Consider the following 111640-nt stretch of genomic DNA (forward strand, 5'->3'; position numbering starts at 1 on the left):
GCCCGGCCGACCGCGACGGGGGCGACGGGCAGTGGGAGCCGCACGGCTTCGACCCCACCTACCCCAACGGCCCCGCCGCGCTCGACTTCGACCTGGAGGCCACCGGCCTGGCCGTGGAACGCTGCTACGCCGCCTACCCCGACAGCCGGGCGCCGCGCGCGATCCTGGCGCGCGAGGCGCTGGCGCGCGAGCTGCCGGAGGCGCTCACGTTCCCGCTGAGCGCGCGCGCCGACGACCGCATGCTGGTCGCCGACCCGCTGCGGCTGACCCGGCTGGCCTTCCGCCACGGCCTCGGCGAGCACCTGGCGCCGATCTGGCTCGCGGTCGCCTCCCGCGACAGGCCCGAACCCGTCGGGCTGCCGCTCGGGCTGGTCGAGGACGGCCTGGCCGTCGACGAGCTGCGCGAGGAGGGCGGCGAGGTCACGCTGCGGCGGCTGCCCGACGGCGAGTCGCGCGAGGTCCCGCCGGGCCGCGTGGTCGAGGAGATCCTCGTCGAGGCGTGCGCCCGCGAGGACGTGCGCGCCGTGCGCGAGCTGCTGGCCGCGCTCGCCCGATGGGTGGAGACCAGCGGCGACGCCACGGCGGCCACCGACAGCCTGGTGTGGGACGGGGAGCGCTTCTCCGCCATCAGCCCCGGCCCGTCGCCGGAGCCCGAGCCCGCCCCTGTGATCGTCCTGTGCCGGATGCTGTGGCGCTTCGCGGTGCGGCTGCTGGCCGCCGGGCACCACCATCCGTGGCCGTGGCCGCTGGAGGCCGACCAGCTCACGCTGACGCTCTGCGGCATGGCCGGCCGGCCATGCGACCAGCAGGAGCTGGACCTGGCCCGCAAGCTCGACGCCGAGCTGGGCCAGCCCGCCGAACGCGCCGGCTCCGCCCCCGCCTACCGCGACCTGCTGCGCTCGCGCGACCGGCTGGCCGGCCAGCTCACGGCGGCGATGGCCAGGATCGCCAGGCTGGAGACCAAGCTCAGCTACCGCGAGCGCGAGCTGGTCAGGGCCCGTTCCAAACTGCGCAGGACGCAGCGCAAGGCGACGGCCTACCGCAGGACGCTCGGCTACCGGCTGTCGCGCCGCCTGTCCCGCCCCCGCCGGATGGCCCGCCGGGTCATGCGGCTGCTGTCCGGCTGAGGAAGGGAGCATCCGTGCCGGTCCTATCCGTGATCGTGCCGTTCTACGACGTCGAGAAATACCTCACGCCGTGCCTCGACTCGCTGGAGGCGCAGACCCTGCGGGACATCGAGGTGATCTGCGTGGACGACGGCAGCCGCGACGGCGGCCCGGACCTCGTGGCCGCCCGCGCCGAGCGGGACGGCCGCTTCCGCCTGATCCGGCAGGACAACCTGGGCGTCGGCCGGGCCCGCAACATCGGGGTGAGCCAGGCGAGCGGCCGCTACCTGGCGTTCGTCGACGGCGACGACACCGTGCCGCGCGCGGCCTTCCAGCGCCTGGTCTCGTCGCTGGAGTCCACCGGCTCCGACCTGGCGTGCGGCAACGTCATGCGGCTGCACCGCAACCTGCTCGTGCCGTCGTGGGCGCACAAGGAGCCGTTCGCCGAACCGGCCGAACGCACCCACATCACCCGTCGCCCGCTGCTGGTGCGCGACCGCATGCTGTGGAACAAGGTCTACCGCCGCGCCGCCTGGGACCGCCTGGACCTGAGCTTCCCCGAGCGGATGTACGAGGACCAGCCGGTCGCCATGGCCGCCCACGTGGGCGCGCGCTCGGTCGACGTGCTGCACAAGGTCGTCTACCACTGGCGGCAGCGCGACGAGCCCGGCTCCTCCATCACCCAGCGCCGCCTGGAGCCGGACAACCTGCGCGACCGCCTGCTCTCGGTGCTGCAGACCGCCGCGCTGCTCGACGCGGAGGCGCCCCGGCTGCGGCCCGAGTTCGACCGCGACACGCTGGCCATCGACATGACCGTCGCGGTCGAGGCCATCGCCCGGCTGGGCCCCGCCGCCGACCCGGCCCTCGTGGACCTGGCCGTACGGTATCTCGACGGGGTGTCGCGGGCCGCGCTGCGCGAGCTGCCGTTCGCGCACCGCCTCCAGGTGCACCTGCTGCACCGGCGCCGCCTGGACGAGCTGGCGGGCGTGGCCGCGCAGGCGCGCGACGGCCGCCTGCAGCCGCGCGTCAGCTCCGCCGGGCTGCTGCGCAAGCGCTGGTACGGCCGGCACCCGGCGCTGCCCGGGCACCTGTCGGAGGTCTCCGGCGAGCTGGAGGCGACCGCCAGGCTGGTGGAGCTGGAGTGGCGCGACGGCGTGCTGCACGGCTCCGGCCGGGCCGGCATCGGCAGGTTCGACGCGGGCGAGCTGGGCCGGATGCGCGTGACGGTGTGGCTGGAGGAGCGCCGCACCGGCGACCGGGTGCCGCTGGCCGAGCAGAGCGCCGCGCCCGTCTGGGAGAGCGCGCCCCAGCCGGACGGCGGGTCGGTGCCGGAGCACGTCTTCCCGTTCCGGTTCGCCTTCGATCCGGCGGCGCTCAGCGCCGCGCAACTGCGCAGGCACGGGCACTGGGACCTGTACGTGCGGCTCAAGGGCGCGGGGTTGCGCCTGGAGGGCAAGGTGCGCGGCGACCGCAGGCTCGCCCCGTCGGCCCCGCCGCCCCGGCGCAGGTCAGGCGTGTGGCTGGTGCCGGTGCTCAGCTTCCGCGGCGCGTGGGGGCTGCGGCTGCGCGAGGCCGAGGCGGTGATCGGGGAGTGCCGCGTCGACGGCGGCGACCTGGTGTTCGCCGGGGAGCTGGCCGACGTCGGCGACGGCGAGCCGGTGATCAGGCTGGTGCGCAGGAGCGACGGCGAGGAGATGTACTTCCCGGTGACGCTGGCCGGGCGTGACTTCCGCGCCCGGGTGCCGCTCGCGGGCATCGACGAGGTCGTCGGTGACGTGACGTGGTGGGAGGTCGTCGTCGACCAGGGCCGGGCGATCCGCACGCTGGTGCGGACCCGGAGCCGCCCGCCGGCGGACGTGCCCGGCAGGCGCTTCCTGGTGGACCGGGGCGACGACGGCTGCCTGCTCCTGCTGGAGCACTAGGACAGGATGCCCGCCAGGCACTCCGCGACCCGGTCCTGGTCGGCGTCGCCCAGGCCCGGGAAGAGCGGCAGCGACAGCTCCTCGGCGTAGTAGGTCTCGGCGTTCGGGCACAGCCCGCGCCGGTAGCCGAGGTCGGCGAACACCGGGTGCCAGTAGGCCGGCAGGTAGTTGACCTGCACGCCGATCCCGGCCGCGCGCATCCGCTCGTACACCTCGCGCCTGCGCCCGTCGCCGACGCGCACCGGGTAGAGGTGCCAGCTCGGCGACACGTACGGGCGCTCGGCGGGCAGGGTGAGCCCCGGCACGCCGGCCAGCAGCCGGTTGTAGCGGGCGACCAGCTCGGCCCGCCGGGCGCGGAAGGTGCCCAGCCGGCCGAGCTGGCTGGTGCCGAGCGCGCACAGCACGTCGGGCAGCCGGTAGTTGAGCCCGAACGCGTGCACCTCCTGGTGCCAGCCGCCCTCGCCCGGGTCGCGCTGCTCGGCGGGGTCGCGGACGAGGCCGTGGTTGCGGAAGCGGGCGGCGGCGGCGAACAGCTCGGGGTCGGCCGCCGCGACGGCCCCGCCCTCGGCCGTCGTCACGGTCTTCGTCGGGAAGAACGAGAACGTCGTCAGGTCGGCGAGCGAGCCCACCGGCCGGTCCTTGTAGGTGGAGCCGATGGAGTGGGCCGCGTCGCCGATGAGCACCGCCCCGGCCGCCGACGCCACCCCGCGCAGCTCGTCGTAGTCGGCCGGATGGCCCGCGTAGTCGACCGCGGTGATCGCCCGGGTGCGGCCCGTCACCAGGCTCGCGGCGGCGTCGGGGTCGAGGTTGCCGGTGTCGGGCTGCACGTCGGCGAAGCGCACCCGGGCGCCGCGCAGCGCGGCGGTGGCGGCCGTGGCCACGAACGTCAGCGGTGAGGTGACGACCTCGTCGCCCGGCCCGACGCCGGCGGCCGCGTAGGCCACGTGCAGGGCGGCGGTGCCCGACGTGACCGCCAGGCACGGCACCCCGCCCGTCCACCGGGCCAGCGCCGACTCGAAGCGCGCCACGGCCGGGCCGGTGGTCAGCCAGTCGCCGCGCAGCACCTCGGTCACCGCCAGGATGTCGGACTCGTCGACCGACTGCCGTCCGTAGGGGAGCATCAGGCCGACACCATCGCCCGCAGGTCGTCGACCGACAGCCAGCGGTCGTTGGCGTCGGAGCGGTAGGCGAACCCCTCCGGCAGCACCTCGCCGCCGACCGGCGGGACGTAGCCCCAGGTCGCGATCGTCGGCTGCACCACGTAGCGGTCGGCCAGGCGCAGCGCGCGGCGGCCGTCGTCGGGGCCGATCATCTCCTCGTGCAGCTTCTCGCCGGGCCTGATGCCGATCTCGTAGATCGGGCTGCCGGGCGCGAGCGCGTCGGCCAGGTCGACGATCCGCATGCTGGGGATGCGCGGCACGTAGAGCTCGCCGCCCTGCATCAGGTCGAAGGAGTCGACGACGAACTCCACGGCCTGGTCGAGCGTGATCCAGAACCGGGTCATCCGCTTGTCGGTGATCGGCAGGCTGGCGCCCTGGCGGGCCAGCTTCAGGAAGAACGGCACCACGGACCCGCGGCTGCCGACGACGTTGCCGTAGCGGACCACGGCGAAGCGGGTCTCGTGCCCGGCGGCGTAGTGGTTGGCCGACACGAACAGCTTGTCGGCGACCAGCTTCGTGGCGCCGTAGAGGTTGATGGGGCTGGACGCCTTGTCGGTGGACAGCGCCACGACCTTGCGCACGCCGCAGTCGATGGCCGCCTCCACGACGTTCTGCGAGCCGGCGACGTTGGTGCGGACGTATTCGAACGGGTTGTACTCGGCGGTGTCGACCTGTTTGAGCGCGGCCGCGTGGACCACGTACTCCACCCCGTGCATGGCGCGGGCCAGGCGCTCGCGGTCGCGCACGTCGCCGATGAAGTAGCGCAGCCGCTCGTCCTCGCCGAGCGCCTGGCGGAGCTCGTACTGCTTGAGCTCGTCGCGCGAGAACACCACCAGCCTGCGCACGCCGACGTGGCCGAGCGCGTGGCGGATGAAGGCCTTCCCGAACGAGCCCGTGCCTCCGGTGATCAACATTGACGATCCACTGAGAATGCTCAAGCGGTCCCCCTTACGTCGGCCGGTAGCATAGCGCGACCAGCAAGTCACCGACGGTAACAGGGGGAATCGTTGAGGATTGTCGGAATCATTCAGGCGCGGATGGGGTCGACCCGGTTGCCGGGGAAAGTGCTGCGGGATCTCGGCGGGCGCACGGTGCTGGGCTGGGTGGTCCGGGCGGCGCGCGAGTCGGGCGCGGTCGACGACCTCGTGGTGGCGACCACGACGCTGGCCGAGGACGACGCCGTGGCCGCCGAGTGCGCGGCCCTCGGCGTGGCGTGCCACCGGGGGCCGGTGGACGACGTGCTCACCCGGTTCGCGCAGGCGCTGGAGGGGCGGCAGGGGGAAGCGGTCATGCGGTTCACCGCCGACTGCCCGCTGCTCGACCCGGCGGTGATCAGGGAGGCGGCGCTGGTCTACCGGGCGCTCGGCGGCGCGCTCGACTATCTCAGCACCGGGCTGTCCGGCACGCTGCCGCGCGGCCTCGACGTGGAGATCGCCGGGCTGGCGGCGCTGCGCCGCGCCGACCGGGAGGCGACCGCCTACCACCGCACGCACGTGACGTCCTACATCTACGCGGAGCCGGGCGACTTCCGGCTGCTCGGCCTGGCCTATCCGCCGGGGGCGGGCGACCTGCGGGTCACGCTCGACACCGAGGACGACTGGCGGCTCATCGCGCGTGTCGTGGCCGCGCTGGGCGACCGGTGCGTGCCGTTCCGCGAGCTGGTCGGCTGGCTGCGCGAGCGGCCCGAGGTGTGCCGGCTCAACGCGCACGTGGAGCAGAAGGAGCTGCAGGACGCATGACGGCCGTCGGCGTTCGCTGTGATGCCGGCGCCGCGATCGGCGTCGGCCACCTGGTGCGGTGCGTGGCGCTGGCCGAGGAGCTGCGCTCGCGCGGCGTGCCGGTGACGTTCCTGGGCGAGGTGACCGGGTCGGAGTGGGCCGCGGCGCAACTGCGCGAGCGCGGGCTGCCGTCGGTGCCCGCGCTCCGCGAGCCGCACCGGCTGGCGGCCCAGGCGCGGGAGCTGGGGATCGACGTGATGGTCCTCGACTCGTACACGCTGCCGCCCGGCACCGGGGCGGCGCTGCGCGAGGCGGGGATGGCGGTGCTGGCGATCGTCGACGGCGACCCGCGCGGGCAGGAGGCGGACCTCTACCTGGACCAGAACCTGGGGGCCGAGCGCCACCCGTTCGACGGGGAGCGGCTGGCCGGGAGCGCGTACGTGCTGCTGCGCGACAGCGTGCGCCGCTGCCGCCGGACGCCCCGCGAGGGCGGGCCGCCCCGGGTGCTGTGCTTCTTCGGCGGGACCGACAGCGCGGGCGTCGCGCCGAGGTGGACGAAGGCGCTGCTGTCGACCGGGGCGCCGTTCGAGGCGACCGTGATCAGCCCGGAGCCGTTCGAGGCCGGCGAGTCGGTGGCCGTCGTGCCGCCCACCGACCGGCTGCCCGAGCTGATGGCGCGGGCCGACCTCGTGGTGACCGCCGCCGGTTCGGCCGCCTGGGAGCTGCTGCACCTGGGCGTGCCCACGGCGCTGACCTGGGTGGCGGCCAACCAGCTCACCGGCTACGAGGAGCTGATGGCGGGCGGGCTGGCCGCCGGGCTGGGGCCCGAGCCCGGCGCCGCCGCCGTCGACACGCTGGCCCGCCTGCTCACCGACCGCGAGCTGCGCGAGGAGTACGGGAGCCGGGGGCGCGACCTGGTCGACGGGCGGGGCCGCGAGAGGGTCGCCGACGCGCTGCTGCGGCTCAGACCAGATCCCACGTGAGCGGCGTGCCGAGCGGCGCGTCGCGGGTGAAGCGGCGGCCCATCACCTGCGGCGCGAGCTCCGGGGGCAGCCCGCCGGCGGGCCGGATCGAGCGCACGTTCTGCTCGGTCACCGGCTCGCCCGCCCGCACGTCCCGCACCACGTACAGCGACCTGCGGAAGCGCAGCCCCTCGCGCTCGGAGGGGCGCGGGCCGATGACGGCGGCGCCGAGCGACTGCCAGGCCCGCTCGCTCTCCACCACCAGGGCCGCCAGCTCGTGCGGCTCCAGCGAGAACGCGGCGTCGACGCCGCCGCCCACCCGGCTCAGCGTGACGTGCTTCTCGATCAGGCACGCGCCGAGCGCGACCCCGGCCAGCGCGGCGCCCAGCCCCGGCGTGTGGTCGGAGACGCCGACGACCGCCCCGGTGATCGCGGCCAGCAGCGGCAGCGCCCGCAGGTTGCTGTCGGCGGGCGAGGCCGGGTAGGAGGCCGTGCACGACAGCACCGCGAGCTGGTCGCACCCGGCGTCGCGGGCCGCCTCGACGGCGTCGTGGATCTCGCCGATCGACGCCATCCCGGTCGAGATGATCAGTGGCTTGCCCGTCGAGGCGGCCAGCCTGATCAGCGGCAGGTCCACGATCTCCGACGAGGCGATCTTGTACGCGGGCGCGTCGAGCTTCTCCAGCAGCTCGATCGCCGTACGGTCGAACGGCGAGGAGAACGGGATCAGCCCCCGCTCGCGCGCCCTGGTGAAGATCGGCTCGTGCCACTCCCACGGTGTGTGGGCGCGCTCGTAGAGCCGGTAGAGCCGCTCGCCGCCCCACAGCTCGTGTCCGGAGCCGATGCGGAAGGCCGGGCCGTCGGCGTCGACGGTGATCGTGTCGGGCCGGTAGGTCTGCAGCTTGAGCGCGTGGGCGCCGGCCCGCGCCACCGCGTCGACGATCGACAGCGCGCGCTCCAGGCTGCCGTCGTGGTTGCCGGACATCTCGGCGATGACGAACGGCGGCCGGCCCGGCCCGACGGCCCGCTCGGCGATCTTGATCATGCGTGGTCCTCCCTGGTCAGCTCGATGGCGATGACGTCGCGGCGCAGCCCCTCGACCTCCAGCCCGAAGACGCCCACCTCGGCGAAGCCGAACCGCCGGTGCAGCCGCCTGACCGGCTCGTTTGAGGCCAGCACCTCGCCGCGCAGCCGGGTCAGGCCGAGCGGCCCGAAGGCGTGCGCGATGGCGGCCCGCTCCAGCCCGATCCAGGCGGCCAGCAGCGTGCCCGACCGCTCCAGCCCGTCGAGGTCGAGGTAGAAGGCCCAGCTCGCGGTGCGCGACCCGTCGCCGAGCCCCGAATAGGTCACCACTCCGGCGGGCTCGCCGTCGTGGTCGTAGACGAGCACCCGCCGCGCCGGGTCGTCCTTGACCCGGGCCCACCAGCGGGCGTGCTCGGCCGGGCTGATCTCGTGGGTGGTGAAGCTGGACGCCCGGACCTTCGGATGGTTGCGCCAGCGGCGCAGCACGGGCAGCTCGTGCTCGTGGACGCTCCTCAGCATCCTTCCCCCTACACAACGTGCCGGATCACTTGCACAACGTAGCGTAAAGACCCGATCAGGGCAGCGACAGCCCGGGCATGCTGCCCTCAGCCACCGAAAGGAGTGCTCGACAATGATCCCCCTGCTCAGCGTCGTCGTCCCGATCCACAACGTGGAGCCGTACCTGGCGGAGTGCCTGGAGTCGCTGGCCGCCCAGACGCTGACGGACTTCGAGGTCCTCTGCGTCGACGACGGCTCGCTCGACGGCAGCCGCCGGGTGGCCGAGGAGTTCGCCGCCCGTGATCCCCGGTTCGTGCTGCTGCGCCAGCCCAACCAGGGGCCGGGACCGGCCCGCAACCTCGGCGTGCGGCACGCCCGCGGCCCCTACCTGGCCTTCGCCGACGGTGACGACGTCGTGCCGCCGCGCGCGTACGAGCTGCTGGTCTCCTCGCTGCGGGAGACCGGCTCCGACCTGGCGTGCGGGGCGGTGCTGCGGCTGGCCGACGGCGAGCTGGCGCCGTCGACGATGCACGAGAAGGTGTTCAGGCGGCGGGTGCTGTGCACGCACGTCATGGACCGCCGCTCGCTGGCCCGCGACCGCACGGTCTGGAACAAGGTCTACCGGACGGCGTTCTGGCGCGAGCGCGGGCTGGAGTTCCCCGCCGGGATCTACGAGGACGTGCCCGTGGCCATCCGCGCGCACGTGCTGGCCACCAGCGTCGACGTGCTCGACGACGTCGTCTACCACTGGCGCAGGCGTGACGGCGGCGAGGACTCGATCACCCAGCGGCGCACCGAGCTGCCCAACCTGACCGAGCGGCTGGGCGCCATCCGCTCGGTACGGGCCTTCCTGGACGAGACGGCGCCGGAGCTGAAGGCCACCTTCGACGACCTGGTGCTGGAGAAGGACATCGTCTTCCTCTTCCAGGCGCTGGAGGACGCCGCCGACGGCGACAGCGGGCCGGCGCTGGAGGTGGCCAGGCAGTGGCTGGCCGAGCTGGGTCCCGACGTGATCGCGGCGGCGCCATCGCTGCGGCGGCTCGAACTCCACCTGGTCGAGCGCGGGCTGGTCAAGGAGTTGCGACAGGTGCGCGAGTTCAGGCGGGCCTCGGCCGAGGGCACCCGGGTGGTGCCGCGCGGCTGGCGCAACACCGGCTGGTACGGCGACTACCCGTACTTCCGCGACCGCAGGCTGGCGATCCCCGACGAGGTGTACGACGCGCGGCAGGAGCTCAAGCTGATGGCGCGGGTCGACGAGTGCGGCTGGACCGGCCGGGAGTATCTGCTGCGCGGCCAGGTGGCCATCCACCGCGTCGAGCGCAAGCCGGGCCGCGTCAGCCTGGTGCTGAGCGACGGCCGCCGCAAGGTGCCGCTGACCGCCAAGCGCGTCGGCGGGCAGGGCCTGGTGGCCACGATCGACCCGCGCGCGCTGGAGGGCGGCGGGCCCACCTGGCGGCTCCAGGCGCGCACCGAGACGCGCGGGCTGGTGCTGAAGGGGTGGTTCCGCGAGGGGGAGAGCGGCCCCACCTGGCGCCTTTCGGTGGCGGAAGGGTCAAGAAGAGGCATGGACATTCCCCAGTAGTTCCAGAGAGTAATTGCTCAAACACGGCTCGTCGTCATGCTGTAGTCCATGAGGACCTATTCGCTCGATGACGTCCACGCGACACGCAAGCGGAGAGACTCCTGGTGGACCGTGTACTTCGTGGACCCGGTCGCCTGCCGGGTCGCGCTCGCGGTCGCCAACCGCACGCGGATCACGCCCAACGAACTCACCGTGACGTCGCTGGTCCTCGGCATGATCTCTGCCGCGTGCCTGGCGACGGACCGGCTGGTCGCCGGGGCGGTTCTGTTCTATCTGAGTTTCATGATCGACTGCGTCGACGGGAAGATCGCCAGGCTCAAGGGCACGGGGACGCCCTTCGGGCTCTGGCTCGACTACGTCGGCGACCGCGTCAGGGTGGTCTGCTGCGCCGCCGGACTCGCCTACGGGCAGTTCGCGCTCACGGGGGATGTGAGCTGGGTGGTGCTGGGCGCGGTGGTGGCCGTGCTCGACCTCTTCCGGTACGTCAACGCGCCGCAGATGAAGCGGGTCCGCGAGGTCATCAGGGAGGGGCGGGCCGATCTCCAGGCTGATCTCCAGGCTGAAGTGCAGCCTGGGCTGGTGCCGGCGCCCAGGGGAGGGCGGACCGGCGGCAGGATGCCGTACTCGCTGCGGCGGCTCAACAGGTTCCTGGCCCGGCGCCGGGTGCGGTCGCACCTCATCAGCGGCATCGAGTTTCATGCCGCGGTGTTCGTGATCGCGCCTCTCGCCGGGGCCGGGGCGCTGATCCCGGTGGCGGTGGTCGCCAGCGTCCTGCTTCTCGCCAACGAGATCTTCCTTGTCTACCGGATGTGGCTCTTCGCGCGCAGGCACCCCGTGCCCCAGGAGAGCCGAGAGCACGTTCTCGTCTAAATTTCGGGGGTTAGTACGAAATGTCAGACCGGCCAGTATTCGTGATCGGCTGCCCGCGCTCCGGCACCACGATGCTCCAGCTCATGCTCCACTCGCACCCGCGCCTCGCGGTGCCGCCGGAGACGCGCTTCGTCATGCCCGTCTACTACAAGCGGCGCGCGTTCGGCGACCTCCGGGACGCCGAGCGGCGGCGCGCGCTGGCCGAGTGGATCGCGAGCGACCGCAGCACCAAGTTCCGCGAGCTCAAGATCGACCGCGACGCCTTCGTCCGCCAGGTCGTGGACGGCCCCGGCTCGCTCGGCTCCGTGCTCGGCACCGCCTTCCGCATGTACGCCGAGCGGTTCGGCAAGGCCCGCTGGGGCGACAAGCGGCCCAGCTACGTCAAGCACACCGACCTGCTGCTCAGGCTCTTCCCCGACGCCCAGTTCATCCACCTGATCAGGGACGGCCGCGACTGCGTGGCCTCGCTGAAGGAGATGCCCTGGTACACGCTGGACTCCTTCCACGCGGTCTCCACCTGGGCCGAGGCCATCGACCACGGTGACAAGCTGCGCCGGACGCTGCCCGACGACAGCTACTTCGAGCTGCGTTACGAGGACCTCACCGACGACCCGGTGACCGAGCTGAAGAAGCTCTGCGCGTTCCTGGAGGAGGACTTCTCGCCCGCCATGGTGTCGCCGCGCGAGGCGGCCAGCGTGGCGGTGCCGGTGCACAAGGTGTGGCACAGCAACACGCACGGCGAGGTCACCAGGAGCCGGGTCGGGAGCTGGGCCAAGCGCCTGGACGGCTGGGAGATCTCGCTCTGCGAGCAGGTGCTCGGCGAGCGGCTGGAGGCCCAGGGCTACGAGCTGACCGGCGCCGCCCCGGCCGCCAAGGAGCACGTGTCGGCCTGCAACAAGACGATGCAGCGCCGCCGCAACAGCCGGATGCGCAAGTCCATGCGCGACCGCTTCAACCGGCTGCGCGAGCCCAGCCCGGTGGCCGCCCTGCTGACCACCGGCCAGCGCGCCCTGGCCGGCGTCCCGCAGCAGCGCAGCGAGTCGCCGGAGCTGGCCGAGCGCACCGGCTGACCGCCCGTGCCGCTGCTCACCGGCTGGATCTTCACCGGTCGATGGGGGTGAAGGCCGGCTGGATCTTCACCGGTCGATGTGGGCGAAGAGCGCTTCCCAGCGGTCGAGCACCGGGTCGAGGCGGAAGTCCTCGGCCCGCTGCCGGGCGGCGGCGCCCAGCCGCCGCCGCTCCGGCGCCGAGCCGATGAGCCGGCCCAGCTCGGCCGCGAAGGCGTCCACGTCCGCCGGCGGGACCAGCGCCGACGCGACCGAGCGCACCCCGCCCGACACGTCGAACGCCACCGCCGGCACCCCGTGCGCGGCCGACTCCAGCAGCACGATCGGCAGCCCCTCGTGCTCGCTCGTGAGGGCGACCAGCGAGGCGTCCCGGTACTCGGCCGGCATCCGCGCGGCGGGCACCCGCCCGCGGAACACCACCCGGTCCGCCACCCCTTCCCGCGCCGCGTGCGCCCGCAGCCGCTCCAACTCGCCCCCGTCGCCGATCAGGTGCAGCTCCCACGACGGCGGCGCCCCCGACCTGGCGAACGCGGTGATCAGCCGGTCGAACCGCTTGACCCCCTCCAGCCGCCCCACCCCCAGCACGCGGGGCGACGACAGCGGCGACACGGCGTCCGGCCAGGCGGCCAGCGGGTTCGGCAGCGTCCAGGTGTTGGGCAGCAGCGCGTTCTCCGCGAACAGCCACGCGTCGTCGTCGCTCAGGAACACCGCCTGGTCCAGCCGCGGGTAGTGCTTCCTGATCGAGCCCAGGTGCCAGCAACCGCGGGCGTGCTCGTACGAGCCGTGATACTGGCCGATCGGACGCAGCGAGCCGGGCAGCAGCCGTGACAGCCGGGTCACCACGCCGGGCGAGGTGAGCACGGCGAAGCCGGGCCGCATCGGGCCGAGCAGCTCGCGCAGCCGGCGGTCGGCGCGCAGCCGGGCCAGGCGTCCCTGCGGCCCGACCGGGGTGCGGCTGATCAGGTGCTGCCGGTAGCGGGGGCGCTCGACGTAGCGGAACGGCGCGTCGGCCCGGTGCAGCCCGACGACGTGCACCTCGTGCCCGCGCCCGGCCAGGCCGTGGGCCAGCGTGTGCGTCACCTGCTGGATGCCGCCCAGCGTGTCGGCGTCCAGGCAGGCGAAGACGACGTTCACCGGGCACCCGCCGTGAAGAAGTCCGCGACGATCCGGGCGGAGGCGTCGCCGCGCTCGTCGGCGCACCACAGCTCGCGGAAGGCGGCGTAGCGGCCGGCGTGGGCGGCGTGCACGGCGGGCAGGTCGCGCAGCGCCGCGACGAGGTCCGCGGTCGTCGTCACGCACGGGCCGGGGGCGATCGACGGCAGGTCGTGGTAGACGCCGCGCTCCGACAGCCGGTAGTCGTCCCAGTCGTCGATGAAGAACAGCATCGGCTTGCCGGTCAGCGCGTAGTCGCACATCACCGACGAGTAGTCCGTCAGCAGCGCGTCGGAGGCCAGCATCAGGTCGTTGATCTCCGGGTACGAGCCGGCCGGGCGGACGAAGTGCCGCAGCCGCTCCGGCGGTTTGTAACGTTCCACCGGATGCGTCCGCAGGATCAGCACCCACTCGTCCGCGAGCTCCCTGGCCATCAGCTCCAGGTCCACCCGGACCGACCGGCCGCTGCCCTTGGCCTGGTCGCGGTAGGTGGGCGCGTACAGCAGCACCTTCTTGCCGGGCGGGATCTCCAGCCGCTCGCGCACCCCGTCGGCGCACGCCCCGCGCACCAGCGCGTCGCAGCGCGGCGTGCCGCAGCGGTAGACGCGGCCGGTGTAGCCGTTGGACGGCAGGAAGCAGCGCGAGAACTCGGCGCTCGGCGACACCAGCGCGTCCCACCGGGCGACCGCCCGCCGCCACTGGGCGCGCGGCCCGTCGAAGTCGCCGCGCAGGTCGGGCGCGTCGAAGCCGATCGACTTGATGCCCTGCCCGTGCCACGTCTGCAGGTAGCGGGTGCGGCGCGGCTTGGGGTAGTCGAGCGGGAAGCCGTGGCTGTCGACCCAGTAGCCGGCCCGGGCCATCGTCCAGACGTAGGCCCAGCTTCCGCGCCTGACCAGCCGCACGTCGGGCGGGAAGTTGCCGCGCCCCCTGGCCACCGACCACACCGCCTCGATCGGCAGGCCGCTGCGGCGCAGCTCCTCGTAGATGGCGCGCGGGCTGCCCGTGTAGCCCTTGCCGACGTCGGCCTCGAACAGCGCCAGGTCCCTGCGCGGCGGCACCACCTTGATCAGGGCCTTGTAGACGCGCAGCTTCAGCTTCGGCGTGCTCAGCCGCTTCAGCAGCCTGCGTCTGATCCGGCGCAGCAGCGACCGGGCGGAGACGGCCCGCACGCACAGGTACGCCGCGTAGCCCTCGGCCTTGACCGTGCCGCCGGGCAGCTCGATCGGCTTCATCGCCGGGTCGACCAGCAGCCGGTCGGTGGTGGTGTGGCCGTCTGCGACCCGGGTGAACCCGATGCGCGGCTCGCACCGGCCCCTGGGCGTGAAGACGATCTCGCTCACGTAAGCGCACTCGCCCGACGGCTGCGGGCTGATCGGCACCTTCTCGCCGCCCACCCGCAGGAACGCCTTCCACTCCACCGGCAGCACGCCGAACGGGTCGTAGGTGTGCACGGTCATCCGGACCCGGTCGCCGTCCTGGCCGATCTCGGTCACCTCGTGCCGCAGCCGGGTGGCCGAGTACGGCAGCTCGGCCAGCCGCAGGTCCGTGATGTCCATGCCCGGCGTGGCCGTCGTGCCCCAGTACGTCCGCCCGCCGACCTGCACGGCGGCCCGCGGCGGCGCCCCCGCCCCGGTGAGCGACCCGGCGGCGATGCGCAGGTCGTCCACCCGGTCGTCGAGGATGAGCCGGCAGCAGACCCGGTCCATCGGCCCGACCCGGTCGAACACCTCGGGCGCGATCTCCTCCAGGTACGGCCGGACGACCGCGGCGAACTCCTTGACCCACACCCGGTCCATCGTGGGCAGCGGGTTCAGGTAGACGCGCAGGTCCTGGCGCAGGAACCGGTACTGGCGGGCGGGCACCAGGTCGGCGGCCCCGTGCTCGCGCAGGATGTCGTCGCTCAGCCGGGCGGCGACGACCCGGTGGCGCACGTTGTCCATGTCCTTGATGCTCAGCGAGATCGACGTGCCGCCGCGCGCCCGGTGCCAGTGGTAGACCACCCACGGCACGACGGCGAAGCGCCGCGCCAGCGCGTACAGCTCGGTGGCGAACACGTGGTCCTCGTAGTGGATGTCCTCCGGGAAGCGCAGCAGGTTGTCACGCAGGAAGCGCACGTCGTAGAGCTTGTTGGTGCTGAAGGAGTCCAGGAACAGCTCGGGCTCCTCGCGGATGCCCTCGACGACTCGCCGCCGGGCGAACAGCGTCGGATAGTACGGCTTGAGCCGGCCGCTGGACTCGTACAGCCGGGAGATCTGGCCGGACACGAAGTCGGCCCCGGTCCGCTCGATCTCGGTCAGCAGGCTCTTGCAGGCGTGCCGGGGCAGCTCGTCGTCGCTGTCGAGGAACATCACGTACGGCGCGGCGGCGGCGTCGAGGCCGTCGTTCCTGGGGGCGCCGCAGCCGCCGCTGTTGACCTCGCGGCGCAGGTAGCGGACGCGGGGATCGGCTCTCATCAGCTCGGCGGCCACCCGGGGCGTGCCGTCGGTGCTGGCGTCGTCGGAGATGATCACTTCCAGGTCGCGCAGCGACTGCCGCAGCACGGAACGCACCGCCCTGGGCAGGCGGGCCGCGTCGTTGTAGGTGATCACGACAACGGTGCAAGCCGGCATGCCATCCCCCCGAGTGTCACGACGTGGGGGTAGGCATGCCCGCAGGATTCTGGATGTGTCCGGACTTGATGGGGTTTTTGCCTAAAATCACCGCATAAGGCGACGAATCGCCCAGACGATCAGCGCCAGCACGGCCAGCGCGCCCAGGACCGGCGCCACCCGCTTGATCAGCGGCGCCCCGGCGACCTCCAGCAGGTCGAGCGCCTCCTCGTCCGCGCTCAGCGCCGTCCGCGCCGTCCCCGCGGGCCTGGCCGGGCTCTCCACCGCTTCCTCCGGGACGGCGGCCAGATGCCGCTCACCCGGCCCGGGAGCCTGAGGCTCCGGGGACTCGGCGATCTCCGGGGCCGCCGGTTCGGTGAGCAGGTCGGCCAGGTTGGCGGCGAACCGGTCGATGAGCTTGCCGCCGACCTCCGCCATCACGCCGCGCCCGAACTGCGCCGGCCGGCCCGTGACGTTGAACGACGTCTCCACCGCGACCGACGTCGAGCCGTCGCCCGGCGTCAGCCGCGCCTTGACCGTCGCCGACGCCGTGCCCGAGCCGCGCGCCTCCTTGCCCGACGCCCGCAGGGTCAGCGTGTGCGCGTCCTTGTCCACGTCCTCGAACCGGGCGGTGCCCCGGTAGGTGACGGTGATCGGCCCGACCTTGACCTTCATCCTGCCGGTGAACTCTTCGCCCTCGAAGATGTCCAGCGTCGCCCCCGGCAGGCACGGCGCGACCCGCTCGACGTCGAGCAGCACCGCCCACGCCTGCTCGACGGGGACCGGGACCGTGAACTCGTGCTCGAACCGCATCGCCATCGATCCGCTCCTTCCCGACTGGTTGCGAGCGTACGTCCCGTGGGGGCGACCCGGAAGGGCGGCGCCCCCACGGGACGCGGGCTCAGGGAGCCCCGGCGGCCGTGCGCACCGCGCGATGCGTCAGCACCCTGGCCAGGTGCCGCCGGTAGTCCGGCTGGGCGTGCAGGTCGGCCGGCGGCGCCGTGCCCTCCGCCGCCTCCCCGCACGCCTGCCGTACCTGGTCGCCCAGCTCGGCGCCCTGGAGCGCCGACTCGGCGGCGCGGGCCCGCAGCGGCGTCGGCGCCATGTTGGCCAGCCCGATCCTGGCCTCCTGGATCGCGCCGTTCGTGCGCCGGACCGCGACGGCCACGCCGACGATCGGCCACGCCTGCGCCGTGCGGTGGAACTTCTCGTAGTGGAAGCCCCAGCCGTCACCCAGCTTGGGGATCTTCACGCCGGTCAGGATCTCGCCCGGCAGCAGCGCCGACTCCAGGTAGTCGACGAAGAACCGGGCCGCCGGGATCTCCCGCTCGCCGCCGGCCGAGCGCGCGACGAACACGCCGTCCAGCGCCAGCACCACGGCCGGCAGGTCGCCCGCCGGGTCCGCGTGCGCCAGTGAGCCGCCGAACGTGCCGCGGTGCCGCACCGCCGGATCGGCCACCGTGGCCGTCGCGAGCGCCACCAGCGGGCAGCCCTCGCGCACCACCGGCGAGCGCATGACCTCGTCGTGCGTGGTCATCGCGCCGACGAACACGTGGTCGCCCCGGTCGTGCGCGCCCGCCAGCTCCGGCAGCCGCGCCACGTCGACCAGCTTGGACGGGTACGCCAGCCGCAGCCGCAGCAACGGCAGCAGCGACTGCCCGCCGGCCAGGACCTTCGTGTCCTCATCCGAGGCCAGCTCCCGGAACGCCTGGTCCAGCGAGTCCGGGCGGACGTAGTCGAACTGGGCCGGGATCATGACCGCGCTCCTTCCAGCGCCCGCCAGACGCGCTCGGGCGTGCACGGCATCGCCACGTCATGGACGCCGTACGGGCGCAGCGCGTCCACGACGGCGTTGACCACGGCCGGGGTCGAGGCGATGCAGCCCGCCTCGCCCACGCCCTTGGCGCCCAGCGGGTTGCCGGTCGCCGGGGTCTCGGTCCGGTCGGTGACGAAGTCCGGCAGGTCGGCCGCCGACGGCAGCAGGTAGTCGGCCAGCGTGCTGGTCAGCAGGTTGCCGTCCGCGTCGTACACCGCCTCCTCGAACAGCGCCTGCCCGATCCCCTGGGCGATGCCGCCGTGCACCTGGCCCTCGACGATGAGCGGGTTCACCACCTTGCCGACGTCGTCCACGGCCACGTACGAGCGGATTCTCGTCAGGCCCGTCTCGGTGTCGACCTCGACCGCGCACAGGTGGGTGCCGTGCGGGAAGGAGTAGTTGTCCGGGTCGTAGGTCGCCTCGGAGTCCAGCCGCGCCTCCACCCCGTCGGGCAGGTCGTGCGCGGTGAACGCGGCGAAGGCCAGCTCCTGGATCGTCGCGCGCGCGTCGGTGCCGCGCACCGTGAACGCGCCCCCGGCGAACTCCAGGTCGTCCGGCGCGCACTCCAGCACGTGCGCGGCCAGCTTGCGGGCCTTCTCCCTGACCTTCTCGCACGCCTGGAGCACCGCCACGCCGCCGATCACCAGCGACCGCGAGCCGTAGGTGTCCATGCCCTTGTGCGCGATGGCCGTGTCGCCGTGGATGACCGTGATGTCGTCGAACGGCACGCCCAGCGCGTCGGCCGCGATCTGGCTCCACGCCGTCACGTGCCCCTGGCCGTGCGGCGACGTGCCCGTGATCACCTCCACCTTGCCGGTCGGCAGCATGCGCACCGCGCCGTGCTCCCAGCCGCCCGCCGCGTACCGCGCCTCCTTCAGCAGCCGCGACGGGGCCAGCCCGCACATCTCCGTGTACGTGCTGACGCCGATGCCGAGCTGCACCGGGTCCCCCCGGTCCCGCCGGTCGGCCTGTTCGGCGCGCAGCTTGTCGTAGCCGAACAGCGCCATCGCCTTGTCCGTGGCCGCCTCGTAGTTGCCGGAGTCGTAGGTCAGGCCGGAGATCGTCGTGTACGGGAACTCCTCGTGCCTGATCCAGTTGCGCCGCCGCACCTCCAGCGGGTCGGCCTTGAGCTCGGCGGCCAGCTCGTCCATGATCCGCTCGATGCCGAACGTCGCCTCGGGCCGGCCCGCGCCTCGGTAGGCGTCCGTGGGCATCTTCGTGGTGAACACGCCCGTGCAGCCGAACTCGTAGGCGTCCATCTTGTAGATCGCGTTGAACATCGACGCGCCCAGCAGCGGGACGCCGGGCGTGAGCAGCATCAGGTACGCGCCCATGTCGGCCAGCAGCTCCACGCGCAGGCCGCGGATCCGGCCGTCGGCGTCGGCCGCGAGCTTGACGCGCTGCACCTGGCCGCGGCCGTGATGCACGGTCAGGTTGCCCTCGGAGCGGGACTCGTTCCACTTGACCGGCCTGCCGAGCCGGCGGGTGAGCAGCAGGCAGAGCACCTCCTCGGCGGTGACCTGCAGCTTCGAGCCGAACCCGCCGCCCACGTCCGGGGCGATCACGCGGATCTTGTGCTCCGGGATGCCGGTGGTCAGCGCCAGCATCACCCGCAGCACGTGCGGGATCTGCGTCGCCGTCCAGACCGTGTACGAGTCGCCGTCCGTGCTGGCCAGCACCGCCCGCGGCTCCATCGCCGCCGGGATGAGCCGCTGCTGGTGGTAGGTGCGCTCGATGACGATCGGGGCGTCACGGAAGGCCGCGTCGACGTCGCCCGAGGTGACCTTCATCGTGTACGCCTGGTTGCCCGACTCGTGCACCTTCGGGCTGTCCGGCGCGAGCGCCTCCTCCAGGCCGACCACGGCCGGCAGCGGCTCGTAGTCGACCTCGATCGCCTCCAGCGCGTCGGCCGCCAGGTAGCGGTCGGTGGCGACCACGCACGCCACCGCCTCGCCCACGTAGCGGACCTCCGACACGGCCATCGGCGGATGGTCCGGGATAACGATGTCCTCGGTCACCGGCCACGCGCACGGCAGGCTGCCCTGCTCGGCCGCCAGGTCCTGGCCGCAGAACGCCGCCACCACCCCGGTCATCCCGCGCGCCCCCGACACGTCGACCCGGGTGATCCGCGCGTGCGCCATCGGGCTGCGCAGGAACGCCACGTGCAGCGTCCCCGGCGGGCGCAGGTTGTCGGTCCACTGGGTGCGGCCCGTCAGCAGCCGCGCGTCCTCCTTGCGCCTCCTGGCCCTGCCGACCTCGGTCATGACGTCCTCACCGCCCGCCCCATCTCCTGGGCGCCCCGCCTGACCGCGCGGACGATGTTGCAGTAGCCGGTGCACCGGCACAGGTTGCCCTCCAGGCCCTCCCGGATGGCCTCCTCCGACGGCTCGGGCGTCTCCCTGAGCAGGTCGATCGCCGCCATGACCATGCCGGGCGTGCAGTAGCCGCACTGCAGCGCGTGTTCCTCGTGGAAGGCCCGCTGCATCGGGTGCATCGACCCGTTCGCGCCCAGACCCTCGATCGTGACGACCTCACAGCCGTCGGCCTGCACGGCGAGCACCGAGCAGCTCTTGGCGCTCTTGCCGTCGAGCATCACGGTGCAGGCGCCGCAGTTGCTGGTGTCGCAGCCGACCGGCGTGCCGGTCCTGCCCAGCCGTTCTCGGAGCAGATGGACGAGGAGGAGCCGCGGCTCGACCTCCTCCTCGTACGTGATCCCGTCGACGGTGACGGTGATACGGGGCATACGTCCTCCCTCGGAGCAGGGGGAAAGGCGGACAACGCCAACGTACGCCCGGGTATGTCCCGGTCAAGGGTTACTTACCGCGAACCGCCCTCGCCACGATCGCCACCAGGCCCGCGAACGCCAGCCCCACCACCATCACCGGCAGCAGGACCAGCGAATCCGTGATCGAACCCGTCAGCACCAGGATGCCGAGCACCACGAACAGCGACCCGCTCAGCAGCGCCATCCAGTCGGTCCGGTGCAGCCTGCGCGGCCTGTCGAGATCACGCGCCACGGCGCACCTCCAGGTCTCCCACGCCGCCCTTCAGGTTCAGCACGATCGTCGGCGCCTTGCCCTCCGGCTCCACCTCGGGCTCCAGCACCTTGTCGAACTGGACGTCCACGCCGCCACGCAGCGACTGGTCCACCTTGATGTCACCGATCCGGTTGAACGCGTGCACCTCGACCCGCGCCGTCGGCGGCACGACCACCGCCAGCTCGCCCACCGCGATCGACGCGTCGAACGTCACCTTCGCCCCCGGCTCCAGCCGCAGCTCCGACAGGTCCAGCTTGCCGTCGCCCACTCCCGCGTCGTACACCCGGTTCGACTCCGCCGGGTTCGTCACATGCCATACGGACTCGCCGACCTTGGCCGGCAGGCCGCCGAACATCATGCCCACCCCGATCAGCAGCGTCACCAGGGTGCCCGCCGCCACCAGGCCCGCGCCCCGGCCCCACCAGGCCGCGATCAGCAGGCCGGCGCCGATGGTCACCAGCACCGCGCCCGCGACCAGCGTGGGCTGCACTCCCGAGGGTGATGCGGCCTGCACCGCCACGAGGATCCCTCCAATGATCGTTGCCAGCGCCATGGTGATGGCGCCGATGTACGACTTCGGCCGACGCTCCCGCGGCACCGGCCGGCGGTACAGCGCCGGGTCGTAGGGCGAGTAGCCGCCGCCGCGCCGCGCCGGGTCGAGCGGCTGGTAGGAGCCGTAGCGCGACTCGTACGGGCCGTGCGGGGCGAACGGCTCCCCGTACGCGGGGTGCGCCGCCGTCCGCCGCCCCGGGTCGGTCGTGGGGTGCTCGGCTCGGGGTCGCGCCGCCGTCGGCACCGCGTACGCCGCCGTCTTGGCGAACGGCGCCTCGTCCTCCAGCAGCCGCCGCGCCTCCGGGTCTCGCCGGGCCCGCCGCTCCTCGGTGTTCGCCGCGCGCTCCTCCCGAGCCTCCTCGGCGGGCGCGCTCTCCGGAGCGGCGGCGACCGGCGCGGCCGTCTCCTCGGGGAGGTCGGCCCGTACCGTCTCGGCGGCGGGCGACTCCTGCTCGGACGGGACGTCCTCCTCGGCCCGAGCCGCCTCGGCGGCGGGCGCGCTCTTCACGGAGGGAGCGTCCGCCGGGGGAGCGGCGGCGGCCGGGCGGGGGAAGTCGTCGGACGTGGCGAGGCCGTCCGGGCGGGGACGGCGGTTGAGGCGCTCGGGCATGGAGCGGGCCAGCGCCAGAAGGTCGACGCCGCTCGTGTGCGCGGCCAGCAGGGCGATGGCCAGGAACAGCCCGACGACGAGCGTCCCGGCGCCGAGCCAGACGGTGGAGAGGTTGAGCACGAGCCCGAGCGCGAGCACGGCCGTCAGCAGCGCCAGCACCGTGTCGGCGTCGAAGTCGCGGCGGGTCCACTGCTCGATGATCGCCGGCTTCCCGTTGGGCTCCTTCATCAGCATGAACGCCGCGATGTACAGGATGAACCCGATCCCGGATCCGAACATCAGCACCGCGAAGCCGACCCGGAACACGACCGGGTCGACGCCGGTGTGCCGGCCCAGGCCGGCGCACACTCCCATGAGGAATCGTCCCTCGTTGCTGCGGCGCAGCGTGGCAGGGGGAGCGGCCGGTTCCCTGGACGGTGCTTCTGTCATGCCACCATCGTCGCTCACCTGCGAAGGCGGTCGCATCGGGGAGACCCCTGACCCGACCCGGGGGTTGTTCCCTGATGCCCGCGATGCCCGCGACGTGTGACTATGGCGATGTTATGGCTGACCAGAAGACTCTCGCCGAGCCGGGCCCGGGCGCCGACGCGCCGTATCGCAGGATGACACGTCCCTTGGAGGGCCGTCTCGTCAGCGGTGTCGCCCACGGGCTCGCCACGCAGCTCAAGCTCGATCCCGTGGTGATCAGGCTGATGTTCGTGCTGCTCAGCGTCGTGGAGGGGGTCGGGGTGGTCGCGTACGCGGTGCTCTGGATGCTCACGCCGCAGCAGCCGAACGAGGGCCGCCCGGTGCCGGCCCGTGACTGGAGCCAGCTTGCCGCGTTCGCCGCGATCGGGGTGGCGTTGCTGGCGTTCGGCTGGCTGACGGGCGCGTCGCAGGGCGGGATCGGCATGCTGCCGTTCGCGGTGGGCGGCATCGGCACGATCATCCTGTGGCAGCAGGCCGATCCGGAGCGCCGCAAGCACTGGGTGAGCGGGGCGACCCAGAGCATCAGGAAGAACCGGGTGCGTACGCTGCTGGGCGTGCTGCTGGTGATCGTCGGCGCGATCGGGTTCCTGCTGGTGGAGGGGCAGTTCCAGCAGGCGCGGCCGGGGCTGATGTTCACGGCGGTGGTGGTCGGCGGGCTCGCGGTGATCGCGGCCCCGTGGCTGGCCGGGCTGTGGAAGGAGCTGCAGCTCGAACGGCGCGAGCGCATCCGGCAGGAGGAGCGCGCCGAGGTGGCGGCGATGGTGCACGATTCGGTGCTGCACACGCTGACGCTCATCCAGCGGGTCGCGCACGATCCGCGCGAGGTGGCCAGGCTGGCCCGTTCGCAGGAGCGCGAGCTGCGCAACTGGCTGTACCAGCCGGCCCAGGACGCGGACGCGACGCTGGCGGCGGCGGTGCGCCGGATCGCGGCCGAGGAGGAGGACGCGCACGGCGTGCCGATCGAGGTGGTGTGCGTGGGTGACATCGACCTCGACACGCAGGGCAGGCTGGGCGCGATGCTCAAGGCGGCCAGGCAGGCGATGGTCAACGCGGCCAAATACTCTGAGAGTCCGTCCATTTCCGTCTATGCGGAGGTGGAGGGTGAAGAGACGACGATTTTCGTGAAGGATCGCGGTAAGGGGTTCGAGCTCGATGCGGTGCCGCTGGACCGGATGGGCATCAGGGAGTCCATCATCGGCAGAATGGAACGCCACGGCGGCACGGCGCGCGTTCGGACCGAGCCGGGTGAGGGCACGGAAGTGATGTTGACCATGAAGGTGGAAAAGCCATGACGCGCGTGCTGATCGTCGACGACCATCGGCTGTTCCGCTCGGGGGTGCGGGCCGAGCTGGGCGACTCGATCGAGGTCGTGGGCGAGGCCGAGGACGTCGACACGGCGGTCAAGGCGATCGCCGACCTGCAGCCGGACGTGGTGCTCCTGGACGTGCACATGCCCGGCGGGGGCGGCCAGGAGGTGCTGCGCCGGGTGCTGGGCGCGGGCTCCCAGGTGCGTTTCCTCGCCCTCTCGGTCTCCGACGCGGCCGAGGACGTGATCGGCGTGATCCGGGGCGGCGCCCGGGGCTACGTCACCAAGAACATCAGCGGCAAGGAGCTCACCGACGCGATCCGGCGGGTGGCCGACGGCGACGCGGTGTTCTCGCCGAGGCTGGCGGGCTTCGTGCTGGACGCCTTCGCCTCGTCGGAGGCGCCGTCCATCGACCCGGAGCTCGACTCGCTCACCCAGCGGGAGCGGGAGGTGCTGCGGCTCATCGCGCGCGGCTACGCGTACAAGGAGATCGCCAAGGAGCTGTTCATCTCCGTGAAGACGGTCGAGACGCACGTGTCGTCGGTGCTGCGCAAGCTGCAGCTGTCCAACCGTCACGAGCTCTCCCGCTGGGCTACGGCACGCCGCCTGGTGTGACGGCCCGCCGCGACGCTGGTGTCGCGGCCCGCCGCGTGCGACATTGCCAAGTATGGGCAGGGACGTGCCGGTGGTGGTGTTCAGCCGGGAGGACCGGCGGGCGTACCGGGAGAAGGTGCGCCGATGCCTCGACGTGTTCGCGCAGCTGCTGCGCGAGTCGCGCTTCGAGGACGACCGGCCGCTGGCCGGGCTGGAGATCGAGCTCAACATCGTGGACGCCGACGGCGAGGCGGCCATGCGCAACGCCGAGGTGCTGGCGGCGATCGCGCGGCCCGACTGGGCCACGGAGCTGGGCCAGTTCAACGTCGAGATCAACGTCGAGCCGCAGGACCTGGGCGGCGACGGGGCGCGGCGGCTGGAGGACGACGTGCGCGCCCGGCTCAACCACGCCGAGGAGCGCGCCAGGTCGCGGGGCGGGCACCTGGTGCTGATCGGCATCCTGCCGACGCTGCGCGAGCAGGACATCGGCGAGGGCACGCTGTCGGCCAACCCGCGCTACCGGCTGCTGAACGAGCAGATCTTCGCCGCCCGGGGTGAGGATCTGCACCTGTGCATCGAGGGCGTCGAGCGGCTCGACACCCACGCCGACAGCCTGGCGCCCGAGGCGGCCTGCACGAGCGTGCAACTGCACCTCCAGGTGAGCCCGGCGGAGTTCGCGGCGCACTGGAACGCGGCCCAGGCGATCGCGGGCCCCCAGGTGGCGGTGGCGGCGAACGCGCCCTACCTGTTCGGCAGAGAGCTGCACCGCGAGACCAGGATCGCGCTGTTCGAGCAGGCCACCGACACCCGGCCGGACGAGCTGAAGACGCAGGGCGTGCGGCCGCGCGTGTGGTTCGGCGAGCGGTGGATCACGAGCGTGTTCGACCTGTTCGAGGAGAACGTCCGCTACTACCCGGCGCTGCTGCCGCTGTGCGAGGAGGAGGACCCGCGCGCGGAGCTGGCGGCGGGCCGCGTCCCGGCGCTGCACGAGCTGACCCTGCACAACGGCACCGTCTACCGGTGGAACCGGCCGGTGTACGCGGTGGTGGACGGCACGCCGCACCTGCGGGTGGAGAACCGGGTGCTGCCCGCCGGGCCGACGGTGCTCGACATCGCGGCCAACGCCGCCTTCTACTACGGCCTGATGCGCGTTCTGCCGCACGCCGAGCGGCCGGTCTGGAGCCGGATGTCGTTCGCCGCCGCCGAGGACAACCTGACCGCCGCCGCCCGCCACGGCCTGGACGCCCGCCTCTACTGGCCCGGCGTGGGGGAGGTCCCGGCGGCCGAGCTGATCCTGCGCAGGCTGCTGCCGATGGCCCGCGAGGGGCTGGCCCGGCGCGGCGTGGACGAGGCGGTGGCCGGCCGGCTGCTGGACGTCATCGAGGGCCGCTGCCTCACCGGCCGCACGGGCGCGACCTGGCAGGTGGACAAGGTGCGGGCGCTCGGCGGCGACCGGCACGAGGCGCTGCGCAGGATGACGCTGGAGTACATCGAGCGCATGCACACGAATGATCCGGTGCACACCTGGGCAGTCTGAGCGTCGTGACCTCCTCCCGCCGGCTGCTGCCCCTGGCGCTGATCGCCGTCCTGCTCACCGCCTGCGGCGTCCTCGACGTGCCCTCCCGTGACACGCGCGGCGCCGACTCCTTCGCCGACGACGTGCTCGGGGCCAGGACGCTGACCGAGGAGTTCTGGAAGCAGCAGTTCGCCGCCGCCGGGCGCACCTACAGGCCGGTGACCGGCTTCGTCCCCTATTCGGCGGGCGGCGGCCCGAGCTGCGGCGGCGAGCCCGCCGTGCCCGCCAACGCCTTCTACTGCCCGATCGGCCACTTCATCGCCTTCGACCAGGACTGGATGGCGGGCCTGTGGAGCGAGATGGGCGACGGCTCGGTCTACCTGATCATCCCGCACGAGTTCGGCCACGCCGTGCAGGCGCAGCTCCGCACCGAGTTCCAGCTCAACATCCAGGCCGAGCTGCAGGCCGACTGCTACGCGGGCGGCACGCTGAAGGCGCTGATCGACTCCGGCGCGCTGACGGCCGAGCCGGGCGACGAGGACGAACTGCTGCTCAACCTGGCCGCCGCCGGCGACCCCACCGACGACTGGCTCGACCCGGCCGCCCACGGCACCGCAGAACAGCGCCAGCGCTCCTTCGCCACGGGTTACACGCGCGGCGTGGGGGCCTGCTGAGGTTGTACGCGCGTGTCAACCCAGAGGATGATGCGACCGATCATGCGCGCGGCATAGCGTTGGCCCATGCCATTGGAGGAGATCGGCTGGCTGCGCAGGGGCGCCTGCAAGTCCAGCGACCCCGAGCTGTTCTTCCCGCTCGCGCCCTCACCCGTCCAGGAGGCGCGGGCCAAGGCCGTCTGCGCGTCCTGCAAGGTCCTGGCCGAGTGCCGCTCCTATGCGCTGAAGGCCGGCGAGGCCGACGGCATCTGGGGCGGCATGACCCCGGAGGAGCGCCGCCGCACCCGCTTCCCGGCGGGCTGGCGCAACTCCGCGGCCTCCTGACGCCACGTAGCCTCTAAGGGTGCTGCTTCGCTCGATCGCCGTGCTTGCTGCGGCCAACGTCCTCAACAACAAGGTCGCGCCACGGCTGGGGCCGCTCACCTCGGCCGCCGCGACGGCCGCGTTAGTCGCGATGGCCCGCAGCTCCGGCGTGTCGTGGCGGGAGCTCGGCTTCGAGCGCGGCCGTCGCGGCGCGCTCGTCGGCGGCGCGCTCGCGGCCTCCGTCGTGGCGGTCTACTCGGCCGGCATCAGCATGCGCCGCACCCGCCCGTTCTTCCACGACGAGCGGGCGCTCTCGCTCTCCCGCGCCCGCGTCCTGGAGGAGGCGCTGGTCCAGGTGCCGTTCGGCACGGTCCTGCTGGAGGAGGTCGGCTTCCGCGGCGCCCTCTACGGGATGCTGCGCCGCTCCCACGGCACGGCCACGGCCACCGCGGTGTCGTCGGCGCTGTTCGGGCTCTGGCACATCCTGCCCGCGATCGACATGGCCCGCGCCAACCCGGCGCTCGGCGCGCTGGCCGCGGGGGAGTCGCCCGCCCACCTCGACACGGCCCGGGTGGTGGCGGGCAGCGTGCTGTCGACGGCCGTGGCCGGGGTGCTGTTCAGCGAGCTGCGGCGGCACAACGGCCTGCTCGCCCCCGCCATGCTGCACCTGGCGACCAACTCGCTGGGCTACCTGTTCGCCCGCCTCGCGGCCCACCGCACAGGCCACGGTGATCAGGGATCGCTACCCTTCGCTCATGGTGACGCATGAGCGGGAGATCACGGCTCCCATCGACCTGTGCCTGCCGGACGGTCGGCTCGACCCGGCGGCGGTCGGCTGGACCCGGCGGCCGCTCCACCGGGCCAACCTGCGCGGCTGGGGCCGCACCAAACGCTGGGAATACTGGGGGATCGTCACTCCCACTCACGTGATCGGCGTGGTCGCCTCCTCGCTCGACTACGCGGGCGTGCACGGCCTGTACGTGCTCGACCGGGCCACCGGCCAGGAGACGGCCAAGGACGTGGTGGTGCCACTGGCCCGCAACACCGCCATGCCGGAGCGCAGCGGCGAGGGCGTCGCGTCGGCGCGGGCGGCGGCGCTGCGCATCGACATCCGCCAGCGGCCCGACGGCACCTCGCTGCGCGGCGTGGCCCCGGGCATCGAGGTCGACCTGGAGATCCCGCTGCCCGACGGGCACGAGGCGCTCGGCGTGGTGGTGCCGTGGAGCCCCACGCGGTTCCAGTACACGCTCAAGGACGTGGGCAGGCCGGTGCGGGGGCGGCTGCGGCTGGTCTCCGGCGAGTACGAGGTGCGCGAGCAGGACTCGTTCGCGGTGCTCGACCACGGCCGGGGGCGCTGGCCGTACTCGATGGTGTGGAACTGGGCGGCGGGCAGCGCGCCCGGGCGGGCGATCCAGCTCGGCGGCAAGTGGACCGACGGCACCGGCATGACGGAGAACGCGCTGTTCGTCGACGGCAGGCTGCACAAGATCGGCGAGGAGCTGGCCTGGCACTACGACCGCGACGACTGGATGCGGCCGTGGCGGATCACCGGGGCGCGGGTGGAGGCGGAGTTCACGCCGTTCCACGAGAAGGTCGCGCGCACCGAGCTGGGCGTCGTCGGGTCGGAGACGCACCAGTGCTTCGGCCACTTCAGCGGCCGGGCGCAGGCCGACGACGGCGCGTGGATCGAGCTCGACGGCCTGACCGGGTGGGCCGAGGAGGCCCGGCAGCGGTGGTGAGGCGCAGCGCGGCAGGCGCAGCGCCGCGTCGACCGACTCGCAGTAAGCCCCGATTTCCGGGCTGACCTGCGGCTACGGCGTCACGCCGTCGGCACCACCTGGAAGCCCTCCGCGTAGTGCCCCTCGGGGAACCCCGCCTCCTTCCCCCAGGCGGCGAAGCGGCTCTTTACGAAGTCGGCGAACCCCTCGACGTGCGCCACCTGGCTCACGTGCGACTGCAGCGCCGCCAGCTTGCGCTCGACGGTGGCCGTGATGTCCACGTAGTGGTTGGGCGTGGAGCCGCCCGTCAGCCACACCTCGCGCACCGTCCACGCCTCCAGGCCCTCCTCGGTGAACAGCTCGGGGAAGGCGTACGGGTTGCGGGCGTCGGGGTAGACGGCGTCCAGCGTGGCGCCGCCGACCGCGCGATGGTCGGGGTGGCTCGGCGCGACGAACTGGTAGTTGCGGTCGGGGTGATGCGTGATGACCAGGTCGGGCCGCACCTGCCTGATGACGCGGGCGATGTCGCGGCGCAGCTCCAGCGACGGCACCACGGTGCCGTCGGCATAACCGAGAAAGCGCAGGTCCGTGACGCCGACGCACTTGGCCGCCGCCGTCTGCTCCGTGCGGCGGAGCTCGGCCATGCCCGAGTTGTCCAGCGTGCGCTCGTTGCCGCCCGCGTCACCGTCGGTGACCAGCAGGTACGTGACCTCCACCCCGGCGTCGGCGAACAGCGCCACGGTCCCGGCGGCCCCGAAGTCGGCGTCGTCCGGATGCGCGGACACGACGAGGATCCGGTCGATCTCGTTCTCGGCCAGCATGCGGTCCCCTTTCTGATCGTCGTACGGGACAACCGAAGCCCGGCTACCCGCATTCCGTGCGCCGATTGTCGGTGGCGCGTCTTAACCTAGGTGGGTGCCGACCCACGTCTCTGTTGACCACCCCTTGCTCGATGGCCTCAACCCGCAGCAGCGCGAGGCCGTGATCCACCATGGCAGCCCCCTGCTGATCGTGGCGGGGGCGGGATCGGGAAAGACGCGGGTGCTCACCCACCGCATCGCCTACCTGCTGGCCGAGCGCGACGTCCATCCAGGCGAGATCCTGGCGATCACCTTCACCAACAAGGCCGCCAAGGAGATGAAGGAGCGCATCGACAAGCTCGTCGGGCCGCGCTCGCGGGCGATGTGGGTGATGACCTTCCACAGCGCGTGCATGCGCATCCTGCGGCGCGAGGCCAAGCGGCTCGGCTTCCCCTCCAGCTTCTCCATCTACGACCAGGCCGACTCCCAGCGCCTCATGGCCATGGTCTGCCGCGAGATGGAGCTCGACCCCAAGCGCTATCCGCCCCGCTCGTTCTCCGCCCAGGTCAGCAACTTCAAGAACGAGCTGATCGACTACGAGACCGCGATCGAGCGCGCCGGCTCCCACCTGGAGAAGACGCTCGCCCAGGCCTACAAGAGCTACCAGCTCAAGCTCACCGAGGCCGGCGCGATGGACTTCGACGACATCATCATGAACACGGTGACGCTCTTCCAGCTCTTCCCCGAAGTGGCCGAGCACTACCGGATGCGCTTCCGCCACGTGCTCGTCGACGAGTACCAGGACACCAACCACGCCCAGTACATCCTGATCAGGGAGCTGGTCGGCCACCCCGAGGTGCGCACGGCCGACGGCGACGTGGTGCGGGCCGGGGCCGACATGTCCGAGCTGTGCGTGGTCGGCGACGCCGACCAGTCGATCTACGCCTTCCGCGGCGCGACGATCCGCAACATCCTGGAGTTCGAGCGCGACTATCCGAACGCGCGCACCATCCTGCTGGAGCAGAACTACCGCTCCACCCAGAACATCCTGGCCGCCGCCAACGCGGTCATCTCGCGCAACGAGTCGCGCAAGCCCAAGAACCTCTGGTCCGACCAGGGCGACGGCCCCAAGATCGTCGGTTACGTGGCCGACAACGAGCACGACGAGGCCGTCTTCGTCGCCCAGGAGGTCGACCGGCTCAGCGACGAGGAGGGCGTCAAGGCCGGTGACGTCGCGGTCTTCTACCGCACCAACGCCGCCTCCCGCGTGTTCGAGGAGATCTTCATCCGCACCGGCCTGCCCTACAAGGTCGTCGGCGGTGTGCGCTTCTACGAGCGCAAGGAGGTCAAGGACCTGCTGGCCTACCTGCGGCTGCTGGCCAACCCGCTCGACGTGGTGTCGCTGCGGCGCATCCTCAACGTGCCCAAGCGCGGCATCGGCGATCGGGCCGAGGCCATGGTCGAGGCGTTCGCGGCCCGCGAGCGGATCCCGTTCTGGGACGCGCTGCGGCGGGCCGACGAGGCGCCGGGCATGGCGACCCGCTCACTCAACGCGATCAGGGAGTTCGTCGCGCTCGTCGAGGAGCTGATCGTCAAGGGCGAGGGCATGCCGCCGTCGGCGCTGGCCGAGGAGGTGCTGGTGGCCACCGGCTACCGCGCCGAGCTGGAGGCGTCCGAAGACCCGCAGGACGAGTCGCGGCTGGAGAACCTCAACGAGCTCATCTCCGTGGCCTCCGAGTTCGAGGAGGCCAACCCGGAGGGCACGCTGGTGGAGTTCCTGGAGCAGGTGTCGCTGGTGGCCGACGCCGACCAGATCCCCGACGCCGACGGCGGGCAGGGCGTCGTGACGCTCATGACCCTGCACACGGCCAAGGGCCTGGAGTTCCCCGTGGTGTTCCTGACGGCGATGGAGGACGGCGTCTTCCCGCACATCCGCTCACTCGGCGAGCCGAAGGAGCTGGAGGAGGAGCGCCGCCTGGCCTACGTCGGCATCACCCGGGCCCAGCAGCGCCTTTACATCACCCGCGCCGCCGTGCGCAGCTCGTGGGGGGCGCCGTCGTTCAACCCGGCCTCCCGCTTCGTCAGCGAGGTGCCGGGCACGCTCATCGAGTGGCGTACGGATCCGAGCAAGTCGGCGTGGAGCGCGGCCACGCGCCGTGAGCCCACGCCCGCCGCCGCGCCGAAGAAGAGCGGCGGGCGCGCGGTCCCGACGCTCAACCCCGGCGACCGGGTCACGCACGACGCCTTCGGGCTCGGCACGGTGGTGACGGTCGACGGGGTGGGCGACAAGACCAAGGTCAAGATCGACTTCGGCTCCGGCGGCGAGAAGACGCTGCTGCTGGCCTACGCGCCGCTGGAGAAGCTCTAGCCGAGACGGTCAGAGGGCGCTGCCCTGCTTCCACTGGGTCCAGTTGAGCTGCCAGTAGCTCCAGCCGTTGCGCCAGTCGAGCTTGCGCTTGGTGCCGGTGATCTTCACGACGTCACCGCGCTGGGCGATGTCGTAGAACCACTTGGCCCCGGCCGGGGTGGCGCGCACGCAGCCGTGGCTCTGGTTGGAGCGGCCTAGGAACTGGTAGTCGCCGTAGCTCTGGTGGACGTACTCGCCGCTGTCGGAGATGCGGACCGCCCACGGGATCTGCTCCTTGTAGTAGCGCGGGTCCTTGGGGTCGGTCACGCCCATCCACGACGAGGTCATGGTCTCCACGGCCTTCTTGCCCATGGTCAGGTGGACGCCGCTGGTGGTCAGGTAGACGTCGACGCCGTTCCTGATCAGCCCGCCCCGGCCGGCGCTGATCGGGATCTTCTTGGCCAGCCTGCCGTTGCGGTAGACCTTCATCACGTGCTTGCGGGTGTCGACGACGGAGATGTTCTGCGCGCCGACGGCGAAGCGGCGGCTGACGTTCCTGGCCGCCTGGTTGCCCGGGATCTCGCTGAGCAGGGCCTTGAAGAGCACGTTCTGGTTGGGCTTCCAGTAGGTCTTGGTGCGGTAGACGACCTTGTTGTCGGCGATCCACCGCCAGGCGCCCTCGACGGGCTTGTCGGCCTCGACCCGCAGCACCGACTCGGCCGCCGCGCGGTCGCGCACCTTGCGGTCGAAGGTCACGATGATGGGGAAGCCGACGCCCACCTTCTCCGACTTCTCGCCGAGCGGGGTGATGTCGGCGATGCCGAGCTTGACCTTCTTCGGCGCGGCGGCCTGGGCGGGCACCGTCGGCGCCACGCAGAGGGCCGCGGCGACCAGGGCGGTCACGGCCGGCATCCGGGGGAAGAGCTTCACAGGTCGTACTCCTGGACTATGTGCTTGACGCGTTCCGTAGGTGTGACAGCTGAGGCTCGTGTTTCGCCGTCCAGGAAGGCGTCACGATGTCATAACGGTTCAATTTTGTACATTCCGGTGGCCGGCCGTGGCGGCGCCACGGCCGGCCTCAGGACCTACTTGGTGGCGATGCCGTTGAGCTTGCCGAACTCCTCGACGGTCTCCTCGCCGCCCTCCTCCAGGTCGGTGGTGACCTGGTCGGCCGTCGGCGCCTTGATCGTCAGCTTGCCGCCCCAGCCGGTGAAGCGGGTGTCGACGCTCAGGCTCCCGCTGTCCATGGCCAGCGCGACCGCCGAGAACGTCGTCACCAGGCGCGTGGGCAGGCCCTTGGCGTCCACGGTGAGCCGCCAGTTGATCGGCGTCTTCAGCGTCTTGGCCGTGTCCTTCGCCCCCATCCTGGAAGCGCGGAACCACGCCGACGCCTTGCGCAGCTCACCGACGGTGATCTTGCCGGTGTAGCCGCCCGAGGTCGCCTTGGCGTTCTTGAACAGCGCCTTGAGCGTGGCCGGCTCCGCGATGTTCACGGGCTGGCCCAGCACGCCCAGAATGCCCGCGGGCGGGCCGTTCGGGGCCTTGTACCAGGTCTCGCCCTCCGGCAGCACGGTCGACCAGATGCCGCCCGACAGGTAGGACGTGGTGCCGATCCTGATCGTGCGCTCCGACTTGGTCATCGCCGCGATCAGCGAGTCCTCCTCGGCGTCCAGGTCACTGGCGTTGATGGCCAGCTTGCCGGTGATGTCGGACGCGGCGATGCCCGACCGGCCGAACGCGAAGCTGCCGTGACGCCTGAGGAAGACGGCGCGCTGGCCGTCCTCGATCACGGTGGTGCGCTCGGTGAACTTCACGCCCTTGCCCGGGGCGACGTGCTTCTTGACCGCCGTCACCGGGTTCTTGGGCGCAGCGGCCTGGGCGGGCGTCGCCGTCACGAGGGCGGCGGCCGACGCCAATGCCAGGCCGGTGATGATGCGCTTCATGCGGATTCCTCTCGATTCCTGTAGTCGTTCGTGCAGGGGCCCGGCGGGTCTCAGTCCTTGGACTTGGGAGCGACCTTGCCGGCGGTCGGCGCCTTGATCGTCACCTTCGCGCCCCAGCCCCTGTAGGTGGTGTCGTTCTTGACCGTGACCCCCTGCCAGCCGATGAGCCCCTCGGCGTCGTAGGAGGAGACCAGCCGCTGCGGAACGCCGCTACGGCTGACCGTGAGCCGCCAGTCGACCTCGGTCTTGGGCTCCATGTAGAGCGGGACGCTCATGCGGAACCACGGCGACACCTTCTTCAGCTGGTCGAACGTGATCGTGCCCTGGTAGCCGTTCGACGTGCGCTCGGCCTTGGCCAGCAGCTTCTTCAGCGTGGCGGGCTCGACCGGGTTGATCGGCTGGGAGAACCAGCTGCTCGACCCGGTGTGGTCGGACTTGCGCCAGGTCTTGCCCTTCGGCAGGTTCTCGCGGTAGATCCCGCCCGACACGTACGCCGTCTTGCCGACGATGATCGTGCGGTCGTTCTTGAAGACGGACTCGCCTTCCTTGACCTGGTACGTCGCCGCCAGGTCGGCTGCCGCGATCTTGCCCTTGCCGAACATGATCCGGCCCGTGCGCTTCATGAACGGCTCCGGGCCGGTGGACTCGCGCACGAGCGTGGTGGTGTCGGTGAAGCTGACGCCCTTGCCCGCGACGAGCTGCTTCTTGACCGCCGCGAGGGGGTCCTTGGGCGCCGCCTGCGCGGGGGCGGCCACGGCGAGCGCGGCGGCCGAGGCCAGCGCGACGCCGGTGATGAGGGTTCTCATGAGGGTGCCATTTCTGGTGAGGGGTACGGGCGGGCCCTCTCGGGAAGGGCCCGCCGGACGTCACTCCGCCGCGACCGTGCCGGCGGGCGGAGCCTTGATCGACACCTTGGCGCCCCAGCCTCGGTACGTGGTGTCCATCCTGAGCGTGCCGAGCATGCCCCTGACCATCCCGCCGGCCGGGTAGGAGGTGACCAGCCGCTTCGGCAGGCCGTCAGGGCCGACGGTGAGCTTCCAGGTCACCTCGGTCGCGCCTGCCCGCCACAGCGGGACGCTCTGGTTGAACCAGGGCGAGACCTTGCCCAGCTCGTCGAACGTGATCGTGCCCTGGTAGCCGCCCGCCGTGCGCTTGGCCTTGGCCAGCAGCTTCTTCAGCGTGGCGGGCTCGGCCGGGTTGATCGGCTGGGCCCAGTTGTTGCTCAGCGCCGCGCTGTCGGTCTTGAGCCACTTCTTCCCCTCCGGCAGCTGCTTGTCGTAGTAGCGGCCGGACAGGTAGGCGGACTTGCCGATCAGGATCGTCCGATCGTTCTGGAAGGAGTCCAGCCCTCGCTGGAGGGTCTCCTTCGGATACGTGGACGCCATGTCGGTCGCGGCCACCTTGCCCTTGCCGAACATGAAGCGGCCCGTGCGCTTCAGGTACGGCTCGGGGCCGTCGTCGCGCACGTACGTGGTGGCGTCGGTGAAGCTGACGCCCTTGCCCGCGACGAGTTGCTTCTTGACCGCCGCGAGGGGGTCCTTGGGCGCCGCCTGCGCGGGGGCGGCCACGGCGAGCGCGGCGGCCGAGGCCAGCGCGACGCCGGTGATGAGGCCCTTCACGCGGTTTACCGCTGGTCCAGCGAGTGGAGGCCCTTGCCGGGCAGCTCCGACGGCAGCTCGGTGTCCTTGCCCAGGTCGAGGAGGTCGACCCACTGCGACTCCGGCGGCGCGACGACCTTGACCTTGCCGCCCCAGCCCGTGTAGCGGCTCTCGGTGACGGCCCTGGTCTTGCCGAGCAGGCCGAAGTCCAGCGTGTAGTCGCTGACCACGCGCTTGATCAGGCCCTTGGCGTCGACGTCCAGCAGGTAGGAGATCTTGATCTTGCCGACGTTGCCGGTGATCTTGGCGCCGGTGAGCTTGCCCAGCTCCTTGGCCGTCAGCGAGCCGGCGTAGTCGCCCTTGACGACCTTGGCCTTGGCGACCAGGGCCTTGAGCAGCTTGGCGTCGAAGACGTCGATGACCTGCTCGGTGCCCATGGCCTGGACGCCCTCGTAGCGCACCCACTTCTTGCCCTCGGGCAGCTCCTCGCTGAAGAGCCCGCCCTGCATGTAGGTGTCGCCGCCGACGCTGATGGCGCGCGAGTTGGAGATGCCGCGCAGCATCTCGGCCATCTCCGCCGAGGCGCCCTTCGGGATCTTGACGCGGGTCGTGAGGTCGGAGGCGACCACTCCGGACTTGCCGAATTCGAGCACGCCGGTGGTCTTGCCGCTTCTGGTCTCTTTACCGTCGGTGAACGTCCGGTTCGTTTCTGAAACCCGAACGCCGTGGCCCGGCTTGAGCTGCTTCTGCAGCGCCTTGACCGGGTTGACGGGCGCGGCCTGCGCTGGTGCCGCCGTGACCAGCGTCGACATGGCGGCCACGGCCAGCCCGGCAATGATTCGCTTCATTGCGATCCTTTGACGTCGAGTTATTGAGGGGTATGGATCATGTCAATTGAAGATCACAGGTATATCTCGGCGAAACTGGTTATTAACGTCGAATCGGTGCACTTTCCGTGCAGCGTGCGCATCGGGGAAGTGAGATCACCGTCACATCGCGGGATATCTGCTACCCGATGACCTGGTCAGGTCAAGGTTGGGGCTAGGCTTCACTGGCGGAAAACGCCCGGCACGCACGGGGTGGACCGGGCCGTCGAACATCAGTCGGAAATGAGCAAGGACGGACCCTCGTGGACCTGTTCGAACATCAGGCGAAGGAGCTCTTCGCGGACTACGGCATCCCGGTGCCTCGCGGCATCGTCGCCCACACCGTGGAGGAAGTGCGGGCGGCAGCGGAGCAGCTGACCGGCCGTGTCGTCGTCAAGGCCCAGGTAAAGACCGGCGGGCGCGGGAAGGCCGGCGGCGTGAAGGTGGCCGACGACGCCGCCGACGCCGTCGAGAAGGCCGGCGCGATCCTCGGCATGGACATCAAGGGCCACACGGTCCACAAGGTGCTCGTGGAGGAGGCCAGCGCGATCGCGGAGGAGTACTACTTCTCGTTCCTGCTCGACCGCGCCAACCGCACCTTCCTCGCGATCTGCTCGGCCGCGGGCGGCATGGACATCGAGGAGGTCGCCCACAGCACGCCCGAGAAGGTCGCCAAGGTGCCCGTCTCGGCGCTGACCGGCGTCGACCGGGCCAAGGCCCGCGACATCGCGATCGCCGGCGGCCTGCCGGAGAAGGCCCTCGACGGCGCCGCCGAGCTCATCGAGAAGCTCTGGTGCGCGTTCGTCGACGAGGACGCCACGCTGGTCGAGGTCAACCCGATGATCCTCGCGGCCGACGGGCAGGTGAAGGCGCTCGACGGCAAGGTCACGCTCGACGACAACGCCACCTTCCGCCAGGCCGACCACGAGGCCTTCGCCGACAAGGCGGCCGAGGACCCCCTGGAGGCCAAGGCCAAGGAGAAGGACCTCAACTACGTCAAGCTCGACGGCGACGTCGGCATCATCGGCAACGGCGCCGGCCTGGTCATGTCCACGCTCGACGTGGTCGCCTACGCCGGTGAGGCGTTCCCGGGCAAGCCGTCCCCGGCCAACTTCCTCGACATCGGCGGCGGCGCGTCCGCCGAGGTCATGGCGGCCGGCCTGGAGATCATCATGTCCGACCCGTCGGTCAAGTCGATCTTCGTGAACGTCTTCGGCGGCATCACCGCCTGCGACGCCGTCGCCAACGGCATCGTGTCGGCGTTCAAGCTCCTCGAAAGCCGCGGCGAGGCCGTCACGCACCCGCTGGTGGTCCGACTCGACGGCAACAACGCCCAGCTCGGGCGGCAGATCCTGGCCGACGCCGCACTCCCGCGCGTCGAGCTGGTAGACACGATGGACGACGCGGCCAAGCGGGCCGCCGAGCTCGCTGCGGCAGGTGTGTGACACATGGCTATCTGGCTGACCGAGAACAGCAAGATCATCGTTCAGGGCATGACCGGCGGCGAGGGCACCAAGCACACCCGCCGCATGCTCGCCTCCGGCGCCCGCGTCGTGGGCGGCGTCAACGCCCGCAAGGCCGGCACCACGCACGAGGGCCTGCCCGTGTTCGGCACGGTCAAGGAGGCCATCGAGAAGACCCGCGCCGACGTGTCGGTCGTCTTCGTGCCCCCGGCGTTCACCAAGGACGCCGTCAAGGAGGCCATCGACGCCGAGATCCCGCTCTGCGTCGTCATCACCGAGGGCGTGCCGGTCCACGACTCCACCGAGTTCTGGGCGTACGCGGTCGCCAAGGGCAACAAGACCCGCATCATCGGCCCCAACTGCCCCGGCATCGCCTCGCCCGGCGCCTCCAACGCCGGCATCATCCCGGCCGACATCACCACCGCGGGCCGCATCGGCCTGGTGTCCAAGTCCGGCACGCTGACCTACCAGCTCATGTACGAGCTGCGTGACTTCGGCTTCTCCACGGCCGTGGGCATCGGCGGCGACCCGGTCATCGGGACCACCCACATCGACGCCCTCCAGGCGTTCCAGGAGGACCCGGGCACCGACGCGATCGTCATGATCGGCGAGATCGGCGGCGACGCCGAGGAGCGCGCGGCGGCCTACATCGAGGAGCATGTCACCAAGCCGGTCGTCGCCTACGTCGCGGGCTTCACCGCCCCCGAGGGCAAGACCATGGGCCACGCGGGCGCCATCGTGTCCGGCTCCGCGGGCACCGCCCAGGCCAAGAAGGAGGCCCTGGAGAAGGTCGGCGTCCGCGTCGGCAAGACCCCCTCCGAGACCGCTCGGCTGATGCGGGAGATCATGCAGTCCCGCTGAACTGCTTTCACGGCCGAAGCCCCGCGCGGTTGAGCGCGGGGCTTCCGCTTTTCCTGGGCGCCGCCCGGGAGCGCTCACGGCCGGTCGGTGACACGCCGGCCGGTTGGGCCCGCGAGTGCGCCCCGGCCGCCCTGTCCGGGGCTTTGGGGTCTCTTGATCTTGCCCTCGACGACTATTGATCTTGAAACGGCGCACAAACTGGGCGGGGGCGGCGCGTCAACCAAGCGCTGGTCGGGAAAGATTGAGAAAATCGCTTGTTGTGACGGCGATACTCGACCAGCTGCGGACCGCCCCCCGGTCGGTTCTCGGCAAGCTCCCCGGGGTCTCGAGTGACGATGACGAGACGCGCCGGCCACTGCCTGTGTCCGGGATGCTGGCCGCCGCGTGCACGCTGGGCGTCGGGCTGGCCGTGCTCACGACGCTCACGCTGGTCGGCTGGATCGCCGCGCCACGCGGCACGCTGGGCGACGGGCTGCCCGGGGTGTTCCGCACGGCGGCGCAGATCTGGCTGGCGGCCCACCATGCCGGGTTCGCCATCCCGGGAGGCCGGGTGGGGCTGCTGCCGATCGGCCTGATGGTGCTGCCCGCCGTGCTGCTGTACAAGGCGGGCCGGTGGATGGCCCGCGACGCCGACCTGCGGCTGCGGCTGCCGGCGCGGCTGCCGAAGAACAGCCCGCGCGAGAAGGCCGCGGCCCGGCGCCGCGCCCAGCTGCTGCTGGTGGCGCAGGCCGGTGTGTCGCTGGCGGCCCCGTACGCGCTGCTGGCGGGTCTGATCGCGCTCGTCACCAGCAACGAGATCACCCAGCCGTTCATCGGCGAGGCGCTGCTGAGCCACTTCCTGCTGGCGTTCGTGGTGGGCGCGGTGGCGACGGCGCGGACGATCGGGCCGTGGCGGGCGATGCTGCGGCTGCTGCCCGAGCGGGTGCGGGCGCTGACGGTCGGCACGGCGGTGGCCACGGCGCTGCTCGTGCTGTTCGGGCTGGGCCTAGTGCTGGTCGCCGTGGCGCTCAACTTCGACCAGGTGCGCGAGCTGTCGGACGTGCTGTCGCCGGGGGTCGTGGGCGGGCTGCTGCTCCTGCTGGTGCAGGCGCTCTACCTGTTCAACGTGGTCATCTGGGCGTCGTCGTACATCGCCGGGCCGGGCTTCGCGATCGGCGCCGACACGCTGGTGGCGCCCACGGGCGTGCAGCTCGGCACGGTGCCGAGCCTGCCGCTGCTGGGCGCGCTGCCGGAGAGCGGGCCGGTGCCCGCGTGGATGATGGCGGTGATCGCGCTGCCGTTCGCGGCGGGCGCGGTGGCGGGCGTGGTCGTGGCCAGGATGTCGCCTTCTCCCGCGTACGAGGCCGCGCCGCTGTGGGGTTTCCTGACGGGCGTCACGTCAGGGCTGGTGGCGGGGCTGCTGGCGGCGCTGTCCGGGGGCCCGATCGGCGGCGGCCGGCTGACGGCCGTCGGGCCGTCGCCGTGGGAGGTGGCGCTGTCGGTCGCGCTGGAGGTCGGCGTGGCGGCGGGCATCTCCGCCGGGGTGACGAACCTGCTGCTGCTCAACCGCAAGGCCCGCGCGCCGCTGGACAAGGCGGCGGCGCCGATGCGCAAGGCGGGGGCGGCGATCGCCCGGGCGGCGAGCAAGGTGGGGCTGGCCGAGGCCGACGCCCGCCCGCTGCCCGGTCACTGGATGGACGCCACGGAGGCCGACACCCAGCCGATCCCGGTCATCCGTGACGACTGGCAGGACGAGCACGCCTCGGCCGCGGCCGAGACGCTCTCGCAGGCGCGCCCGCGCCCGCCGATGGACCAGGCGGCGCCGGCGCGTCAGGACATCGTGGACGAGTCGGACGACCGGGGCGGCCACGTCATCTACGTCGACCCCTACGCCTGGGACCGGGACTAGGGCGTCGTGCCCAGGATCTCCAGCACGTCGGAGGGCAGCTTCTTCTCCGCCGCCTCCCTGAACTGCACGTAGCACTCTCCCTGGGAGGACACGGTGCCCGCGCCCTTCAGGCATTCCTGGTAGGCGGAGTGCTCGTCCATCAGATAGAGCTGCATGGCCGTGGCTCCGGCCGACAGCAGCAGTGCGACGGTCGAGACGGCGATGCCGCCCGCTGCCGCGCCTGTGGGCTTCCCCGCGTTTCGCAGCAGCGGGAGTGCGCGAATCCCCGCCACGAGCGCGAACACCGCCAGAACCAGGCCCGCCGCGGGCAGCATGATCGTCATCGCCAGCGCGGCGATGGACAACCAGATCGCCCGGCGTCCCGCGGACTCCGCGGGCTGCTGACCGGCTGGTGCTTGCACCGGTGTCGACACCTGACCTCCTCTGCGTCACCGTGACCGGGAACAGATACGCTGGCAGCCCCAACCCGGAATCCTCATGGGAGTGTGCGTGTCCAAGGCTGCGCGGCTCGTCGTCCTCGTCTCCGGCTCTGGAACAAACCTACAGGCCCTCCTGGACGCTTCCGCCGATCCGTCTTACGGAGCCCGGGTCGTGGCCGTCGGTGCGGACCGGGATGGCATCGAAGGACTGGCTAGAGCATCTCGCGCAGGTATACCCACTTTTGTCCGAAAGTTGGGCGATTACCCGTCCCGGGCCGCGTGGGATGCCGCGCTCGCGGCGGAGATCGCCGCCCACAAGCCGGACCTGGTCGTCTCGGCCGGCTTCATGAAGATCGTCGGAGCTCCGACCCTGGAGGAGTTCCCGCTGCTCAACACCCACCCCGCGCTGCTGCCGGCCTTCCCCGGCGCCCACGGGGTGCGTGACGCGCTGGCCCACGGGGTCAAGGTGACGGGGTGCACGGTGATGCTGGCCGACGCCGGCGTCGACACCGGGCCGATCGTCGCGCAGGAGGCCGTGCCCGTGCTGCCCGCCGACGACGAGGCGACCCTGCACGAGCGCATCAAGACCGTCGAGCGCCGCCTGCTCGTCGACGTCGTCGGCCGGATGGCCCGCGAGGGCTGGACGGTCAGCGGACGCAGCGTCCGCATCGGTAACCCATCAGGAGGGGAAAGCACGTGACTCGCATCGCCATCCGGCGCGCTCTCATCGCCGTCTACGACAAGTCGGGGCTGGAGGAGCTGGCCAGAGCCCTGGACGGGGCGGGGGTGGAGATCGTCTCGACGGGCGGCACGGCGGCGGCCATCGCCTCCTACGGGATTCCGGTCACCAAGGTCGAGCAGCTCACCGGCTTCCCCGAGTGCCTCGACGGGCGGGTCAAGACCCTGCACCCGCGCGTGCACGCCGGCATGCTGGCCGACCTCAACAAGCCGCACCACGTGGCGCAGCTCGACGAGCTGGAGATCGACCCGTTCCAGCTCGTGGTGGTCAACCTCTACCCGTTCCAGCAGACGGTCGCCTCGGGCGCGTCCGACGCGGAGTGCGTGGAGCAGATCGACATCGGCGGGCCCGCGATGATCCGCGGCGCGGCCAAGAACCACAGCACCTGCGCGGTCGTGGTCGACCCCGCCGCCTACGGCGACGTGCTGGCCGCGCTCGACCACGGCGGCTTCACGCTCACCGAGCGCCGCCGGCTGGCGGGCGCCGCCTACGCCCACACCGCCGCCTATGACGTGGCCGTGGCGTCCTGGTTCGCCAACGGCTACGCCGAGCAGGAGACGTGGCCGCAGTTCATGGGCGCCACCTGGGAGCGCAAGAGCGCGCTGCGCTACGGCGAGAACCCGCACCAGGCCGCGGCCCTCTACAGCGCGGGCGGCGACGGCCTGGCCAACGCCGAGCAGCTGCACGGCAAGGAGATGTCCTACAACAACTACCTGGACGCCGACGCCGCCTGGCGCGCGGCCTGGGACTTCACCGGCCCGTGCGTCGCCATCATCAAGCACCAGAACCCGTGCGGCATCGCCGTCGGCGCCGACGTGGCCGAGGCCCACCGCAAGGCGCACGCCTGCGACCCCGTCTCCGCCTACGGCGGCGTGATCGCGGTCAACGGCGCGGTCACCGCCGAGCTGGCCAGGCAGATCGCCGAGGTGTTCACCGAGGTCGTGGTGGCGCCCTCCTACGAGCCCGAGGCGCTGGCCGTGCTGACGCAGAAGAAGAACATCCGCCTGCTGGTCTGCCCGAGCGGCCCGGTCAACCCGGCCGAGTTCCGCCGCATCGACGGCGGGCTGCTGGTGCAGCAGGTCGACCGGATCGACGCGGCCGGCGACGACCCGGCGACCTGGCAGCTCAAGGCGGGCGAGCCGGTGTCGCCGGCGGTGATGGCCGACCTGGTGTTCGCCTGGCGGGCGGCGCGTTCGGTCAAGTCCAACGCGATCCTGCTGGCCGGCGACCTGGCCACGGTGGGCGTCGGCATGGGCCAGGTCAACCGGGTCGACTCGTGCCGGCTGGCGGTGTCGCGCGCGGGGGAGCGGGCGGCGGGCTCGGTGGCCGCGTCCGACGCGTTCTTCCCGTTCGCCGACGGGCCGCAGGTGCTCATCGAGGCGGGCGTCAGGGCCATCGTCGAGCCGGGCGGCTCGGTGCGTGACCAGGAGGTCATCGAGGCCGTGGAGAAAGCGGGCGTGGCGCTCTACTTCACCGGCACGCGGCACTTCTTCCACTGATGCCGAAAGGGTGGCCCGCCGGGGCGGGTCACCCAAAAGCGGGTCAAGCATCCGCATGGTGCGGTTAATCTGAGGGCTTCCGCCGCGTGATTGCTCCCCGGAGTCCCTCATGACACTGCTCGACGCATCCCTGCAGGCCCTCATCGCCGTGAACGGGTTCGCGACCAGCCCCTTCGTGCTCATCCTGCTCGCGTTCATCGGCGCCTACCTGGGCGGGCGGGTCGTCGAGCTCATCCCGTTCACCCGCCGGATCATCGAGCGGCGTGAGGCTCAGTTCGCCGAGCGCGAGTAGTCCCAGGCCAGTTTGGCGGCGCCGGCCAGCCCGGCCCGTACTCCCAGGGTGGTCGGCCGGACCCGCACCGCCCTGACGAACGCCAGCCCGCCGACGTCGTCGAGGGCCCGCGCCAGCGGCTCGAACAGCACCGGCCCGGCGCCCGACACCCCGCCGCCGACGACCACGGTGCTCACCTCGGTGGCGGCAGCCGTGGAGGCGATCATCCCGGCCAGCGCCGCGGCCCCCCGCTCGAAGGCGGCCACGGCGACCGGATCGCCGTCCGCCGCGTCGCGGGCCAGCATCCGCGCGTCCGGGCGCGCCGTCTCGGGGTGCTCCGAGCCGGGGCGCCAGCCGTTCTCCAGGGCCCAGCGGGTCATGTTGGGGCCGCTGGCGTAGCGCTCGACGCAGCCGCGCCCGCCGCACTCGCAGCGCTCGCCGTACGGGTCGATCGTCATGTGGCCGACGTGCCCGGCGTTGCCGGTGGGGCCGAGCAGCGGCCGCCCGCCGATGACGAGACCGCCGCCGATTCCGGTGGAGACGACCACGCCCAGCAGCGCCGAGCTGCCGCGCCCGGCGCCGAGCCAGTGCTCGCCGAGCGCCATGCACTGGGCGTCGCCGGCGAGCACGGTGGGCAGCCCGGTCAGCGCCCGCACCTCGTCGCGCAGCGGGAAGCGCCGCCAGCTCGGCATGTTCACCGGGCTGACGGTGCCGCGGTCGAGCGGCCCGGCGCAGCCGATCCCCACGGCGACCGGCGCGGGCCCGTCGCCGGTCACCTCGTCGACGAGCCCGCCGAGCGCGGCCATGACCTGCTCGCGGGGCGTGGGCCGGGTGGCGGAACGCAGCACGGCGCCCTCCTCGTCCACCAGCGCGGCGGCGAGCTTGGTGCCTCCGATGTCGATGGCGAGTACGTACGTCATCGGCGTGCGGGCGGGCGGGGGTGAGCGGACATGACCACCTCTCGAGGGAGCGCGCAATTCCGGCGAAGGTCACCATATGCCGTCCAAAGTCCGATGACAACGATGTCATTCGGGTCGTGGACGCCCGGCAGCCGGAGCGTGGAAGGATTGACCGCATGAGCGCAGTGAGACTCGACGGCAAGGCGACGGCAGCGAAGATCAAGGCGGACCTGGCGGCCCGGGTGACCGCGCTCAAGGAGCGTGGCATCACGCCCGGCCTCGGCACCGTGCTGGTCGGCGACGACCCGGGCAGCCAGATCTACGTGGCGGGCAAGCACCGCGACTGCGCCGAGGTCGGCATCTCCTCCATCCGCGTCGACCTGCCCGCGACCGCCACCCAGGCCGACGTCGAGGCCGCCATCGACGAGCTCAACGCCTCGCCCTCCTGCACCGGCTACATCGTCCAGCTCCCGCTGCCCAAGCACCTCGACACGATGGCGCTGCTGGAGCGGATGGACCCGGCCAAGGACGCCGACGGCCTCCACCCGGTCAACCTGGGCCGCCTGGTCCACATGGTCGACGCGCCGCTCCCGTGCACGCCCCACGGCATCGTCCTGCTCCTGCAGCAGTACGGGGTGCCGATCAAGGGCGCCGAGGTCGCCGTGGTCGGCCGCGGCATCACCGTGGGCCGCTCGCTCGGCCTGCTGCTGACCCGCCGCAGCGAGAACGCGACCGTGACCCTCTGCCACACCGGCACCCAGGACCTGGCCGCGCACGTGCGCCGCGCCGACATCGTGGTGGCCGCGGCCGGGGTGCCCGACCTCATCACCGCCGACATGGTCAAGCCGGGCGCCGCCGTGCTCGACGTCGGCGTCTCCCGCGTCAACGGCAAGATCGCCGGTGACGTGGCGGCCGACGCGGACGACGTCGCCGGCTTCCTCACGCCCAACCCGGGCGGCGTCGGCCCGATGACCCGCGCCCTCCTGCTGTCCAACGTGGTGGAGGCCGCCGAGCGCACATCCGTCATCTGACGGACGCCACGGGCCGCCCACCGGCCCAGGATGGTCCTCAAAGCTCCTACCAGGGCATACGCCGGTAGGGAGGGAGGACCATGGAGCTCGAAGGACTGGTCGCCGCCGTCACCGGCGGCGCCGCCGGTCTCGGCGCCGCCATCGTCGACGGCCTGCGCGCACGCGGCGCCCAGGTCGTCTACGGCGACCTTCGCGACGACCGCCCGCCGTCGGCCGGCGCCCTCTACCACCCCCTGGACGTACGCGACCGCGACTCCTGGGACGCCTTCGCCGAGACCGTCCGCGCCACCCACGGCCGGCTCGACATCCTCGTCAACAACGCCGGCGTCAGCGCCCGCACCGGCCTGCTCGACACCGCCGACGACGACTGGGACCGGATCCTGCGCACCAACCTGTGGGCGCCGTGGACCGGCATCCGCGCCTTCGCCGCCGAGCTGACGGCCAGCCCGCACGCCAGCGTCGTCAACATCGGCTCCGTCTACGGCCAGGTGCCGCCGCCCGGCCCGCCCTCGCCGCCCTCCTCCGTGGCCTACCAGGTCAGCAAGGCCGGGCTGCACATGCTCACTAGGACCGCGGCCGTCGAGCTGGCCTGCCGCGGCATCCGCGTCAACGCCGTGCTGCCCGGCGTGTTCGTCACGCCGCTGCTGCGGCAGCTCTCCGACGACCAGCTCAGGCCCCGGATCGAACGCGCCCCGATGGCCCGCCCGGGCGACCCCGCCGACGTGGCCGAGGCGGTCGCCTACCTGGCCTCGCCCCGCGCGTCGTTCGTCACCGGCGTCCTGCTGCCGGTCGACGGCGGCTACACCGCCTCATGACCCCCCCGAGAAGTGAGAGGTCGCGATGAGCGACAACAGCACCCTGAACCGGACCGGCGGCTCCATGCGCGCCGTCGTCGCCGGCTCCTTCGGCAACATCATGGAGAACTACGACAACCTGGTGTACGGCTACACCGCCGCCACACTGGGCAAGCTGTTCTTCCCCGAATCGGACGGCCTCGTCGGCACCCTCTACACGTTCGCGGTGTTCGCCGTCGGCTTCCTCATGCGCCCGCTCGGCGCGATCACGTTCGGGCACGTCGGCGACAAGTTCGGCCGCCGGATCGCGCTGGTGGTCAGCGTGCTCCTGATGGGCGCGGCCACCACGTTGATCGGCCTGCTGCCCACGTACGAGAGCATCGGCGTGCTCGCGCCGCTGCTGCTGGTGGTCCTGCGGATGGTGCAGGGCTTCTCGGTGGCGGGCGAGTGGGCGGGCTCGGCGGCCTTCCTCGTCGAGTACGCCCCGGCGCGGCGGCGCGGCTTCTTCGGCAGCTTCAACCAGGTCTCCACGGCGGCCGGCTTCCTGCTCGCCTCCGGCGTGGTGGCGCTCAACTCCACGATCTTCACCGAGGAGCAGGTGCTCGCCTGGGCGTGGCGGATCCCGTTCCTGCTGTCGGCGCTGACGGCCGTGGCCGCGCTCTGGCTCCGGTACGGCCTGGACGAGACGCCGGCGTTCGCCGAGGAGCAGGAGAAGGGCGCGACGGCCAAGAGCCCGCTCAAGGAGGGGCTGCGCACCGAGTTCCCGAGCATCCTGCGCGGGTTCGGCTTCACCATGCTGTGGACGGTCGCGTACTTCTTCTTCCTCACCTACCTGCCGACCTGGCTGGCGGACGTGGCCGGGGTGGACCCGGGCGTGGCGCGGGCCTCCAACATCGTCGGGCTGGTCGTGCTGACCGTGTGCATCGCCTCGTTCGGCGCGCTGTCGGACCGGGTCGGGCGCAAGCCGCTGCTCATCGCGGCCGCCGCCGGGTTCCTGGTGCTGAGCTGGCCGGTCATGCTGCTGCTGCAGCACGGCGGCACGTTCGGCGTGTTCGCCGGGCAGATCGTCATCGCGGTCGTCCTGGCCATGTTCTCGGGACCCGGCCCGGCGGCGCTGTCGGAGATGTTCCCGACGAAGCTGCGGTATTCGACGATGTCCATCGGCTACAACTTCGCGGTCATGGCGTTCGGCGGCACGGCGCCGTTCGTGGCCACGGGCGCGATCCAGCTCACCGGGTCCGACATGTCGCCCGTGGTGCTGCCGATCGTCTCCGCGTTCGTCACGCTCCTCGTCGTGATCGGCATGCGGGAGACCGCCCACCGGCGCCTGCACTAGGAGGGAACCGACCATGAACCCACCCGTTGTCGCGGTCCAGGGCACCTACGAGGAGATGGGCGCCGAGCTCGGCCGCCGCACCGCCGGCCTGGTCGAACAGAGCCTCGGCACCTACCTGCGCCGCTTCCGGGACCAGGCCGGGCTCGGCGACGCCGACGTGCGCCGCTGGGGCGCCACCTACCTGGAGGTCGCCAGGGACTACGACCCCCGCATCGCGCGGATGCTCGAAGGGCTCGCCGCCGGCGCGGGCCGGCCGGTCGAGCACATCACCGCGCTCAACGCGCGCACCGAGATGCTGTACGGGACCGGCTACCGGGACGAGGGATGCACCTCGGTCGCGGCCATCGGCAAGCACACCCGCGACGGCCACACGCTGCTCGCGCAGAACTGGGACTGGCACCCGGAGCAGGGCCCGGTCACGTTCCTGCTGGCGACCCGCGACACCGACGGGTTCGCGGTGCTGACGCTGGCCGAGGCCGGGATGCTGGCCAAGTCGGGACTCAACTCGGCGGGGCTCGGCGTGTGCGCGAACCTGCTGGTCTCCGACCGCGACACCGGCGGGGCCGGGGTGCCGTACCACTATCTGCTGCGCGGCGTGCTGCAGTCGCGCACGATGAGCGAGGCGCACCGCAAGGCGCTGGACGTGACGCGGATCTCCTCCGGCAACCTGCTCATCGCCGACGCCGGAGGCGAGGCGATCGACCTGGAGGTGGCGCCGGGCGTGTTCGGCGCGCTGCTGCCGGAGGGCGGGCTGATCACGCACTCCAACCACTTCCAGTGCCCGCTGCCGCTGACCGACAGGAAGGCGGCCACCTCGGCGCTCACGCTGCTGCGGCCGGCGAGGGCGCGCCACCTGCTGGAGGACGCCGCCGCCGCGCGCACGCTGGAGCCGCGCGACCTCGTCGCCGCGCTGCGCGACCACTACTCCCACCCCGACAGCATCTGCCGGCACGCCGACCCGGACGCCCCAGCCGCCGAGGTGGTGACGACCGTCTACTCGGTGCTGATGGACCTGAACCGGCGGGAGCTCAGCATCGCGCCGGAGCCGCCCTGTTCGCACCCGTACGAGCGGTGGCGGCTGGACGACGTGTTCGAGCCCGGCGCCGTACCCGAGGTCTGCTTCCCTGAGGAGGGCCATGCCTGAGAGCACGATCTGCCTGACGTTCGACTTCGACGCCATCTCGCTCTGGCTGGCGCGCGGGATGACGTCGCCGGGGCCGGTCTCGCGCGGCGAGTTCGGCGCGCACGCGATGCCGCGCATCCTCAAGGCGCTCGCCAGGCGCGGGATCACCGCGACGTTCTTCGTCCCCGGCCACACCGTCGACACCTATCCGGCCGAGTGCGCCGCCATCGCCGAGGCCGGGCACGAGATCGCCCTGCACGGCTACGCGCACGAGCCGGTGTCGAAGCTCGACCGGGCCGGCGAGCTCGCGGCGGCCGTGCGGGCCCGCGACTCCATCAGGAGGGTCACCGGCTACGAGCCCACCGGCAACCGGACGCCGAGCTGGGACTTCACCGCCTCGACCGTGGACGTGCTGCTGGAGCTGGGCTGCGAGTACGACTCCAGCCTGATGGGCACCGACTACACGCCCTACTACGCCAGGCGCGGCGACGTGGCCGACGCCGACGGGCCGTACCGGTTCGGGGAGCCGACGCCGCTGGTCGAGCTGCCGGTCTCCTGGTCGCTGGACGACTACCCGCAGTTCGAGTATCTGCGGACGGACACGGCGATCATGCCGGGGCTGCGCGATCCGGGCACGGTGTTCGGCAACTTCCTGGACGACGTGGACTACATGGTCCGGGAGGAGCCGGGCGGCGTGTGCGTGCTGACCTTCCATCCGCAGGTGATCGGCCGGGGGCACCGGATGATCGGGCTGGAGCGCTTCCTCGACGCCTGCCTGGAACGGCCGCTGGCCTTCCGCACCTGCCAGGAGGTCGCCCGCGCCTTCCGCGCCGGGGACGGCTCGTGAGGTTCGCCGGCCGTACGGTGCTCGTGCTGGGCGCGGCGGGCGGGATCGGCGCGGCGGCCTGCGCGGCGCTGTCGCGCGAGGGGGCGCGGGTGGTCGCCGCCGACGCGCCCGGGGCCGGCGCCGAGCTGGCCGCCGACCTGGCCGAGCCGGGCGCCGCCGCGGCCGTCGTGCGGGAGGCGTGGCGGTCCCACGGCCCGCTGGACGCGCTGCTGCACGTGGCGGGGCTGTTCCCGGCGCGGCGGGCGCTGGAGTCGACCGAGGAGCTGTTCGACCGGGTCATGGCCGTCAACACCCGCTCGGCGCTGATGGCCGCCACCACGCTGGCCGGCCTGTGCGCGGGCCGCCCGGCCGCCGTCGTGTTCACCAGCTCGGGCGGGGCGGGCCGTCCGCGCCCCGGCACCACCGTCTACGCCGCATCCAAGGCCGCGCTGGAGGCCGTGACCCGCGGCCTCGCGCTGGAGCTGGGCCCGCTGGGCGTCCGGGTCAACGCCGTCGCCCCGGGCTTCGTCGACGTGGGCTCCGCGCTGAACCCGGTCCCGGCCGCCTACGTCGAGGCCGTCGCCGCCGGCAGCCCGGCCGGCCGCGTCGCCGGGCCCGGCGACATCGTGCCCAGCCTGCTGTGGCTCTGCTCCGGCGAGTCGGCCTGGGTCAACGGGCACGTGCTGGCCGCCGACGGCGGCGCCGGGCTCGGCTCGCCCGCCGCGCCGTCATGGCTGAGCTGAGCCGGAGCCGTCATGGCCGGGCTGATCCGGCGCGGAAGGCGTGCTGCGCCAGCTCCACCGGCGCGATCACCCGGCTGCGGCCGTCCTGCACCTGGTGGACGAGGTGCGCGTGGGCCAGCGAGGCGTCCCACGTGTCGTCCGGGTAGGCCAGCGCCCGCTGGCCGCGCCCGCCGAAGTAGTACGGGCCCGCCGCCCCCCGGTGCACGCCCTCGCGCAGCGAGCGCACCACCGCCCCGAAGTCCCACGGCCTGCCGACCTCCGACCAGGCGCCGGCCAGCATGTGGATCATGTCGTAGTGGATGGCCGCGCTGCCGCTGCCCGGCTCGTCCCCGTAGGCGTGCCGGTAGCGGCGCATGAACCTGGCGCTCACCGGGTCCCCGTACGTGCCGATGACCGTGGACCACAGCAGGCCCTCGGCCAGCCCCTCCATCCGCTCCTCGAACCGGGGGATCGTCGGCGTCCACACCGTGTAGACCAGCGACCGGCTGCCCGACCCGCGCAGCTCCTCCAGGAACCGGCGCAGCTCGTCCTCCACGTACGTGCACACCAGCACGGCCGCCGGCTCGATCGCCTGGATGCCGGCCACCACCTCGGGCCACGGCACCCGCGTGTCGGCGATCGGCACCATCGCGGCCAGGTCCCAGCCGCGCGCCCCGGCCAGCTCGTCCAGCTCGGCGGCCCGGTGCGGGTCGTGGTCGTCCTCGCGCACCAGCGCCACCAGCCGCCGGTTGTCCGGCCGCCACTGCCCGGAGGTGTCGAGCAGATCCAACGTCCGGACGAACCCGGACAAGTACGCCGTCTCGGTGGCACACACCTGGAACGTCTGCCCGAGCATGCCGGGATTGTCGTGCACGTGCTCGGTGATCGACGGCGACACCATCGCGTGCATCAGCGGCGCCCGGTACTCGGCCGCCAGGGTGATCGCGCCCAGGTGGTAGCGCGGGCTCACGTTGCCCAGCGTGATGGCGTCCACGTCGTGCGAGCGCAGGTACTCCACCGCGCGCAGCAGGTCGCCGTCCGTGTCGCCGGACACCTCGATCGCCAGGTGGTCGATCCGCCGCCCGCCCACGCCGCCGCGCGCGTTGACCTCCTCCACCGCGATCGCCGCGCCCCGCCGCATCGCCAGCGCGTCGAACCGCCTCGGCCCGTCGAGCGGGTAGATCGCGCCCAGCCGGATCGGCCGCCTGACGGACCCGCCGCCCGGCCCCGGCCTCGGCGCCGGCTCGGCCCGGGTGCAGCCGCCGGTCACCCGGCCCACCGCCGTGACCGCGAACCCCTCCGGCCCGGAGAACGGCGCAAGCAGCGCCTCCTCGTCCACGGCCAGCGCCGCCGCCGCCGTCCGCGTCGGCGCGCCCAGCTTGACCAGGATCCGCTCGACATGCGTGGCCACGGTACGGGCCCCGCACCCGACGCGCTCGGCCGCCTCCGGGTTCGTCATGCCGACGGCCACGCAGGTCAGCACCTCGTGCTCGCGCTCCGTCAGCCCCCACGGCGCCTCGCACCGCCGCGCCTCCAGCCCGGTCACGGTGCCGCGCCCGGTGACGGACACCTCGACGCTCACCCGGTACAGCCGCCGGTCCGCGCCCCGCCAGTAGTAGCGCAGCAGCCCCGGCCCCTCGCCGGCGGCCCGCATCGCATGCTGGACCAGAGGACGATTACGCGCGAAGAACCCGGCGGCGCCGGTCACGACCCGCTTCCCGGGTTCGACCACGAGCCTGGCCCGGAACTCCGGCTCCGCCTCCAGACGTCTCTCCATTTCGTGACGATACCGGCCATATCCCACAAACCGCCACCGCCTGGGCTCAGGGTTGGAAGTTGAGGTCGACGCTCACCTGGATGTCCAGCAGCAGGGGGTCGGGGCGGGTGCGCAGGGCCGGGATCACCTCGTCCAGCGTCGCCGTCAGCGCGGCGTGGTCGTCGATCCGCCTGGCCTCGCAGCCGAGCGCCCTGGCCAGGCCGCTCACGTTCACCTCGTCGAAGGCCGGCCAGGGGGCCTTGCCGCCCTGCTTGTCGGCCAGCCGGTCCATGATCGCGTACCGGCCGTTGGCGAGCACCACGAACAGCGCGCCCACCCGGTAGTGGGCGGCGCTCCACAGGGCCTGCACGCCGTAGAGGGCCGACCCGTCGCCGGCGACCGCCACGACCGGCCGGTCCGGCAGCGCCATCCGCAGCCCGACGGCGGCGGGCAGCGCGAACCCGAGTCCGCCCATCGCCGCCGACACGAACCCGAGCGGGTTGCGCGCCGGCATCAGCCGGTGCAGGTCGGGCCGCGACGACGGGGTCTCCTCGACGAGCACCACGTCCCGGGGCAGCCGGGCGGCGAGCTCCGCCAGCACGTGGGCGGGCCGCAACGGCCGCCCGCCCGGGGGCGGCCCGAGCGCCTCGGCGCGCGGTCGGGGGACGGCCGTCACGGGCCGGGCGGGCACCAGGCCGAGCAGGGCGGCGCAGGCGGCGGCCGGTGCGGCCAGGCAGGCCAGGTCGGCCGGGCTGCGGTGCGCCTCCTCGGGGTCGTCGGTGACGAGCGCGACCAGAGTGCCCGGCTCCACCAGAGGCCCGGGCGCGTACGGGTACTGCCGGAACACCGGCGCACCCACGGCGAGCACCACGTCGTGCCCGGCGAGCGCGGCCCGCAGGCGCGGCCGGTCGGCCGGCAGCACGCCCGCGTACTGCGGATGGTCCTGCGGGAACCCGGCCCGCGCGCCGAACGACTCCTGCCACACCGGGCACCCGAGCCGCTCCGCCAGCGCGACCAGCGGCTCCCACGCGCGCACCCCCGCCCCTGCCACGATCGCGGGGGAGCGCGCCCCGGCCAGCATCGCGGCCAGCGGCCCCACGTCACCGGCCGCCTCCGCCCGCACCAGCCGCGCGGGCGCGGCGGGGGTCTCGCCCTCGTACGGCGCCGCCCAGTCGTCCATCGGCACCACGACCAGCGCCGGCCCCCGGTACGTGACGGCCCGGTGGCAGGCGGCGGCCACGGCTCCGGGCACGTCCTGCGCCCGGACCGGCTGGTCGACGTGCACCGGGTAGTCGCCGGCCAGCCCCGCCAGCCGCCCGGCCAGGAACGGCTCCAGCGCCAGATGCCGCCGGTCCTGCTGCCCGACGAGAATGACGAGCGGCACCCGGTTCACCCGGGCGGTGGCGATGGCGCCGACGGCGTTGCCCAGCCCGGCCGTGGTGTGCAGCACGGCCAGCGCGGGCGCGTCGTGCCCGATGGCCCAGCCGGTGGCCATCCCGACCACCGACCCCTCGTGCAGCGCGAGCGTGAAGGTGAGGTCGTCGGGCAGCCCGGTCAGCAGCGACACCTCGGTCGAGCCCGGATTGCAGAAGATCGTCGTCAGCCCGGTGCGGCGCAGCACCTCGAACGTGGCGTCCCTGACCGTCGTCATCCCCGGGCCGCCTGGATCCGCGCGTAGACGTGCCCGCGCAGCTCGCCGAACCTGGGCAGCGACCGGGTTTTGAGCTGGTCCCGGTCGGGCGGCAGGTCGATCTTCAGGTCCTCGGTGACGACCGTCGGCGACGACGACAGCACGATCACCCGCTGTCCCAGGTAGACGGCCTCGTCGATGTCGTGCGTGACGAACAGCGTGGTCACCTCCAGGTCCCGCCACAGGCGCAGGATCAGGTCCTCCAGGTCCGCCCGGGTCTGCGCGTCGACGGCCGCGAACGGCTCGTCCATCAGCATCACCTGAGGCTCGTACGCCACCGCGCGGGCGATCGCCACCCGCTGCTGCATGCCGCCGGACAGCTGCCACGGATGCGCCTGGGCGGCGTCGGCCAGCCCCACCGACTCCAGCGACTGCGTGACCAGCTCCCGGCGCCTCGGCGCGGGCACCTTCTTCTCCTTCAACGGCAACTCCACGTTCTGCCACACGGTCATCCACGGGAACAGGCTGCGGCCGTACTCCTGGAAGACCACCGCCATGCGCGGCGGCGGCCCGGTGACGGGCACCCCGTCCAGCCGCACCTCGCCGGTGCTCGCGGGGAGCAGCCCGGCGACCATGCGCAGCAGCGTCGTCTTGCCGCACCCGGACGGCCCCACGACGCACACCAGCTCCCCGGCCGCCACCTCGAACGTCAGCGACCGGATCGCCTCGACGCTGCGTCCCGGGTTCTCGTACGTCTTTCCCAGCCGGTCGATCTCAAGCACGCGCGGCTCCGCTGCCGTAGTACCAGGACAGGACCCACCGCTCCAGGCGGCGGAAGAGCAGCGAGAGGCCCAGCCCGAGCAGCCCGAGCAGCAGGATGCCGCTCCACATCTCGGCGATCTGGAACTGCCGCTGGAACAGCACGATCGTGAACCCGAGCCCGCTGGAGCTGGCGAACATCTCGCTGATGACCATGAGGATGATGCCGATCGACAGGGCCTGCCGCAGCCCGGCCATGATCTGCGGGCCGGCCCCGGGCAGCACGAACCTGCGCAGCCTCGACCCGCCGCGCACCCCGTACATCCGGCAGGTGTCGGCGAGCACCCCGTCCAGCGCGCGCACGCCCTCGACGGTGTTGAGCAGGACGGGCCACACGCAGCCGGAGACGATGACGAGCACCTTCATCGGCGTGTCGATGCCCGCCAGCAGCATGATCAGCGGGACCAGCACCGGCGGCGGGATCGCCCGGAAGAACTCCAGTACCGGCTCCAGCGTGGCCCGCAGCCTCGGCGACAGCCCGATCGGCACGCCCAGCCCGATCCCCAGCAGCGCCGCCAGCGCGTAACCCGCCAGCAGCCGTCCCACGCTGGGCAGCACGTCGCCGGTCAGCCGCTCGGAGAGCCACGTCTCGGCGAACGCCACCGCGACCCGGTCCGGGCTCGGCAGGTAGAACGACCCGCCGCTGACCGCCCACCAGACCAGCACCAGCAGCGCGGGCACCCCGAGCAGCCTGACGACCCTCACCCGGCCACCTCCCCGCGCACGGCCGGATGCCAGGCCAGCACCCGGCGTTCCAGCAGCCGTACGGCGGTGTTGACGCCGATGCCGATCAGCCCGGCGACGACGACGAGCGCGTACACGGTGGAGACCGCGCCGCTGCTCTGCGCCACCTGGATCTGCGCGCCCAGCCCGGGGCTGCCGATCACCAGCTCCGCGGTGACCGCCAGGATGAACGCCACCGCCGCCGCCAGCCTGAGCCCCGTCATCACGTACGGCAGCGCGGTCGGCCACACCAGGTGCCGCACCCGCGACCAGGCCGACAGCCCGTAGGCGCGAGCGGTGTCGTCGGCGACCGCATCGACCGCCGCGACCCCGTACAGCACCTGGATGAGCACCTGCCAGAACGACGCGTACACCACCAGCAGCAACGTCGACCCGAGCGACGGCCCGAACAGCAGCGTCGCCAGCGGCACCAGCGCCACCGACGGGATCGGCCGCAGGAACTCCACGGTCGAGCTCGTCGCCGCCCGCAGCCCCGGCACCACGCCGATCACCACCCCGGCCGCCACCGCCAGCGCGAACGCCAGCGCCAGCCCCGCCGCCCAGCCGCGCATCGTTTCGCCCAGCGCCACCCACAGCCCGGCCGTGGCCAGCTCGCCGGCGAGCGTGCGCAGAATCTCCGAAGCCGGAGGCAGGAACCGCTCATCGACCAGCCCGAGCCGGGGCGCCGCCTCCAGCACGGCCAGCAGCCCGGCCGGCCCGATCAGCCCGAGCAGCCCGTGGTGCGGCCGGCTCACGGCACCAGCTCCGAGACGTCGATCTCGGCGTTCAGCACGCCGTCGGCCAGCGCCAGGTCCGCGATCGTCTGCACCGACGCGCGGTTCACCTCGGCGGGCCACTTCGGCAGGTAGATCTTCTCGATCACCTCGGGCGCGATCTTCGTGTACGTCGACAGTACCTGGCGCACCTCGTCCGGATGCGTGTCGGCGTACTCCAGCGACTTGCGCATCGCCGCGGTGAACCGCTTGGTCAGGTCAGGGTCGGTCCGGCTCGTGGTGAAGTACATGGCCACGGTCAGCGCGTCGGCGGCGTCGGCGAAGTTCCACGCCACCGGGCGGGCGCCCTGGCTGATCGCCTGGCTCACGAACGGCTCCACCACCCAGATGGCGTCCACCCTGTCGTTCTCCAGCGCGGCCGGGGCGTCGGGGAAGGGCAGCTCGACGAACTCGATGCCGTCCGGGTCGCCGCCGTCCTTGCGCACCGAGGCGCGGATCGTGGTGTCGCCGATGTTCTTCAACTGGTTGACCGAGACCTTCTTGCCCGCCAGGTCCTTGGCCGACCTGATCGGGCTGCCCGGCTTGACCAGCACCGCGCTGAAGTCCTTGCCCGGCTCGCCGGTCGAGGAGACGCCGTTGGCCACCACCCTGATGTCGAGCCCCTGCTGCTTGGCTGTCAGCAGCGAGGTGGTGTTGGCGAAGGCGAACTGGAACTGCCCGCTCACCGCGCCCGTGATGCTCGCCGCCCCGCCCTGGACCGGGGTGATCGTCAGGTCGATGTCCTGCTCGTCGAAGAACCCCTTGGCCTTGCCCAGGTGGATCGGCGCGGTGTCGACGATCGCGATGACACCGGCGTTGACCTTGTCCTTGCCCGTGCCCTCGCCCGGCGGGGCCTGGGGTCCGCCGCACGCGGCGGCCAGTAACAGGACGAGGGGGACCGCGAGAGCGAGACGCACGATGTTCTCCCGATTGTCTGTTCGCTATGCGCACATTTATTCTCTGGTCGAACACCCCCCGCTACGCGGGAACATACGCGCTCACCGCCCCATGTCAAGGGATCTCCGATGGCTGATCACGTCCAGTCGCTGGCCCGTGGGCTCGCCGTCATCCGCGCCTTCAGCGCCGTCTCGCCCGCGCTGACCTTGAGCGACGTGGCGCGGGCCACCGGGCTCACGCGGGCGGCGGCCCGGCGCCTTTTGCTGACATTGACGGATTTGGGATATGTGCGGAACGACGGCCGGCTGTTCTCCCTCACTCCCCGCGTCCTGGAGCTCGGGTACGCGTACCTCTCCAGCCTGTCGCTCCCCGAAGTCGCCGCGCCCCATCTGGAACGCCTCGCCGCCGACGTCCACGAATCGGCGTCCGTGGCCGTGCTCGACGGCGAGGACGTCGTGTACGTGGCCCGCGTCGCCACCGCCCGCATCATGCGCGTCACCATCAGCATCGGGACCCGCTTCCCCGCCTACTGCACCTCCATGGGCCGCGTCCTCCTCGCCGCCCTGCCCGCGGCCGCCCTCGACGCCTACCTCACCCGCGCCCGCCTGCGCCCCCTCACCGCCCGCACCATCACCCAGCCACCGGCCCTCCACGCCGAACTCGACCTCGTACGCGCCCAGGGCTGGGCCATTGTCGACCAGGAACTGGAGGAAGGGCTCCGCTCCCTGGCCGTCCCCATCCGCGACCGATCGGGCACGACGGTGGCGGCGGTGAACGTGTCCACGCACGCCAGCCGGATGACCCTGGCCCAGGCTCGCCGCGACCTCCTGCCCCGCCTCCAGGCCACCGCCACCCACATCGAAGCCGACCTCACCCCGTCCTGACCCCCTGACCGCAAGGTCCTCGCCCGGGAGCGCGCTTCGCGCGGGGCGGCTCGGGCTGTGTCGCCGGGGGGAGCCGAGCTCCCCCGCGCCCCCTTGCCGGTGGCCTCCGGCCCCCGGACCCCCGAGCGTGGCGCGGCGACCGAGCACGAGGGAGGCCAAGCCGGTCGTTCGTCGAACACACCCCCAACTACCTCGCGTGGACGCCACCGTCACCTGGACGTGAGCGCCGAGCACCTGGATCGGCTCCTGCACGGTCGGGCCCCGCTCACCACCGAGATCGCCCAGCGCCTTGAGCCGGTGACCGGCATGCCCGCCCGGCCGTGGATCCGGCCGGAGGCCGACTACCGGCGGATTCTCGGCTGACGGCGGGGGCGTCAGCTCCAGGTGGCCGTGTCGGGGTCGATGCCGCAGGCTCGCGCGTTGGCGTCGATGATGTCGCGCAGCCAGCAGGCCAGGCCCGGCTCGAGGTCGTCGTAGTAGTCCGCGAACCCCGGCTCCTCGGCCTGCTTCCTGCCCAGGCAGACCTGCATCGCGTGCGTGCAGTCGAAGTACGCGCCGATGGACGCCCGGTGCCGTTCGGCCAGGGCGTTGGCCTCGGTGCTTCCCGGCGTGACGCCGGCGCGTTTGGCGGCTGCCAGGTCGTGCTCCAGTGCCGCCTTGGAGTCGGCGACCTGTTGCCAGTCCTCGGGGGTCCTGCCGGCGGCGCGTTCGGCGTACTGGACCCATTGGGGTGTGTCGCCCCAGCGGTCGCGGGCGCCGGCGATCCAGGACGGCTCCCAGCGCCGGCCGAAGATCGCGACCTGCTCCTCAGCGGAGAGCAGGATGCCGGCGCTGGCGGCTTCGATCATGCGGTCGACCGCGCCGACCATCGTCCGGAGGCGGGAGATGCGGTCGAGGAGCTGGGCGCGCTGCTGTTTCAGCGGCACGGTCATGTCGGCCGAGGGGGCGTCGAGGAGTTCGCCGATGTCTTCGAGGGGCAGGCCGAGCTCGCGGTAGATGAGCACGCGGTGGATGCGGGCGATGTCGGCCGCCGAGTAGAGCCGGTAGCCGCCGGAGGTGCGCCCGGACGGGCTGACGAGCCCGATCGCGTCCCAGTGGTGCAGGGTGCGGACGGTGACTCCCGCGTGGGAGGCCGTGGCCCCGACGGTCAGCCCGTCGGCTCCCGCGGCTTCGTCCGTCGCGCTGCTGGTCACGCCGTCGAGTCTGCCATGCGTGCCCGGCCGGCGTGCCTCCCGGGGGGCGTGCTCAGCGTTGCCCGGCGTTGCGGGCGCGCCACTGGTCCATGGCCTGCCGGTGGGCGTCGGTGACGAGGTGGAGGAAGTCGGCGGAGGCCTCGAACCGGGCGCCCGCCGGGGTGGTGGTCCCGAGGATCGCGCCGCCGCGCCGTGACGCGGCGATCAGGATCTCGTTCATCTCCAGGGCCGCCTGGATGGACCGCAGCCACATGTCCTCGTCCATGACGTAGCGCTCGCGCCGCCCGCCGGGGTCGCGTTCGCGCCTGAGCATGCCCTGCTGTTCGAGGAAGGTGACGGCGTGCGAGATCGACGCGGGGCTGACGCGCAGCCGCTGGACCAGGTCGGCGGCGGTGAGGCTGCCCGAGTCGGTGACGTACAGGCTGGCCAGCACCCTGGCCGCCATCTTCGGCAGCCCCTGCTGGGCGAGCAGGTCGGTGAAGGAGCGGGTGAAGTCCTCGACCGCCTGCGGGTCGCGTCCGTGGCCGCTTTCGGGGACGGGCGGCGGGGGAGGCTGGGTCCGCTTGCGCCGGCGGGCGCGCACCTGGGTGGCCTCCTGCGCCCGGTCGGCCCCGTAGCCGTCGGGGCCGCCGTTGCGGGTGACCTCCCGCATGATCGTCGAGGCGGGCCGTCCCAGCCGCCGGCCGATCTCCGCGTATCCGAGCCCTTCGGCCAGCCATGCGGCGATGTTCTCCCGGTCCTGGCCGGTCAGTCTGCCTCCGGGCATCGGTGCTCGGCTCCCCTCGGTCGGCGTGCGCGTGACTCTGCTGCACAGTATGCGTTCACCCGCACCTCATTGCAATAGCAGCGTACCTTCCTCCTTTGCGTTCAGTGTCATACTCATTGCAAAGAAGACTCTCTAGCTCCAAACTACCAGCGAGAAAGGCGTGATTTTGCATGTTGACGAAACTCTGAACGCAATGTACTGTCGCAGTCGTTCAGAGATTCCCGAACACAAACTGAGAGCGAGAACCATCATGGAGAACGGCACCCGAGGCTTCACCAAGACGGGGCTGAGCAGGCTGCACGACGTGCTGGCGCGGCATGTCGAGTCCGGGCGGATCCCCGGCCTCGTCGCCCTCGTCAGTCGTGGTGACGAGACGCATGTCGAGACGATCGGGACGATGCGTCACGACGGCGGCGCGCCGATGCGCCGCGACACGATCTTCCGGATGGCGTCCACGTCCAAGCCGGTCTCGATGGCGGCGGCGATGATCCTGATCGACGAGTGCAGGCTGCGTTTCGACGACCCGGTGCAGGAGTGGCTGCCCGAGCTGGCCGACCGTCAGGTGCTGAGGCGCTACGACAGCCCGCTGGACGACACCGTGCCGGCGCGGCGGCCGATCACCGTACGGGACGTGCTGACGTCCACGTTCGGGCTCGGCATGGACATGACGTCGCTGGGCACGCCGATCATGAACGAGATTTTCAGCCGGGGCCTCACGCCCAACCTGCCGGAGCCGATGCCCGAGCCCGACGAGTTCATGCGCCGCCTGGGCGAGCTGCCGCTGATGCACCAGCCCGGCGAGCGCTGGCAGTACCACATCAGCAACGACCTGATCGGCGTGCTGGTGGCCAGGGTCACCGGTCAGCCGTTCGAGACGTTCCTGCGCGAGCGCCTCTTCGGGCCGCTGGGCATGACCGACACCGGGTTCCACGTCCCCGCTGACAAGATCGACCGCCTGCCCACCCTGTACGCGCCCGATCCCCAGTCGGGCGAGTTCCTGGTGTGGGACGAGGCCGAAGGCGGGCGCTGGAGCCAGTCGCCGGCGTTCCCGAGCGGCGGCGGCGGGCTCGTCTCGACCGTCGACGACTACCACGCCTACTTCCGCATGCTGCTCAACGGCGGCACCCACCGCGGCGAGCGGATCCTGTCGCGGCCCGCCGTGGAGCTGATGACCACCAACCGCCTCACGCCCGAGCAGCAGGCCGCCCGCCACGCCATGGCGACCGACAACGTCCACATCTCCCACGGCCAGGGCCAGCACGGCGGCTGGGGCCTCGGGATGGCGGTGCGCACCTTCCGCGGCGACTACGCGCCCGTCGGCCAGTTCGGCTGGGACGGCGGCAGCGGCACCTCCAGCTACGCCGACCCCGCCAACCAGCTCACCGGCCTGCTCCTCACCCAAGTCGGCGCGTCGGTCCCGGACCCGATGCGGCTCATGCACGACTTCTGGACCACGCTCTACCAGGCCCTCGACAACTGACCAGCGGATCGGAGACGACCACCATGTCCATCACCCTCGCCGAACAGGACCAGCTCACCCTGCGCACCGCCGCCTACGGCGCCGTCTCGCTGATGGCCGCCGCCTCCGGCAAGCCGCACAAGGCCGCCACCCAGGGCTCCGTCGCCCTGTCCTCGGCCACCGGCCTGGTCGGCCACGTGCTCGCCGACACCTCCACGGCCGTCAACCTGTACGGCAAGTCCGTGGCCGCGCTCGCCGACCACGTGCTGCCCGCCCTGACGGAGGCCATGGCCCTGCTCAGGCGGCAGGCCCCGGCCGAGGCGGGCAACTTCCGCACCACCGTCCTCCTCGCCGTCGACACGGCCGCCCGCGCCCACAACGGCGACCCCAGCCCCATCAGCGCCGACATGGCCCGCAAGATCACCGAAGCCCTCGACGCCGCGTGACCTCGCGCCGGTCCGCGCGGCATCGGCGAAAGTACTGTGGAGATCGTGGTGTCCTTTACTACCTAACCGGATATGGGGGTAAGGATGAACGATCGTCACGATTGGCTGGGCAGCACCGCGCGCTACGTGGCACCGCGCACGCCGGGGGAGCCTGACGCCTGGAGCGAAGAGCTGGCCGAGCACGGCCGGCGCGGCTCCCAGAGGCTCCGCGAAGCGGGCGAGGCCGAGCCTCCCGGCTTCGTGGCCGCCGCACTCCGCCTCGCCGACGGTGAGCGGGCGGTGGTACGGCGGCGCGTCATGCTGGAGGAGGACCGGCCGGTCGAGCTCACCGACTCCTATTACGCCCGGTCCGTCGCGGCGGGCACGGGGCTCGCGGAGCCCCGGAAGATCCGGGGCGGCGCCCCGACGCTGCTGGCCGAGCTCGGTTACGTGGCCGACGAGGTGGTCGAGGACCTTTCCGTGAGGCGGGCGGAGCCGGACGAGGCGCACGAGCTGGCGCTCCCGGCTGGCGCCCTGGTCATCCAGCTCGTCCGGGTCAGCTCGACCGCGGACGGCGTGCCGTACGAGGTCTCCGTGATGACGATGCGGCCCGAGGGGCGTCACTTCCGCTACCGGCTGAAGGCGGGCTGAGCGGTGGCGACCAAGGAGGACGGGCGTCCGAGGCACCAGCAGATCGCGGCGGAGATCCGGGCGCGGGTCATGTCAGGGGACCTGGTGCCCGGCACCCGCCTGCCGACGACGCAACAGCTCATGTCCACCTACGACGTCACGAACCAGACGGTTCAGCGGGCGTTGAGCGTGCTCAAGGACGAGGGGTTCCTGATAGGTCGTGCCGGAGTCGGGGTGTACGTGCGGGACGATTCGGTCCTCGCCCTCGAACCCGCCGCCTACCACCGGCCGCCCGCCGACGGCATGCCGTACCCCTGGACGAGCGAGGCCGAGGCGCGAGGCCGGCGTGGCGCGGTCCGGATCCTGGAGGTGGCGACCGTGCGGCCGCCGGTCGAGGTGGCCCGGCTGTGGGGCGAGCGGGTGTCGATGCGGCGCCTGCTGTTTCTGCTCGATCAGCAGCCGACCGAGCTGGCCTGGATCTACCATCCGCTGGAGATCGCCGACGGGACTCCCCTCGTCGGGCGGCGCAAGATTCCCGGGGGCACCGCACGGGTCCTCGCCGACCTGGGGCTGCCGCCGGTCGAGTGGGCGGACCGGGTCTCGGCGCGGCTGCCCACGACCGAGGAGCTGGAACTGCTGCACCTGCCCGACGACGTGCCCGTGCTGCGGACGTTCCGGACGGTGTACGCGGACGGCGGGCGGCCGGTCGAGGTGCAGGTGCTCGTCAAGGGCGGCCACCGGTACGAGCTGACTTACCGAAATGCTTACCCCCTTAGGGAGTAAAGAAGTATGGTGGGGCTCCCCTGCGGATGATCGGAGAAGCGCCATGCGCCGTTCGTACGTCCCCTGGGGAGTGAGCCGGATGGCTCCCTTCCCAGTGATCGAGGCCGCCAAGCACGGCTCCAACGTCGAGCGGCCGACGGCCACCGCGCCGCCCATGCCCGACGGCGACGGCAGCGGCAGCGGCCACGGCAAGCAGGACTCCACGACCGACTGGGTGTCCGACTGATGCCGGTGCTGGTGGTGTCCTGCGTGGACGACCCCACGGCCGACCTGGTGCTGGCCGAGCTGTGCGACCGGGAGGTCCCGGTGGTGCGGTTCGACCCCGGCGCCGACTTCCCCCACGAGCTGACCCTGTCGGCCTCGGTCGGCGACACCGGCCTGGCCGGCTCGATCGAGACCGCGGCGCGCAGGCTCGACCTGCTCGGCGTGCAGGCGGTCTACTGGCGTCACCCCACGCCCTACCGGCCGCCGCGACATCTGGACGAGCACACCGGCCGGTGGGTGGCCGACCAGTCACGCTTCGGGCTGGGCGGCGTCCTCGCCGCGCTGCCGGGGGCCCGCTACCTCAACCACCCCTGGCGCAACCGGGACGCCGAGCACAAGCCGGTCCAGCTCGCCACCGCCGTGACCGCCGGGCTCAGGGTGCCGCGGACGCTGGTGACCAACAGTCTCGACAGCGTCCGGTCGTTCGCGTCCGTCGTGGGCGACGTGGTCTACAAACCGCTGTGGTCGACCCCGTACCAGAACGCGGATGGTGAGGCGCGGACCATCTGGGCGGACGTGATCGACCCCGGGACGCTCGACGAGCGGGTGGGCGGCGCCGCGCACCTGTTCCAGGAGCGGGTGCGCAAGGTCGCCGACGTCCGGGTGACGATGGTGGGCGAGAGGGCCTTCGCCGTCCGCATCGACGGTGCGCCCCGGCTCGACTGGCGCCAGGACTACCCGTCCCTGACCTACACGCCGGTGGACGCGCCGTCCACGATCGTGCGGGGGATGCGCGCCTACCTCGACGCGTTCCGGCTGGACTTCGGCGCGTTCGACTTCTCCCTGACGCCTGACGGCGACTGGGTGTTCCTGGAGTGCAATCCGAACGGCCAATGGGGCTGGTTCGGCCCGGACATCTCGCAGCCGATAGCTCACGCGATAGCCGATCAGCTCACAACAGCCGAAGCGCGGCGATGAGCTCATCCGCGGCGCGGCACAGGCAGGAGATGGCCGGACTCCTGGCCTCGGAGAAGGGCGTCACGGATCGGCGCTGGATCGAGGCGGTCGCCGCCGTGCCGCGTGAGCTGTTCCTCGGCGACGCCGTCTTCCACCCGGACGACGGCGCGCAGGGCACGCTCTGGCGTCCGGTCCGGCGCGACCGGACGGATCCCGAGACCTGGTCGCGCATGGCCTACGCGGATCGGAGCTGGGTGACGCAGGTCGACGGCGTGCTGGCCGAGGACGCCACGCGGGCGCTGCCCGGGGCACCGACCTCCTCTTCGACGCTGCCCAGCCTGGTGGTGAAGATGCTGGAACGGGCCGAGATCGCCGAGGGGGACCGGGTGCTGGAGATAGGCACCGGCACGGGCTACTCCACCGGCCTGCTGTGTGAGCGCCTCGGCGCAGGTCAGGTGACGTCGGTCGAGTTCGACCCGGCGGTGGCGGCCCGTGCCAGGGCGGCCCTCGAATCCGCCGGGCACGCGCCGGTCCTGATCGTCGGTGACGGGCTGACGGCCTACGACAAGGACGCCGAGTACGACCGGCTGATCGCCACCTGCTCGGTGCGCTACATCCCCGCGCCCTGGATCTGGCAGGTACGGGACGGCGGCACCATCACGACCCCGTTGTCCGGATGGCTGGGAGGCACGGTCCTGGCGCATCTCACGGTGGAGCCCGGCGGGGCCGGCGGGCGGTTCCTGCCTGATGAGCTGTCGTTCATGTTCGCCAGGCCGCACGACCGGCCCTCACGCGCCCACTACCTGCTCCGCCTCGGCGAGCAGCGCGAGACGCGGATCGCCCCGGCCGTGCTGGACGACCCGGCCGCCCGGTTCGTGGCCCAGCTGGGAGTTCCGTCCGCGGAGCTGCTGGGCGCCGGGGACCACGTCGTGCTCCTGGACGTGTCCACCGGCTCCCAGGCCACGACCGAGCCCGCGCCCGGAGGCGGCTGGAGGGTACGCCAGCACGGCCCCCTTCGCCTGTGGGACGCCGCCGAGGACGCGATCGAGACCTGGCGGGAGGCGGGGAGCCCGCCCGTCTCGGCGTTCGGGCTCACCGTCACCCCGCAGGGCCAGCGGGTGTGGCTCGGCGATCCGGGCGGGCCGTCGTGGAGTCTGCCGGCGTGAGCCGCCGAAAATGCCGAAACCGCTGTCCTTTACTCAGGGAGTCAGGTGAATATCAGGCGTCCGAATGGTGGGAGAGAAAGGTGCGGGCCGCCTGGCGGATGGCGGCGATGACCGGGCGGTCGCGGTCGGTCTGCAACCAGGCCAGCGCGGACGTACTCGGAGAAAGATCCACCACGTCGAGATAACGCACCCCGGGCCGTGGATAGAAATCGCGTGCGGCGGCGGGCAGAAAGCCGGCGGCCTCGCCGCGGGCGACGGCGAGAAGCAGCGCCTCCATGTCGGGGACGACGGGCCCGAAGCGCACCGGGCGGCCGTCCGGGCGCGGGTTCACCGCCCAGAAGTCGCGCCAGACGCGCGGCACCTCGGCTGGCATGTCGACGAAGGTGTGCTCGCCGAGCTGGGCGAGGGTGAGCCGGGGCTCGGCGGCCAGCGGGTCGTCGGCGGGCAGGCAGACCACGCGGGGTTCGGTGGCCAGGACCTGGAGGCCGATGCCGGGCGGCGCGGGTGGCCGGGAGAAGACGACGTCGACGTCGCCGCGGATGAGCGCGCCGAGGTGGTCGGCGAAGTTGAGGGTGGAAAGCCGCACGTCGATGCCCGGGTAGTGGTCATGGAGGCGGTCGAGGATGTCGCGGGTGTAGGGCATCGCGGCCTCCGCGCCGACGGTGCCGATGGCCAGCCGCCCGGTGACGGTCGCGGCGTGCTCGCCGGCCTCCCGGCGCAGCGCGTCCAGGGCGGTGACGGCGGCCCGGATCGCCGGCAGCAGGCTCCTCCCGGTGGTGGTGAGCTCGACGCTGCGGCTGGTGCGCTCGATCAGCCGGACTCGCAGCCGGTGTTCGAGAGCCTTGATCTGCTTGCTGAACGCGGGCTGTGTCATGAACAGTCGTGCCGCCGCCCTGCCGAAGTGCAGTTCTTCGGCGAGGACGAGCAGTAATCGCAGTTGGTGCGGGCTCGGGTCGCCGCCACTCGTTCCGGTGGACGGCTCCTTGTGCGCCTCTCTGGAACGGCCAATCCCCCGGGGCTTCCCCCGGCACGGCGAAACCGCGCTCGGTGAAGAATCCATATACCGGATGCTATCAATGAAAATTCGATGGGAATCGAATTTTCCTTTGCCGCCAGGGCCCGCCGGACGAGCATGGAACCCGGCTCGTCCGGAGCCAGTTGTCAAACGATCGGCAAGGAGCGCAATGAGGATCTGGAACAGGCTCGCCGTCGTGATCACCCTGCTGGCGGCGGGGCTCGTCGGCGCGCAGGGCGCGGCCCTGGCCACGCCCACGCCGGCCGACACGGGGAAGGCGGGGAAGACGCAGTACTGCAACATCGTCGTGGGCAAGGCGCCCAAGGGGGAGCTGTCGCCGATCCTGTCGAGGTCGTGCGGCACCGACCCGGAGGCGGCCCGGACCGACGTCAGCATCCAGGCACGCACGCTGCTGATGGAGTGGAACGAGCACGCCTTCAACGACCCGCCCACGACCGTCGGCTGCATCTACGGCGACTACGGCCCGTGTGACTCCGACGGCTACCGGGTGCGGGCGGAGGGCTTCTGGGCCAACCGCATCTCCGGGTTCGCCACCTGGAACCGGTGCAGCGTCGCCACGGGCTACGACCTGGTGAACGTCTCAGGTGACCAGCAGACCTGGAACGGCACCGCCAACGCCTGCGAGTGCGTGGACGTCGGCTTCGTCGGCTACTACATGAACGACCGCATCGAGTCGTTCTGGATCCGCCGGGGCTGACCCGACGGGCCACGGGGCGTCCGCCTGCCAGGCGGGCGCCCCTAGGAGCGGTGGCGGTAGCGGTCCGTGGCTTCGCGGGTGGCGCGGATGGCCGCGTCGGCCCGGTCGTAGGTCCGCTGGGCCAGTCCCACGAAGATGCAGTCCACGATCAGGAGCTGGCTGATGCGGCTGGCCAGGGCGCCGGGCCGGAACGCCGTCTCGCGTCCGGCCGACACCAGCGTGTGGTCGGCCACCCCGGCCAGCGAGGAGCGCGGGTTGTTGGTGATCGCGACCACCAGCGCCCCCGCGTCGGCCGCCGTGCGGGCGGGCACGAGGACGTCGGGCGTCTCCCCGCTGCAACTGATGGCCACCACCACGTCCCCGCCGCGCAGCAGCGCGGCGCTGGTCAGCGCCAGGTGCGCGTCGCTGAACGGGTGGCTGGACAGCCCGATCCGCAGCAGCTTCTGCGACATGTCGGCGGCGACCAGCCCGGACGCGGCGACGCCGTACACGTCGACGCGGCGCGCGTCGGCGATGGCCGTGACGACCTCGCCGAGGCCGTCCGGGTCGAGCTGGGCGGCGGTGTCGGCGAGCGCCTCCGACTCGGCGCGGGCGACCTTGGCGATCACGTCGGTCAGCGGGTCGTCGGGGCCGAGGTCGCCGGGGACGAGCCGTTCTGGCTCCTTGGCGACGGCGGCGGCCAGGGCGAAGCGCATCTGGGAGTAGCCGCTGAAGCCCAGGGCGCGGGCGGTCCGGACGATGGTGGCCTCGCTCGTCCCCGACACCACGCTGAACTCGGTGATCGTGCTCCTGACGACCAGGCCGGGGTCGTCGAGGATGATGCGGGCGATCGACTGGGCGGCGGGGGTGAGTGAGGGCAGCACGGCCCGTACGGCCGCGACCGGGCTGGCCGGCTCGCCGTCGACGGTGCCGGTCACGAGGTGAGCCATTCGGCCGCCGCCTGGGCCGAGACGCGGGAGATGCCGTGGGTGGCCAGGTGGACGGCGCCGGCGGGGGCGTCGGGGATGCCGGTGTCGACGACGATCACGTCGGGGCGCTCCTGGACGGCCTGGGCGATGCGGTCGCGGACCCACGGGTGGCGGGCGGCGTCGTGCACGACGAGGACGACGGGGCGCCGGTCGGCGCTGGAGCCGAGGCCGACCTTGGCGGCGAGCCCGGCGCCGAGGCGGGGGAGCGGGCCGCCGGGCTCCATCTGGACCCGGGTGGTGCCGGGGAGCAGGGCGGTCAGGGCGGCGGTGATGCCGGTGGGGGTGGCCGGGTCGACGGCCTGGTTGAAGCGCGTGTTGACCTCGACGACCAGGGGCGGGCTGGTGAGGGTGACGGTTCCGGTCGGGGTCAGCGCCGCCCGGGCGGCCTCCAGTCCGGCGTCGGTGGCCGGTTCGGCGAGCGCGGCCTGGCGGGCGGGGGCCTGGGCGGCGTACCAGCCGGACAGGGCGGCGACCCGGCCGGCGGCCTCGGCGAGCCGTTCCTCGGCCAGTTGCCCGGTCTTGACGGCCTCGACGATGGCGTCGCGGAGCTCGTACAGGCTGTCCTCGGTGACATGGCCGGCGCAGATGGCGTCGACGCCGGCGGCGAGGGAGCGGACGGCGATCTCGCCGGGGGTGAAACGCGCGGCCACGGCCTTCATCTCGATGGCGTCGGTGACGAGCAGGCCGTCGAAGCCGAGCTCGCCCCGCAGCAGGTCGGTGAGGACGGCGCGGCTGAGCGTGGCGGGCAGGTCGGGGTCGAGCGCGGGGATCAGCAGGTGGCCGCACATGATCGAGCGCACCCCGGCGGCCACGGCGGCGCGGAACGGCGGCAGGTCGCGTTCGGCGAGCTCGTCGCGCGTGGCGTGCACGGTGGGCAGCGCCAGGTGGGAGTCGGTGGTGGTGTCGCCGTGGCCGGGGAAGTGCTTGGCGCAGGCGGCGACGCCGGCGCCCTGGACGCCGTTGACGTAGGCGACGGTGTGGCGGGCGACCAGGTCGGGGTCGGGGCCGAAGGATCGGATGCCGATGACCGGATTGGCCGGGTTGGCGTTCACGTCGGCGGCGGGGGCGTAGTCGAGCGTGACGTCGGACCGGGCCAGCAGGCGGCCGATTTCGCGGCCGACCCGCTCGGTGAGCGCCACGTCGTCGGCGACGCCGAGGGCGCGGTTGCCGGGGAAGGAGCTGCCGGTGGCGACCTCGAACCGGGTCACGGCGCCGCCTTCCTCGTCGACGGCGACGACGGCGGCCGGGTTCGCGGCGCGGATCTCGGCGACGACCTGCGGACGCGGGTCGTTGCGCGCGAACAGCACGACGCCGCCGAGGCCCTGGCCCAGCGCTCGGCGCATCCAGTCGGGAACGGTGGTTCCCTCGTAGCCGGGCTGAAGCACTGCCATGGCCAGTCGGTACAGGTCAGCGGTCATGCGGCATTTTCCTTCACAGTTGTTGATCTGAAGGTAATTTTCTGTCATCGTCGCCCCAGACACAACCACTTCCGAGAGGCCACCCCCCATGCCCAGCAGACGGACTCTCCTGAAGGGCCTCGCCCTCGCCGCCGCCGCTTCCGCCGTGCCGCTGCCCGCGTTCGCGGCCACGGACTACGTGCCACCGCTGCGCCAGATGCGCGGCATGTGGATCGCCTCCGTGGTCAACATCAACTGGCCCTCCAAGCAGGGCCTGAGCGTCGAGGAGCAGAAGGCCGAATACCTCGCCTGGCTCGACCTGGCCGTCGAGCGCAAGCTCAACTCGGTGTTCGTGCAGATCAGGCCGACCGCCGACGCGTTCTGGCCGTCGCCGTTCGAGCCGTGGTCGCACTGGCTGACCGGCACCCAGGGACAGGACCCCGGCTACGACCCGCTCGGCTTCGCCGTCGAGGAGACCCACAAGCGCGGCCTGGCCTTCCACGCCTGGTTCAACCCGTACCGGGTGTCGATGCAGGCCGACCCGGCCAAGCTGCACCCCGACCACCCCGGCCGCAAGCACCCCGACTGGATCCTGCCGTTCGGCGGCAAGCTCTACTACAACCCGGGCATGCCCGAGGTGCGCAAGTTCTGCCAGGACGCGATGCTCGACGCGCTGGCCCGCTACGACATCGACGGCCTGCACTTCGACGACTACTTCTACCCGACCAACAGCACGGCCTTCGACGACAGCGCCGCGTTCGCCCAGTACGGCGGCGGCTTCCCCGACCTGGCGAGCTGGCGCCGGCACAACGTCGACCTCATGGTCTCGGAGATGCAGCAGCGGGTCCGCGAGGTCAAGCCGGAGGTCGCCTGGGGCATCAGCCCGTCGGGCATCTGGCGCAACAAGGGCACCGACCCGCTCGGCTCGGAGACCAACGGCGGCCAGTCGTACGACAACCTGCACGCCGACACCCGCGGCTGGGTGAAGAAGGGCTGGCTCGACTACATCGCGCCGCAGCTCTACTGGTACATCGGCCAGCCCCCGGCCGACTACTCCAAGCTGGTGCCGTGGTGGTCCGACGTGGCGAGCGGGACCGGCACGCTGCTGTGGATCGGCCAGGCCGCCTACAAGGCCGGCGACCCCGCGCAGGCGCCCGAGTGGCAGGACCCGAAGGAGCTGTCCGACCACCTCACGCTCAACCGGAACCACCCCGAGATCAGCGGCGACATCTGGTACAACGCCAACGACCTGCGCGCCGACCGGGTCACCTCGATCAGCACCGCCGTGACCGACCACTACACGCGCCCCGCGCTCGCCCCGGTCCTGCCGAGGCTGGCCGACGGCGCCGCGCCGCGCCGCCCGGTGGTGGCCTACGCGCTGCGCCGCCACGGCGGGGTCGAGGTGCGGGCGGTGGCGACGGGCCGGGACGAGCCGTTCCAGTTCGCCATCTTCCGGTTCCCGGAGCGGGCCTCCGCCTCGGCGTTCGGCGACGCCCGCCACCTGGTGGCCGTCGTGCCGGGCGACCGCCAGGTGCGCTGGGTCGACCCCGAGGGCAAGCGCGGCGACCACTACTACGCGGTGGCGGTCGACCGGGCCAACCGGACCAGCGAGCCCAGCCGCGGCTTCCGGGTGGTCTGACGCCATGCGGGTTCTCGGCCTCATCTCCGGCACGTCCCACGACGGCATCGACAGCGCCCTCGTGGACTGGTCGCTGGACGGCGGCGTGCTCACCGGCGCCCTCGTCGAGCTCGGGGAGAGGCCGTACCCGCCCGAACTGCGAGCGCGCATCACGGCCGCGCTGCCGCCCGGCCGCGTCGACTTCGGCGAGGTCTGCGCGCTCGACACGCTCATCGGCCAGGCGTTCGCCGAGGTGGCCGCCGGCGCGCCGGCGGCCGACCTGGTCTGCTCGCACGGCCAGACGCTCTTCCACTGGGTGGAGGACGGCCGCGTGCGCGGCACGCTCCAGCTCGGCCAGCCGGCCTGGATCGCCGAGCGCACCGGCGTGCCGGTGGTCTCGGACGTACGGGCGCGCGACGTGGCGGCAGGCGGCCAGGGCGCGCCCCTGGTGTCGTACCTGGACCTGCTGCTCATGGCCGGGCTGCCGGGCCGCACCGGGGCGCTGAACCTGGGCGGCATCGCCAACCTGACCGTGCGCGACCCGGCCATCGCCTACGACACCGGGCCCGCCTGCGCGCTCATCGACGCCGCCGCGCCCCCGTACGACAGGGACGGGAAGCTGGGGGCGGCGGGCACCGTGGACGAGAACCTGCTGCGCGAGCTGCTCGCCGAGCCGTTCTACCGGCTGGAACCGCCCAAGTCCACCGGCAAGGAGCTGTTCACCCCCGGCTACGTCAAGGCCGCGCTGCCACAGGCGGACCTGGTGGCGACGCTGACCGCGCTGACCGCCGAGACGGTGGCGGCCGAGGTGCGCCGGCACCGGCTCGACACCGTGATCGTCTCCGGCGGCGGGGCGCGCAACCCCACGCTGATGGGCATGCTCCGCGCCCGCGCGTCGCAGGCCGAGTTCGTCACCAGCGACGAGCTCGGCGTGCCGGCCGACGGCAAGGAGGCGATCGCCTTCTCGCTGTTCGGCTGGCTCACCGCGCACGGCCTGCCCGCCACCGTGCCCAGCTGCACCGGCGCCACGGGCGCGCGGGTGCTGGGCACGATCACGCCGGGTTCCGATCCGCTGACGCTGCCGGAACCCCTCGCCGAAGCCCCGGTCGCGATCCGGTTCTCAGGAAGCCCTGCGCCCCGCCGCTGACGGCTCGGTGGCGGCGCCCGACCGCTGTGGTGGCACCACAGGGGTCGGCCGCACCAGGCCCAGCGCCACGACCTCGTTGGCGAGGCGGGTGCGCCGGTTGGTGCCTTCGGGGATCCTGAACTTCTGATACAGCCGCAGCAGGTGCTGCTTGACCGCGGCTTCGGTCACGACCAGGTCGTCGGCGATCTCCCGTGCGGTGGCCGGGGCGACGAACGCCTCGTCCGACAGCGCCGGCCGGCAGAGCGAGGTCAGCACGTCGACCTCGCGCCTGGTCAGCTCGGGCGCCGCGGCCCTGCGCAGCTCGACCTCGGGGGCGAAGTCCTCACGGGGGACTCCGCCGATGCGCCCGCGCGCCGCGCCGAAGGAGACGACGTCGCCGTCGTCGAGCACCCTCCGGGCGATCGGCCTGCCGTTCACCCGCGTGCCGTTGCGGGACAGGCCCAGGTCAACGACATACAGGTAGGGTCCTCGCCTGACGAACTCGGCATGGAGCCGAGACACGCTGGGGTCGCTGAGCCGGATGTCCACACCCCGGCCCCTCCCCACGGTCGTGATCTCGGGGCGCAACGGGACCACCTCGCCGGTGTCCTCGATGCGTATGAACGGCCCCTCCACGGCAGTTCCTCCCCAGGTAGCCCGCCGTAACTATTACTACAGCTCCGGCTTACCCATACGTGGCGATGCGGAATCTCCTTTGCCGAAAGGAGAATCGCGCGTGAAATTGGTCTGGACCTCTGCGGACGGTTTTGCCTGCTCACGGGTAGACTTCGAGCGGAGATAAGCGGAGGAAACACTCATGGCGGACAAGCCCACCAAAGGTCTTGCCGATGTCGTCGCCGCGTCCACAGCGCTCAGCGACATCGACGGGAAGGCCGGTCGCCTCTTCTATCGCGGATACGACATCCACGACCTGGCCGGCCGCGCGACGTTCGAAGAGACCGCACATCTGCTGCAACGCGGCAAGCTGCCCACCCGGGCCGAGCTCGACGCGTACACGGCGGAGCTGGTGCGGGGCCGCGAGCTGGGCGGCCTGGTCTCGGCGAACATCTCCGAGATCGCCGAGAAGCAGAAACCGATGGAGGCGCTGCGCACCCTCGTCTCGCTCGCCGGGGCCGACGATTCCGACAAGGACTCCAGCAGCCCCGAGGCGAACCTGCGCAAGGCCGCCCGCCTCACCGCGCAGCAGGGCCTGCTCATCGCCCGCTACCACGCGGCGCGCACCGGCGCCCAGGCGATCGAGGCCGATCCTTCGCTCAGCATCGCCGCGAACTTCCTGCTCCAGGTCACCGGCCGCACCCCCGACCAGCGCGCGGTCGAGATCTTCGACGAGTGCCTGGTGCTGCACGCCGACCACACCATGAACGCCTCGACGTTCGCCGCCCGGGTGTGCGCCGCGACGCTGTCGGACATGCACTCCGCCATCGTCGCCGCCATCGGCACGCTCAAGGGCCCGCTGCACGGCGGCGCCAACGAGCAGGTCATGAAGACGCTGGAGTCCATCGAGCCGTCCGGCGTCGCCCAGGCCGTCCGCGACAAGCTCGCCGCCGGCGAGAAGATCATGGGCTTCGGGCACCGCGTCTACAAGACGGAGGACCCGCGGGCGACCCACCTGCGGCGGATGTCGGAAGAACTGGCCGCCTCGACCGGCGACGACACTTACTATCGGATGTCCAAGGAGATGGAAGAGGTCGTCTTCGAGTCGAAGGGGCTCTACCCCAACGTCGACTTCTACGCCGCTTCGGTCTACCACTACCTTGGGATCCCGACCGACCTGTTCACCCCCGTCTTCTCGATCAGCCGCATGTCCGGCTGGACGGCGCACGTCATCGAGCAGCATGCCGACAACCGCCTGATCCGCCCGGACAGCGAATACATCGGCGAGACGGACCAGAAATGGAAGCCGATCGACGAGCGATGAGCGACGTCAGTTGAGCGACACGAGGCGCGAGAACTGGGGGCCGTACCCGCTGATCCTGGCGGGTGCGGCCGTCGGCGTGGGGCTGGTCTTCCTCGTGGACCCGCGGTGGGGCGGGTTCGCGCTGGGCGCCGTCGTCATGGTCGGCGCCGCGCTGCGGTTCGCCGGCTACGGCGGGCCGCTGGCCGTGCGCAGCAAGAAAACCGACGTGATCACGCTGGGACTGTTCGGGTTCGTCCTCGTGCTGACCTCGCTGTTGCTCTACAACAACGAGCTCAAGGCGTTGATCCTGTCCCTTTTCGCACGTTGACGAGGCCGTCCGATAGCCTCAACGCATCCATTCATTGAAGGGGAACCATTCGCATGCCCAAGATCAAGGTGGAGGGCCCCGTCGTCGAGCTTGACGGCGACGAGATGACCCGGATCATCTGGCAGTTCATCAAGGACCAGCTGATCCTTCCCTATCTCGATGTCGACCTGAAGTACTACGACCTCGGCATCGAGCACCGCGACGCCACGGACGACCAGGTCACGATCGACGCGGCCAACGCCATCAACAAGTACGGCGTCGGCGTGAAGTGCGCCACCATCACCCCCGACGAGGCTCGGGTGGAGGAGTTCGGGCTCAAGAAGATGTGGAAGTCCCCGAACGGGACCATCCGCAACATCCTCGGCGGCGTCATCTTCCGCGAGCCGATCATCATGTCCAACGTGCCGCGGCTCGTCCCCGGCTGGACCAAGCCGATCGTCGTCGGCCGTCACGCCTTCGGCGACCAGTATCGCGCCACCGACCTCAAGATCCCCGGCGAGGGCACGCTGACCCTCACCTACACGCCGAAGGACGGCTCCGAGCCGATCGAGCTCGACGTGTACGACTTCCCGGGCGGCGGCGTCGCCATGGCCATGTACAACCTGGACGAGTCGATCCGCGACTTCGCCCGCGCCTCCATGCGCTACGGCCTGGCCCGCAACTACCCGGTCTACCTGTCGACCAAGAACACCATCCTCAAGGCGTACGACGGCCGCTTCAAGGACATCTTCGCCGAGGTCTACGAGAACGAGTTCAAGGCCGACTTCGAGAAGGCCGGGCTCACCTACGAGCACCGCCTCATCGACGACATGGTCGCCGCCTCGCTCAAGTGGGAGGGCGGCTACGTCTGGGCGTGCAAGAACTACGACGGCGACGTCCAGTCCGACACCGTCGCGCAGGGCTTCGGCTCGCTCGGCCTGATGACCTCGGTCCTGATGTCCCCCGACGGCCGCACCGTCGAGGCCGAGGCCGCGCACGGCACCGTCACCCGGCACTACCGCCAGCACCAGCAGGGCAAGCCCACCTCCACGAACCCGATCGCCTCGATCTTCGCGTGGACCCGTGGCCTGGCCCACCGCGGCAAGCTGGACAACACCCCGGCGGTGACGGAGTTCGCGAACAAGCTGGAGCAGGTCTGCATCGAGACCGTCGAGGGCGGCCAGATGACCAAGGACCTCGCGCTCCTCGTCGGCGGCGACGCCAAGTGGCTGACCACCCAGGACTTCCTGGCGGCGCTGGACGAGAACCTGAAGAAGAAGATGGCCTGACCATCGCACGTGAAGGGGCCGCCTCCGGGCGGCCCTTTTCGCATGTCGAGACCATCTCTTGGCGCAGTGCAGGGTACGAGCCTCCCGTAACAGTCGTGCACGCATCGGGGGGTTCGAATGCGACTGCGTTTCATCAGTGGCGTGGGTGTGGTCGCAGTCGCTGCGATCGTGGCCGGATGCGGCTCGGAGCCCGTCGCCCAGGTCAAGGACACCAAGGCGGAGGCCGCCGCCAAGCTGCAGAAGACCAAGGCGGCCAAGGTCGCCGCCGCCGCGAAGGCCAAGGCCAACGAGCTCGGCCAGATCCCGGTCCTCATGTGGCACCGCATCGTCGACAAGCCCGCCACCACCGACGACCGCACCCCGGCGCAGTTCCGCGCCGACCTCGAACGGCTGGTCAAGGACGGGTACGTGCCCATCACCGCGGCCGAGATGGTCACCGGGAAGATCGACATCCCGGCGGGCAAGCACCCGGTGGTGCTCACGTTCGACGACTCCTCGCCCTCCCAGCTCACGCTGGACGGCACCGGCGCGCCCAAGCCCGGCACCGCGGTCGCGATCCTCCAGGAGGTCGCCGCCAAGCACCCCGGCTTCCGCCCCGTCGCCACCTTCTACGTCACCCGCGACATGTTCGGCAAGACCGGCCGCGAGGAGCAGGCCCAGATGCTCCTGTGGCTGAAGAACAACGGCTTCGACATCGGCAACCACACCCGCGACCACCACAACCTGCGCGGGCGCACGCACAAGCAGGTCGAGGAGCAGATCGGCTCCATCGGCAAGGAGATCACCGCGCTGGCGCAGGTCAAGCCGGTCACGATCGCCCTGCCGTACGGCAACCAGCCGAACAAGAAGGAGTGGGCCGCGCGCGGCGACGGCTACAAGCACGCGGGCGTCTTCCTGGCCGGCTACACGCCTTCCGCCTCGCCGTTCAGCCGCTCGTTCGAGCCGCTGGGCATCCCGCGTATCAGGGCCATGGACAAGAAGGGCGACTGCGCCCAGTTCTGCTCGACGGCCTGGCTCGACTGGCTCAAGGCGAACCCGGACATGCGTTACACCTCGGACGGCGACGTGTCGACCGTGGCGTACCCCAAGTTCAGGGCGCCGTTCTTGCGCCAGCTGTTCAAGACGTACGCCCTGCCGTACTGACGTCGCCGATCTCGACGATCAGGTTCGCCGGGTTCAGAAGCTCGTCGGTGACGCCCGGCACGGTGATGGCGAGGCGGCGGGCGTCACCGGTGGCCAGGTCGAGCACGTGGTAGGCGTCCTCGTTCCAGGGGCCGGTCGCCCGGATGACGAGGGTGTCCTCGTCCTCCCAGCGCACGATCTCCTCGGCCCGCCATCCGGCGAGTGGACGGTGTACGTGACGGCCCTGAGATGACCGGGCGCGCGGCTGCTCCTCGACGTGGCCAGCACGACGCCCTCGGCGGTCCAGCCGGCCACCCGGCCTGAGCCCTTCAGCCGGCGCGTGCTGCCGCGCTCGACGTCGACGATCAGTGAGGCGTCCCGGACGAGCATGTGGCGGCCGTCGCGGAAGAAGGCAGGGTAGCCCTCCTTCCTGACGCGGATCCGCTTGACGGTCCCGGCGGTCAGATCCCTGAGGGTCAGGTGACGGTCCCGCAGGTACGCCAGCCGCCTGCCGTCCCGGCTGAGCGTGATCCCGTCGTCGCCGGCGCCGGCGCCGGGCACCCACCAGCGCTCGCCGGTCGTGGTCACCAGGGTCCAGTGCCGGCAGGCCGCCGTGGGCTCGTCGCAGACGGGCCGGTACGCGTACCGCACGGGCGCGGGCAGCGGGCCGCGCAGCTCCTGCACCGGACGGGCGTTCTGCCCGGACTCCGGCCGGAGGAACGTGACGGGGCCTCGGGACCACAGCGGCGTGAGGAGCCAGGCAAGGGCAAGGACGGCGGCGGCGACCACCGCGGCGAGCCTCATGCGATCCTGCCCGGGACCGAGCCGGCGGGCAGGTCCTCGACGGGTTCGCTCCTGCCGGTGTCCAGGGCCACCAGGAAGTGGCCGGCGTCGGCGAGCTCGATCAGCAGGCGCCCGTCCTCGGCCCAGCCCAGCGGGACCGGCGACTCCTCGTGCTCGGGGAGGCGCAGCGGGGCCCGGTCGCGGACCAGGCCGGTGCGCGGGTTCATGGTCAGCACCTCGTCGTCGGTCACGAGCGCCAGCCTCCGCCCGTCGGGGGAGGCCAGCGGCCGCAGCGTGGGGTCGAAAGGCGTCCGGGTGCGCACCTCGCCCCGCGGGTCGAGCGTCAGCAGCTCGGTGTCGGGGGCGACGGTGAACGCGCGGCGGCCGGTGGTGGCGATCATCCCGTAGGGGCCGAGCCCCAGCACGCGGCGGACCTCCGGCAGGTGGACCCGCTCTCCGGTGGCCGAGTCGACGACCTCCGTCCCGCCGCCGTCGGTCGTCAGGCTCACGTGGCGACCGTCGCGGGACAGCATCGGCTCCGGGAGGTCCCTCGGCGACACCGGCTCCGTGAGCGGGTCCAGCAGGTCGCCCCGCAGCCCGGCGAGCATCATCCGGCCGGTGTCGCGGTCCAGGTAGACGGCGCGGCTCCCGTCACCGCTGAGCGCGAACGGCGCCCCCTCGTCGTCGCGCGCCTCGGGCAGCAGGATGCCGTCGCCGTTCGCGTCGTACAGGTGCCAGCCGGGGGCGTCCTGCGCGGGGGTCGCGAAGACGGCATGTGCGAGCACGTCCCGGGACCCTTTACCGGTGAACGGAACCGGCGGGCCCGGGTTCCCGTACGGCAGGAGGGCGAGGCCGCCGGCCAGCAGCAGCGCCGTCGCCGCCGGCCAGGGGCGGGAGCGCGGGCGCGGCGCCGCCGCCGAGGTGTCCACCGCGGCCAGGACCACCGTCAGGAGCGGCAGGCCGTACATGATCGCGACCCGCACCACCTCCGCCGAGCTGGACAGGTAGGGAAGGCCGCTGCCCGGCGCGGTCCACAGCGCCACGACGACGCCGGACGCGGCCAGGTGACGCGCGGCGCCGGCGCGCAGCGCCGCCCCGGCCCGGTCGCCCGGCCGCGCCCGCAGCCGCGCGAGGAGCACGAGGACGGCGAGCACGACGGCGAGCGTGACGACCGCCCAGAACCGCTGCTCGATCGGCACCTCGTGCTGGAACGAGCGCAGCACGGCCGCCAGGGCGACCGCCGAGGCGATCACGGCGGCGGCCCGCCACATGAGCGTGAGCGACTCCGGCAGGACCTTCAGCACGCCGCCGCCGTCGCGGGCCAGGAACGCGGCGGCGGCGAGCATGCCGACGAACCAGCCGGCCGCCAGCGAAGGGAGAACGCTGAGAAAGGAGTTTTCGCCGGCGAAAGCGAAGATTATGCACGCGCCGATTCCCGCCACCGTGTAACGGTCGCGTACGGCGAGGTAATGGCCGATCCGACTGAGGTCGGTCGGATTCGCCTCGATCGCGGCGTGACGTGCGAAGAATTCGGCCCGCTCCCCGGAAACACGGGGATTCCGCATGGCCAGCGCGCCCCCGACCGCCGTCGCCAGAAGAAATGTCGTCAGCAACTGCCGTTCACCACCCGGGAAAAGTAGCAGAATGCCCATTCGGCTGACAGGGGGATCAATAATGAGAAAACGGGTCAGGTGGGCAGGAATCTGGGTGCCGCTCGCGGCGGTGGCGGTCGGCGCGATCTGGTTCAGCGGGCTGGTGACGCCGCTCCTGGTCCAGAAGGCGAGCAGCGTGAGCGAAGTGGGCACCGCCTTGTGGTCCCTCGACGACCACGGCCGGCGGTTCCGCTCCTACATCACCGCGTCGCCGGTTTTCGTCAACGAGGGCTGGCTGCCCGTCACGATCACCGGCGTCGGGTTGCGGGGCCCCGGACTGGACCTCCTCGCGATCAAGGAAGGGGAGGGCCGCCCGTTCCCGTACACCGTCCCGGGGCGCGGCAGCGTGCGGCTGGATCTCAAGCTGGAGGTGACCGACTGCGCGGCCGCCGTCGCCGCCGAGGAGCCGGCCGCGATCGTGTTCCGGGTCGAGCACTGGTGGGGAAGCGTGACCACCGACGTGGTGCCGCAGGGGAACTCGCTCGGCGAGCCCTGGCAACTCAGCGCTTTGCATCTGGCCTGCTGATAACCATATGTAGCGGTATGGATACTATAGGCGACATGGAGTTGTTTCCGGCTATGCCGCTTGAGGAGTGGGCCGACACCAAGGAGACCATCCACCGCTTCGCCCAGATCGTGGGCAAGGTGCGGCTGGTCTCGGCGACCCGGCGTAACCACTGGTGGTCGATCCCGTTCCACCTGACCGGGCGGGGGCTCACCACCCGGCCGATGGGCGGGATGGGGGAGCTGCCGCTGTTCTGCATCGACTTCGACTTCGTCAGGCACCGGCTCGTCGTGGACGTGCTCGACGGGCGCAGCGCCGAGTTCAGCCTGGTGGGGCAGTCCGTGGCGTCGTTCTACGAGGAGCTGTTCGCGACGCTGGACCGGTTCGGCATCCGGCCCGACATCCTGGCGGTGCCGTTCGACCTGGGCGACAGCACGCCGTTCGCCGAGGACACCGCGCACGCCGCCTACGACCCCGCGCTCGCCAACCGCTACTGGCGCGTCCTGTCACAGGTCGCCCAGGTGCTCGACCGCTTCGCCGCCGGGTTCTGCGGCAAGACCAGCCCGGTGCACCACTTCTGGCACACCTTCGACATCGCGGTCACCCGATTCACCGGCAAGATCGTGGGCGCCTCGCCCGACGTCGACCCCGTCACCCGGGAGGCGTACAGCTGGGAGGTCATCAGCTCCGGCTTCTGGTTCGGCGACGACGAGCGGCCCTGGCCGGCGTTCTACTCCTACACCGCGCCCGAGCCCGACGGGCTGGAACGGGAGCCCCTGCGGCCGGAGCGGGCCGAATGGCTCCCGGCGCGGGGCAGCCACCTGGCGGTGCTGCGCTACGACGACGTCCGGGCCGCCGACGACCCGGTGTCGACCGTGCTGGACTTCTTCGAAAGCGCCTACCAGGCCGGGGCGAAGCTGACCCGCCTGCCCGAGGACGAGCTGGCCAGCCCCGGCGGCGTCACCGACCCGTGCCTCGACACGCCGTGAGGATCTCCCGGCCCCGCTCCGGCGTGATCAGCGGCGCGATGCGCGGATCGGCCAGCAGGCTCACCGGGGCGACGTGGTCGTCCGTCAGCGGCCGCCACAGCGCCAGCGCCTCCTTCAGCCGGGGCCAGGCGTCGGCCGCCGACCAGTCGACGGCCCGCACCGCCGCGTCGAACTCCGGCACCCCGTAGCGGAGCGGCGCCTGGCCCGCCTCCCCGGTGCCGCGCAGCCGCCAGACGAACGAGCCGGCGTGCGTCCAGCCGTCGGTGACCAGAAGGAACTCCCGGTACGACGGCGGCAGCGTGCGCCCCAGGCGTGACGGTCCAGGAGCGGCATCCCCGCAGGAGACCCCGACATTCCTGACGTCACGAAGCCTTAACAGTTCTCTGGAAACTTCCTGGGCGTCGTAAAGTTTGCGTCGTCGGGCTTTGTGCACACGTGGGGAAGACGAATGCCGCAGATGTCGCCGCTGGTCGCCGGTGATCCCACCCAGCTGGGATCGTTCCGGCTGTCCGGGCGCATCGGCGAAGGCGGCCAGGGCATCGTCTACCTGGGCGTCAACGACGCGGGGGAGCAGGCGGCGGTCAAGCTGCTGCACGTGAAGTTCAGCGGCGACACGGTCGCCCGGTCGCGCTTCGCGCGGGAGCTGAAGGCGGCGCAGCGGGTGGCGTCGTTCTGCACGGCGCGGGTGATGGAGGCCGACCTCGACGGCGACACCCCGTACATCGCCAGCGAGTACATCGACGGGCGGCCGCTGCGCGAGCTCGTCGAGAGCGACGGGCCGCTGCGCGGGACCGTGCTGGACCGGCTGGCCATCGGCACCGCGACCGCGCTGGTCGCGATCCACCACGCCTCGATCGTGCACCGCGACCTCAAGCCCGACAACGTGCTGATCGCCTCCGACGGGCCGCGCGTGGTCGACTTCGGCATCGCGCGGATCATCGACTCGACGGGGACCATCACCAGCCGGGCCATCGGGACCCCCGCCTACATGGCGCCCGAGCAGATCGCCGGCGACGACGTCGGGCCTTACACGGACGTGTTCGCCTGGGGGGCGACGATCGCGTTCGCGGCCACCGGGCAGTCGGTGTTCGACGGCAACTCCATCGCGACGGTGCTCAACAAGATCCTCAACCACGAGGTGGACGTGGGGATGCTGCCCGAGCCGCTGCGCGGGGTGGTGCGGTCGGCGCTGGCCAAGTCGCCGGGCGAGCGGCCGTCGGCGGACCAGATCCTGCTGCGGCTGCTCGGGCAGCCGGAGCACGTGGGGGCGTCCACGGACGTGCTCAACCGGGGCGTCCAGGTGGCCAGCGACGACACGACGCCGTTCATGCGCGTGTCACGCACCACGGGCGTCACGGCCGCGCCCGCGAGCGCCGTGCGGACATCCGGTACGAGCCACGCCGGCGCCTCCGCGACGCCGTCGGGGGAGGTCGCCTACCGCGGGGCCGAGAGTGCCGGGGTGGCCGAGAGCCCGCCGCGCCCGGAGGGCGGGGGGACGGGCAGTGGCGCGTTCCAGCTCCCCGTGGACGGCGGGGCGCCGGTGCGGGGCGGGCGCGGGGCCCGGTGGGCGGTGCTGGCCGGTGCGCTGGTGCTGGTGGCGGCGGCCGTCGCGGCGATGGTGTGGAAGGGCTGGCCGGTGGCGCTGGGCGAGCTGGGCCCCGACCCGGCCGAGGGCAGCGGCAGGCCGCCGGAGGCGTACGCGTCGGTGATGGACAAGGTCGGCAGAACCGGCAAGATCGTGATCGGGGTGAAGGCCGACCTGCCGGGGATCGGGCTGCTGCGTGACGGCGGGTTCGAGGGGTTCGACGTGGACCTGGCCAAGGAGATCGCGGCCAAGCTCGGCGCGAAGCAGACGGAGTTCGTGGCGGTCTCGCGGGGGAGCAGGGCGCGGGAGCTGGCCGAGGGCGGTGTGGACCTGGTGGTGGCGACCTATTCGATCTCCGATGCCGACGACGTGACGTTCGCCGGACCGTACTACCTGGCCTACCAGGACGTGCTGGTGCGCAAGGGGCGGATCGCCGCCCTGTCCGACCTGAAGGGGAAGCGGGTCTGCGGGATCAACAGCCCGACGGTCGGCATGGTGCAGGACAAGGTGGAGGTCGAGTCGGTGCCGGCGGGCAACTACGCCGAGTGCATGGACCTGCTGCGCAGCGGCGCGATCGACGCGGTGCCCGGCGAGGACCTGATCCTGGCCGGGTTCGCCGCGCGCGAGAGCCAGCGCTACAAGGTGCTGGGCGCGCGGCTCGACGACCCGGAGCGTTACGCGGTCGGCCTCAGGAAGGGCGACGTCAGGACGTGCAAGGCGATCAACGGAGTGATCGCCGACATGTACCGGACCAAGGCGATCCACAAGCTGCTGGGCCGCCATTTCGGCACCGTGGACTTCGCCACGCAGTCGAAGGTGCCCGCGATGAATGACTGCGGATGACGACCGGGTAGAGTCCGAAAGTCAACGAATCGACCCGGGAGTTAGGGGAAGGCCATGGCCACGCCCGTCAAGGTGACCGTAACCGGAGCAGCCGGTCAGATCGGCTACGCGCTGCTGTTCCGCATCGCGTCGGGCCAGCTGCTGGGCCCGGACGTCCCGGTGAAGCTGAGCCTGCTGGAGATCCCGCAGGCGGTCAAGGCGGCCGAGGGCACCGCCATGGAGCTCGACGACTGCGCCTTCCCGCTGCTGTCGGACATCGAGATCAGCGACGACCCCAACGTGGCGTTCGCCGGCGCCAACATCGCGCTGCTGGTCGGCGCCATGCCGCGTAAGGCGGGCATGGAGCGCGGCGACCTGCTCGGCGCCAACGGCGGCATCTTCGGCCCGCAGGGCAAGGCGATCAACGACCACGCCGCCGACGACATCAAGGTGCTGGTGGTCGGCAACCCCGCCAACACCAACGCGCTCATCGCCCAGCAGAACGCTCCCGACGTGCCGGCCGAGCGCTTCACGGCGATGACCCGCCTCGACCACAACCGCGCGCTGTCGCAGCTCGCGGCCAAGCTGCAGGTGCCGGTCTCCGACATCCGCAACATGACGATCTGGGGCAACCACTCCGCGACGCAGTACCCCGACCTCTTCCACGCCGAGGTGGGCGGCAAGGTCGCGGCGGAGCAGGTCGACGGCGAGTGGCTGCGCGAGACGTTCATCCCGACGGTGGCCAAGCGCGGTGCGGCGATCATCGAGGCGCGCGGCGCCTCGTCGGCGGCGTCGGCCGCCAACGCCGCGATCGACCACGTGCACGACTGGGTCAACGGCACCGAGTGGACGTCGGCGGCCGTGGTGTCCGACGGCTCCTACGGGGTGCCGGAGGGGCTCATCTCGTCGTTCCCGGTGCGTTCGGCGGGCGGGCGTTACGAGATCATCCAGGGGCTGGAGATCGACGCGTTCTCGCGTGAGCGGATCGACGCCTCGGTGCGCGAGCTGGCCGAGGAGCGCGACGCGGTGCGCGAGCTGGGCCTGATCTGAGCAGCCCGGCCTGACCTGATCTGTCGCGAAGGCGCGCGCCCCGGATGACGGGGTGCGCGCCTTTGTCGTGCTCGTGCTCGTGCCGGTCGTGCTCGTGCGGTCAGGGTGGCGCGTGACAGGGGGACGGCGAGCCGGCCTTGACGGGCTCGGGCGTGGCGAAGACCACGCCCGCGGCGGCGGCCAGGCTGCCCAGCATGACGAGGACGACCGCGAGCGCCTTCGTCACCCTTGGTGAAATGCTCCTCACATTTCGGTATCACAGCACATATTGCGCCGCGACAGGAGTCATTTGCCGGAAAGCGCCGCCCAGGCGTCGGCGACCATCTCGCGCAGCGTCGTGTGCTCGGGCTTCCAGCCCAGCTCGTCCTGGATCTTGTCCGACGAGGCGACCAGCACCGCCGGGTCGCCGGCCCGCCGCGGCCCGACGACGGCCGGGATCTCGTGGCCGGTGACCTCGCGGCAGACCTCGATCACCTCGTTCACCGTGAACCCGGTGCCGCTGCCCAGGTTGTAGATCTTGTGCTCGCCCTCCGCGCAGGCGTCGAGCGCCAGCAGGTGGGCCCGCGCGAGGTCGCGGATGTGCACGTAGTCGCGCACGCCCGTGCCGTCGGCCGTCGGGTAGTCGTCACCGAACACGGTGATCGACTCGCGCTCGCCCGTCGCCACCTTGAGCAGGTTGGGGATGAGGTGCGTCTCGATCGCGTGGCGCTCGCGGAAGCGGCCGTAGGCGCCGGCGACGTTGAAGTAGCGCAGGCTCACCGCGCCCAGCCCGCGCAGTGCGGCGAACGCGGTCAGCGTCGTGTCGACGGCCAGCTTGGAGGCCCCGTACGGGCTGGTGGGCCGCGTCGGCGCGCTCTCCACGATCGGCGAGCGCTCCGGCTCCCCGTAGGTCGCCGCCGTCGAGGAGAACACGATCTTGCGCACGTCACGCTCACGCATGGCCTCCAGCAGCGCCAGCGTGCCGCCCAGGTTGTGGGCCCAGTAGAGCCCCGGCTTCTCCACCGACTCGCCGACCAGCGACTTGGCGGCGAAGTGGAGCACCGCGTCCGCCCCGTCGAGCGCGTCGCCGGCCTCGGTGATCGACGCGCGGACGAACCGCGCCCCGTCGGGAACCGCGTCCTCGTGCCCGGTGGACAGGTCGTCGAGCACGGTCACCTCGTGTCCCGCCTCGACGAGCTGGGCCGCGACGACGCTGCCGACGTATCCGGCGCCTCCGGTGACCAGCAGCCTCATGTTCACTCCCGTTGAAATATGTTTGATTTTGTACGGCTTGCCGTTCAGCATACGCGGGAAAGCCGCCGAGTACGCTGCCAAACACCATGTTTGACACCGTCGCGGCGAACATCGCCCTGGTCCTGCTCTTCATCCTGGTGGGCGGATTCTTCGCCGCAGCCGAGATGGCCATGGTCTCCCTGCGCGAGAGCCAGGTCCGCAAGCTGTCGCACAAGGGCCGCCGCGGCGAGCGCGTCGCCAAGCTCGCCCGCGACCCCAACCGCTTCCTGTCCGCCGTGCAGATCGGCGTGACCGTCGCCACCATGCTGTCGGCCGCGTTCGGCGCCGACCGGCTCGGCATGCAGCTCACCCCCGTGCTCGAGGGCTGGGGCGTGCCCGCCGCCATCGCCCCCGTGCTCGCGCTGGTGCTGGTGACGCTGGCCATCTCGTACGTGTCCCTAGTGCTCGGAGAGCTGGCCCCCAAACGCCTCGCCCTGCAACGCGCCGAGGGACTGTCGCTCGTCGTCGCGCCGTTCCTGGACCGCATCGCGGCGCTGTCGAGGCCCGTCATCTGGATGCTGTCGAAGTCCACCGACGGCGTCGTCCGGCTGCTCGGCGGCAACCCGAAGGCCGACCGGGAGGAGGTCACCACCGAGGAGCTGCGCGACATGGTGGTCGGGCACGCCGAGCTGACCCCCGACGAGCGCAAGCTGATCGCCGAGGTGTTCGCCGCCGGCAAGAGGCAGCTGCGCGAGGTCATGCTGCCGCGCACCGAGGTGGAGTTCATGGAGGCCGACACCCCGCTGGCCGAGGCCGCGGTGCTGGCCGCCGGGCTGCCGCACTCCCGCTTCCCGGTCTACCGCGAGTCCTACGACGAGGTGATCGGGTTCGTGCACGTCAGGGACCTGCTGGACCCGGTGCTCACCGGCCGCACCGAGCCGCTGAGCGAGCTGGTGCCGATCCGGCCGGCCAAGTTCGTGCCCGCCTCCAAGCGGCTGCTCACCACGCTGGGCGAGATGCGCGACGAGGGTCAGCACATGGTCATCGTCATCGACGAGTACGGCGGCACGGCGGGCATCGTCACGATGGAGGACCTGGTCGAGGAGCTGATCGGCGACATCAGGGACGAGTACGACGTCGAGGACGACACGGTCGTGCTGCCCGCCGGCGAGATCGAGATCGACGGCCTGACCAACCTGAACGACTTCGGCACCGAGACGGGCATCAGGCTGCCCGACGGCCCGTACGAGACGCTGGGCGGGTTCGTCATGGCGATGCTGGGCCACGTGCCGGAGCTGGGCGAGCGGGTCGAGGTGCACGGTTTCGAACTGACGGTCACGGAACTCGACGGCAGGCGTATCGCGCGGGTAAGGGTGAAGCGCCGCTCGCTGGTCGAGTCGCCGCCCGAACCTGATTCCTGACACAATTGCCTGCTATGGCCAGACCTCGTGTACTCTCCGGCATCCAGCCCACCGCGGACTCCTTCCACCTGGGCAACTACCTGGGTGCGGTCCGGCAGTGGGTCACCTTGCAGGAGACCCACGACGCCTTCTACTGCGTGGTTGACCTCCACGCCATCACCGTGCAGACCGAGCCCGCCGCGCTGCGCCGCCGCAGCCGCGTCGCGGCCGCCCAGCTCCTCGCCGCCGGGCTCGACCCCGAGCGCGCCACGGTCTTCGTGCAGTCGCACGTCCGCGAGCACAGCGAGCTCGCCTGGATCCTCAACTGCCAGACGGGCATGGGCGAGGCCGCCCGCATGACGCAGTTCAAGGACAAGTCGGCCAAGTACGGCGAGAGCGCGGCCAGCGTCGGGCTGTTCACCTACCCGATCCTCCAGGCGGCCGACATCCTGCTCTACCAGGCCAACAGCGTGCCGGTGGGCGCCGACCAGAAGCAGCACCTGGAGCTCACCCGCGACCTGGGCCAGCGCTTCAACCACCGCTTCGGCGACACGTTCACGATCCCGGAGCCGTACATCCTCAAGGAGGTCGAGAAGATCACCGACCTCCAGGACCCGTCGGCGAAGATGTCGAAGTCCTCCTCCAGCCCGGCCGGCATCCTGGACGTGCTGGAGCAGCCGGGGCCGCTGCGCAAGAAGGTCATGCGCGCGGTCACCGACACCGGGTCGGAGGTGCTGTTCGACGAGGAGAACAAGCCGGGCATCTCCAACCTGCTGCGGATCCAGTCGGCGCTGACCGGCGTGCCGATCCCCGACCTGGTGGCCCGCTACGAGGGGCAGGGCTACGGGACGTTCAAGAAGGACGTCGCCGAGGCCGTGGTCGAGGCGTTCACCCCGATCCGCGAGCGCACCGAGAAGCTGCTGGGCGACGAGGCCGAGCTGGACAAGCTGCTGGCGGCCGGCGCCGAGCGGGCCCGCGCGGTGGCCCGGCGGACGATGGCCGAGGTCCGCGACCGGGTGGGCTTCCTGCCGACGCTCTGAGCCGACGGCCGCGCCGAGGCCGACCGCTCACCACGCTCATCACGCTCACCGGTTGAGCCGGGTCGCCGCGTAAGCGGGGGCCGCCTGGGCAGGAGTGCAGGGTGATCGTGAGTGAGCGGGTGGCGGCCGCCAAGGCGCGCGGGCGGCGCACGGTGGAGAGCTGGCGGGTGCGGCGGCCGTCGGTCGACCACCTGATCAGGACCGTCCAGCGCTACCAGGCCACGTTCGGCGACCGGCTGGCCGGGGCGGTGACGTACTTCGCGTTCCTGTCGTTCTTCCCGCTGATCGCGCTGGCGTTCGCGCTGCTCGGGTACGTGATGTCCGTCGACGAGGCGGTGACCCAGGCGCTGGAGGCGGCGATCGCCGAGCGGCTGCCCGGCGTGTCGGAGGAGCTCGACCTGTCGGGCATCGGGGAGGCCAGGGCGACCGCCGGGATCATCGGCCTGCTGGGCCTGCTCTACGCCGGGCTGGGGGCGGTGGACGCGCTGCGGGGGGCGCTGCGCGAGGTGACGATGGCGACCTCGCCGCCGCTGAACTTCTTCCTCGGCAAGCTGCGCGACCTGGTCTCGCTGCTCATGCTCGGGGTGACGCTGATCGTGTCGGTGCTGGCCGGCGGGCTGGCCACGCAGGCGACGCGGAACGTGGCCAACTTCCTGTTCGGCGACAGCTCGCCGGTGGTCACGGCGGCGACCGGCGTGGTGGGCGTGCTGGGCAGCGTGGGCGCCGACTGGGTGCTGTTCGTGATCGTGCTCGGCTGGGTGGCGCGGCCCGTCCAGCCGTTCCGGGTGATCGCCCGGGGCGCGCTGCTCGGCGCGATCGGGTTCGGCCTGCTCAAGCAGCTCGCCTCGCTGCTGCTCGCGCAGACGCTGAGCAACCCGCTGTACGGCGCGTTCGCGGTCATGGTCGGGCTGCTGATCTGGATCAACTTCTCGGCCCGGCTCGTCCTGTACGTGGCCGCGTGGACGGCCACGGCGGGAGGCGCCCCGCCGCCCGAGCCGACGCCGATGCCGTTCAGGACGGGCCGGACGTCACAGGCGTGAGCGCCGCCTGCGCCGGATGCCGTAGCCGAGCCAGAGCAGCCCGAACAGCAGCCCGCCGCCGATCACCAGCGAGCCGACCGTGCGCGTGGTGCCGGTCTGCTTGGCGGCGGCGTTGTCCAGCAGCGGCGGCGGTGGCGCGGCGCTGGGCGTGGCGCTCGGGGTGGTCACCGGAGCGGCCTGGGCCGGCGGCTGGTCGGGCAGCGGGTCGACGAGCTGCCCCACCGGGCTGACCTTGCCCCGGGCGGCGAACCCCCAGTCGAGCAGGCCGGCCACCTCGTCCCAGAAGTAGCCCTTGTGCCGCATGACGACCACGATGATCGTGTGGCCGTCGCGGGTGGCCGCGCCGACGAAGCTGCCGTGGGCCTTGGAGGTCCAGCCGTTCTTGACGCCGATCATGCCCTTGTAGCGCCAGAGCAGCTTGTTGTGGTTGCTGATCTGGTAGGGCTTCTTCGGCGCGGGGAACGTGGCGGTCTTTGTGCTGATATATCGCCGGAAGTCAGCGTTCGCCAGCCCGGCCCGTGCGATGAGCGCCAGATCGTACGCCGAGCTGCTCTGCCCCGGCTTGTCCAGCCCGCTGGGCGTCATGGCGACCGTGTCGTTCGCCTGGAGGCGCTTGGCCTCGGCGTTCATGTCGGCCATGGTCTTGGCCAGGCCGCCGTTGGTCTCGGCCAGCGCCATCGCCGCGTCGTTGCCCGAGGACATCATCAGCGCCCTGAACAGGTCCTCGACCTCGTAGATCGGCTTGGGCTGCAGGCCGACCGCGCTGCCCTCCTGGTTGACGGCGTTGCGGCTGGGCTTGACCTTGAGGTCCTTGTCCAGTTTGGGGATGAGCGTGACCGCGGTGAGGATCTTGAGCGTGCTGGCCGGCAGGAAGCGGCCGTGGGCGTTCCTGGCCGCGAGCACCTGGCCGGTCTCCTGGTCGGCGATGAGGAACGAGGTCGCCTTGGTCTTGGGCGGCGCCCGGAAATCGCCCGGCCTGACCAGCCCCTTGGCGCCCAGCGCGTCACCGCCCACCGGTGAGGTGGTCGGGTCGGCCTGGGCGGGACCTGCGAGGATGACCCCGAGACCGACCGCTGCGATGAGTGCCGTGACAGGCATCCGTTTCGTCCACATGGCGGTCTCAGCGTAGCTTCGAGTTGTATCCCATGTGCCGACACATCCCCCGAAGATCGGCCCACGACGCTAGAGAGATGGTCATGTCACGAAAGATCGCCGGATTCCTCGTCGCGCTCGCCGCGTTCATGGTCTTCGAGTGGATCAACCTGGGATTCAACCTTCAGGACGGCCACGACACCGGTTTCTACGTGGTGCACGGCATCCTGATCGCGGTCAACATCATCCTGGCGGTCGTGCTGGGGATCATCGGCCTGCGGGGGCTCGGCAAAGTGCCGTCCTGGTGGCGGCGTGCAGCTCGTCGGCCTCACGACGGGAGCCGGCGATCGTCGTGAAGCCCATCTTGCCGTGCTCGGGGATGGCGCCGAGCAGGTGGAAGACGTTCCCGGTGCCGGTCGCGGCGTCGAAGCCGAGGCCGAGCCGTTCGGCGGTGCGCAGCACCTCGCCGGGGGAGCGGCCGCGCAGGCAGTCGGCCGAGCAGTTGTCGGTGGCCGTGTAGTACGTGGGCCGGTCGCCGGCCATCAGCAGGCCGGTGCCCGGGTCGTACCGGGCTCCGGTGACGAGCTGGGCTGCCCCGTACGGATGGGTGGTGCCGCCGATCCGCAGGTTGATCTCGCACAGCAGGGCCGCGTAGCCGGCGTCGGTCTTCATGGCGAAGAAGTCCATGCCGAACAGCCCGACCGCGCCCTTGCTCGCCAGGATGGCGGCGATCCGGTCGGCCGAGGCGCCCACCTCGGCGCGGTACTCCGGCGCGGCCGGGAACGTGCAGCCCTGGTAGACGTCGTTGTTGGCGCCGCCGAGCACCTGGTCGTGGGTGGCCAGCACCTCGTGGTGCCCGCCGGGCGAGATGCGGGCCAGCGCGCTGGGGAAGTACAGCGGCCGGTGCTCGATGAACTCCTCGACCACGGCGCCGCGCTCGGCGATCTTGGCGGTGAACGTCTCCCAGGTCTCGCCCGCGGCGGAGAAGCTGGTCGCGGCGCGGTCGCCTTTGGGCAGGATGGCGTTGCCGAGTCCCGAGTAGCCGTCGTTCAGCTTGAGGATGACGCGCTCGCCGGGCAGCGACTCGATGGCGTCCTCCAGCTCGGCGAGGGTGTGCAGGTCGCCGAAGCCGCGCGCCATGGGCACGCCCGCCATCGAGCCGAGCTCGCGCGAGCCGCTCTTGGAGCCGTAGTAGGCCAGCGCCGTGGCCGGGCCGTAGAGGGGCACGTTGAGTGACGAGGCGAGTTCCTCCTCCAGCTCGCTCAGCACGAACGGCACGATGAAGGCGTCGTCGTCGATCGCGGACCGCAGCCGGTCCATGACGTCGGGACGCGACAGTAACGTCCTGGTGAGCGGTTGCGCGTGCGGCTCGTCGAGGGTGATGAGCTCCAGCCGCTTGGCGGCCTCCTCCGGGTCGGGCAGGAAGCCGAGATAGTAGGCGACGATCTCCGGGTCGATCGGCGCGGACGAGAGGTAGACCACCTTGACCCCGGGCTCGCGCAGGGTCAGCAGCAGGAAGAGCAGGCGCTCCTCGTAGCACCGCGCTCCCGTGATGCGGCGGAGCTCGTCCTGCGGCAGGGAGAGCGAGGGTACGACCACCAGGGTCCCCTCGCCCGGCTCGAAGATGCTCAACCTGGCATACTTCTCCCCGAACGGGATATTAGTGATCATATTGCGAGTGAAACACGCATTCTTCTCAAATGCAGCAATCGCCGGAGTGTCATGACCATGACAGAAGGTGACAGCATTCGTCATGGCGGAGCACGTTTGGGATGCCCGGCTCGGGGTCAGGATTTAATGATCCCTTGTGACTATTTTCGGGCCACGCCGGATGGTCACAGTCCGTGACGACCCGTGGTTACGGGCATGCAGGCGGCTAACTTTTGGTGTAGTTGTCGGCGCGAACGCTCACGAGAGCGATAAAGTCGAAGCATCGCCGGGCCCGTGGCTGATCGCCATGTTCCCGGCTGAAGCCGCCCTCTTCGGGAGACGGCGGAGAGTCGCGCCCCCGTGTCGATGAGCTGCTCGGAACGGACAGCCGCCACTGAGGGACAAATGACGAAAGACGGCGCTATTAGGCCGTGCGGCGTTGGGCAGTGGTGATCGCACGGCATGGGACGGGATGGTGACTGATGCAGGGACGTGAGCTTCGAGGGGAACTCGACGCGTTCCTGGCGGGGATCGAGCAGGACCTGGTGGCCTTCCGCCGTGATCTGCACATGCACCCCGAGCTGGCCTTCGCCGAATACCGCACGACGCAGCGGATCGCCGAGCGGCTCAGCGCCGCCGGGCTGGTCCCCTCGGTGCTGCCGCGCGGCACCGGGCTGATCTGCGACGTGGGCCGGGGCGACGGCCCGACAGTGGCACTGCGCGCCGACATCGACGCGCTCCCGCTCCAGGACGAGAAGGAGCTGCCCTACCGCTCCACCGTGCCCGGCTCCTGCCACGCGTGCGGGCACGACGTGCACACCACGGTCCTGCTCGGCACCTCGCTCTTCCTGGCCCAGCAGGCCGCCGCCGGGCTGCTGCCCGGCCGGGTGCGCCTGATCTTCCAGCCCGCCGAGGAGCTGCCCGGCGGCGCCCTGGAGGTCATGGCGCAGGGCGGCATCAGCGGCGTCGACCGCATCTTCGGCCTGCACTGCGACCCGCGCGTGGACGTCGGACAGATCGGCCTCAAGTCGGGCCCGATCACCTCGGCCTGCGACAAGCTGACGATCCGGGTCTCCGGCCCCGGCGGCCACACCGCCAGGCCGCACCTCACCGCCGACCTGGTGTTCGCGCTCGCCAAGATCCTCACCGAGCTGCCCGCCGCACTGTCGCGCCGGGTCGACCCGCGCTCCTCGCTCAGCCTCGTGTGGGGCCGCGTGTCGGCGGGCTCTGCCGCCAACGCCATCCCCGACGACGGCGTGGCCGAGGGCACCGTGCGCTGCCTCGACGAGAACGCCTGGCACGCCGCCCCCGACCTGATCAAGTCGCTGCTGGAGTCGGTCGCCGGCGCCTACGGCGTCGAGGCGACGATGGACTACACGCGCGGCGTGCCGCCCGTGGTCAACGATGACGGCTGCGTGGAGATGCTGACCGAGGCGGCCCAGCGGGCGCTCGGCCCGGGCGCGGTGGTGCCCACCCAGCAGTCGCTCGGCGGCGAGGACTTCGCCTGGTACCTGGAGTCGATCCCCGGCGCGTTCGCCAGGCTCGGCACCCGCTCCCCGGAGTCCGGCATCACCTACGACATCCACCAGGGCACGTTCGACGTGGACGAGCGGGCCATCGCCATGGGCGTGCGCCTCATGGCGACGACCGCGCTCACCGCCCTGTTCGAGGGCACCCGCCTCCCGGCCGCGGACGAGATCACCTCCGCCCTGGCCTGAGGCGGGCCGTCACGGCAGCCGGCCGAAGACCACCGGCAGCTTCACCGACGAGCGGCCCGGCGACACCGTGACCTTGGTGCCCGCCGGGTAACGCAGCGTGTAGTCGTGGTCCGTCGAGATGATCACCACGCCGATCCGGTGCCCCTTCTTGAACAGGTGGTCCTGCGGCTGGAGATCCCACGTGAAGCCGTACTCGCGGCCCGGCCTCACGGGCTCGCTGCGGTCCTCCCGGTGCCGGTTGCGCACGTCCAGCCACCCCCGCGTGACGATCTTGTACGGGGTCACCGCCGTGCCCAGCGTGCGCAGGGCGGTGCAGCCGGTGTCACCCGGGACGCCCTGGCCGTAGCAGAGCGTCTCGCCGGTCGGCACCAGCCTGCCGTCGGGCCGCGTGTCCGTCCCGTAGTCGACCAGCAGGGCGGTCAGGTACGGCGTGGCGCCGTCGCGCATCGAGGCCCGCACCGAGATCGTCGGCGTGCCCGAGATCCGCACGTCGGCGGGCAGCGGGGCCGTCAGATAGGCCAGCCGGTTCGGGTCCGCCGCGGGCGCGGTCCCGGCCAGGTCCTCGGCCGTGCGGGTCTTCTGGTCGGTGTACGACTCGCGCGCCGACCAGGGGCGGGGCAGCAGGCCGAGCTTGCCGCCCGAGCCCATCCACAGCCGCACCGGGTGGGCGCCCGGCAGCGGCCAGGAGGCGTGCCGCCCCCACTGCCCGGCGGCGATCTCCACGTCGGCCTGCGGCTCACGCATGACGCCGCTGTCGAGCCCGTACAGCCAGTGGTCGAACCAGCCGTGGAGCTGGCGCAGCCACTCGGCGGTGCGCAGGCTGAACGGGTTCATGTGGGTGCCCTGGTGCAGCCAGATCTTGCGCGGCACGTTCCGCTCGGCCAGGGCCTGCCACCACTGGGCGGCCTGCTTGGTCTTGACGTTCCAGTCGTTGAGCCCGTGCACCAGGAAGACGCTGGCCCGGACCTTGTCCACGTCGTTGAGGTAGTTGCGGGCGTCCCAGAACGGGCTGTAGTCGCCGCTGACGCGGTCCTGGGCCGCCGCCAGGCCGTCGATCACCGGGCCGCACACCGCCTGGCCGTCCTGCCTGGTCAGCACGAACTTGGCGAGCACGTCGGCGTCCTCGCCCTGGAAGCCGCCGGGGGCGAGCACGCCGCCGTTGGCCCGGTAGTAGTCGTACCAGGAGGAGATCGCGGCGATGGGCACGATCGTCTCCAGTCCCTCGACGCCGGTCGCGGCGACGGCGTTGGGCAGGGTGCCGTTGTAGGAGACACCGATCATGCCGACCTTGCCGGTGGACCAGGTGGCCTCGACCGGGGCGCCGTTCGCGTCGAAGCCCTTGGCGCGGCCGTTGAGCCAGTCGATGGCGGCCTTCGGCCCGGCGGTCTCGTTGCGGTCGCCGGTGGTCGGGCAGCCGGTGGCCCGGCCGCTGCCCACGTTCTCGACCAGGGCTATGGCGTAGCCGCGGGGCAGGAAGTAGTTGTCGTAGTAGCCGGCGAACGGCTCACTGGCGAGCTTGTCCGCGTGCGAGCGCAGCGTGGGCAGCGGGTTGCCGTCCTCGTCCACGTCGACGGGGTGGTTGGGGACGTCGTTGACGCCGGAGAAGTACGGGCTGGCCTCCATGATCACGGGGACTTTGAGCCCCTGGTCGGTCTCCTTGGGGCGCAGGATGTCGACGGCGACCCGGTCGGGCCGGCCGTCGTGGTCACTGTCGGTGCCTTCGACCTCGACGAAGACGGTCTGTTTGACGGCGTCCGCGCGGGAGAAGACCGGTTGGGTGGCGTTCCCCTCCACGCTGATGGCGGGGGTGTCCGCCGCGACGGGCCCGCTGGTCAGTCCCAGGACGAGGACCGCGGCCAGCGGCACGGCGATGGCCTTCCAAGGGTGCATGGCAGAGCTCCAGACGACTTTTCCGCCGGTTGGCGGGAATCCCTGCCATGATCGATCGGCGGTCACCGGCTGGCGAGGCCCAAAATTCGGCAAAGCTTGCCGGCCGCCACCTGAGCGGACGGGCCCGGAAATCAGGTCACGGACGCGCTTGATGTCGATAACGGAGCGGTTGCGACCCTGTGTGCTGGTTTGGTATGCCCTGGTCAACCAACTATCTTCCGTGCAGGGTTGCCGTACGTTTCTTCGCGCCTGCGATGAAGTTCGACGGCGGGGAAATGGAAGGGAGTCGCCTTGCTCAGCAAGCGATTCGGCAGGTTGGCGACCGGCACGCTGGCCGGTGCCATGCTCATGGCGGCCGCGGCTTGTGGTGGTGGCAGCACGGGCGGGGAGACCACGGCGAGCACGTCGCCCGGCACGGAGACCAACGCTCCGGCGGCGAGCGGCCTGAAGGTCGGCCTCGCGTTCGACATCGGCGGTCGCGGTGACAAGTCGTTCAACGACGCCGCCTACGCCGGCCTGGAGAAGGCCAAGGCCGAGCTCGGCGCCGACATCAAGGAACTGAGCCCCGCCGCCGACGGCTCCAACCGCGCCGAGCTGCTGACCCAGCTCGTCGACGCGGGCTACAACCCGATCATCGGCGTGGGCTTCGCCTACGGCGAGGACATCAAGAAGGCCGCCGAGGAGAACCCGGACGTGCAGTTCGCGGTCGTCGACTCGGCCTCGAACGCGGCCAACGTCACCGGCCTGCTGTTCGCCGAGGAGCAGGGCTCCTACCTGGCGGGCGTCGCCGCGGCGACCAAGGCCAAGAGCGGCCACGTCGGCTTCGTCGGCGGCGTCGAGAACGACCTGATCAAGAAGTTCGAGGCGGGCTTCGTGGCCGGCGTCAAGTCGGTCAAGGCCGACGCCAAGATCGACGTCAAGTACCTGACGCCCGACGGCGACTTCACCGGCTTCCGCGCCCCCGACAAGGGCAAGGTCGCGGCCGAGAAGATGTTCCAGGACGGCGCCGAGGTCGTCTACCACGCCGCCGGTGACTCCGGCCTGGGCGTGTTCCAGGCGGCTGCCGCGGCCAAGAAGAAGGCCATCGGCGTCGACTCCGACCAGCGCCAGACCGTCACCGAGCCCGAGCTGCAGGAGGTCATCATGACCTCGATGCTCAAGCGCGTGGACGTCGGCGTCTTCGAGTACATCAAGGCGTTCCAGGGCGGCGCCAAGGGCGGCAGCGACATCGTCTACGACCTCAAGGTCGACGGCGTGGGCCTGTCCACCACCGGCGGCGAGATCGACGACATCCAGGACAAGATCGACGCTGCCAAGAAGGACATCGTCGACGGCAAGATCACGGTTCCGGCCAAGCCGTAACCTGGGTAGGAACCATCGACCGAGGGCCCGAGTCCCGAGACCCGGGCCCTCGGGCATATCTGCCAGGCTCTAGGAGAAACCGAATGAGCGGCCGATGAACGCCGAGACGCCCGCCGTACAACTGGAGGGCATCACCAAGCGCTTCCCCGGCGTGGTGGCCAACCACGACATCTGCATCACCGTCCAACCCGGCACGGTGCACGCGATCGTCGGGGAGAACGGCGCCGGCAAGTCGACCCTGATGAAGATCCTGTACGGGATGCAGAAGCCGGACGAGGGCACCATCAAGGTCAACGGCCGGGAGGTGGCCTTCCGCACCCCGAGCGACGCCATCGACGCCGGCATCGGCATGGTGCACCAGCACTTCATGCTGGCCGACAACTTCACCGTGCTGGAGAACATCGTCCTGGGCGCCGAGCCGCGCAAGGCCGGCGTCATGCTCGACGCGGGCCGGGCGCGGGCGCGGATCAACCAGCTCGCCGAGAGCCACGGGCTGCGCGTCGACCCCGACCGGCTGGTCGAGGACCTCGGCGTCGGCGACCGCCAGCGCGTGGAGATCCTCAAGGTCCTCTACCGGGGCGCGCGCATCCTCATCCTCGACGAGCCGACCGCGGTCCTCGTGCCACAGGAGGTCGAGGAGCTCTTCGAGAACCTGCGCGAGCTCACGGCCGGCGGCCTCACCGTCATCTTCATCTCCCACAAGCTCGACGAGGTGCTCAGCATCGCCGACGCGATCACCGTGATCCGGCGCGGCACCACCGTCGCCAGCGTCGACCCGGCCGACGTGACCGCCCGGCAGCTCGCCGAGCTCATGGTCGGCAGCGAGCTGCCCACGCCCGAGACGCGCGAGTCCACGGTGACCGACACGGTCGCGCTGCGCGTGTCCCACCTGACCCTGGAGGCCGACGGGCGGGCGCTCCTGGACGACGTGTCGTTCGACATCCGCAAGGGCGAGATCCTCGGCATCGCCGGGGTCGAGGGCAACGGCCAGTCCGAGCTCATCGAGGCCATCATGGGCATGCGCCCGGTGAGCGGCGCCGTCGAGCTCGCCGAGCAGGACATCTCCGCCTGGTCCACGCTCAGGCGGCGCGAGGCCGGCATCGGCTACATCCCGGAGGACCGCCACCGGCAGGGCCTGCTGCTGGAGGCGTCGCTCTGGGAGAACCGGGTGCTCGGCCACCAGACCAGGCGGCCGTCCCGCTCCGGCATCTGGATCAACCGGCGGGCCGCCAGGTCCGACACCCAGCGCATCGTCGACACGTACGACGTCCGCACGCCCGGCGTCGACACGCTGGCGCTCGCGCTGTCGGGCGGCAACCAGCAGAAGCTCATCGTCGGCCGCGAGATGAGCGGCGAGCCGAAGTTCCTCATCGCCGCCCACCCGACCCGCGGCGTCGACGTGGGCGCGCAGGCCGCCATCTGGGACCACCTGCGCGAGGCCCGCGCGGCCGGGCTGGCCGTGCTGCTCATCTCGGCGGACCTCGACGAGCTGATCGGGCTGTCCGACACGCTGCAGGTCATCTACCGGGGACGGCTCGTGGCCCGCCTCGACCCGTCCGACGTGACCCCGGAACGGCTGGGCGGATACATGACCGGCGCCATCACCGGCACGAAGGAGACGTGATGCCCGCAGGGCTCTATCGGGCATTGCTCACCGTGGCGGGCGCGATCATCGCCATCCTGGTGGCCATCGGCATCAGCAGCGTGGCGATCGTCGCGGCCGGGGCGAACCCCGGCGACGCGCTCGCCGCGTTCTTCGACTTCGGCGCGCGGGAAAGCTCGGTGTCCAACAGCATCGCCCGGATGCTGAACCGGGCCGTGCCGCTGTTCCTGGCCGGTCTGGCGGTGGCCGTCGGCTTCCGCATGAACCTCTTCAACATCGGCGTCGAGGGCCAGTACCGGATCGCGGCCGTCTGCGCCGCCTACGTCGGCTCGACGTTCGTGGCTCCCGCCCCGATCCAGATCACGGTGATCATCGTGGTGGCGGCGGCCGTCGGCGGCTTCTACGCGCTGATCCCGGCCGTGATGAAGGTGACCCGGGGGGTGAACGAGGTCATCTCCACGATCATGCTGAACTACATCGCGATCAACCTGGCGGCCTTCCTCGTCCGCGGCCCCTTCGCCGGCGAGCGCGCCAAGGGGCAGCTCACCACGACCACCCCGGTCCTGCCCGAGTCGGCCTGGTTCCCGAACATGAACTGGCTGCTGGAGGCGGTCGGCCTGCCCGCGCCACGCGGCGGCGGCGTGTGGGGCTTCCTGCTCGTGGCCGTCGTCGTCGGCGTGGCCCTCTGGGTGGTGCTGGAGCGGACCAAGTTCGGCTTCGACGTCAAGGCCAGCGGCCTGAACCCGACGGCCGCGTTCGCCTCCGGCATCGGCCCGAAGCGCATGGTCATCTCCGCCATGGTGCTCTCCGGCGGCATCGCCGGACTGATCGGCCTGCCCGAGATCCTCGGCGACCAGCACGCCTTCGGCACCAACTTCACCCCCGGCCTCGGCTACCTCGGCATCGCGGTCGCGCTGCTGGGCCGTAACAGCCCCTGGGGCATCGCGGTGGCCGCGCTCCTGTTCGCCTTCCTGGACCGGGCCCAGGGGCCGCTGCAGTTCGCCGAGGTGCCGCCCTCCGTGATCACGATCATGCAGGGCACCATCGTGCTCCTCGTGGTCATCGCCAACGAGATCACCAGCAGGATCGCGCTGCGGCGCGAGGAACGGCGCGCGGCGCGAGAGCTCGGAAAGGTGAGCGCATGACCACCCTCGCCGGATCGAGCAGGATCCGCAAATACCACCTGGCGCTGATCGGCGTCGCGCTGCTGCTCATGCTGATGTCGCTGGTCCGGATCATCGCCGGGACCGACGACATCACCTCCTCCGGCGTGATCGGGGCGGCGCTGCTGTTCTCGGTGCCGATCGGGCTGGCCGGGCTCGGCGGCCTCTGGGCCGAGCGGGCGGGCGTGGTCAACATCGGCCTCGAAGGCATGATGGTGCTCGGCACCTGGTTCGCCGGCTGGGCCGGCTACCAGTGGGGTCCGGTGGCCGCGCTGCTGGCCGGGCTGATCGCGGGCGCGCTCGGCGGCCTGCTGCACGCCATCGCGACCGTCACGTTCGGCGTCGACCACATCATCAGCGGCGTCGCCATCAACCTGCTCGGGCCGGGCGTCACCCGCTTCCTGTCGGAGGTCCTCTACAAGGAGGGCTCCCCGGCCAACCAGGCGGGCGCCGGCATCACCACCTCGCCGCCGGTCTCGGGGGAGGCGTGGGAGTTCAGCCTGCCCCTGCTGTCCGACGGGCCCGACTGGCTGGGCTCGCTGGAGAAGACGCACTGGTTCCTGCTCTCCGACGTGGCCGGCATCCTGCGCGGGCTCACCCACGACGTCAACGTGCTGGTGATCCTGGCCGTGCTGATGCTGCCGCTGACGTTCTTCGTGCTCTGGCGCACCGCGTTCGGGCTGCGGCTGCGCTCGGCGGGCGAGAACCCGTGGGCGGCCGAGTCGCTGGGCGTGAACGTCCTGCGGATCAAGTACCTGGCCGTGGTCATCTCCGGCGCGTTCGCCGGGCTGGGCGGCGTGTTCCTGGTGTTCGTCAGCGACAAGTACGTCGAGGGGCAGTCGGCGGGCCGGGGCTTCATCGGCCTGGCCGCCATGATCTTCGGCAACTGGCGGCCGGGCGGGCTGGCCACGGGCGCGGCCCTGTTCGGCTACGCCGACGCCCTCCAGCTCCGCAGCCAGGGCGCGGTCACCTCGTTCCTGCTGTTCGGCGCGATCCTGCTGCTGATCTATCTGATCGTCAGGGCCCGCCGGATGCTGACGGCCGGGCAGTCCGCCCGCGAGTACACGACGATGGCGGCCGCCGCGGCCGGCATGGTCGTGCTGATCTGGCTGTGGCTGACCGTCGACAGGCTGCCGAACGAGTTCGTGTTCATCACGCCGCACGTGCTCACCCTGCTCGTGCTCCTGGTGGCGTCGCAGCGGCTGCGCATGCCCAAGGCCGACGGCGTGATCTATCGACGGGGGGAGCAGCATTGAGCATCGACTGGGAGGCGCTGCGCGCGGAGGCCGCGGAGGCCATGCGCCACGCCTACGCGCCCTACTCCAAGTTCCCCGTGGGCGCCGCCGCCCTGGTGGACGACGGGCGGATCGTCACGGGCTGCAACGTGGAGAACGCCTCCTACGGGGTGGGCCTGTGCGCGGAGTGCGGGCTGGTGTCGGCGCTCCAGGCGTCCGGCGGGGGCAGGCTGGTGGCCTTCACCTGCGTGGACGGCCACGGCGAGCTGCTCATGCCGTGCGGGCGCTGCCGGCAGCTCCTGTACGAGTTCGGCGGTGACGACCTGCTGGTCGAGACCGTCGACGGGCCGCTGCCGATGGCGCGGATCCTGCCGTACGCGTTCGGCCCCGTCGACCTGTCCAGGATGGCGTGATGGACGCGATCGAGGTCATCGTCGCCAAGCGCGACGGCGGCGAGCTGAGCGCGGCCCAGATCGACTGGGTGATCGACGCCTACGTGCGCGGTGAGGTCGCCGACGAGCAGATGTCGGCGCTGGCCATGGCGATCCTGCTCAACGGCATGAACCGGCGCGAGATCGCCGGCTGGACGCAGGCCATGATCCGCTCCGGCGAGCGCATGGACTGGTCGGAGCTGGACCGGCCGACGGCCGACAAGCACTCCACGGGCGGTGTCGGCGACAAGATCACGCTGCCGCTGGCGCCGCTGGTCGCCGCCTGCGGCGCGTACGTCCCGCAGCTGTCGGGCCGCGGCCTCGGCCACACCGGCGGCACGCTGGACAAGCTGGAGTCGATCCCGGGCTGGCGGGCGTCGCTGTCCAACGACGAGATGCTCGGCGTGCTGCGCGCGGCCGGCGCGGTGATCTGCGCCGCCGGCTCCGGGCTGGCCCCCGCCGACAAGAAGCTGTACGCGCTGCGTGACGTCACCGGCACGGTCGAGTCCATCCCGCTCATCGCCTCGTCGATCATGTCGAAGAAGATCGCCGAGGGCACCGGGTCGCTGGTGCTCGACGTCAAGGTGGGCTCGGGCGCGTTCATGAAGACGCCGGAGCGGGCCCGCGAGCTGGCCGAGACCATGGTGGCGCTGGGCACCGACGCGGGCGTGCGCACGGTCGCGCTGCTGACCGCGATGGACCGGCCGCTGGGCCGGGCCGTGGGCAACGCCCTGGAGGTCGAGGAGTCGGTCGAGGTTCTGGCGGGCGGCGGGCCGTCCGACGTCGTGGAGCTGACCGTACGGCTGGCCAGGGAGATGCTGGAGGCCGCCGGGGTGTCGGGCAAGGACCCCGCCGACGCGCTGCGTGACGGGTCGGCCATGGACGCCTGGCGGACGATGGTCGGCGCCCAGGGCGGCGACCCGGACGCGCTGCTGCCGCGCGCGGCCGAGACGATGACGGTGGACGCCCCGGAGTCTGGGGTGCTCACCCGGCTCGACGCCTACGCGGTCGGGCTGGCGGCCTGGCGGCTCGGCGCGGGCCGGGCGCGCAAGGAGGACCCGGTGTCGGCGGGCGCGGGCATCACGCTGCACGCCAAGCCGGGCGACCTGGTCAGGGCGGGGCAGCCGCTGCTCACGCTGCACGCCGACGAGACGAGCCGCTTCGAGCGGGCGCTGGAGGCGCTGCGCGGCGGCTACGAGGTCGGACCGGCCGCGGGGGAGACCCTGCCGCTGATCATCGACCGGATCACCGCCTAGACGGACACCGCCGGTGCGTCGTCGAAGATCGAGGAGAGGACGGCGCGCTGGGTGGGGAGGGCTGCCGCGTGCCGGGCGCGGCCCTCCTCGGTGATGCACACGAACACGCCGCGCCGGTCGGAGTCGCACGCGCCGCGGCTGACGAGCGCGGACTTCTCCAGCCTGGCCACCACGCGCGAGAGCGCGCTCTGGCTCAGGTGGACCTCGTCGCACAGCTCCTGGATGCGCAGCTTTCTGTCGTGGTGGACCATCCGGTCGAGCACCTCGAACTCGCTGGGCCCCAGGCCGTGCTTGTCGCCCAGCTCCCGCTCCAGCATGCACATCGCCTTGGCGTGCTTCGCCAGGACGTAATGCCAGGTGCCGACCACGTGCGCCTCGTCCATGACGCGGAGGTTACCACTAGGCGAAAAATCATGCAATGGAATTAAATGCACTTGCATTAGATGCGAGTGCATGTAATCTTTCCGTCCATGTCCTCTTCCTCCACCCGGTGGAGCGCGCTCGCCGTGCTCTGCGCAGTGATCTTCCTTGACGCCCTGGATGTGTCGATGGTCGGCGTGGCGCTGCCCTCCATCCAGCACGAGCTGGGGCTCTCCACCTCTTCTCTGCAGTGGGTTGTCAGCGGCTACGTGCTCGGATACGGCGGTCTTCTTCTACTCGGGGGCAGGACCGCCGATCTGCTGGGGCGGCGCAGGGTGTTCCTGGTCGCACTGGCGGTCTTCGCCGTGGCGTCGCTGCTGGGTGGCCTGGTGAACGACGGGGCGCTGCTCATCGCCGCCCGCTTCATCAAGGGCGTCGGCGCGGCCTTCACCGCCCCGGCCGCGTTGTCGATCATCACCACCACGTTCCCGGAAGGACCGCTGCGCAACAAGGCACTGAGCATCTTCACCGCCTGCGGCGCCAGCGGCTACTCGCTCGGCCTGGTGTTCTCCGGACTGCTCACCCAGCTCGACTGGCGCCTCACGATGCTGATGCCGGTTCCCGTCGCCGTCATCGCGCTGATCGCCGCGATCAAGGTGCTGCCGCGCAACGCCGAGGAGCGCGCCGATGGCGGCCACGACCTCATCGGCGCCGTGCTGATCACCGCCTCGATGCTGCTGCTCGTCTTCACCGTGGTCCAGGCGCCGGAAGCCGGCTGGTCCTCCGTCCGCACGATCGGCTCGCTGGTCGCCGTCGCCGCCCTGCTCGGCCTGTTCGTGCTCACCGAGCTCAGGCTCAAGCACCCGCTCGTCCGCCTCGGCATCCTCCGCTCCGGGCCGCTCGTGCGGGCCAACCTCGGGCTCGTCGTCCTCATGGGCTCGTACGTGGCCTTCCAGTTCGTCGCCATGCAGTACTTCCAGAACCTGCTCGGCTGGTCCGCGCTCGGCACCGCGCTGGCGTTCCTGCCGGCGGGCCTGCTCGTGGCGGTCACCTCGACCAAGATGGGCGACTTCGCCGACCGGTTCGGCACCGGCAAGCTCATCGTCGTCGGCGCGGCAGCGCTGGCCGGCGGCTACGCGATGTTCCTCGGCATCTCCCGCACGCCCGGCCTCTTCACCCTGGTCATCCCCGGCATGCTGCTGCTCGGCATCGCGTTCGCGCTGTCGTTCCCGGCCCTCAACATCCAGGCCACCAACGGCGTCTCCGACGACGAGCAGGGCCTCGCCTCCGGGCTGCTCAACACCTCCGGCCAGGTCGGCGGCGCGATCGTGCTCGCCGTGGTGACCGCGGTGCTCACCTCCGGCGGCGGCGAGATCTCCATCGGCTCGCTGCGCGCGGCCATCCTCGTCTCCCTGTTGCTGGCCGTCGCCGGGCTGGCCCTCTCGGCCGCTGGACTGCGCGACCGCAAGCGGGCCGCCGCCGTGCCCGAGGCGAAAGCGTACGAGGTGGTGTGACCCGGACATTCGCCTGACGTCGGCCCATGCCGATCCGTTATCGGTGCGAGCTTCGCGCGGCCGTCCCCGGGAATCTTGGTGGCATGAACGCGTCACCGGGATTGAGGGCGGCCGCGGCGTGCGTGTGCGGGCTGATGCTCGTGGCGTGCGGCGCGCGGGGCACGGGCACGGCCACCGTGGAGCCGCCGTCGAGCCAGGGGAGCTCGGCGACGGCCACGTCCGCCGCGGCCGACCTGCCGACCAGCACCTCCGAGGTGGCCGTCGACCGCGCCGGGGCCCAGCCCGCGCTCGTCACCGGGGTGCGCGCCGGGCGCCACGACGGGTTCGACCGGGTGGTCGTCGACTTCGCCGGCTCGCTGCCCGGCTACACCGCCCAGTGGGCCGACGAACTCGTCCAGGACGGCTCCGGCACCCCCATCGACCTGGGCGGCGGGCTGGCCCTGCACCTGCTGCTCACCCCCGCCGACGCGCACACCGAGGACGGCACGCCCACCTGGACCGACGGGCCCGACGCCGGGTCGCTGGAGGCCGTCACCCGCATCGTCAAGACCGGCGACTTCGAAGGCCGCGTCGGCATCGCGCTGATCATGCCGGGGCGCACGGCGTTCCGCGTGAAGGAATACTCCGGGCCCAGCCGTCTGGTCGTGGACGTGCGACACTGACCTCGTGGTGAGAAAGATCGAAGGACCCACCCGGATCCCGGTGCCCGGCGGCAAGACCATCGACGAGCACGTCGGCCGCGTCAACAGCGGCGACGAGGCCGTCTCCATCGCGCACATGGTCGCCCCGCCCGGCTGGGACGAGCCCGCCCAGACGCCCGCCTTCACCGAATACACCGTCGTCCTGCGCGGCACCGTCCGCGTCGAGCACGACGGCGGCGTCACCGAGGTGACGGCCGGGCAGACGCTCGTGACCGAGCCGGGCGAGAAGATCCGCTACAGCACCGGCGACGAGGGCGCCGAATACATCGCGGTCTGTCTGCCCGCCTTCAGCCCCGAGTCCGTCAACCGCGACTCCTAGCCCCATATCATGGGCGGATGAGCCCCACGTACGAGGAGATCCGGCGCGCGCCCAAGGTGCTGCTGCACGACCATCTCGACGGTGGTCTCCGGGCTGAGACCATCGTGGAGCTGGCGCGCGAGAGCGGTTACGACCGGCTGCCGGCCGACGACCCTGACGAGCTGCGGCGCTGGTTCGAGGAGGCGGCCGACTCCGGGTCGCTGGAGCGCTACCTGGAGACGTTCGCCCACACCGTCGGCGTCATGCAGACCCGCGAGTCGCTGGTGCGGGTGGCCGCCGAGTGCGCGGCCGACCTGGCCGACGACGGCGTCGTCTACGCCGAGGTGCGCTTCGCGCCCGAGCAGCACACCACCCGCGGGCTGAGCCTCGACCAGGTCGTCCAGGCCGTCCTGGACGGGTTCCGGCAGGGCTCCGAAGGGCGCGGCATCCGCATCGGCACGCTGCTGACCGCGATGCGCCACCAGGTCCGCTCCATGGAGATCGCCGAGCTGGCCGTGCGCTACCGCGACGTGGGCGTGGCCGGGTTCGACATCGCCGGCGCCGAGGCGGGCTACCCGCCCACGCGCCACCTCGACGCGTTCGAATACCTCCAGCGGGAGAACGCGCACTTCACCATCCACGCCGGCGAGGCGTTCGGGCTGCCGTCGATCTGGCAGGCCATCCAGTGGTGCGGCGCCGACCGGCTCGGCCACGGCGTGCGCATCATCGACGACATCACCGTGGCCGGCGACGGCTCCGCCAAGCTCGGCAGGCTGGCCGCCTACGTGCGCGACAAGCGCATCCCGCTGGAGATGTGCCCCACCTCCAACCTGCAGACCGGGGCCGCCGCCTCCATCGCCGAGCACCCGATCGGGCTGCTGCGCCGGCTCCACTTCCGCGTCACGGTCAACACCGACAACCGGCTGATGAGCTCCACGACCGTCTCGCGGGAGTTCGCCAAGCTGGTCGAGGCGTTCGACTACGGGTGGGACGACCTGCAGTGGTTCACGGTCAACGCGATGAAGTCCGCGTTCCTGCCGTTCGACGAGCGGCTGGCGCTGATCAACGGCGTGATCAAGCCCGGGTTCGCGCGGCTGAAGTGGCAGCCGTGAAAGAGGTCTTCCGGTCCAAGACCGCGTTCGTGCTCGGCTGGGTGTGGGTGGCGTTCGTCGCCTTCAACGTGTGGGACCTGACCGCCCGCTACAACGGCAAGGCGTCGATGGTGGCGCTGGCCGTGCTGGGCGTGCTCACCGCGCTCGTCTACGTCGTCGCCATCCGCCCCGCCACCGTGTTCACCGAGCAGGGGCTGGTCGGGCGCAACCCGCTGCGCACGACGGTGGTGCCGTGGGCGTCGGTGCGGGAGGTCACGGTCTCCCACTCGATCAACGTCGACCACGGCGAGGGCCGCGTGCTGCGGCTGTGGACCCCGATGAGCTCGGCCCGCGAGCGCGCCAGGGCCCAGCGCCGTGGCCAGGCGGTCAAGCAGCGCGGCCGGTTCAGGACCGAGCCGACGCTGACCAAGGGCGAGCAGGCCGCCGCCCAGGCGTTCTCCGGCAAGACGCACGCCGACTGGGTGGGCGAGCAGATCAGCGACCGCGCCGACAAGGCCAGGATCCGAAACGAGGAGCCCGGCCCCGCCCGCGCCACCTGGGCCTACGACTCGCTGGCGATCGGCGTCGTGGCCCTGGTGCTGGTGGTCGCCGCCCTGCTCGTGCCCTGACCGGCCGCGCTCACCGCCTGCGCCGGTTGACGAAGCGTTCCATGCCCGCCCGGGCGATCCCGGAGTCCTCGACCTGGCGGGCGGCCCGCGTCTCGGCGGCGAAGGCGCGCTCGACCTCCTCCAGCGACGGGCGCAGCAGCCTGAGGTGCACCTCGGTGGCCGTGCCGGGCAGCGTCCAGCGGTGCACCAGGCCGATCGCCGTGTCGACCAGCGTGTCCGCCTCGACGACCTGGTCCAGCAGGCCGAGCGAGTGAGCCTCGGTGGCGCTCAGCCGCGCCGAGCCGAGCACCAGCCCCAGCGCCCGGCCGCCGACCAGGCGGCGCAGCAGATGGCTGGCGCCGTTGGAGATCGACAGCCCGATGTGGTTCTCCGGCAGGAAGAACTCGGCCGACGGTGTGCCCAGCCGGGCGTCGAAGCAGAGCGTCCACTCCGCCGCGCCGCCCACGGCCAGCCCGTTGACGGCCGCCACCACCGGCACCCTGGCCTCCAGCACGGCCCTGGTCAGGTCGTGGAAGAGCTCGACCTCGTCGATCAGCGACAGCCTGACGGCCTGGTCGATGTCCTCGCCCGCCGAGAACGCCCGCCCGGCGCCGGTGACGACGACGCCCCGGGCCGCCTTGCCATCACCGTGCTCGCGCACCGCCGCGGCGAGCTGCCGCCGCATGCCGGCGGTCAGCGCGTTGAGCTTCCCGGGCCGCTGGAGGGTGATCACCGCCACCTCGTCCCGTACGGTCACGTCGATCATGCTCGCTCCTTGTCCGACGGCAGGGTTACGCGGAACGCGCCCGTCCGCTGGTCGGGGCGCATCAGGTGGCGCTTCTCGATCCGCGCCGAAGGGGTCAGCCGGAAGCCGTCGACGAACTCGACGAACGCCGGCACCTTGAACGGGGCCAGCCGCCGCGCGGCGTGCTCGGCCACGCTCGCCGCGGTCGGCCCGCTCGCCTCATAGCCCGGCCTGAGCTGGACGAACGCCTTGGGCAGCTCGCCGAACAGCTCGTCGGGCACCGGCACCAGGGCGACGTTCAGCACCGCCGGGTGCTCGCCCAGCACCCGCTCGACCTCGGCGCAGGAGATGTTCTCGCCGCCCCGGCGCACCATGTCCTTCAGCCGCCCGGCGTGCCGGATCTGCCCGTCGGGATTGCGTACGCCCAGGTCGCCGGTGTGGTACCAGCCGCCGCGGAAGGCGTGCGCGGTGGCCTCCGGGTGGTTCCAGTAGCCGGTCATCATCGGCTCGCCGCGCACCAGGATCTCGCCCGTCTCCTCGTCGAGCGTGACCTCCTTGCCGGGCGGCGGCAGGCCCATCGAGCCGGTGCCGACCTGGTCGCGGGCGTCCGGGGCGGACAGCAGGTCCGGGCCGCTCTCGGTGGACCCGTACAGCTCCCGCCAGGGCGCGCCCCAGCGCTCCTCGAAGGCGGCGTGCAGGCGCGGGGCGATGCCCGAGCACAGCACGAGGCGCATCCTGTTGTGCCGGTCCAGCGGGTCGGGCGGCTGCTTGTACATGAGCATGGGCATCGTGCCCAGCACGTACGTGAGCGTCGCGCCGTGCTCGCGGGCCGAGCGCCAGAAGCCGGAGGCGGAGAAGCGGGGGAGGACGACTTGCGGGATGCCGCCCATCAGGCACAGCAGGGTCGTCCACTGGGGATCCATGTAGGAGTACGCCTGGGCGATCAGCATCACGTCGTCGTCGCGCAGGTCGACCAGGTCGGCGACGACCCGGGCGGTGCGTAACCAGTAGGCGTGGGTGAGCATGCAGGCTTTGGGGAAGCCGGTGGTCCCCGACGTGTACTGAAAATTCGCCACATCGTTCGGGCTGGGCGATATTTCGGGGGCGGGGTGGGAGCCGGTGAGCGCGTCCAGGGTGTGCACCACGTGGCCGCCGCGCGAGACGTGCCCGGCGTGCTCCGCGCTGGTCACGGTGGCGACGGCGCCCGAGTCGCGGAGCACGTGCTCCAGGTCGGCCGCCCGGTAGCGGACGTTGACCGGGACGGTGACGGCCCCGGCCTTGAGGACGGCCAGCCAGCTCAGCGGCCAGCCCGGGACGTTGTCCAGCATGACGGCGACCCGGTCGCCGGGCCGGACGCCGGTGGCGGCCAGGGCCCCGGCCAGCCGGTCGCTCTCCGCGTCCACCTGGGCGAAGCTCAGCGAGACGTCGGGGAAGCGGAGGAACTCACGGTCACCGAAGCGGGCGGCGGCCCACCGGACCAGGGCGGGGACGGTGTCGGGAACATCGGAGCGACGGTCAGCCATGCGGCGGCTCCCAGGGGAAGTCGGGCAGCAGGGAGAAGTCGGGCAGCAGGGACAGTCCGGGTGCGCGGACGGCGGCCAGGCCGATCGCCACGAACTCGGCGCACACCTGCTCCAGCGTGGAGTCGCCGTCGGGGCGATACCACTCACTGGTGCCCGTGCACATCGACATCAGGGCCAGGCGGGTCAGCTTCTGGTCGGCGACCCGGAACACGCCCGCCGCGACGCCGTCGGCCAGCGCCTGCCGCCAGAAGTCCTCGTACGCGTCGCGGAGGGCGATGATCTCGTCGTGGGCAGCGCCGCCGGGGGTGAGCGAGCGCAGTTCGCCGTCCATGACCCGGGTCGTCATGGGGTTGAGCGCGTGGATGGCGGTCAGTGAGCCGATGAGCAGCGCCAGCCGTTCGGCCGGGCCGCCGACGCCGGCCAGGAGGCGGCGGGTGGCGTCGATGAGGCCCCGGTGCCCGGCCTCCATCAGGTCGGCGAGCAGGGCTTCCTTGCTGGAAACGTGGTGGTAGACGCCGGCGTTGGTGAGGTTGACGGCCCTGGCCAGGTCCCTGACGCTCGTGGCGGCGTAGCCCTGCTCGGCGAACAGCCGCACGGCCGCCGCCCTGATCCGCAGGCCGGCATCGACATCCCGGGCAGTCTTCATGGGACCTACCGAACGTTCGGTTACGGTGATATTTCGCAGCATAACCTGTAGAGGTGGACTCTGACACCGTGTGAGGCCGTACATCTGGAGAGGTCATGTTCAGCATCGGAGACTTCGCCAGGCTCGGGCTCGTGTCGGTGCGCATGCTGCGGCACTACGACGCGATCGGGCTGCTGCGGCCCGCGCACGTGGACCCGGCCACCGGATACCGCTCCTACCAGGCCGCCCAGCTCGCGCGCCTCAACCGGCTCGTCGCGCTCAAGGACCTCGGCTTCACGCTGGAGCAGGTCAAGACGATCCTCGATGACAAGGTGAGCACCGAGGAGCTGCACGGGATGGTCCGGCTGCGCCGCGCCGAGCTGGAGGCGCGCATCAGCGCCGACCTGGCCAGGCTGCGCGGCGTCGAGTCGAGACTGCGCAGCATCGAGACCGAGGGCCGCATGGGGGCCGTCGAGGTCATCGTCAAGGAGGTGGCCCCGGTCCGGGTCGCCCAGCTCAGCGGCATGGCCGCCAGTTACGGGCCCGAGCACGTCGGGCCCGTCATCCAGCCGCTCTACCAGGAGCTCTGCGACCGGCTGGAGGCCGCCGGGCTGCCGATCGCCGGCCCGGGCATCGCCCACTACCAGGCCCGCGAGGACGGGACGGTGCTGACGCACGCCGCCTTCCCCGTCGCGGCCTGGCCCGGCGAGCACGACGGGCTCCAGGTCGTGGACCTGCCCCGGCTGCCGGTCGCGGCGACGGTCATCCACCATGGTTCGATGGACCAGGTCGGCACCACCTACCAGGAGCTGGCCCACTGGATCGAGGACAACGGCCACCGCGCGCTCGACCTGGGCCGCGAGGTCTACCTGCACTGCCCGGACGACCTGGCCGAGTGGGTGACGGAACTGCAGATCGGGATCGAACCACATGGACCTGGACGGCCACCGCGCTGAGCTGACCGGCTACTGCTACCGGATGCTCGGCTCGGTGTACGAGGCCGAGGACGCGGTGCAGGAGACGCTGGCCAAGGCGTGGCGCGGCCGTGACCGGTTCGACCCGCTCCGGGGGTCGCTGCGGGCATGGCTGTTCCGCATCGCCACGAACGTCTGCCTCGACATGCTGCGCGGCAGCCGGCGCCGGGCCCTCGCCGCCGGCCTGGGCCCGGCCGCCGAGCCGGGCACGACCCTGGGGGAGCCGCTGCCGATCGAGTCATGGGTCTACCCGGTGCCCGACCGGCTGCTGGACCCGGCCGAGCTGGCGGTGTCGCGGGAGAGCGTGCGGCTGGCGTTCGTGGCGGCGTTGCAGCACCTGCCGCCCCGGCAGCGGGCCGTGCTGATCCTGCGCGACGTGCTGGGCTGGTCGGCGGCCGAAGTGGCCGGCCTGCTCGGCGCCGGCGTCGCGGCGGTCAACAGCGCCCTCCAGCGCGCCCGCGCCGCGCTGCCCGTCACCGAGCCGGGTGACGACGCCGTGGACGAGAAGCTGCTCGCCCGCTACGTCGACGCCTTCGAGCGCTACGACGTCGAGACGCTGGTCGCGCTGCTGCACGAGGACGCCACCTCGTCGATGCCGCCGTTCGCCTGGTGGCTGCGCGGGCGCGAGGACGTCCGCCGGGTGCTGGCCGCCGCCGGGGCGCCCTGCGAGGGCTCGCGCCTGGTGCGCACCGCCGCCAACGGGCGGCCCGCGTACGGGCAGTATCTGGAGGGCCGGCCGTTCGCGCTCGTGCTCGTCGAGACGGCGGGCGGCCTGATCACCGGCATCACCACGTACCTGGACCCGGGGCTGTTCCCCTTCTTCGGACTCGCCGATGAGTTCCGGGGCGCCGATTCGTAGTAATGGGTGAAGGAGGAAAACATGCCAGAGATCATCGAGTGTCCCGAGCGTCACTACCTCGGGATCCGCAAGACCATCACCATGACGACCTTCCACCTGGTCGCCGACCGGATCGGCGAGCTGTACGGCCGGCTGGCCGAGCGGGGCACGCCGCCCGCCGGCGGGCCGTTCTTTCGCTACCTGGTCATCGACCTGGACGGCGACCTGGTGGTGGAGGCCGGGGTGCCGGTGCACGAGCCGGTGGCGGGCGAGGGCGAGTTCGTCGCCGGGGTGCTCCCGGCGGGCCGTTACGTCCGTACCCTCCACGTCGGCCACCCCGACGGCCTCATGGCCGTCACCGGCGAGCTGCTCGACTGGGCGCGTGAGCGGGGGCTGCGCTTCGCCATGAGCGAGGAGCCGGACGGCGAGCACTGGGACAGCCGCCTGGAGCTCTACCACACGAACCCGGAGGAGCAGCCCGACATGAACAAGTGGGAGACCGAGCTGCAGTTCAAACTGGCCTGACGGCTTCCAGACCCTAGGCCGCAAAATTCTCTTTGCAAAATTTGCTTTGCGGTCTAGGGTGACGGCATGGACGACGTGTGCCGCCGTTACGCCCTCGTCAGCTTTCTCACCTGGCTGCCCGCCGGGCTGATGATCGCGCCGCTGGTGCT

111 protein-coding genes (2 of these 111 only partly in view) are annotated in these 111640 nt (G+C 71.8%); 67 read left to right on the plus strand and 44 right to left on the minus strand.

Annotated features, from left to right (window positions below; genetic code table 11):
• Positions 1 to 1127, plus strand: partial view of a hypothetical protein gene (locus tag KME80_RS04595; protein ID WP_219500583.1) — the 3' portion only. 481 nt of this gene lie to the left of the window's left edge; 1127 of the gene's 1608 nt are visible here — the last part of the coding sequence; its start codon lies off the left edge, out of view; its stop codon occupies positions 1125 to 1127.
• A gap of 14 nt (positions 1128 to 1141) precedes the next feature.
• Positions 1142 to 3028 carry a glycosyltransferase family 2 protein gene (locus tag KME80_RS04600; RefSeq protein ID WP_219500585.1) on the plus strand — a complete coding sequence of 629 codons (1887 nt, stop codon included), beginning with the start codon at positions 1142 to 1144 and terminating at the stop codon, positions 3026 to 3028.
• Here KME80_RS04600 and KME80_RS04605 read toward each other — a convergent pair.
• Together KME80_RS04605 and pseB are read right to left on the minus strand one after the other, a co-directional pair.
• A complete protein-coding gene (locus KME80_RS04605; RefSeq protein ID WP_219500586.1) occupies positions 3025 to 4149 on the minus strand; it encodes a DegT/DnrJ/EryC1/StrS family aminotransferase in 1125 nt (374 codons plus the stop codon). The two genes, KME80_RS04600 and KME80_RS04605, sit on opposite strands and share 4 nt — an antisense overlap.
• Positions 4149 to 5174: a UDP-N-acetylglucosamine 4,6-dehydratase (inverting) gene (gene pseB / locus KME80_RS04610; protein WP_308125615.1), complete on the minus strand. Its 1026-nt coding sequence runs from the start codon at positions 5172 to 5174 to the stop codon at positions 4149 to 4151. The genes KME80_RS04605 and pseB overlap by 1 nt, the downstream gene beginning before the upstream one ends.
• A gap of 21 nt (positions 5175 to 5195) precedes the next feature.
• Here pseB and KME80_RS04615 point away from each other — a divergent pair, with 21 nt between their 5' ends.
• On the plus strand, positions 5196 to 5927 hold the full coding sequence (locus tag KME80_RS04615; protein ID WP_246644001.1) for a cytidylyltransferase domain-containing protein: 732 nt from the start codon (positions 5196 to 5198) through the stop codon (positions 5925 to 5927).
• Positions 5924 to 6889 carry a PseG/SpsG family protein gene (locus tag KME80_RS04620; RefSeq protein ID WP_219500588.1) on the plus strand — a complete coding sequence of 322 codons (966 nt, stop codon included), beginning with the start codon at positions 5924 to 5926 and terminating at the stop codon, positions 6887 to 6889. The genes KME80_RS04615 and KME80_RS04620 overlap by 4 nt, the downstream gene beginning before the upstream one ends.
• On the opposite strand, the gene pseI is transcribed toward KME80_RS04620, so the two are convergent.
• Together pseI and KME80_RS04630 are read right to left on the minus strand one after the other, a co-directional pair.
• On the minus strand, positions 6870 to 7913 hold the full coding sequence (gene pseI / locus KME80_RS04625) for a pseudaminic acid synthase (RefSeq protein WP_219500589.1): 1044 nt from the start codon (positions 7911 to 7913) through the stop codon (positions 6870 to 6872). The genes KME80_RS04620 and pseI overlap by 20 nt on opposite strands.
• Positions 7910 to 8410, minus strand: coding sequence for a GNAT family N-acetyltransferase (locus KME80_RS04630; protein ID WP_219500591.1), 501 nt, complete (start codon positions 8408 to 8410; stop codon positions 7910 to 7912). The genes pseI and KME80_RS04630 overlap by 4 nt, the downstream gene beginning before the upstream one ends.
• Here KME80_RS04630 and KME80_RS04635 point away from each other — a divergent pair.
• From KME80_RS04635 to KME80_RS04645, 3 genes are read left to right on the plus strand one after another with little or no spacing between them, the layout of a single operon-like run.
• Complete coding sequence (locus KME80_RS04635; RefSeq protein ID WP_504739700.1) at positions 8328 to 9971, plus strand: glycosyltransferase family 2 protein; 1644 nt, start codon at positions 8328 to 8330, stop codon at positions 9969 to 9971. The two genes, KME80_RS04630 and KME80_RS04635, sit on opposite strands and share 83 nt — an antisense overlap.
• A gap of 48 nt (positions 9972 to 10019) precedes the next feature.
• Positions 10020 to 10841, plus strand: a complete 822-nt coding sequence (locus KME80_RS04640; RefSeq protein ID WP_246644003.1) for a CDP-alcohol phosphatidyltransferase family protein — start codon at positions 10020 to 10022, stop codon at positions 10839 to 10841.
• A gap of 20 nt (positions 10842 to 10861) precedes the next feature.
• The gene (locus KME80_RS04645; protein WP_219500595.1) at positions 10862 to 11911 is read left to right on the plus strand and encodes a sulfotransferase family protein; all 1050 of its coding nucleotides are present in this window, start codon (positions 10862 to 10864) and stop codon (positions 11909 to 11911) included.
• A 66-nt stretch (positions 11912 to 11977) separates the two neighbouring features.
• Here KME80_RS04645 and KME80_RS04650 read toward each other — a convergent pair whose 3' ends face one another.
• The 8 genes from KME80_RS04650 to KME80_RS04685 form a co-directional block, all read right to left on the minus strand.
• Complete coding sequence (locus KME80_RS04650) at positions 11978 to 13042, minus strand: glycosyltransferase (protein ID WP_219500597.1); 1065 nt, start codon at positions 13040 to 13042, stop codon at positions 11978 to 11980.
• Complete coding sequence (locus KME80_RS04655) at positions 13039 to 15648, minus strand: bifunctional glycosyltransferase/CDP-glycerol:glycerophosphate glycerophosphotransferase (protein WP_372455341.1); 2610 nt, start codon at positions 15646 to 15648, stop codon at positions 13039 to 13041. The genes KME80_RS04650 and KME80_RS04655 overlap by 4 nt, the downstream gene beginning before the upstream one ends.
• A 108-nt stretch (positions 15649 to 15756) precedes the next feature.
• The gene (locus KME80_RS04660) at positions 15757 to 16467 is read right to left on the minus strand and encodes an SRPBCC family protein (protein ID WP_219500601.1); all 711 of its coding nucleotides are present in this window, start codon (positions 16465 to 16467) and stop codon (positions 15757 to 15759) included.
• An 82-nt stretch (positions 16468 to 16549) separates the two neighbouring features.
• Entirely contained in the window at positions 16550 to 17404 is an 855-nt protein-coding gene (locus tag KME80_RS04665; protein ID WP_219500603.1) for an FAD binding domain-containing protein, read from the minus strand.
• A complete protein-coding gene (locus KME80_RS04670) occupies positions 17401 to 19728 on the minus strand; it encodes a xanthine dehydrogenase family protein molybdopterin-binding subunit (protein ID WP_219500604.1) in 2328 nt (775 codons plus the stop codon). Before KME80_RS04670 ends, KME80_RS04665 begins: the two co-directional genes overlap by 4 nt.
• Positions 19725 to 20207 carry a (2Fe-2S)-binding protein gene (locus tag KME80_RS04675; protein ID WP_219500606.1) on the minus strand — a complete coding sequence of 161 codons (483 nt, stop codon included), beginning with the start codon at positions 20205 to 20207 and terminating at the stop codon, positions 19725 to 19727. The genes KME80_RS04670 and KME80_RS04675 overlap by 4 nt, the downstream gene beginning before the upstream one ends.
• Positions 20208 to 20277: 70 nt before the next feature.
• Positions 20278 to 20481: a hypothetical protein gene (locus KME80_RS04680; protein WP_219500607.1), complete on the minus strand. Its 204-nt coding sequence runs from the start codon at positions 20479 to 20481 to the stop codon at positions 20278 to 20280.
• Entirely contained in the window at positions 20471 to 22093 is a 1623-nt protein-coding gene (locus KME80_RS04685) for a PspC domain-containing protein (protein ID WP_219500608.1), read from the minus strand. Before KME80_RS04685 ends, KME80_RS04680 begins: the two co-directional genes overlap by 11 nt.
• Before the next feature lie 113 nt (positions 22094 to 22206).
• On the opposite strand from KME80_RS04685, the gene KME80_RS04690 reads away from it, so the two are divergent.
• From KME80_RS04690 to KME80_RS04720, 7 genes are all read left to right on the plus strand, one after another.
• The gene (locus KME80_RS04690; protein ID WP_219500787.1) at positions 22207 to 23424 is read left to right on the plus strand and encodes an ATP-binding protein; all 1218 of its coding nucleotides are present in this window, start codon (positions 22207 to 22209) and stop codon (positions 23422 to 23424) included.
• Positions 23421 to 24053 carry a response regulator gene (locus tag KME80_RS04695; RefSeq protein ID WP_219500609.1) on the plus strand — a complete coding sequence of 211 codons (633 nt, stop codon included), beginning with the start codon at positions 23421 to 23423 and terminating at the stop codon, positions 24051 to 24053. Before KME80_RS04690 ends, KME80_RS04695 begins: the two co-directional genes overlap by 4 nt.
• A gap of 52 nt (positions 24054 to 24105) precedes the next feature.
• Positions 24106 to 25569 (plus strand): glutamate-cysteine ligase family protein, encoded by a 1464-nt coding sequence (locus KME80_RS04700; protein WP_219500610.1) that lies wholly within the window; start codon positions 24106 to 24108, stop codon positions 25567 to 25569.
• Positions 25570 to 25574: 5 nt separating this feature from the next.
• Positions 25575 to 26222 carry a neutral zinc metallopeptidase gene (locus KME80_RS04705; protein WP_219500611.1) on the plus strand — a complete coding sequence of 216 codons (648 nt, stop codon included), beginning with the start codon at positions 25575 to 25577 and terminating at the stop codon, positions 26220 to 26222.
• 66 nt (positions 26223 to 26288) lie between these two features.
• On the plus strand, positions 26289 to 26546 hold the full coding sequence (locus KME80_RS04710) for a WhiB family transcriptional regulator (RefSeq protein WP_219500612.1): 258 nt from the start codon (positions 26289 to 26291) through the stop codon (positions 26544 to 26546).
• A 19-nt stretch (positions 26547 to 26565) separates the two neighbouring features.
• On the plus strand, positions 26566 to 27294 hold the full coding sequence (locus tag KME80_RS04715; RefSeq protein WP_219500613.1) for a CPBP family intramembrane glutamic endopeptidase: 729 nt from the start codon (positions 26566 to 26568) through the stop codon (positions 27292 to 27294).
• Complete coding sequence (locus KME80_RS04720; protein WP_219500614.1) at positions 27281 to 28264, plus strand: DUF2804 domain-containing protein; 984 nt, start codon at positions 27281 to 27283, stop codon at positions 28262 to 28264. Before KME80_RS04715 ends, KME80_RS04720 begins: the two co-directional genes overlap by 14 nt.
• 80 nt (positions 28265 to 28344) lie before the next feature.
• Here the strand turns inward: KME80_RS04720 and KME80_RS04725 are convergent, their stop codons facing one another.
• Positions 28345 to 29064 (minus strand): PIG-L deacetylase family protein, encoded by a 720-nt coding sequence (locus tag KME80_RS04725; RefSeq protein ID WP_219500616.1) that lies wholly within the window; start codon positions 29062 to 29064, stop codon positions 28345 to 28347.
• Positions 29065 to 29158: 94 nt separating this feature from the next.
• On the opposite strand from KME80_RS04725, the gene pcrA reads away from it, so the two are divergent.
• Positions 29159 to 31411, plus strand: a complete 2253-nt coding sequence (gene pcrA / locus KME80_RS04730; RefSeq protein ID WP_504739698.1) for a DNA helicase PcrA — start codon at positions 29159 to 29161, stop codon at positions 31409 to 31411.
• 9 nt (positions 31412 to 31420) lie between these two features.
• Here pcrA and KME80_RS04735 read toward each other — a convergent pair whose 3' ends face one another.
• From KME80_RS04735 to KME80_RS04755, 5 genes are all read right to left on the minus strand, one after another.
• Positions 31421 to 32320, minus strand: coding sequence for a L,D-transpeptidase (locus KME80_RS04735; protein WP_219500619.1), 900 nt, complete (start codon positions 32318 to 32320; stop codon positions 31421 to 31423).
• Between the two features lie 155 nt (positions 32321 to 32475).
• The gene (locus tag KME80_RS04740; RefSeq protein ID WP_219500621.1) at positions 32476 to 33333 is read right to left on the minus strand and encodes a hypothetical protein; all 858 of its coding nucleotides are present in this window, start codon (positions 33331 to 33333) and stop codon (positions 32476 to 32478) included.
• 50 nt (positions 33334 to 33383) lie between these two features.
• Complete coding sequence (locus KME80_RS04745; RefSeq protein ID WP_219500623.1) at positions 33384 to 34139, minus strand: hypothetical protein; 756 nt, start codon at positions 34137 to 34139, stop codon at positions 33384 to 33386.
• A gap of 60 nt (positions 34140 to 34199) precedes the next feature.
• Positions 34200 to 34952: a hypothetical protein gene (locus KME80_RS04750; RefSeq protein WP_219500625.1), complete on the minus strand. Its 753-nt coding sequence runs from the start codon at positions 34950 to 34952 to the stop codon at positions 34200 to 34202.
• Between the two features lie 5 nt (positions 34953 to 34957).
• Entirely contained in the window at positions 34958 to 35779 is an 822-nt protein-coding gene (locus KME80_RS04755; RefSeq protein ID WP_219500627.1) for a hypothetical protein, read from the minus strand.
• 281 nt (positions 35780 to 36060) lie between these two features.
• On the opposite strand from KME80_RS04755, the gene sucC reads away from it, so the two are divergent.
• From sucC to KME80_RS04770, 3 genes are all read left to right on the plus strand, one after another.
• Entirely contained in the window at positions 36061 to 37242 is a 1182-nt protein-coding gene (gene sucC / locus KME80_RS04760; RefSeq protein ID WP_219500628.1) for an ADP-forming succinate--CoA ligase subunit beta, read from the plus strand.
• 3 nt (positions 37243 to 37245) lie between these two features.
• On the plus strand, positions 37246 to 38121 hold the full coding sequence (sucD, locus tag KME80_RS04765) for a succinate--CoA ligase subunit alpha (protein ID WP_049566658.1): 876 nt from the start codon (positions 37246 to 37248) through the stop codon (positions 38119 to 38121).
• A 370-nt stretch (positions 38122 to 38491) separates the two neighbouring features.
• Entirely contained in the window at positions 38492 to 40009 is a 1518-nt protein-coding gene (locus tag KME80_RS04770; RefSeq protein WP_246644069.1) for a cell division protein PerM, read from the plus strand.
• Here KME80_RS04770 and KME80_RS04775 read toward each other — a convergent pair.
• Positions 40006 to 40422 (minus strand): hypothetical protein, encoded by a 417-nt coding sequence (locus KME80_RS04775; RefSeq protein ID WP_308125616.1) that lies wholly within the window; start codon positions 40420 to 40422, stop codon positions 40006 to 40008. The genes KME80_RS04770 and KME80_RS04775 overlap by 4 nt on opposite strands.
• Positions 40423 to 40486: 64 nt before the next feature.
• Here KME80_RS04775 and purN point away from each other — a divergent pair, with 64 nt between their 5' ends.
• The 3 genes from purN to KME80_RS04790 all read left to right on the plus strand — a co-directional run bounded on the left by purN (position 40487) and on the right by KME80_RS04790 (position 42958).
• Positions 40487 to 41128 carry a phosphoribosylglycinamide formyltransferase gene (gene purN, locus KME80_RS04780; RefSeq protein WP_219500630.1) on the plus strand — a complete coding sequence of 214 codons (642 nt, stop codon included), beginning with the start codon at positions 40487 to 40489 and terminating at the stop codon, positions 41126 to 41128.
• Positions 41125 to 42666, plus strand: a complete 1542-nt coding sequence (gene purH, locus KME80_RS04785; protein ID WP_219500631.1) for a bifunctional phosphoribosylaminoimidazolecarboxamide formyltransferase/IMP cyclohydrolase — start codon at positions 41125 to 41127, stop codon at positions 42664 to 42666. Before purN ends, purH begins: the two co-directional genes overlap by 4 nt.
• A 109-nt stretch (positions 42667 to 42775) precedes the next feature.
• Positions 42776 to 42958: a hypothetical protein gene (locus KME80_RS04790; RefSeq protein WP_219500799.1), complete on the plus strand. Its 183-nt coding sequence runs from the start codon at positions 42776 to 42778 to the stop codon at positions 42956 to 42958.
• Here KME80_RS04790 and KME80_RS04795 read toward each other — a convergent pair.
• The gene (locus KME80_RS04795; protein ID WP_219500632.1) at positions 42937 to 43857 is read right to left on the minus strand and encodes an ROK family protein; all 921 of its coding nucleotides are present in this window, start codon (positions 43855 to 43857) and stop codon (positions 42937 to 42939) included. The genes KME80_RS04790 and KME80_RS04795 overlap by 22 nt on opposite strands.
• Positions 43858 to 44012: 155 nt before the next feature.
• Between KME80_RS04795 and KME80_RS04800 the strand changes: the two genes are divergently transcribed.
• The 6 genes from KME80_RS04800 (at position 44013) to KME80_RS04825 (ending at position 49689) form a co-directional block, all read left to right on the plus strand.
• Complete coding sequence (locus KME80_RS04800) at positions 44013 to 44867, plus strand: bifunctional methylenetetrahydrofolate dehydrogenase/methenyltetrahydrofolate cyclohydrolase (RefSeq protein ID WP_219500633.1); 855 nt, start codon at positions 44013 to 44015, stop codon at positions 44865 to 44867.
• Between the two features lie 80 nt (positions 44868 to 44947).
• Positions 44948 to 45682, plus strand: a complete 735-nt coding sequence (locus KME80_RS04805) for an SDR family NAD(P)-dependent oxidoreductase (RefSeq protein WP_219500634.1) — start codon at positions 44948 to 44950, stop codon at positions 45680 to 45682.
• A gap of 25 nt (positions 45683 to 45707) precedes the next feature.
• Positions 45708 to 46997 (plus strand): MFS transporter, encoded by a 1290-nt coding sequence (locus KME80_RS04810; protein WP_219500636.1) that lies wholly within the window; start codon positions 45708 to 45710, stop codon positions 46995 to 46997.
• Positions 46998 to 47010: 13 nt separating this feature from the next.
• The gene (locus tag KME80_RS04815; RefSeq protein WP_219500638.1) at positions 47011 to 48141 is read left to right on the plus strand and encodes a C45 family autoproteolytic acyltransferase/hydrolase; all 1131 of its coding nucleotides are present in this window, start codon (positions 47011 to 47013) and stop codon (positions 48139 to 48141) included.
• The gene (locus KME80_RS04820) at positions 48134 to 48967 is read left to right on the plus strand and encodes a polysaccharide deacetylase family protein (RefSeq protein ID WP_219500639.1); all 834 of its coding nucleotides are present in this window, start codon (positions 48134 to 48136) and stop codon (positions 48965 to 48967) included. Before KME80_RS04815 ends, KME80_RS04820 begins: the two co-directional genes overlap by 8 nt.
• A complete protein-coding gene (locus KME80_RS04825; RefSeq protein ID WP_219500641.1) occupies positions 48964 to 49689 on the plus strand; it encodes an SDR family NAD(P)-dependent oxidoreductase in 726 nt (241 codons plus the stop codon). The genes KME80_RS04820 and KME80_RS04825 overlap by 4 nt, the downstream gene beginning before the upstream one ends.
• Before the next feature lie 10 nt (positions 49690 to 49699).
• Here the strand turns inward: KME80_RS04825 and KME80_RS04830 are convergent, their stop codons facing one another.
• From KME80_RS04830 to KME80_RS04855, 6 genes are read right to left on the minus strand one after another with little or no spacing between them, the layout of a single operon-like run.
• Complete coding sequence (locus KME80_RS04830; RefSeq protein WP_219500644.1) at positions 49700 to 51445, minus strand: ABC transporter substrate-binding protein; 1746 nt, start codon at positions 51443 to 51445, stop codon at positions 49700 to 49702.
• A 46-nt stretch (positions 51446 to 51491) separates the two neighbouring features.
• On the minus strand, positions 51492 to 53075 hold the full coding sequence (locus tag KME80_RS04835) for a thiamine pyrophosphate-dependent enzyme (RefSeq protein ID WP_219500646.1): 1584 nt from the start codon (positions 53073 to 53075) through the stop codon (positions 51492 to 51494).
• Positions 53072 to 53836, minus strand: coding sequence for an ABC transporter ATP-binding protein (locus tag KME80_RS04840; RefSeq protein WP_219500648.1), 765 nt, complete (start codon positions 53834 to 53836; stop codon positions 53072 to 53074). The genes KME80_RS04835 and KME80_RS04840 overlap by 4 nt, the downstream gene beginning before the upstream one ends.
• Positions 53829 to 54578, minus strand: coding sequence for an ABC transporter permease (locus tag KME80_RS04845; protein WP_308125617.1), 750 nt, complete (start codon positions 54576 to 54578; stop codon positions 53829 to 53831). The genes KME80_RS04840 and KME80_RS04845 overlap by 8 nt, the downstream gene beginning before the upstream one ends.
• Positions 54575 to 55351, minus strand: coding sequence for an ABC transporter permease (locus KME80_RS04850; protein WP_219500650.1), 777 nt, complete (start codon positions 55349 to 55351; stop codon positions 54575 to 54577). The genes KME80_RS04845 and KME80_RS04850 overlap by 4 nt, the downstream gene beginning before the upstream one ends.
• On the minus strand, positions 55348 to 56286 hold the full coding sequence (locus KME80_RS04855) for an ABC transporter substrate-binding protein (protein WP_308125618.1): 939 nt from the start codon (positions 56284 to 56286) through the stop codon (positions 55348 to 55350). Before KME80_RS04855 ends, KME80_RS04850 begins: the two co-directional genes overlap by 4 nt.
• 108 nt (positions 56287 to 56394) lie before the next feature.
• On the opposite strand from KME80_RS04855, the gene KME80_RS04860 reads away from it, so the two are divergent.
• Both KME80_RS04860 and KME80_RS04865 read left to right on the plus strand, forming a co-directional pair.
• A complete protein-coding gene (locus KME80_RS04860; RefSeq protein ID WP_219500652.1) occupies positions 56395 to 57150 on the plus strand; it encodes an IclR family transcriptional regulator domain-containing protein in 756 nt (251 codons plus the stop codon).
• 219 nt (positions 57151 to 57369) lie between these two features.
• Positions 57370 to 57513, plus strand: coding sequence for a helix-turn-helix transcriptional regulator (locus tag KME80_RS04865; protein WP_219500654.1), 144 nt, complete (start codon positions 57370 to 57372; stop codon positions 57511 to 57513).
• 11 nt (positions 57514 to 57524) lie between these two features.
• Here KME80_RS04865 and KME80_RS04870 read toward each other — a convergent pair whose 3' ends face one another.
• The gene (locus tag KME80_RS04870; protein WP_219500656.1) at positions 57525 to 58343 is read right to left on the minus strand and encodes a MerR family transcriptional regulator; all 819 of its coding nucleotides are present in this window, start codon (positions 58341 to 58343) and stop codon (positions 57525 to 57527) included.
• Between the two features lie 52 nt (positions 58344 to 58395).
• On the minus strand, positions 58396 to 59109 hold the full coding sequence (locus KME80_RS04875) for a GbsR/MarR family transcriptional regulator (protein ID WP_219500658.1): 714 nt from the start codon (positions 59107 to 59109) through the stop codon (positions 58396 to 58398).
• Positions 59110 to 59359: 250 nt separating this feature from the next.
• Between KME80_RS04875 and KME80_RS04880 the strand changes: the two genes are divergently transcribed.
• The 7 genes from KME80_RS04880 (at position 59360) to tgmC (ending at position 64733) form a co-directional block, all read left to right on the plus strand.
• Complete coding sequence (locus KME80_RS04880) at positions 59360 to 60589, plus strand: serine hydrolase domain-containing protein (protein ID WP_219500667.1); 1230 nt, start codon at positions 59360 to 59362, stop codon at positions 60587 to 60589.
• Between the two features lie 23 nt (positions 60590 to 60612).
• On the plus strand, positions 60613 to 61014 hold the full coding sequence (locus tag KME80_RS04885; protein ID WP_219500668.1) for a hypothetical protein: 402 nt from the start codon (positions 60613 to 60615) through the stop codon (positions 61012 to 61014).
• An 84-nt stretch (positions 61015 to 61098) separates the two neighbouring features.
• Positions 61099 to 61644: a UTRA domain-containing protein gene (locus tag KME80_RS04890; protein WP_219500669.1), complete on the plus strand. Its 546-nt coding sequence runs from the start codon at positions 61099 to 61101 to the stop codon at positions 61642 to 61644.
• A gap of 3 nt (positions 61645 to 61647) precedes the next feature.
• Positions 61648 to 62406, plus strand: coding sequence for a GntR family transcriptional regulator (locus KME80_RS52585; protein WP_219500670.1), 759 nt, complete (start codon positions 61648 to 61650; stop codon positions 62404 to 62406).
• A 79-nt stretch (positions 62407 to 62485) separates the two neighbouring features.
• Positions 62486 to 62632 (plus strand): hypothetical protein, encoded by a 147-nt coding sequence (locus KME80_RS04900; RefSeq protein WP_219500671.1) that lies wholly within the window; start codon positions 62486 to 62488, stop codon positions 62630 to 62632.
• Positions 62632 to 63588, plus strand: coding sequence for an ATP-grasp ribosomal peptide maturase (tgmB, locus tag KME80_RS04905; protein WP_219500672.1), 957 nt, complete (start codon positions 62632 to 62634; stop codon positions 63586 to 63588). Before KME80_RS04900 ends, tgmB begins: the two co-directional genes overlap by 1 nt.
• On the plus strand, positions 63585 to 64733 hold the full coding sequence (gene tgmC / locus KME80_RS04910) for an ATP-grasp peptide maturase system methyltransferase (RefSeq protein ID WP_219500673.1): 1149 nt from the start codon (positions 63585 to 63587) through the stop codon (positions 64731 to 64733). The genes tgmB and tgmC overlap by 4 nt, the downstream gene beginning before the upstream one ends.
• 52 nt (positions 64734 to 64785) lie before the next feature.
• Here tgmC and KME80_RS04915 read toward each other — a convergent pair whose 3' ends face one another.
• A complete protein-coding gene (locus tag KME80_RS04915; protein ID WP_219500674.1) occupies positions 64786 to 65793 on the minus strand; it encodes a LysR family transcriptional regulator in 1008 nt (335 codons plus the stop codon).
• A gap of 124 nt (positions 65794 to 65917) precedes the next feature.
• On the opposite strand from KME80_RS04915, the gene KME80_RS04920 reads away from it, so the two are divergent.
• A complete protein-coding gene (locus tag KME80_RS04920; RefSeq protein ID WP_219500677.1) occupies positions 65918 to 66466 on the plus strand; it encodes a hypothetical protein in 549 nt (182 codons plus the stop codon).
• Positions 66467 to 66507: 41 nt separating this feature from the next.
• On the opposite strand, the gene KME80_RS04925 is transcribed toward KME80_RS04920, so the two are convergent.
• Together KME80_RS04925 and KME80_RS04930 are read right to left on the minus strand one after the other, a co-directional pair.
• Positions 66508 to 67395: a MurR/RpiR family transcriptional regulator gene (locus KME80_RS04925; RefSeq protein WP_219500679.1), complete on the minus strand. Its 888-nt coding sequence runs from the start codon at positions 67393 to 67395 to the stop codon at positions 66508 to 66510.
• Positions 67380 to 68852, minus strand: coding sequence for a glycoside hydrolase family 3 protein (locus KME80_RS04930; RefSeq protein ID WP_219500681.1), 1473 nt, complete (start codon positions 68850 to 68852; stop codon positions 67380 to 67382). Before KME80_RS04930 ends, KME80_RS04925 begins: the two co-directional genes overlap by 16 nt.
• An 88-nt stretch (positions 68853 to 68940) precedes the next feature.
• Between KME80_RS04930 and KME80_RS04935 the strand changes: the two genes are divergently transcribed.
• Positions 68941 to 70470 (plus strand): glycoside hydrolase family 10-like protein, encoded by a 1530-nt coding sequence (locus KME80_RS04935; RefSeq protein ID WP_219500682.1) that lies wholly within the window; start codon positions 68941 to 68943, stop codon positions 70468 to 70470.
• Positions 70471 to 70474: 4 nt separating this feature from the next.
• A complete protein-coding gene (locus KME80_RS04940; protein WP_219500687.1) occupies positions 70475 to 71596 on the plus strand; it encodes an anhydro-N-acetylmuramic acid kinase in 1122 nt (373 codons plus the stop codon).
• On the opposite strand, the gene KME80_RS04945 is transcribed toward KME80_RS04940, so the two are convergent.
• Entirely contained in the window at positions 71570 to 72211 is a 642-nt protein-coding gene (locus KME80_RS04945; RefSeq protein ID WP_219500688.1) for an FHA domain-containing protein, read from the minus strand. The two genes, KME80_RS04940 and KME80_RS04945, sit on opposite strands and share 27 nt — an antisense overlap.
• 181 nt (positions 72212 to 72392) lie before the next feature.
• On the opposite strand from KME80_RS04945, the gene KME80_RS04950 reads away from it, so the two are divergent.
• From KME80_RS04950 to KME80_RS04965, 4 genes are all read left to right on the plus strand, one after another.
• A complete protein-coding gene (locus KME80_RS04950) occupies positions 72393 to 73514 on the plus strand; it encodes a citrate/2-methylcitrate synthase (RefSeq protein WP_219500689.1) in 1122 nt (373 codons plus the stop codon).
• A 10-nt stretch (positions 73515 to 73524) separates the two neighbouring features.
• Complete coding sequence (locus tag KME80_RS04955; RefSeq protein ID WP_219500691.1) at positions 73525 to 73821, plus strand: DUF3017 domain-containing protein; 297 nt, start codon at positions 73525 to 73527, stop codon at positions 73819 to 73821.
• A 53-nt stretch (positions 73822 to 73874) separates the two neighbouring features.
• On the plus strand, positions 73875 to 75089 hold the full coding sequence (locus tag KME80_RS04960; RefSeq protein ID WP_219500694.1) for an NADP-dependent isocitrate dehydrogenase: 1215 nt from the start codon (positions 73875 to 73877) through the stop codon (positions 75087 to 75089).
• Positions 75090 to 75230: 141 nt separating this feature from the next.
• Positions 75231 to 76232, plus strand: a complete 1002-nt coding sequence (locus KME80_RS04965) for a polysaccharide deacetylase family protein (RefSeq protein ID WP_308125619.1) — start codon at positions 75231 to 75233, stop codon at positions 76230 to 76232.
• Positions 76233 to 76265: 33 nt separating this feature from the next.
• Here KME80_RS04965 and KME80_RS04970 read toward each other — a convergent pair whose 3' ends face one another.
• Together KME80_RS04970 and KME80_RS04975 are read right to left on the minus strand one after the other, a co-directional pair.
• Entirely contained in the window at positions 76266 to 77015 is a 750-nt protein-coding gene (locus KME80_RS04970) for a TolB-like translocation protein (protein WP_219500698.1), read from the minus strand.
• A complete protein-coding gene (locus KME80_RS04975) occupies positions 77012 to 78436 on the minus strand; it encodes a TolB-like translocation protein (RefSeq protein WP_219500699.1) in 1425 nt (474 codons plus the stop codon). The genes KME80_RS04970 and KME80_RS04975 overlap by 4 nt, the downstream gene beginning before the upstream one ends.
• Positions 78437 to 78668: 232 nt before the next feature.
• On the opposite strand from KME80_RS04975, the gene KME80_RS04980 reads away from it, so the two are divergent.
• Positions 78669 to 79172: a hypothetical protein gene (locus KME80_RS04980; protein WP_219500701.1), complete on the plus strand. Its 504-nt coding sequence runs from the start codon at positions 78669 to 78671 to the stop codon at positions 79170 to 79172.
• 35 nt (positions 79173 to 79207) lie between these two features.
• Positions 79208 to 80140 (plus strand): DUF5996 family protein, encoded by a 933-nt coding sequence (locus KME80_RS04985; RefSeq protein WP_219500703.1) that lies wholly within the window; start codon positions 79208 to 79210, stop codon positions 80138 to 80140.
• On the opposite strand, the gene KME80_RS04990 is transcribed toward KME80_RS04985, so the two are convergent.
• Positions 80112 to 80573 carry an SMI1/KNR4 family protein gene (locus KME80_RS04990; protein WP_219500704.1) on the minus strand — a complete coding sequence of 154 codons (462 nt, stop codon included), beginning with the start codon at positions 80571 to 80573 and terminating at the stop codon, positions 80112 to 80114. The two genes, KME80_RS04985 and KME80_RS04990, sit on opposite strands and share 29 nt — an antisense overlap.
• Before the next feature lie 15 nt (positions 80574 to 80588).
• Between KME80_RS04990 and KME80_RS04995 the strand changes: the two genes are divergently transcribed.
• Positions 80589 to 82568, plus strand: a complete 1980-nt coding sequence (locus KME80_RS04995) for a serine/threonine-protein kinase (RefSeq protein ID WP_219500705.1) — start codon at positions 80589 to 80591, stop codon at positions 82566 to 82568.
• Between the two features lie 54 nt (positions 82569 to 82622).
• Positions 82623 to 83597 (plus strand): malate dehydrogenase, encoded by a 975-nt coding sequence (locus KME80_RS05000; RefSeq protein WP_219500706.1) that lies wholly within the window; start codon positions 82623 to 82625, stop codon positions 83595 to 83597.
• A gap of 100 nt (positions 83598 to 83697) precedes the next feature.
• Here the strand turns inward: KME80_RS05000 and KME80_RS51690 are convergent, their stop codons facing one another.
• Both KME80_RS51690 and galE read right to left on the minus strand, forming a co-directional pair.
• A complete protein-coding gene (locus KME80_RS51690; RefSeq protein WP_281426784.1) occupies positions 83698 to 83823 on the minus strand; it encodes a hypothetical protein in 126 nt (41 codons plus the stop codon).
• A 59-nt stretch (positions 83824 to 83882) separates the two neighbouring features.
• Positions 83883 to 84830 carry a UDP-glucose 4-epimerase GalE gene (gene galE / locus KME80_RS05005; RefSeq protein WP_219500707.1) on the minus strand — a complete coding sequence of 316 codons (948 nt, stop codon included), beginning with the start codon at positions 84828 to 84830 and terminating at the stop codon, positions 83883 to 83885.
• A gap of 86 nt (positions 84831 to 84916) precedes the next feature.
• Between galE and KME80_RS05010 the strand changes: the two genes are divergently transcribed.
• The 3 genes from KME80_RS05010 (at position 84917) to KME80_RS05020 (ending at position 88289) form a co-directional block, all read left to right on the plus strand.
• The gene (locus tag KME80_RS05010) at positions 84917 to 86230 is read left to right on the plus strand and encodes a hemolysin family protein (RefSeq protein ID WP_219500708.1); all 1314 of its coding nucleotides are present in this window, start codon (positions 84917 to 84919) and stop codon (positions 86228 to 86230) included.
• Positions 86231 to 86244: 14 nt separating this feature from the next.
• The gene (gene trpS / locus KME80_RS05015; protein ID WP_219500709.1) at positions 86245 to 87249 is read left to right on the plus strand and encodes a tryptophan--tRNA ligase; all 1005 of its coding nucleotides are present in this window, start codon (positions 86245 to 86247) and stop codon (positions 87247 to 87249) included.
• Positions 87250 to 87350: 101 nt separating this feature from the next.
• Positions 87351 to 88289 carry a YihY/virulence factor BrkB family protein gene (locus tag KME80_RS05020; RefSeq protein ID WP_308125620.1) on the plus strand — a complete coding sequence of 313 codons (939 nt, stop codon included), beginning with the start codon at positions 87351 to 87353 and terminating at the stop codon, positions 88287 to 88289.
• Here KME80_RS05020 and KME80_RS05025 read toward each other — a convergent pair.
• The gene (locus KME80_RS05025) at positions 88278 to 89387 is read right to left on the minus strand and encodes a D-alanyl-D-alanine carboxypeptidase family protein (RefSeq protein WP_246644005.1); all 1110 of its coding nucleotides are present in this window, start codon (positions 89385 to 89387) and stop codon (positions 88278 to 88280) included. The two genes, KME80_RS05020 and KME80_RS05025, sit on opposite strands and share 12 nt — an antisense overlap.
• A 98-nt stretch (positions 89388 to 89485) precedes the next feature.
• Between KME80_RS05025 and KME80_RS05030 the strand changes: the two genes are divergently transcribed.
• The gene (locus KME80_RS05030) at positions 89486 to 89737 is read left to right on the plus strand and encodes an SCO4848 family membrane protein (protein ID WP_246644007.1); all 252 of its coding nucleotides are present in this window, start codon (positions 89486 to 89488) and stop codon (positions 89735 to 89737) included.
• Here KME80_RS05030 and KME80_RS05035 read toward each other — a convergent pair.
• Positions 89649 to 91052 carry a peptide ligase PGM1-related protein gene (locus tag KME80_RS05035; RefSeq protein WP_219500711.1) on the minus strand — a complete coding sequence of 468 codons (1404 nt, stop codon included), beginning with the start codon at positions 91050 to 91052 and terminating at the stop codon, positions 89649 to 89651. The genes KME80_RS05030 and KME80_RS05035 overlap by 89 nt on opposite strands.
• 461 nt (positions 91053 to 91513) lie before the next feature.
• On the opposite strand from KME80_RS05035, the gene KME80_RS05040 reads away from it, so the two are divergent.
• Positions 91514 to 92749, plus strand: a complete 1236-nt coding sequence (locus KME80_RS05040) for a M20 family metallopeptidase (RefSeq protein ID WP_219500713.1) — start codon at positions 91514 to 91516, stop codon at positions 92747 to 92749.
• Between the two features lie 9 nt (positions 92750 to 92758).
• Here the strand turns inward: KME80_RS05040 and KME80_RS05045 are convergent, their stop codons facing one another.
• Positions 92759 to 94639 carry a Xaa-Pro dipeptidyl-peptidase gene (locus KME80_RS05045; protein WP_219500716.1) on the minus strand — a complete coding sequence of 627 codons (1881 nt, stop codon included), beginning with the start codon at positions 94637 to 94639 and terminating at the stop codon, positions 92759 to 92761.
• A gap of 291 nt (positions 94640 to 94930) precedes the next feature.
• Here KME80_RS05045 and KME80_RS05050 point away from each other — a divergent pair, with 291 nt between their 5' ends.
• The 6 genes from KME80_RS05050 (at position 94931) to KME80_RS05075 (ending at position 101689) form a co-directional block, all read left to right on the plus strand.
• Complete coding sequence (locus tag KME80_RS05050; RefSeq protein ID WP_219500718.1) at positions 94931 to 96001, plus strand: BMP family lipoprotein; 1071 nt, start codon at positions 94931 to 94933, stop codon at positions 95999 to 96001.
• A gap of 94 nt (positions 96002 to 96095) precedes the next feature.
• The gene (locus KME80_RS05055) at positions 96096 to 97625 is read left to right on the plus strand and encodes an ABC transporter ATP-binding protein (protein WP_219500721.1); all 1530 of its coding nucleotides are present in this window, start codon (positions 96096 to 96098) and stop codon (positions 97623 to 97625) included.
• The gene (locus KME80_RS05060; RefSeq protein WP_219500724.1) at positions 97625 to 98749 is read left to right on the plus strand and encodes an ABC transporter permease; all 1125 of its coding nucleotides are present in this window, start codon (positions 97625 to 97627) and stop codon (positions 98747 to 98749) included. Before KME80_RS05055 ends, KME80_RS05060 begins: the two co-directional genes overlap by 1 nt.
• Positions 98746 to 100023 (plus strand): ABC transporter permease, encoded by a 1278-nt coding sequence (locus KME80_RS05065; RefSeq protein WP_219500726.1) that lies wholly within the window; start codon positions 98746 to 98748, stop codon positions 100021 to 100023. The genes KME80_RS05060 and KME80_RS05065 overlap by 4 nt, the downstream gene beginning before the upstream one ends.
• Positions 100020 to 100415 (plus strand): cytidine deaminase, encoded by a 396-nt coding sequence (locus KME80_RS05070; RefSeq protein WP_219500729.1) that lies wholly within the window; start codon positions 100020 to 100022, stop codon positions 100413 to 100415. Before KME80_RS05065 ends, KME80_RS05070 begins: the two co-directional genes overlap by 4 nt.
• A complete protein-coding gene (locus KME80_RS05075; RefSeq protein ID WP_219500731.1) occupies positions 100415 to 101689 on the plus strand; it encodes a thymidine phosphorylase in 1275 nt (424 codons plus the stop codon). Before KME80_RS05070 ends, KME80_RS05075 begins: the two co-directional genes overlap by 1 nt.
• Here the strand turns inward: KME80_RS05075 and KME80_RS05080 are convergent.
• Entirely contained in the window at positions 101686 to 102072 is a 387-nt protein-coding gene (locus tag KME80_RS05080) for a MarR family winged helix-turn-helix transcriptional regulator (protein ID WP_219500732.1), read from the minus strand. The genes KME80_RS05075 and KME80_RS05080 overlap by 4 nt on opposite strands.
• A gap of 87 nt (positions 102073 to 102159) precedes the next feature.
• On the opposite strand from KME80_RS05080, the gene KME80_RS05085 reads away from it, so the two are divergent.
• The 5 genes from KME80_RS05085 to KME80_RS05105 all read left to right on the plus strand — a co-directional run bounded on the left by KME80_RS05085 (position 102160) and on the right by KME80_RS05105 (position 106282).
• Positions 102160 to 103563 carry an MFS transporter gene (locus KME80_RS05085; RefSeq protein ID WP_246644009.1) on the plus strand — a complete coding sequence of 468 codons (1404 nt, stop codon included), beginning with the start codon at positions 102160 to 102162 and terminating at the stop codon, positions 103561 to 103563.
• A gap of 83 nt (positions 103564 to 103646) precedes the next feature.
• Positions 103647 to 104225, plus strand: coding sequence for an AMIN-like domain-containing (lipo)protein (locus KME80_RS05090; protein WP_219500736.1), 579 nt, complete (start codon positions 103647 to 103649; stop codon positions 104223 to 104225).
• Positions 104226 to 104229: 4 nt separating this feature from the next.
• Positions 104230 to 104583: a cupin domain-containing protein gene (locus KME80_RS05095; protein WP_219500738.1), complete on the plus strand. Its 354-nt coding sequence runs from the start codon at positions 104230 to 104232 to the stop codon at positions 104581 to 104583.
• Positions 104584 to 104600: 17 nt separating this feature from the next.
• Positions 104601 to 105674 (plus strand): adenosine deaminase, encoded by a 1074-nt coding sequence (locus tag KME80_RS05100; protein ID WP_219500748.1) that lies wholly within the window; start codon positions 104601 to 104603, stop codon positions 105672 to 105674.
• Positions 105671 to 106282 (plus strand): PH domain-containing protein, encoded by a 612-nt coding sequence (locus KME80_RS05105; protein ID WP_219500750.1) that lies wholly within the window; start codon positions 105671 to 105673, stop codon positions 106280 to 106282. Before KME80_RS05100 ends, KME80_RS05105 begins: the two co-directional genes overlap by 4 nt.
• A 10-nt stretch (positions 106283 to 106292) precedes the next feature.
• Here the strand turns inward: KME80_RS05105 and KME80_RS05110 are convergent, their stop codons facing one another.
• Genes KME80_RS05110 through KME80_RS05120 form a run of 3 tightly spaced genes read right to left on the minus strand, consistent with a single transcriptional unit; the run spans position 106293 to position 109175 of the window.
• The gene (locus KME80_RS05110) at positions 106293 to 107027 is read right to left on the minus strand and encodes an enoyl-CoA hydratase/isomerase family protein (protein ID WP_219500752.1); all 735 of its coding nucleotides are present in this window, start codon (positions 107025 to 107027) and stop codon (positions 106293 to 106295) included.
• A complete protein-coding gene (locus KME80_RS05115; RefSeq protein ID WP_219500754.1) occupies positions 107024 to 108529 on the minus strand; it encodes an AMP-binding protein in 1506 nt (501 codons plus the stop codon). The genes KME80_RS05110 and KME80_RS05115 overlap by 4 nt, the downstream gene beginning before the upstream one ends.
• Entirely contained in the window at positions 108522 to 109175 is a 654-nt protein-coding gene (locus KME80_RS05120) for a TetR/AcrR family transcriptional regulator (protein ID WP_219500756.1), read from the minus strand. Before KME80_RS05120 ends, KME80_RS05115 begins: the two co-directional genes overlap by 8 nt.
• 95 nt (positions 109176 to 109270) lie before the next feature.
• Here KME80_RS05120 and KME80_RS05125 point away from each other — a divergent pair, with 95 nt between their 5' ends.
• The 4 genes from KME80_RS05125 to KME80_RS05140 form a co-directional block, all read left to right on the plus strand.
• The gene (locus tag KME80_RS05125; RefSeq protein WP_219500757.1) at positions 109271 to 110110 is read left to right on the plus strand and encodes a MerR family transcriptional regulator; all 840 of its coding nucleotides are present in this window, start codon (positions 109271 to 109273) and stop codon (positions 110108 to 110110) included.
• Positions 110085 to 110987, plus strand: a complete 903-nt coding sequence (locus tag KME80_RS05130; protein WP_219500758.1) for a sigma-70 family RNA polymerase sigma factor — start codon at positions 110085 to 110087, stop codon at positions 110985 to 110987. Before KME80_RS05125 ends, KME80_RS05130 begins: the two co-directional genes overlap by 26 nt.
• Positions 110988 to 111008: 21 nt before the next feature.
• The gene (locus KME80_RS05135) at positions 111009 to 111491 is read left to right on the plus strand and encodes a GyrI-like domain-containing protein (protein WP_219500761.1); all 483 of its coding nucleotides are present in this window, start codon (positions 111009 to 111011) and stop codon (positions 111489 to 111491) included.
• 66 nt (positions 111492 to 111557) lie between these two features.
• Positions 111558 to 111640: part of an MFS transporter coding region (locus KME80_RS05140; RefSeq protein ID WP_219500763.1), annotated on the plus strand (this coding region is incomplete at its 3' end). 1212 nt of the annotated region lie beyond the right edge of the window; the window shows 83 of its 1295 annotated nt.

This window comes from Nonomuraea ceibae, assembly GCF_019396325.1.
GTDB lineage: Bacteria > Actinomycetota > Actinomycetes > Streptosporangiales > Streptosporangiaceae > Nonomuraea > Nonomuraea ceibae.

What these genes read in the sequence shown, in the direction of transcription:
- KME80_RS04605 (WP_219500586.1), bottom strand. Translation starts at nt 4,149, where the DNA reads ATGCTCCCCTACGGACGGCAGTCGGTCGACGAGTCCGACATCCTGGCG.
- KME80_RS04620 (WP_219500588.1), top strand. Translation starts at nt 5,924, where the DNA reads ATGACGGCCGTCGGCGTTCGCTGTGATGCCGGCGCCGCGATCGGCGTC.
- pseI (WP_219500589.1), bottom strand. Translation starts at nt 7,913, where the DNA reads ATGATCAAGATCGCCGAGCGGGCCGTCGGGCCGGGCCGGCCGCCGTTC.
- KME80_RS04630 (WP_219500591.1), bottom strand. Translation starts at nt 8,410, where the DNA reads ATGCTGAGGAGCGTCCACGAGCACGAGCTGCCCGTGCTGCGCCGCTGG.
- KME80_RS04640 (WP_246644003.1), top strand. Translation starts at nt 10,020, where the DNA reads ATGAGGACCTATTCGCTCGATGACGTCCACGCGACACGCAAGCGGAGA.
- KME80_RS04645 (WP_219500595.1), top strand. Translation starts at nt 10,862, where the DNA reads ATGTCAGACCGGCCAGTATTCGTGATCGGCTGCCCGCGCTCCGGCACC.
- KME80_RS04660 (WP_219500601.1), bottom strand. Translation starts at nt 16,467, where the DNA reads ATGGCGATGCGGTTCGAGCACGAGTTCACGGTCCCGGTCCCCGTCGAG.
- KME80_RS04665 (WP_219500603.1), bottom strand. Translation starts at nt 17,404, where the DNA reads ATGATCCCGGCCCAGTTCGACTACGTCCGCCCGGACTCGCTGGACCAG.
- KME80_RS04670 (WP_219500604.1), bottom strand. Translation starts at nt 19,728, where the DNA reads ATGACCGAGGTCGGCAGGGCCAGGAGGCGCAAGGAGGACGCGCGGCTG.
- KME80_RS04675 (WP_219500606.1), bottom strand. Translation starts at nt 20,207, where the DNA reads ATGCCCCGTATCACCGTCACCGTCGACGGGATCACGTACGAGGAGGAG.
- KME80_RS04685 (WP_219500608.1), bottom strand. Translation starts at nt 22,093, where the DNA reads ATGACAGAAGCACCGTCCAGGGAACCGGCCGCTCCCCCTGCCACGCTG.
- KME80_RS04690 (WP_219500787.1), top strand. Translation starts at nt 22,207, where the DNA reads ATGGCTGACCAGAAGACTCTCGCCGAGCCGGGCCCGGGCGCCGACGCG.
- KME80_RS04695 (WP_219500609.1), top strand. Translation starts at nt 23,421, where the DNA reads ATGACGCGCGTGCTGATCGTCGACGACCATCGGCTGTTCCGCTCGGGG.
- KME80_RS04700 (WP_219500610.1), top strand. Translation starts at nt 24,106, where the DNA reads ATGGGCAGGGACGTGCCGGTGGTGGTGTTCAGCCGGGAGGACCGGCGG.
- KME80_RS04710 (WP_219500612.1), top strand. Translation starts at nt 26,289, where the DNA reads ATGCCATTGGAGGAGATCGGCTGGCTGCGCAGGGGCGCCTGCAAGTCC.
- KME80_RS04720 (WP_219500614.1), top strand. Translation starts at nt 27,281, where the DNA reads ATGGTGACGCATGAGCGGGAGATCACGGCTCCCATCGACCTGTGCCTG.
- KME80_RS04725 (WP_219500616.1), bottom strand. Translation starts at nt 29,064, where the DNA reads ATGCTGGCCGAGAACGAGATCGACCGGATCCTCGTCGTGTCCGCGCAT.
- KME80_RS04740 (WP_219500621.1), bottom strand. Translation starts at nt 33,333, where the DNA reads ATGAAGCGCATCATCACCGGCCTGGCATTGGCGTCGGCCGCCGCCCTC.
- KME80_RS04745 (WP_219500623.1), bottom strand. Translation starts at nt 34,139, where the DNA reads ATGAGAACCCTCATCACCGGCGTCGCGCTGGCCTCGGCCGCCGCGCTC.
- KME80_RS04755 (WP_219500627.1), bottom strand. Translation starts at nt 35,779, where the DNA reads ATGAAGCGAATCATTGCCGGGCTGGCCGTGGCCGCCATGTCGACGCTG.
- sucD (WP_049566658.1), top strand. Translation starts at nt 37,246, where the DNA reads ATGGCTATCTGGCTGACCGAGAACAGCAAGATCATCGTTCAGGGCATG.
- KME80_RS04770 (WP_246644069.1), top strand. Translation starts at nt 38,492, where the DNA reads ATGCTGGCCGCCGCGTGCACGCTGGGCGTCGGGCTGGCCGTGCTCACG.
- purN (WP_219500630.1), top strand. Translation starts at nt 40,487, where the DNA reads ATGGGAGTGTGCGTGTCCAAGGCTGCGCGGCTCGTCGTCCTCGTCTCC.
- KME80_RS04790 (WP_219500799.1), top strand. Translation starts at nt 42,776, where the DNA reads ATGACACTGCTCGACGCATCCCTGCAGGCCCTCATCGCCGTGAACGGG.
- KME80_RS04795 (WP_219500632.1), bottom strand. Translation starts at nt 43,857, where the DNA reads ATGACGTACGTACTCGCCATCGACATCGGAGGCACCAAGCTCGCCGCC.
- KME80_RS04800 (WP_219500633.1), top strand. Translation starts at nt 44,013, where the DNA reads ATGAGCGCAGTGAGACTCGACGGCAAGGCGACGGCAGCGAAGATCAAG.
- KME80_RS04805 (WP_219500634.1), top strand. Translation starts at nt 44,948, where the DNA reads ATGGAGCTCGAAGGACTGGTCGCCGCCGTCACCGGCGGCGCCGCCGGT.
- KME80_RS04810 (WP_219500636.1), top strand. Translation starts at nt 45,708, where the DNA reads ATGAGCGACAACAGCACCCTGAACCGGACCGGCGGCTCCATGCGCGCC.
- KME80_RS04815 (WP_219500638.1), top strand. Translation starts at nt 47,011, where the DNA reads ATGAACCCACCCGTTGTCGCGGTCCAGGGCACCTACGAGGAGATGGGC.
- KME80_RS04820 (WP_219500639.1), top strand. Translation starts at nt 48,134, where the DNA reads ATGCCTGAGAGCACGATCTGCCTGACGTTCGACTTCGACGCCATCTCG.
- KME80_RS04830 (WP_219500644.1), bottom strand. Translation starts at nt 51,445, where the DNA reads ATGGAGAGACGTCTGGAGGCGGAGCCGGAGTTCCGGGCCAGGCTCGTG.
- KME80_RS04835 (WP_219500646.1), bottom strand. Translation starts at nt 53,075, where the DNA reads ATGACGACGGTCAGGGACGCCACGTTCGAGGTGCTGCGCCGCACCGGG.
- KME80_RS04860 (WP_219500652.1), top strand. Translation starts at nt 56,395, where the DNA reads ATGGCTGATCACGTCCAGTCGCTGGCCCGTGGGCTCGCCGTCATCCGC.
- KME80_RS04875 (WP_219500658.1), bottom strand. Translation starts at nt 59,109, where the DNA reads ATGCCCGGAGGCAGACTGACCGGCCAGGACCGGGAGAACATCGCCGCA.
- KME80_RS04880 (WP_219500667.1), top strand. Translation starts at nt 59,360, where the DNA reads ATGGAGAACGGCACCCGAGGCTTCACCAAGACGGGGCTGAGCAGGCTG.
- KME80_RS04885 (WP_219500668.1), top strand. Translation starts at nt 60,613, where the DNA reads ATGTCCATCACCCTCGCCGAACAGGACCAGCTCACCCTGCGCACCGCC.
- KME80_RS04890 (WP_219500669.1), top strand. Translation starts at nt 61,099, where the DNA reads ATGAACGATCGTCACGATTGGCTGGGCAGCACCGCGCGCTACGTGGCA.
- KME80_RS04900 (WP_219500671.1), top strand. Translation starts at nt 62,486, where the DNA reads ATGGCTCCCTTCCCAGTGATCGAGGCCGCCAAGCACGGCTCCAACGTC.
- tgmB (WP_219500672.1), top strand. Translation starts at nt 62,632, where the DNA reads ATGCCGGTGCTGGTGGTGTCCTGCGTGGACGACCCCACGGCCGACCTG.
- tgmC (WP_219500673.1), top strand. Translation starts at nt 63,585, where the DNA reads ATGAGCTCATCCGCGGCGCGGCACAGGCAGGAGATGGCCGGACTCCTG.
- KME80_RS04915 (WP_219500674.1), bottom strand. Translation starts at nt 65,793, where the DNA reads ATGGATTCTTCACCGAGCGCGGTTTCGCCGTGCCGGGGGAAGCCCCGG.
- KME80_RS04920 (WP_219500677.1), top strand. Translation starts at nt 65,918, where the DNA reads ATGAGGATCTGGAACAGGCTCGCCGTCGTGATCACCCTGCTGGCGGCG.
- KME80_RS04925 (WP_219500679.1), bottom strand. Translation starts at nt 67,395, where the DNA reads ATGGCTCACCTCGTGACCGGCACCGTCGACGGCGAGCCGGCCAGCCCG.
- KME80_RS04930 (WP_219500681.1), bottom strand. Translation starts at nt 68,852, where the DNA reads ATGACCGCTGACCTGTACCGACTGGCCATGGCAGTGCTTCAGCCCGGC.
- KME80_RS04935 (WP_219500682.1), top strand. Translation starts at nt 68,941, where the DNA reads ATGCCCAGCAGACGGACTCTCCTGAAGGGCCTCGCCCTCGCCGCCGCC.
- KME80_RS04940 (WP_219500687.1), top strand. Translation starts at nt 70,475, where the DNA reads ATGCGGGTTCTCGGCCTCATCTCCGGCACGTCCCACGACGGCATCGAC.
- KME80_RS04950 (WP_219500689.1), top strand. Translation starts at nt 72,393, where the DNA reads ATGGCGGACAAGCCCACCAAAGGTCTTGCCGATGTCGTCGCCGCGTCC.
- KME80_RS04960 (WP_219500694.1), top strand. Translation starts at nt 73,875, where the DNA reads ATGCCCAAGATCAAGGTGGAGGGCCCCGTCGTCGAGCTTGACGGCGAC.
- KME80_RS04970 (WP_219500698.1), bottom strand. Translation starts at nt 77,015, where the DNA reads ATGAGGCTCGCCGCGGTGGTCGCCGCCGCCGTCCTTGCCCTTGCCTGG.
- KME80_RS04980 (WP_219500701.1), top strand. Translation starts at nt 78,669, where the DNA reads ATGAGAAAACGGGTCAGGTGGGCAGGAATCTGGGTGCCGCTCGCGGCG.
- KME80_RS04985 (WP_219500703.1), top strand. Translation starts at nt 79,208, where the DNA reads ATGGAGTTGTTTCCGGCTATGCCGCTTGAGGAGTGGGCCGACACCAAG.
- KME80_RS04995 (WP_219500705.1), top strand. Translation starts at nt 80,589, where the DNA reads ATGCCGCAGATGTCGCCGCTGGTCGCCGGTGATCCCACCCAGCTGGGA.
- KME80_RS05000 (WP_219500706.1), top strand. Translation starts at nt 82,623, where the DNA reads ATGGCCACGCCCGTCAAGGTGACCGTAACCGGAGCAGCCGGTCAGATC.
- galE (WP_219500707.1), bottom strand. Translation starts at nt 84,830, where the DNA reads ATGAGGCTGCTGGTCACCGGAGGCGCCGGATACGTCGGCAGCGTCGTC.
- KME80_RS05010 (WP_219500708.1), top strand. Translation starts at nt 84,917, where the DNA reads ATGTTTGACACCGTCGCGGCGAACATCGCCCTGGTCCTGCTCTTCATC.
- trpS (WP_219500709.1), top strand. Translation starts at nt 86,245, where the DNA reads ATGGCCAGACCTCGTGTACTCTCCGGCATCCAGCCCACCGCGGACTCC.
- KME80_RS05025 (WP_246644005.1), bottom strand. Translation starts at nt 89,387, where the DNA reads ATGCCTGTCACGGCACTCATCGCAGCGGTCGGTCTCGGGGTCATCCTC.
- KME80_RS05030 (WP_246644007.1), top strand. Translation starts at nt 89,486, where the DNA reads ATGTCACGAAAGATCGCCGGATTCCTCGTCGCGCTCGCCGCGTTCATG.
- KME80_RS05035 (WP_219500711.1), bottom strand. Translation starts at nt 91,052, where the DNA reads ATGATCACTAATATCCCGTTCGGGGAGAAGTATGCCAGGTTGAGCATC.
- KME80_RS05040 (WP_219500713.1), top strand. Translation starts at nt 91,514, where the DNA reads ATGCAGGGACGTGAGCTTCGAGGGGAACTCGACGCGTTCCTGGCGGGG.
- KME80_RS05045 (WP_219500716.1), bottom strand. Translation starts at nt 94,639, where the DNA reads ATGCACCCTTGGAAGGCCATCGCCGTGCCGCTGGCCGCGGTCCTCGTC.
- KME80_RS05055 (WP_219500721.1), top strand. Translation starts at nt 96,096, where the DNA reads ATGAACGCCGAGACGCCCGCCGTACAACTGGAGGGCATCACCAAGCGC.
- KME80_RS05060 (WP_219500724.1), top strand. Translation starts at nt 97,625, where the DNA reads ATGCCCGCAGGGCTCTATCGGGCATTGCTCACCGTGGCGGGCGCGATC.
- KME80_RS05065 (WP_219500726.1), top strand. Translation starts at nt 98,746, where the DNA reads ATGACCACCCTCGCCGGATCGAGCAGGATCCGCAAATACCACCTGGCG.
- KME80_RS05075 (WP_219500731.1), top strand. Translation starts at nt 100,415, where the DNA reads ATGGACGCGATCGAGGTCATCGTCGCCAAGCGCGACGGCGGCGAGCTG.
- KME80_RS05080 (WP_219500732.1), bottom strand. Translation starts at nt 102,072, where the DNA reads ATGGACGAGGCGCACGTGGTCGGCACCTGGCATTACGTCCTGGCGAAG.
- KME80_RS05085 (WP_246644009.1), top strand. Translation starts at nt 102,160, where the DNA reads ATGTCCTCTTCCTCCACCCGGTGGAGCGCGCTCGCCGTGCTCTGCGCA.
- KME80_RS05090 (WP_219500736.1), top strand. Translation starts at nt 103,647, where the DNA reads ATGAACGCGTCACCGGGATTGAGGGCGGCCGCGGCGTGCGTGTGCGGG.
- KME80_RS05100 (WP_219500748.1), top strand. Translation starts at nt 104,601, where the DNA reads ATGAGCCCCACGTACGAGGAGATCCGGCGCGCGCCCAAGGTGCTGCTG.
- KME80_RS05110 (WP_219500752.1), bottom strand. Translation starts at nt 107,027, where the DNA reads ATGATCGACGTGACCGTACGGGACGAGGTGGCGGTGATCACCCTCCAG.
- KME80_RS05115 (WP_219500754.1), bottom strand. Translation starts at nt 108,529, where the DNA reads ATGGCTGACCGTCGCTCCGATGTTCCCGACACCGTCCCCGCCCTGGTC.
- KME80_RS05120 (WP_219500756.1), bottom strand. Translation starts at nt 109,175, where the DNA reads ATGAAGACTGCCCGGGATGTCGATGCCGGCCTGCGGATCAGGGCGGCG.
- KME80_RS05125 (WP_219500757.1), top strand. Translation starts at nt 109,271, where the DNA reads ATGTTCAGCATCGGAGACTTCGCCAGGCTCGGGCTCGTGTCGGTGCGC.
- KME80_RS05130 (WP_219500758.1), top strand. Translation starts at nt 110,085, where the DNA reads ATGGACCTGGACGGCCACCGCGCTGAGCTGACCGGCTACTGCTACCGG.
- KME80_RS05135 (WP_219500761.1), top strand. Translation starts at nt 111,009, where the DNA reads ATGCCAGAGATCATCGAGTGTCCCGAGCGTCACTACCTCGGGATCCGC.